Genomic DNA, 115343 nt, shown 5'->3' on the forward strand with positions numbered 1-115343 from the left:
CCCGCCCCCCCCCCCGGGCGGCCCCCCGGGGGGGTTCGGCCGCCCCCGCGCTGGGGGGGGTCCACCCCCCCCGCGCCCGGGGCGGGGGGGGGGGGGGGGGGCCCCCCCCCCCCCCCCCCCCGCTCAGGGCCTGTCGTCAAACTGCCGCCTGCCGGGCGGCGCCTGGCACGCACGCTCGCGGCGTTGCCGAAATGGACTAGTAGCTCCGCTACGAGACCATTCCGGCGCCTTGCGATCGCACGCACCAGGCGCCGCCCGGCCGCCCTTCGGGCGACGACGGCAGTTTGACGACAGGCCCTGGTACCGGAGAAGCCGCTCCGTACGGGGGTACCGGAGGGGCAGTTCCGTACGGGTGTACACCACGTCCACCCTCGTGCGGGTGATCCTTCCACCGGGGCGCAGTACGAGGCGCGTCGCATGACTACACTTCTCCACAGATACACGCGTCAGGGCCCACAGTGTCGTGCGTCTTCCACGCGGCTAGCCCCTCCACCGCCTGCGGCCGTCGGGACGGCCGTCCGCACTGGACTTGTGAGGACTCACGTGAGCTCGAAACCTGTCGTACTCATCGCTGAAGAGCTGTCGCCCGCCACGGTCGACGCCCTGGGTCCGGATTTCGAGATCCGGCACTGCAACGGCGCGGACCGCGCCGAGCTTCTCCCCGCGATCGTCGACGTCGACGCCATCCTGGTGCGCTCCGCCACCAAGGTCGACGCCGAGGCCATCGCCGCCGCCAAGAAGCTCCGGGTCGTGGCCCGCGCGGGCGTCGGTCTGGACAACGTCGACGTCTCCTCGGCCACCAAGGCCGGCGTGATGGTCGTCAACGCCCCGACCTCCAACATCGTCACCGCGGCCGAGCTGGCCTGCGGTCTCCTCGTGGCCACCGCGCGCAACATCCCGCAGGCCAACACCGCGCTCAAGAACGGTGAGTGGAAGCGCTCCAAGTACACCGGGGTCGAGCTCAGCGAGAAGGTCCTCGGCGTCGTCGGCCTCGGCCGCATCGGCGTCCTGGTGGCGCAGCGCATGTCGGCCTTCGGCATGAAGATCGTCGCCTACGACCCCTACGTCCAGCCGGCCCGCGCCGCACAGATGGGCGTCAAGCTCCTCAGCCTGGACGAGCTGCTGGAGGTCGCCGACTTCATCACGGTGCACCTGCCCAAGACCCCCGAGACCCTCGGACTCATCGGTGACGAGGCACTGCACAAGGTGAAGCCCTCGGTGCGCATCGTCAACGCCGCGCGCGGCGGGATCGTCGACGAGGAGGCCCTGGCCTCCGCGCTGAAGGAGGGCCGCGTCGCGGGCGCCGGCCTCGATGTGTACGCGAAGGAGCCCTGCACGGACTCCCCGCTGTTCCAGTTCGACCAGGTCGTCTGCACCCCGCACCTCGGCGCCTCCACCGACGAGGCGCAGGAGAAGGCGGGCATCGCGGTCGCCAAGTCCGTCCGCCTCGCCCTGGCCGGCGAGCTGGTCCCGGACGCGGTCAACGTCCAGGGCGGCGTCATCGCCGAGGACGTACGTCCCGGCCTGCCGCTCGCCGAGAAGCTCGGCCGGATCTTCACCGCGCTCGCGGGCGAGGTCGCGGCCCGGCTCGACGTCGAGGTGTACGGCGAGATCACCCAGCACGACGTCAAGGTGCTGGAGCTCTCCGCGCTCAAGGGCGTCTTCGAGGACGTCGTCGACGAGACGGTCTCCTATGTGAACGCCCCGCTGTTCGCGCAGGAGCGCGGTGTGGAGGTCCGCCTCACCACCAGCTCCGAGTCGCCCGACCACCGCAACGTGGTCACCGTGCGCGGCACGCTCTCCGACGGCCAGGAGGTCGCGGTCTCCGGCACGCTGGCCGGGCCGAAGAACCTCCAGAAGATCGTCGCCATCGGTGAGCACGACGTCGATCTGGCCCTCGCCGACCACATGGTCGTCCTGCGCTACCAGGACCGTCCCGGCGTGGTGGGCGCGGTCGGCAAGATCCTCGGCGAGGCCGGGCTGAACATCGCGGGCATGCAGGTGTCCCGGGCCGCCGTGGGCGGCGAGGCGCTCGTCGTCCTCACCGTCGACGACACCGTCCCGCAGCCGGTGCTGACCGAGATCGCCGAGGAGATCGGCGCCTCCTCGGCCCGCTCGGTGAACCTCACCGACTGACGCGGACATGTTGGTGAGCCCCACTCCGGTGGCGCGGCAGCGTCGATGAGGCTCACTGGCTGACGCAGGCGCTCAGCCGCACGACCCCGCTCCGTACCCGGTAGCAGGCCCGCTCGTCCCGTACGAGCGGCCCCGCTGCCGGGTACGTTGCTTTCCGCGTCCCGGTCAACCCCGCGAGGTGGGCCCGGGGTTGGGTCCTGGGGCCCACGACGTGCGAGGTCCCCGACCCTAGGGTGACCGGTTGTCATGTCACTCATGGGCGCCGGGGGTCGGATCACGTATGTCTGCTGTCGGTGGCATACCCGTAGCGGGAGGCCCGGCTCCGGCCGCCGCCCCGCGGCGTGAACTCCCGCGCCCGCTCGTCCTGGTCCGCGTGGCTCTCCTCGTGCTGTTCGGGGCGACGGTGCTGGGGGCGATCGGCCTGACCGGCTCGGCCCTCGCCGCGGACGCGATGGGCGCCGAGGTGCTCGGCATCCTGCTGTACGCCTCCGCCCCCGGGGTGCTCGGGGCGCTGCTGGCCCGGCAGGTCAGGACCGGCGGCGCGCGGGTGCGGTGGGGCATCGTCGCCGTCCAGGTGTGGCTCGTCCTCGGGGGCCTCGCCAACCTCGGGGAGGGGTCGCCGGACGGGCTGACCCAGCTGGTCCTGCCGATCCTGATCACCGTTCTGATCAGCCGCGCGGGGAGCCGGGCGTGGTTCCGGCTGCCGCCCGGCGAACGAGGGCAGCCGCCGAAGTTCTCGCTCCCGCACATGATCACCTGGAAGCGGGACCGGGGACAGTCCGCCCTGGAGTACCTGGGCCTGGTCCTGATCGTCGTCGCGCTGATCGGGGCCCTGACCGTGGGCGGCCTCGGCGGCCGGATCACCGAGGGCCTCCAGTCCGCTATCTGCTCGCTGACCGGCAGCTCCTGCCCGGTCTCCCCGGGCAGCGGCTCCGTCGAGGCGGGCGACCGTCCGGGCGGCGGTACGGATGGGGGAGCCGACGGAGGTACGGACGCGGGAGCCGACGGCGGTACGTCGGGGAGCGCGGACGAAGGCGCGGACGGCGGTACGAACGGGGGAGCCGACGGCGGTTCGACGACCACGGGCGGCGTCACCGGAGGGTCCACGGAGGGGACCACCGGCGGTGACGCCACCGGCGGTACGGGCGGCACCGGCGGTACGGGCGGCACCGGCGGTACGGGAGGCCCGGGCGGGTCCGAGGGCTCGGCCACGACCGGGGGCGGCACGGGAGGCCCCGACGACACAGGCCGCCCCGGCACCGGCGAGGACACCTTCCCCGACGACAACGAGGAGCCCGAGGCCGCCCACGACGTACAGGCGTCCGACGACGGTGAGGACGAGGGGGGCCGCGAGCAGGCCGAGGAGCAGGAGGACTGCGGCGGCTGGGGCTTCTTCGGCTGCGCCTGGGACCGTACGACGCAGGTCGTCAAGGGCCTCGTGGTCGACGGCATCTGGGGCGACATCACCGGGATCATCGACCTGTTCAAGCCGGAGACCTGGTCGGGCCTCGCCGACTACGGCAGGCAACTCGGCGAGCAGTGGACGAAGGACTCCTCGGGCGCGGGCGACAAGTGGGCGGACGGCGACTACCTGGGCGCGATCCTGGACTGGGGCAAGGCGTCCGCCGGCACGGTGGTCACGGTCGGCGACGACGTGTTCGTCGGGGACGAGGTCCGCGAGCGCTGGAACAACGGCGAGAAGACCCGGGCCGTCACGGACGTGATCTGGAACATCGGCTCGATCTTCATCCCCGGCTACAACGTCGGGAAGGTCGTCGGCAAGGTCGGCAAGCTCGGTGCGCTGGGCAAGGTCGCCGGAGCCGTGGCGAAGGCCGCGGACGATGCGGGGGCGGCGGCCCGCAGGGCCCGCAAGGCGGCCGAGGCCGGCGACCTCGACGGCGTACGGAAAGCGGCGAAGGAGGCCGACGACGCGGCGGACACCGCCGAGGACGCGGCGCGCAGGACCGGTTGCGCGATCGCGGGCGGGTCCCCGCGGGTGCCGTACGGCGGAGGCGGGAGCGGCGGCGGCGTGCCGGGCGCGGGCACCGGTGTGCTGGCGGGCGGCCCCCACGGCCGGGTCGTCTTCGCCGAGGGTGGCTGCGACGAGGCGGCCAAGGCGGCCGCCGCCCGGGCGCGGGCCGCCGAGCGGGCCGCCCACCTGGAGCGGAAGAGGCTGGAGGAGCCCGAGCGGGCGCGCAAGGCGGAGGCGGACAAGAAGAAGTACCCGCAGGCGCAGCGCAACGACACCTCCGACCCGCGCAACTACAACCCGCCGTCCTGGGCCGACGACCTCAAGGACCGTACGCTCGGGGACGCCGACGCGGGCGACGGCTACTGGGCGAGCCGGGACCGCAACCCCGCGCCGAACTGGAAGAACGAGTCCTGGCTGCGCTACCAGGAGCAGGTGACCGGCACCAACAGGGGCCAGGAGTACGTCGTGCCGCACCCCCGGGAGGGCAAGCCGGCGGTGGAGTACGACGGCTGGGACTCCTCCCGGCAGACGTTCCTGGAGGCCAAGAACGGTTACGGCAGCTATCTGTCCAAGTCCGGCAGCGGCGCCCTCACCCCCTCGGGCAAGGACAAGTTCGTCACCGAGGCCCGCGCCCAGGTGGAGGCGTCCGGTGGCCGGAGCGTGGAGTGGCACTTCTCCGACCCGGAGGTGGCCAAGGCCGCCCGCAGGGCCTTCCGGGACGAAGGGCTGCCGGTCAAGGTGGTCCACAGCCCGACGAAGCCCAACGACAGCACCAGGAAGCCGGGGGCCTTCGACGAGTAGGCCGCGCCGGGACGCAAGCCGTCCTCGTCCTGGGGGCGCCTTGTAGCCTGCACGCGTGGTGACCCCGGCCGCCGTCCGGCCGGGGGGACCGCGCGCAGCGGGCCGGCCGACGGAGGAGAGACGAGCATGCGACGTGTAGTGCGGGGCTTCTGGGGTCCCCGGCCGGAGTCGGCCGAGGCGCTGGCCGACCGGTGGCTGCGGACCCTCGACGGGTTCGCCGAGCTGGTCCCGCAGGCGGCCGACGCCTGGAGCCAGGTCCACGGGAACGGCCCCGCCACCGCGTTCACCCCCGACGGGGACGCCCTGCTCGGCGCGGTCCGCACGGCCCGGAGCGCGGCCGACTGGTCGGACCTCACGGGCACCGGGCTGCGGCTCGTCGGCACCGGGGCGCGCGGCTGGGAGGCGGAGGTCAGCGGACTGGCCGGCGGGGCGCCGGAGTTCCTGCTCCAGTCGCTCGCGATCATCCTCCATGCCCCGGACGAGGCCGTGGTCCCCGAGGAGGCGCTCCTGTCGCTCCTCGCCCGAGTGTGGGAACCGGACTTCGGCGACGTGAGCGACGACGACGTGCTGGACGCTCTGGAGGACGACGCCGGCTACTCCGTGGGCGACCCGGTCGTCGGCCGGACCGGCTACCTCTCCCCGGCCCGCGCCGCCCTGGTCCCCGAAGGCCTGGAGGTGGTCCGTGAACCCGTCCCGGGCGGCGGGGAGCTGCTGAGCATCGCGGCCCCGGGCGACAGCGTGGGCGTGGTGCGGGTGTACCAGCGGCTGCGTGAGGCGGGGGCGTTGGCTCCGCTGCCGCGCCCGATGGACCGGGCGGTCCTGTGACCTCCCGCGCGGGGGAGGAGTTCGACGCGGAGCGCGCGGCGGCCGAGGTCACCGGGCTCCTCGCCGCCCCCGTACCGGTGGCCGGCCCCACCGCGGCCGAGGGCGACCCGGCCACCGGCGAGTGGACGGTCACCGTCGGGGAGGGTTTCCGGATCGTGCCGCTCTGGGAGGGCCACTCCCTCACCGGTGTGTACGCCCCCGAGTGGAACGAAGCCGTGGAGGCCGCCGAGGGGCATCTGGCGGCGCTGGCAGGGGCGTTGGGCGTCCACTGGGGCCCGCACCGGCCGGTGCGGCTGCATGTGGCGCTGCTGCGATGGGAGGCCGGGGCGGCCGTGGAGCCGTTGTTCGAGGCGCTGTTCGCCGAGGATCTGTACGGAGACCTGGTGGTCTGGGGGCCCCTCGCCCCCGACGGCCGGTGGATCGCCCTGACCGTGGGGCACAGCGACGGCGACGCGCCGCTGGTGCTGGCCGCCCTGGTCAGCGACCGCCCGATCACCGAACCGGACGACGGGGACAGCCCGTTGTGAGGACCGGCCGGAACACGCCGGAGGCGTCCGGGACCGTCGGCGGGGTCCTCCGGCACGGGCGGTCCTGTGATGGAGTGGACCCATGAAGCTGCTTCCCCTGTTCCTCCGACGGCCGATCGAAGCGGTGTACGAGCGCCGGCTCGCCGCCACCCTGGTGGGCCTGCCGCGCCCCCAGCACGTCGGGATCATGGTCGACGGCAACCGGCGCTGGGCCCGGAAGGCCGGGCACACGGACGTCCGGGAGGGTTACCGGGCGGGCGGCGCCAAGGTCACCACGTTCCTGGGCTGGTGCACGGCCGCCGGGATCGAGCACGTGACCCTCTTCATGCTCTCCGACGACAACCTGGGCCGCCCCGCCGAAGAACTGGGCCCGCTCATCGAGGTCATCGAGGAGACCGTCCGGGACATCACCGCCGAGGGCCGCGACTGGGAGGTCCGGGCGATCGGCTCGCTCGACATGCTGCCCGGCGCCAGCGCCCGGGTGTTCAAGGAGGCCACCGCCGCCACGACCGGGCGCGGCGGCCTCAAGGTGGACGTGGCGGTCGGCTACGGCGGCCGGCGCGAGATCGTCGACGCCGTGAAGAGCGCCTTCGAGGAGCACATCGCGGCCGGCGGCGACCCGGCCGAACTGGTCGCCCGCTTCGGGATCGACGACATCTCCCGGCACCTCTACTCGCCCGTCGCCGACCACACCGACTTCATCATCCGCACCTCCGGGGAGCAGCGGCTGTCCGGCTTCCTCCTCTGGCAGTCCGCCTACGCCGAGATGCACTGGGTGGACTGCTACTGGCCGGCCTTCCGGCACGTGGACTTCCTGCGCGCACTGCGCTCGTACGCGAACCGGGACCGCCGCTTCGGCAAGTGAAGGACCGGCCTTCCGGACGCTCCTCCAGCCGGGTCCGCCCGACGCTCCTCCAGCCGGGTCCGCCCCATGCCCCTCCGACCGGGTCCGCCCGATGCTCCTCCGACCGGGCCCGGGCCCGCCCGCTGTTCCTACAGCCGGGCCCGCTTCACCGCCATGTGCAGCAGCAGCCGGTCCTCGCCGTCGTTCAGGTCGAGGCCGGTGATCTGCTGGATCCGGGAGAGCCGGTAGTACAGCGTCTGGCGGTGGATGCCCAGCGCGGCGGCCGTCCGGCCCGCCTGGCCCGCGCAGTCCAGGAACACCTCGGCGGTGTGCGCCAGCTCCCGGTGCGGCGAGGTCAGCAGCGGGGCGACCACGGGGTCCCCGGGGGCGTCGCCGGTGCCCGGGAGGGCGGTCAGCAGACGGTACGGGCCGATCGCCGACCACCGGGCGACCGGGCCGAGGCGGGTCTCGGCCCGTGCCGCGCGGGCCGCCGCCGTGGCCTCGCGCCAGGAGACCGGCAGCTCGTCCAGGCCCCTGCGCGGCGTGGCGATCCCCCCGGTCGCGGCCGGGCCTGCATCGGTGCGCAACCGGTCCGCGGCGCTCAGGGCCGGGTCGAGGCGGTCCGGCGCGCGCAGCCGGACGAGCGCCGCCAGCGACAGCGGCCCGGCTCCCCCCGGCGCGGCGACCGCCGCCAGGGCGGCCGCCGAGCCCACCCCCCGTACCGAGGGCGTGTCGTCCGCCCACGGGGTCACGCAGACCACCGTGTGCAGCCCCTCCGCGTCCGGCCCCAGCGCCTCGCCCAGCGCGGCGACGGCGGTGTCGCGCTGCCGGCCGGGGCCCGCCGTGAGCACCGCGCCGAACTCCCGCGACAGGTCGGCGCCCGCCCGCGCCTCGTCGGAGAGCAGCGCCCCGATCCGGGCGGCGACCTCCATCGCGGCGGTCAGCTGCTCGTCGGCCGGACCGGGGTCGGCGTCGAGGAGCCAGACGTAACCGAGGACGACACCCCGATGGCGTACGGGAAGGCAGATGCGGTCCCGGAACACCCCGGCCTCGGGGGCGGCGGGGATCCGGACGGGGCCGGTCGCCCGGGTGATGCCGAACCCCTCGAACCAGGCGCGCACGGCGGGCGTGGAGCGCCGGGTCAGGATCGACCGGGTGCGGACCGGGTCCATCGCGGAGTCGTCGTCGCTGTCGTGGGCTCCGAAGGCGACCAGGCCGAAATCCCGGTTCTCCAGGGTGGCCGGGGCGCCGAGGAGGGCCGAGATCTCGTCGACCAGTTCCTGGTAGTCGCCTGTCACTCCGCCATTCTGCACCCCTTCGCGCCCTTCTTCAGACAGATGTCTGAGATGGCGGCCACGGATGCGTGACAGGTGTCGATGGCACAGCCCGCACGGGGTACCTAGATTTCACAGTGGTTATCCGTGCCGTACCGGTCCGCTCACGTTCGTACCGTTACGGCCCTTCGTCCGTACATTCGTGGAGGTGCCCCGTGCTGGGTCCCGTGATTCTCGCCGCATCGCGCAGCGACAAGATGCGCCGGTTCGTCTCGGCCGCGCCCGGCACCAAGCAGGTCGTCGACCGCTTCATCGCCGGGGAGACCGTCGACCAGGTCGTGCCGATCGTGGAGGACGCCGCGGACAAGGGCCTGGAGGTCACGCTCGACGTCGTCGGCGAGGACATCACCACGCCCGCGCAGGCCGAGGCCGCCCGTGACGCGTACCTGGAGCTCGTCGGGCGTCTGAAGGACCTCGGCCTGGGCACCCGCGCCGAGATGTCCGTCAAGCTGTCGATGTTCGGCCAAGCGCTGGAGAACGGCCACGAGCTGGCCCTCGCCAACGTGCGCCCGGTCGTCGAGGCGGCGGCCGCCATCGGCACCACGGTCACCCTGGACGCCGAGGACCACACCACCCTCGACTCGATGTTCGCCATCCACGAGGAGCTGCGGAAGGACTTCCCGGAGACCGGCTGCGTCATCCAGTCCTACCTGTTCCGCACCGAGGACGACGCGCGCAGGCTCGCCGCCGCGGGCAGCCGCGTACGCATCGTGAAGGGCGCCTACAAGGAGCCCGCCTCCGTCGCGTACCAGGACAAGGCCGAGATCGACAAGGCGTACGTCCGCGTCACCCGGATCCTGATGGAGGGCGAGGGCTACCCGATGATCGGGTCCCACGATCCCCGTCTCATCGCCATCGCCCAGGAGCTGGGCCGCCAGGCCGGGCGCAAACTGGATGAGTACGAGTTCCAGATGCTGTACGGCATCCGCAGCGACGAGCACGTCCGGCTCGCGGCCGAGGGCCACCGGATGCGGGTCTACACGGCGTACGGCACCGACTGGTACGGATACTTCATGCGCCGCCTCGCGGAGAAGCCGGCCAACCTGCTGTTCTTCGGCCGCTCGATCCTCACCAAGGGCTGAGCGCCTGTCGGGTGACCTTCGACAGGCACTGAGCGCCCGGCCCCGACCCGGGGCTGAACCGGCCACGGCCGACACACCCATCCCCGCCGACACCAAGGAGACAAGGCAACCATGGACGCCGTCACCCAGGTCCCCGCGCCGGTCAACGAGCCGGTTCACTCCTACGCCCCGGGCTCCCCGGAGCGCGCCCGCCTGGAGGTGAAGCTCAAGGAGCTCGCCGACAACCCGATCGACCTGCCGATGACCATCGGCGGCGAGAAGCGGATGGGCGGCGGCGAGCGTGTGAACGTCGTACAGCCGCACAACCACCAGGCCGTCATCGGCACCTTCGCCGGCGCCACCGAGCAGGACGCCCAGGACGCCATCGACGCGGCCCTGGCCGCCGCTCCGGCCTGGCGCGCGATGGCCTTCGACGACCGCGCGGCGATCATCCTGCGCGCCGCGGAGCTGCTGGCCGGCCCCTGGCGCGAGACGCTGGCCGCCTCCACCATGCTCGGGCAGTCCAAGACCGCCCAGCAGGCCGAGATCGACACCCCCTGCGAGCTCATCGACTTCTGGCGCTTCAACGTGCACTACGCGCGCCAGATCCTCGCCGAGCAGCCCCCGGCGAACTCCCCGGGCGTGTGGAACCGCATGGACCACCGTCCGCTGGAGGGCTTCGTCTACGCGATCACGCCGTTCAACTTCACGGCCATCGCGGGCAACCTGCCCACCGCCCCCGCCCTCATGGGCAACGTCGTGGTGTGGAAGCCGTCCCCGACGCAGACCCACGCCGCCGTGCTGCTGATGCAGCTCCTGGAGGAGGCCGGGCTGCCCAAGGGCGTCATCAACCTGGTCACCGGCGACGGCATCGCCGTCTCCGAGGTGGCGCTGAACCACCGCGACCTGGCCGGCATCCACTTCACCGGCTCGACCCCCACCTTCCAGCACCTGTGGAAGACGGTCGGCAACAACATCGCCAAGTACCGCACCTACCCGCGGCTCGTCGGCGAGACCGGCGGCAAGGACTTCGTCGTCGCGCACCCCAGCGCCGACCGCGCCGTTCTGAAGACCGCGCTGACCCGCGGCTCCTTCGAGTTCCAGGGCCAGAAGTGCTCCGCGTCCTCGCGGGCGTACGTCCCGGCCTCCATCTGGAACTCCGGTTTCAAGGAGGAGTTCGCGGCCGAGGTCGACTCGATCACGATGGGTGACGTCACCGACCTGACGAACTTCATCGGAGCCGTCATCGACGAGCGCTCGTTCGCCAAGAACAAGGCCGCGATCGACCGCGCGAAGTCCGACCCGGCGTGCACCGTCGTCGCGGGCGGCACCTACGACGACTCGGTGGGCTACTTCGTCCGTCCGACCGTCATCGAGTGCTCCGACGCCGAGAGCGAGGTCTTCACGACCGAGTACTTCGGCCCGATCCTCGCGGTCCACGTCTACGAGGACGACCAGTACGACGCCATGCTGGAGCAGATGGAGTCGGTCTCCGACTACGCGCTGACCGGCTCGGTCATCTCGGGCGACCGCGCGGCCGCCGCGTACACGATGGACAAGCTCCGCTACGCCGCGGGCAACTTCTACATCAACGACAAGTCCACCGGCGCCGTCGTCGGCCAGCAGCCCTTCGGCGGCGGCCGTGCCTCGGGCACCTGCGACAAGGCGGGCGCCCCGCAGAACCTCCAGCGCTGGACCCTGACCCGGGCCATCAAGGAGACGCTGGTCCCGCCGACCGACTACACCTACCCCCACCAGGGCTGACGCCCTCCCGGGGCGCCGCAGCACGACGCCCCGGACTCGGAGGCTCCCGGCGACGGAAGCCCCCTCCAGAGCACCGCCCCCCGACCGGCCCCCCTGCCGGCCGGGGGGCGGTTTCCATGGGTACGGGGGCGGCCCCTCTGTGAGGCGTCCTCTCAGATCTCCACCAGCACCTGGTCCAGCGACTTGCGCACCAGGTCGGGTACCTCGCAGTCGTCGGCGGGATAGCCGACGGGGATCACGGCGAACGCCTTCTCGTTCTCGGGCCGGTTCAGGACCTCGCCCAGGAAGCGCATCGGGCTCGGGGTGTGGATCAGCGCGGCGAGACCGGACAGGTGCAGGGCGGTGAGCAGCATGCCCACCGCGATCCCGACCGACTCGTCCCCGTAGTAGTGCTTGCGCTTCGTGCCGTCCTCGCCCAGCCAGTAGCGCTGCTGGAACACCACGATCAGGGCCGGCGCGTCCGTCATATGGGCCTTCACCGCGTCCGTGCCCAGCGGGCGCAGCGCCGCGAGCCACTCCTCGCCGAGCCGCCCGTCGTAGCTCACCTTCTCCTCGTGCTCGGCGGCCTCCCGGATCCGGCGGCGGACCTCGGGGTCCTTGACCAGGGCGAAGGTCCACGGCTGCTGGTGCGCGCCGGAAGGGGCGGTGGCCGCGCACGCGATGGCGTCGCGCACCACCTGCTCGGGGACAGGGTCGGGGGAGAAGGCGCGGACGGTCCTGCGCTCGTCCATGCGCTCCCGCAGCCGGGCGGCACGGGCGAGCGACTCCTCCGGAGCGATCCGCTCGGGGCGGTAGGGCGCGGGACGGTACGGGTCGCCATGGATGGGCGACCACTGCCGGGGCGTGGGCGTCGTGTCGGACATGGCCGCAGTGTGCGCGGTGGGGGAGACGCGGGGGAAGCGGGGCTTCGGACAGGCGCGGGACCGGTCCCGGTCAGTGTCCGCTGAGCGGGACCAGCTGTCCGACCTCCGGCGCCCCGGGCACGCGGTCTTGTGGACTAGGTAATGAGCATGTCAAATTCCTTCTCGGTACGTCCCCCACACGTCACCCAGAAGGAGCTCCCCCCATGAGACGCAACTCCCGCGCGCGCCTCGGTGTTTCCCTGCTGCTCGTCGCCGGCGCCCTCGGACTCGGAGCCGCCCCCTCCACTGCCGCCGACACCCCGGCGGCGCCCGTTCCCTCGGCGGTCCCCGCCCCCTCCGCGTACGCACTCGACGCCGCCGTCGAGCGGCAGCTCGGGGCCGCCACCGCCGGCACCTACCTCGACGCGAAGACCGGGAAGCTGGTCGTCACCGTCACCACCGACCGGGCCGAGAAGCAGGCCCGCGCCGCCGGGGCCACCGTCCGCCGGGTGGCCCGCAGCGCCGCCCAGCTGGACGCCGCGATGGAGACCCTGGAGGCCGAGGCCAAGATCACCGGCACCTCCTGGGGCGTCGACCCGCGCACCAACCGGGTCGCCGTCGAGGCCGACTCCTCCGTCTCCGCACGGGACATGGCCCGCCTCGAAGCCGTCGCGGAACGGCTCGACGGCGCGGTCGACATCAAGCGCGTACCGGGCGTCTTCCACCGCGAGGTGCTGGGCGGCGGAGCGATCTACGGCGGCGGCAGCCGCTGCTCGGCGGCCTTCAACGTCACCAAGGGCGGGGCCCGCTACTTCGTGACCGCCGGACACTGCACCAACATCTCCGCCAACTGGTCGGCCAGCTCGGGCGGTTCGGTCGTCGGTGTCCGGGAGGGCACCAGCTTCCCGACCAACGACTACGGCATCGTCCGCTACACGAACGGCTCCTCGCCCGCCGGGACCGTCGACCTGTACAACGGCTCCACCCAGGACATCTCCTCCGCCGCCAACGCCGTCGTCGGCCAGGCGATCAGGAAGAGCGGATCCACGACGAAGGTGACCTCCGGCACGGTCACCGCCGTCAACGTCACCGTCAACTACGGCGACGGGCCCGTCTACAACATGGTCCGCACCACCGCCTGCTCGGCCGGCGGCGACAGCGGCGGCGCGCACTTCGCCGGATCCGTCGCCCTCGGCATCCACTCCGGCAGCTCCGGCTGCTCGGGCACCGCGGGCTCGGCCATCCACCAGCCGGTCACCGAGGCGCTCTCCGCGTACGGCGTGACGGTGTACTGAGCCGCCACGGCAACGGCAACGGCAACGGTCACCGCCACCGCTGCCGCCACGGCAACGGTCACCGCCACGGCAACGGTCACCGCTACGGCAACGGTCACCGCCGCGGCCACGGCCCCCGCCCGTCCGGACCCCCGCGCACCCCGGTCCGGGCGGGCCTGTGCGTGGCGTGGCGGCGCAATTCGGTGTCGGGCGGGCCGGGGCGGCTGGCAGGCTGACGGGCATGGACCGCTCTCCCGTACCGCGCATCGCCCACACCCATGAGCTCACCGCAGTCGAACGGGACCGCATCCGCGAGCTGCTCGACACCGCCTTCGACGGCAACTTCAGCGACGAGGACTGGGAGCACTCCCTCGGCGGCCTCCACGCCCTGCTGTGCGACGCGGACGACCGCCCGATCGCCCACGGCAGCGTCGTCCAGCGCCGGGTCCTGCACGCGGACCGCTCCTACCGCGCCGGATACGTCGAGGCCGTCGCCGTCCGCGCCGACCACCGCCGCGCGGGCCTCGGCCACCGGGTGATGGCCGAGCTGGAACACGTCATCGACACGGCCTACGACTTCGGGGCCCTGTCCGCCTCCGCCGCCGGCGCCGCGCTCTACGCGTCGCGCGGCTGGCAGGTCTGGCCCGGCAGGCTCGCCGCCCTCGGCCCGGCCGGCCCCGTCCCGCTGCCCGAGGAGGAGGGGGCCACCTACGTCCGCCCCGCGGCCGGAGGCGCTCTGCCCGCGACCGGCCACCCGCTCCAGTTCGACTGGAGGGAGGGCGACCTGCTGTGACGGACGGGGCGGGTCTCAGTCGGCGATCCGGATCAGCATCTTGCCGGTGTTCTCGCCCCGCAGCATCCCGAGGAACCCGTCCACCGTCCGCTCGAAACCGTCCACGACGGTGACGTCGGGCACGACCAGCCCACTGCGCAGACGCGGCACCACCAGCGCGTCCAACTCCGCCTGCGCGTCCGGGTGGTTGCGCACCAACACCCCTTCCAGGCGCAGGCTCTTGTCCACGATGTCGAAGAGGTTGCGCGGAGCGGCGGGCGGCTCGTGCGCGGAGTGGTACTGCGAGATGGCGCCGACCCAGGCGATCCGCCCATGTTCGCGGAGGGCCGAGATCGCGCCCTCCAGATGGTCCCCGCCGACGTTGTCGACATAGGCGTCGATGCCGTCCGGGGCCGCTTGCGCCAGCAGTGCGCCGACCGGGCCGTCGTGGTAGTCGAAGGCGGCGTCGAATCCGAGTTCCGCGGTCAGCCGGGCGACCTTCGCGGGTGTTCCCGCACTCCCGATCAGGCGTCCGGCGCCGAGCAGTCGAGCGATCCGCCCCACCGCGGTGCCGACGCCGCCCGCCGCCGCCGAGACGAAGAGGTCCTGACCGGCCCGGAACTCCAGCGTCCGGGTGAGTGCCACATAGGCCGTGAGCCCGGTGCCGCCGAGTATCGAGAGGTGGGCGGTGAGCGGGACCCCCTCGTACGCGGGCACCGGACGCGTTCCGCGTCCACCGGGTGTTACCAGGGCATGGGTCCGCCAGCCCGCGCGGTGCAGGACGAGGTCGCCCTCCGCGAGGCCGGGGGCCCGGGAGGCCGTCACCCGGCCGAGGGCACGGCCCTCCAACGGGACCCCCAGCTCCCAGCCGCCGTCCATCTCCTCGCGGTGGTACGGGTCGACCGAGAGGTAGAGGTTCTCCACCACCGCCGTACCGGGAGCCGGTTCCGGCACGGGCGACTCGTCGACGGCGAAGAGGTCCGCTGTCGGGAAGCCGTGCGGGCGGGCGGCGAGGTGGAAGGCGCGGGCGGTGCGCTGTGTCGTCATGCCGCTGAGGCTAGGAGGGAGCACGGTGGTCGGGCAGGGGGTGGCGTCGATGGAAGAATCGTTTCCATGAGCAGCTTTCATGTATCGGGTCCGGCCGAGGGACCCCGTGGGGTCCAGGGCCGGCGCCGGGTGGCGCGATGAACGACCTCCTCCCGCAGGAACTCCGCGTCATCGCCGCCGTCGCGGAAGCGCGCGGATTCTCGGCCGCCGCCCGGACCCTTGGCATGACGCAGTCCGCCGTGTCCCACTCCGTTCGTGCCAGCGAGCGCAAGATCGGCGCGGTGCTCTTCGAGCGCGGGCGGCTCGGGGCGGCGCCCACGCCGGCCGGTGACGTGGCCGCCGGGCACGCCCGGCGCGTCCTGCGGCTGCTCGACGTGCTGGGCGCCGAGGCCCGCGGGGCCGCCGCCGCGTCCGGTGGTGCGTCCGGCGGTGCGGACGTGGTGAGCGGCCCGCTGCGGATCGCCGCTTTCCGCAGCGCCGCCCTGCATCTGCTGCCACCGGTGCTGGCGCGGCTCACCGCCCGCCATCCCGGGATCGAGCCGGTGGTCCGGATGGTCCGCGAGGTGGGCCGGGGCACGGTCGGCGAGGTGCTGGACGGCCGGGCGGACCTGGCCCTCGCGACGCTCGGGGCCGCCTCGCCGGTACCGCCGGGGCTGGTCGGCGGCGTACTGCTGGAGGAGGAGTACGCCTTGGTGCACCCGGCCGGCCACGCGACGCCCCGCACCCTGCCCCTGGTCGACTGGGCCGAGAACTGCACCTCGTACACCCGCGACTGGTGGGCGGCCCAGGACTGGATCCCCCGGGCGACGGTCGAGGCCGAGGACGACGGGGCGGTGCTCTTGATGGTGTCCCGTGGCCTCGGCATGGCGATCATGCCCGGTCTGTCCCTGTACGGAGCACCCGACGGAACGGAGATCACTGCTCTGGGACCTGACCGTCCCACCCGTCGGGTGGGCTATGTCACCACCCCTGAGCAGGCACGATCGCGCGTGGTGCAGGCGCTGATCCGGGAGCTGCGGGCGGAGCGCGCGAAGGCGGCCGTCTCAGATAGTAGGAAGTCCGAGTAACTGTGGAGACAGGACGGCTCCCCTGTCCTAACTTGGTAGGAGCCGAACGAATCGCTCGATCGAGCGACTGTGGCGGTTGCGGGTGCACGCCCCGAAGCAGGTAACCCCCTGCGGCGTACGCCCCCCGCTCCTTCCGGCACCTCGAAATCCGATCCCGGCCCGGCCTCGGCGCCGCACCGCGATGTGCGGCCTGCCCCCGGCATCCATGCGATCTCAAGGAGTCGATCCATCATGGCCACCACCACCGCCCGTCGCGTCCGTCACGCCCCCCGTCCGTCCGAGTCGGACCGCAAGAACGCCGCCGCCGCTCTCCAGCGCGCCCTGGACCGCCGCGACAACGGCGGTTCGACCGGCCACTGAGCCGTCCGCGCTGAGCCGTCCGCGTACCACTCGACCCCACCCCGAACGCCCCGAACACCCTTGCGGTCGTCCGTATGGTGGACGCCTGATGTCATGGGGTGGGACGCACCGTTAGGCTTCCGGCATGTCTCGCAGCATCGATCTCGCAGTGATCCCCGGTGACGGAATCGGCCAGGAAGTCGTGGCCCAGGGCCTCAAGGTCCTCAACGCTGTCCTCCCGCAGGATGTGAAGCTGGAGACCAAGGAGTACGACCTCGGCGCCCAGCGCTGGCACCGCACCGGCGACACCCTCCCGGACGCGGAGCTGGAAGCCCTAAAGAACCACGACGCCATCCTCCTCGGCGCGATCGGTGACCCCTCCGTGCCGTCCGGCGTCCTGGAGCGCGGGCTGCTGCTGAAGCTGCGTTTCGCGTTCGACCACTTCATCAACCTGCGGCCCTCCAAGCTCTTCCCGAACACCGCGACCCCGCTCGCCGGCCGCCCCGACATCGACTTCGTCGTCGTCCGCGAGGGCACCGAGGGCCCGTACACCGGCAACGGCGGTTCGCTGCGCACCGGCACCCCCGCCGAGGTCGCCACCGAGGTCAGCCTCAACACGGCGTACGGCGTCGAGCGCGTGGTCCGGGACGCCTTCGAGCGTGCGGCGGCCCGCCCGCGCAAGAAGCTGACGCTGGTCCACAAGAACAACGTCCTCGTCTACGCCGGCCACCTGTGGAAGAACACCTTCGACCGGGTCGCCGCCGAGTATCCGCAGGTCAGCACCGACTATCTGCACGTCGACGCCGCGACGATCTTCTTCGTCACCCAGCCGGAGCGCTTCGACGTCATCGTCACCGACAACCTCTTCGGCGACATCCTGACCGACCTCGCCGCCGCCGTCTCCGGCGGTATCGGCCTGGCCGCCTCCGGCAACATCAACCCGACGGGCGCGTTCCCGTCGATGTTCGAGCCGGTCCACGGCTCCGCCCCCGACATCGCGGGGCAGGGCAAGGCCGACCCGACCGCCACGGTCCTCTCCGTCGCCCTCCTGCTGCGCCACCTCGGCTACGAGACCGAGGCCGCGCGCATCGAGGACGCCGTCTCCGCCGACCTCGCGGAGCGCGAAGAGGCCGCCACGCGTACGACCGACGAGATCGGCGACGCCCTCGCGGTACGCGTAGCGGGCTGACCCGACGACTCCACTTCGAAGCCGCCGGGTCGCACTCAGCGCCCGGCGGCTTCACGTGTGCGGCCCCCGGGTGCCACCATCGATCCCTGGACCGCATTCACACCATTTCGTGCACGGCCCCCCGCAAGTGATAATCGAACGCGGGGCCGTGGCTCGCGGTAAAGCTCGGACGTCCTAGGACCTGACCGAAAAGCGTCGGGCACGAACAGGCGTGAGCGCGGTCCATCACACACAAGACCGGTGAAGGACACGCACTCATGACGACGCCCACGATCGAGCTCAAGCCCTCCTCGAACCCGCTGTCCGACGCGGAGCGCGAGGCGATCCTGGCCAACCCCGGATTCGGCCGGCACTTCACCGATCACATGGTGACCATCCGCTGGACCGAGGGCCGGGGCTGGCACGACGCCCAGCTGGTCCCCTACGGCCCGCTGTCGATGGACCCGGCCAACATGACCCTGCACTACGCGCAGGAGATCTTCGAGGGTCTCAAGGCCTACCGCCAGCCCGACGGCACGGTCGCCTCCTTCCGCCCCGACGCCAACGCCCGCCGCTTCCAGCGCTCGGCCGCGCGCCTGGCCATGCCCGAGCTGCCCGTCGAGACGTTCATCGCGGCGTGCGACGCGCTGGTGCAGCAGGACAAGGCGTGGGTCCCGGCCCACGGCGGCGAGGAGTCGCTCTACCTGCGCCCCTTCATGATCGCCACCGAGGTCGGCCTCGGCGTGAAGCCGGCCAACGAGTACCTCTTCCTGGTCATCGCCTCGCCCGCCGGCGCCTACTTCCCCGGCGGTGTGAAGCCGGTCTCCATCTGGCTCTCGGAGAACCGCGTCCGCGCCGTCCCCGGCGGCGTGGGCGACGCCAAGACCGGCGGCAACTACGCCGCCTCCCTCCTCGCCCAGGCCGAGGCCGCCGCACACGGCTGCGCCCAGGTCGCCTACCTCGACGCGGTCGAGCACAAGTGGGTCGAGGAGCTCGGCGGCATGAACCTCTACTTCGTGTACGCCCAGGAGGACGGCTCGAAGAAGATCGTCACCCCGTCCCTCACGGGCTCACTGCTCGCCGGCATCACCCGCGACTCCCTCCTCAAGGTCGCCCGCGACCTCGGTCACGGCTCCGAGGAGGGCCGGATCTCCATCGACCAGTGGCGCGACGACACGGCGAAGGGCACCCTCGTCGAGGTCTTCGCCTGCGGCACGGCCGCCGTCATCACCCCCGTCGGCCTGGTGAAGTCCGAGGGCGGCGAGTGGACCCAGGGCGACGGCGAGCCCGGCGAGGTCACCATGAGGCTCCGGGAGCGTCTTCTCGACATCCAGCGCGGCGTCGTCGAGGACACCCACGGCTGGATGCACCCGCTCGGCTAAGGGCTGTCTTCGCGCGCCCGCCGGGAATCGCGGGACAGCGCTCAGGGCGCCCGCCGGGGGACCGGGCCGCACCCGCCTTCGCGCCGGTGCGGCCTTTTTCCTGCCCGGGGGATAGAGCACCGCTCTAAAAGGGTTGGATGAAACTTCCCTGTCGCTCCGGATCAGCGTTAGAGTGACACTCTAAACCCTCGACCAGGAGCCCCCATGCCCGTCACCCCCGCCCCCTTCCGCATGCCCCCCGAGTGGGCCCCCCACGAGCGCACCTGGATGGCCTGGCCGGGGCCCAATCCCACCTTCGCCTCCGACGCCGAGCTGGCCGAGGCCCGCCGCGCCTGGGCCGCCGTCGCCCGGGCCGTACGCCGCTTCGAGCCGGTCACGGTGGTCGTCGGCCCCGGCCAGGAGAAGGGGGCGGCGGCGCTGCTGGGGCCGGACGTGGAGCTGGTCGTGCGGCCACTCGACGACGCCTGGATGCGGGACATCGGCCCCACCTTCGTCACCGACGGCCGGACGCTCGCCGCCGTCGACTGGACGTTCAACGGCTGGGGCGCCCAGGGCTGGGCCCGCTGGGAGCACGACCAGCACATCGCCCGGGCCGTCGCCGAGCTGGCCGGAGCCCCCGCCCACAGCTCCCCGCTCGTCAACGAGGGCGGCGCGATCCACGTGGACGGCGAGGGCACCGTCCTCCTCACCGAGACCGTCCAGCTCGGCGAGGAGCGCAACCCCGGCTGGAGCAGGGAGCAGGTCGAGGCGGAGGTCCACGCCCGCCTCGGCACCGAGAAGGCCATCTGGCTGCCCCGAGGGCTGACCGGCGACTACGGGACGTACGGCACGCTCGGCCATGTCGACATCGTCGCCGCCTTCGCCCGCCCGGGCACCGTGCTCGCCCACGTCCAGCCGGACCCGGCCCACCCCGACCACGAGGTCACCCGGGAGACCCTGGCGATCCTCCGGGCCGCCACCGACGCCAGGGGGCGCCCTCTGGAGGTCGTCGAGGTGCCCGCGCCCACCGTCCTCCGCGACGAGGACGGGGAATGGGTCGACTACTCCTACATCAACCACTACCTCTGCAACGACGCCGTGATCCTCTGCGCCTTCGACGACCCGCGCGACGAAGAGGCCGCCGCGATCTTCCGGGGCCTCTTCCCGGACCGTACGGTGGCCCTCGTCGACGCCCGTACGATCTTCGCCGGCGGTGGAGGCATCCACTGCATCACCCAGCAGCAGCCGAAGGTCCGAGCGAACCCATGACCCGTGCCCCCCGTCGCACCCATCACGCCGCCCCGCCCCGCGAGGACGTCCTCGCCGCCGCCATGGCCACCGTCGCCGAGCGCGGGCTCGACGGGCTGACCATGGCCGGGCTGGGGCGGGAGGTGGGGATGAGCAGCGGGCACCTCCTCTACTACTTCCGCACCAAGGACGAACTGCTCCTCCAGACCCTGGAGTGGAGCGAGCGGCGCCTCGGGGCCGAGCGCGGTGCCCTGCTCGCCCGGCCGGGGACCGCCCGCGAGCGGCTGGACGCGTACATCGACCTCTACCTGCCGGCCGGGCACCGCGACCCCCACTGGACGCTCTGGCTGGAGGTCTGGGGCCGCTCGCAGAACGCCGACGACGACGCCCGCTCCCGGCAGGCCGCGATCGAGGGGGTCTGGCACCGTGACCTGGTGGCGCTGCTCGCCGAGGGGGTCTCGCGCGGCGAGTTCCGGCCGGTGGACGCCGACCGGTTCGCCACCCGGCTGCGGGCGCTGCTCGACGGGTTCAGCATCCATGTGACGGTCGGCATCCCGGGGACGGGGCGCGAACAGGTGGTGGCGCAGGCGGCGGAGTTCCTCGACGAGACGCTGACGCCGGACGCCGGGGGCTCACTGAGCGGCGCGATCAGCATCACGCCCGCATCCTGAGACGCCGCAGTCACGGGGCCGTCGCTGTGCGAGACTGCTGCCGTGTCCTCGTTCGTCATGATTATTGGCAGCAGGCGCGCCGGTCCGCAGTGACCGCCCCGTACCACCCCGTACGGCGCGGCCATCGTGCCCCAGACCCGCGCGCAGACCTCTCGCACCCGCGAGGGGTTTTTTCGTTTTCCGGCCCGCACCCGGGCCGGGGCGAGGCGCGCGGGATGATGGGGGCAAGTGGAGCTGGGGCCTGTTCCGGGTTCCCCGAAACAGGCCCAGACCGTCCGGATCCACTCATCCGACAGGAGTCAGATCAGCATGACCACCAAGGCCAACGCCACCGACGACAGTTTCCATGTCTTCGACACCACACTGCGCGACGGTGCTCAGCGTGAGGGCATCAACCTGACGGTCGCCGACAAGCTGACCATCGCCCGTCATCTGGACACCTTCGGTGTGGGGTACATCGAGGGCGGCTGGCCGGGGGCCAACCCGCGTGACACGGAGTTCTTCGCCCGCGCCCAGCAGGAGATCACGTTCGAGAACGCCCAGCTCGTGGCGTTCGGCGCGACCCGCAGGGCCGGCGGCAGCGCGGCCGAGGACCCCCAGGTCAAGGCGCTCCTGACCTCCGGCGCCCCGGTGATCACCCTGGTGGCCAAGGCACACGACCGGCACGTCGAGCTGGCCCTGCGCACCACCCTGGAGGAGAACCTGGAGATGGTCCGCGACACCGTCTCCCACCTCCGCGAGCAGGGCCGCCGGGTCTTCGTGGACTGCGAGCACTTCTTCGACGGCTACCGCGCCAACGCCGAGTACGCCAAGTCCGTGGTCCGCACCGCGTACGAGGCGGGCGCCGAGGTCGTCATCCTCTGCGACACCAACGGCGGCATGCTCCCCGCCCAGGTCCAGGCCGTCGTCTCCACGGTCGTCGCCGACACCGGCGCCCGCCTCGGCATCCACGCCCAGGACGACACCGGCTGCGCCGTCGCCAACACCCTGGCCGCCGTGGACGCCGGCGCCACCCACGTCCAGTGCACGGCCAACGGCTACGGCGAGAGGGTCGGCAACGCCAACCTCTTCCCCGTCGTCGCCGCCCTGGAACTCAAGTACGGCATGAAGGTGCTGCCCGAGGGCGCGCTCGCCGAGATGACCCGCATCTCGCACGCCATCGCCGAGGTCGTCAACCTCACCCCCTCCACCCACCAGCCGTACGTGGGCGTCTCGGCCTTCGCCCACAAGGCCGGGCTGCACGCCTCCGCGATCAAGGTCGACCCCGACCTCTACCAGCACATCGACCCCGAGCTGGTCGGCAACACCATGCGGATGCTGGTCTCCGACATGGCGGGCCGCGCCTCCATCGAGCTGAAGGGCAAGGAGCTCGGCATCGACCTCGGTGACGACCGCGCCCTGGTCGGCCGCGTCGTGGAGCGGGTCAAGGAGCGCGAACTCCAGGGCTACACCTACGAGGCCGCCGACGCCTCCTTCGAGCTGCTGCTGCGCGGCGAGGTCGAGGGCCGGGCCCGGCGCTACTTCCGTACGGAGTCCTGGCGGGCGATCGTCGAGGACCGCCCCGACGGCACCCACGCCAACGAGGCCACCGTGAAGCTCTGGGCCAAGGGCGAGCGGATCGTCGCCACCGCCGAGGGCAACGGCCCGGTCAACGCCCTGGACCGGGCCCTGCGCGTCGCCCTGGAGCGGATCTACCCGCAGCTCGCCAAGCTGGAGCTGGTCGACTACAAGGTGCGCATCCTGGAGGGCCGCACGGGCACCGAGTCCACCACCCGCGTGCTCATCACCACGGGCGACGGCACCGGCGACTGGGCGACCGTGGGGGTCGCCGAGAACGTCATCGCCGCCTCCTGGCAGGCGCTGGAGGACGCGTACACCTACGGACTGCTGCGCGCGGGCGTCGAGCCGACGGAGTAGCCCGACCGGCCCTGCCCCCGACCCAACCCGCTCCGACCTGGCCCGATTCGACCGGACCCCGATTCGACCGGACCCCGGACCAGTCCGGTCCGCATCGCTCGTGGGAGCCGCCGCCCGTCACCGGGCGGCGGCTCCCACGCGTTCGAGACGGAGCATTCAACCCTCCCTGCCCGGTGGGCTGACGGAGCCGGACCGGTCTCGACGCGAAGTGTCGCGAAGTGCCGCGAAGTGTCGCGAAGTACCGACGGCCCCGCGCTCGATGCCGTCATGCGGCGGCAGATCCCGCGACGGCTCGTCCGGTCGAGGGAACAGCCGAACTCCTCGGTCGTGTTCATCACCCACGCCGTCCCGCTCCTGATCGAATTCCCGGGCCGGATCGCGATCGTGCACGGGGGCCGGCCTCGACCGCAGGAAGAGAGAGCGCCCCCATGCCCCGCACGCCGCACCCCCGCACACCGCACCCCCGCTCCCGGCCCCAGCCCCGGCCCCGGCTCCGAAAGGACGGAGCGGGACCCGTGACGGCCGCTCTCGCCGCCGGGGCCGTGCTGGCCACCCTGCTCGCCGGCCCGCCCACCGGCCTCGCGGCGGCGGCGGACCCGGCCCCCACCCCGGGCGTCGTCACCGACACGGCGGTCCACCCGGTGAAGAACGGCGACAGCGCGGAAGTCGGCCTCTCCGTGACCACCACCGGCTCCGTGCCCACCGAGGAGCCCGTCACCGTCACGTACACCACGAAGGGCGGCACCGCCGGGGCCGGGAAGGACTACACCCCGGTCACCGGCAGCCACACCTTCCCCGCGGGCACCGCCTCCGGAACCACCCACAAGGTGACCGTCCGCACGGCGAAGGCGTCGAAGCCCGCCGTGGCGAAGACGATTCCGCTGGAGCTGACCGTCACCGGCGCCACGGCCCCCGAGGAGAACCCGCAGGTCGTCATCGACGCCCACGGACTTCCGTACCAGAACGCGAACCTGCCCGTGAAGCAGCGGGTGGCGGATCTGCTGGGGCGCATGTCGCTCGCCGAGAAGGCCGGCCAGATGACCCAGGCCGAGCGCAACGCGCTCCGCGCCCCCGGCGACATCGCCGCCCACGGCCTCGGCTCGCTGCTCTCCGGCGGCGGCTCGGCCCCCACCCCCAACACGGCGGCCGCCTGGGCGAAGATGACCGACGCCTACCAGCTGCGCACCCGGACCACCCGCTTCCAGATCCCGCTGATCTACGGCGTGGACGCGGTGCACGGGCACAACAACGTGGTCGGCGCGACGATCATGCCGCACAACATCGGCATCGGCGCGGGCCGCGACCCGAAGAGCGCGGAGCGGACCGGCGCGATCACGGCGAAGGAAGCCCGCGCCACCGGCGTCCCGTGGGCCTTCGCCCCCTGCGTCTGCGTCACCCGCGACGAACGCTGGGGCCGCTCCTACGAGGCGTTCGGCGAGGACCCCGCCCTGGTCGAGGCCATGGAGACGGTCATCCAGGGCATGCAGGGCAGTCCGTCCGGCAAGGACCTGCACCGCGCCGACAAGGTGCTGGGCAGCGCCAAGCACTTCGTCGGCGACGGCGGCACCGCGTACGGCTCCTCCACCACCGGCTCGTACACGGTCGACCAGGGCGTCACCCACGTCACGCGCGAGGAGCTGGAGGCCGTACACCTGTCACCGTTCGAGGAGTCGGTGAAGCGGGGCGTCGGCACGGTCATGCCCTCGTACTCCTCGCTGGACGTCCTGGGCGACGGCAAGGGCCCGGTGAAGATGCACGCCAACGCCGAGATGATCAACGGCGTCCTCAAGGACCGGATGGGATTCGAGGGCTTCGTCATCAGCGACTGGCAGGCCATCGACCAGATTCCCGGTGACTACGCCAGTGACGTCGTCACGTCGGTCAACGCCGGACTCGACATGATCATGGTCCCGACCGCGTACCAGGACTTCACGGAGACCCTGAAGGGCGAGGTGGTCGCGGGCCGCGTCACCGAGGCGCGGATCGACGACGCCGTCGCCCGCATCCTCACCCAGAAGTTCCGCCTCGGCCTCTTCGAGAAGCCGTACGCGGACACCACCCATCTGGACATGGTCGGCTCGGCCGAGCACCGCGCGGTGGCCCGCGAGGCGGTGGCCAAGTCCCAGGTGCTGCTGAAGAACGACGGAGCGGTTCTCCCCCTCGAACCCAGCCAGAAGGTGTACGTCGCCGGGTCCAACGCCGATGACATCGGCAGCCAGACCGGCGGCTGGACCACCAGCTGGCAGGGGGCCTCCGGGGAGACCACCACCGGCACGACGATCCTGGACGGCATGCGAAAGGCGGCGCGGACCCCCGAGTCCGTGACGTTCTCCCAGGACGCCTCCGCCGCCACGGACGGTCACGACGTGGGCGTGGTCGTCGTCGGCGAAACCCCGTACGCCGAAGGCATCGGCGACGTCGGCAACGGGCACGACCTGGAACTGACGGCCGCCGACCGGGCTGCGGTCGACAAGGTCTGCGCCGCCATGAAGTGCGCCGTGCTCATCGTCTCCGGACGCCCCCAGCTCATCGGCGACCGGCTCGCGAAGATCGACGCACTGGTGGCCTCCTGGCTGCCGGGCTCCGAGGGCGACGGCGTCGCCGACGTCCTCTACGGCAGGCGGGCCTTCACCGGACAGTCCCCGGTGACCTGGCCGAAGTCGGAGGCCCAGCTCCCAATCAACGTGGGGGACGCCGCCTATGACCCGCAGTTCCCGTACGGCTGGGGCCTGACCACCCTGAAGGAGCCCCCGGCCGGCGGTGAGCCGGCCCTCGCGGCCCTCGCCGCCGCTGCCCACGACGCCGAGAAGGCGCATCTCGGGAAGACCCCGGCGGGCAGGGCGATCGTGGACCGGGCCAGGCTGCTGGTCCAGCGGAAGATCGACGGGACGTTCACCCAGGAGGTCTCGAAGCCGTTCGCGGAGGCGGACCATTTGCTGCTCACCGGTGATCTGACCGGTGCGGTGGCCAGGCTGCGGACGGCCTACCGAGCAGCGTAGAAAAACCGCTCCCAGGCGGGCGACGGCGTTCGTCGCCCGTCTGGAGTAGCGTTAAGTATGAGGAAAAGGCTCTTTCCCGCGCTGCTGGCGGGCCTGCTGCTCATCTTCGCAGCGGCGGCCCTCGCCCTGACCTCCCCCGCCTCGGCCGCACCCGCCGGGACCATCCAGGACGCCGCCCAGGCCCTGCGCGACGACCCGGTCCACGTGGACCCGGGCGCGCGCGACCAGCTCTCCGTCGCTGACGAGAAGGCCCTGGAGAACAAGATCACGGACGCCGACAAGCCGGTGTTCGTGGCCGTCCTCCCCGATACGCCGGCCTTCCCCGAGGAAGGCCTCCTCCAGACCCTGCGCAGCGACACCGGCATCACCGGCGTCTACGCGGTCCGCCTCGGCGACGGCTTCGACGCGGGCGCCGACCCGCAGGTCATGCCCACCCGGGCGGTCGACAACCTCACCGCCGCCGTGGAGAACCCCACCACCGCCGGCGACGCCGACACCCAGCTCAACGCCTTCGTCGACCGCGCCGTCGAACAGGCCCGGGGCAGCGCCCCCGCCTCCTGGTCCGGCGGCTCGGGCGGTGCGGACGGGACCGGAGCCCCGGTCGGCGGCCTGATCACGCTCGGCGCGCTGGTCGCGGCGGGCGGCGCGGGCGCGTACGCGATCTCCCGCCGCACCAAGCGCCGCACGGAGGAAGAGGAGCGCGCCGCGCTCGACAAGCTCCGGGTCGTCGTCGACGAGGACATCACCGCGTACGGCGAAACCCTGGAACGCCTGGACTTCCACCCCGCCGAACCGGGCGCGGACGACACCATGCGCGCCGACTACGAACGGGCCCTGGACTCCTACGAGAGCGCCAAGTCGAAGATGGACAAGGCCGGGCACCCCTCGGACGTACGCGAAGTCACCCGGTCCCTGGAGGACGGCCGCTACTCCCTCGCGGTCCTGGAGGCCCGCCGCACCGGCGCGGAGATACCGGCCCGCCGCCCGCCGTGCTTCTTCGACCCGCGCCACGGCACGGCGGTCACGGAGGTTCTGTGGACCCCGTCCGGCGGCGCGTCCCGGGAAGTCCCGGTCTGCGGCGCGGACGAGGCCCGGCTCAGCCGGGGCGAGGACCCCATGAGCCGTACGGTCGACGTCGGCGACGGCAACCGCCGCCCGTACTGGGAAGCGGGCCCGGCGTACGGGCCCTGGGCCGGCGGCTACTTCGGCGGCGGCCTGCTCCCCGGCCTCCTGGTCGGCACCATGCTCGGCTCGATGCTCGCCACTCCGGCGTACGCCTCCGAGTACGGCGGCGGTGACTTCGGCGGCGGCGCGGGCGGCGACTGGGGCGGCGGCGACTTCTCCGGCTCCGACTTCGACGCCTCGGGCTTCGGCGGGGGCGGCGGTTTCGGCGACGGCGGAGGCTTCGGGGGCGGCGGCTTCGACGGTGGCGGGTTCTGAGCGTCCGGATCTTCCCGCGACGCCCCGGGTTCCGGCGGATCCCGGAGGTCCCGCGAGGCCCCGGGTTCCGGCGAGTCCTTGAGCGTCCGGATCCTCCCGCGACGCCCCGGGTTCCGGCGGATCCCCTCGGCCGGGGCCCGGGGCCCGGGGCCCGGGGTCCGGCTCCCGGTCCGGGGCGGCGGAGGGCCGCCCCGGACCGCGCGGGTCTCGCGCTCAGCCGGTGGTGACCCGCAACGTGCCCGAGGCCGTGGCGTCCGCGCCCGAGCCGTCCGCCGGCGCGGCGGTCAGCCGCCAGGTGTAGCCGCCGGCCGGCACGGGGCCGCCGGAGGCGGACGTACCGTCCCAGCTGACCTTCACCGGTCCGTGCGTGTCGTCGCCCGTCCAGGTGCGGACGGTCTCGCCGGTCGAGCGACGGATGAGGGTGAGCTGCCAGGACGCCGCCGGCTTGGAGAGCCACCACGCGGCGCTCCACGCGCCCGCCGAGGTGGCGGGCACGGTGCTGTGGGTGATGCCCAGGGGCGAGACCGCCTGCTGCGGGGCGGTGACGTGGACGGTGTCGTCGGTCCCGATCCAGGCGAGCTTGCCCGCGTCCGCGTCCAGGGTCCAGGTGGTGCCGCGGCCGTCGCCGGCCGCAGGCTGCTTCACGCCCGTGACGGTGCCGAGGTCCTCGGTGGTGCCGTCGGAGCCCAGGCCGGTGAGGCGCAGATCCCCGGACGCGTCGCGCGCGGCCAGGAAACGGTCGCCCAGCAGGACCCCGGCCACCGGCGCGGGGTAGTCCCGGTGGGTCGCCGTGTCGTACACGCCCGCGGCGTCCTCGGAGGCGCAGCTCCAGTACAACAGGGTGCCGCTGCGCTGGAGTTCACGGGGGACGCAGTCGGAGCCGATGTCGTGGGTCCCGGTCACCGTGCCGGTACGCGGGTCGACCACGTTCACCGTGCCCGGCTTGTGCGGGGCCGACTTGACCAGCCGGTCCCCGTCGAGCACCGCGCCCTGCACCGGCTGGTCGCGGACGACGAGGTCGCGGGACGTGTCGACGACGTACTGCCGACCGCCCGCCTCGTACAGCACGAACTCCGGTGAGGCGTCGAGGATGCGGCCGCCGGTGCCGGACAGGGCCAGGCCCGGGGACTGCTGTCCGGGGTCGTCGCCGGTCACCAGGGTGTCCTTGCCGGTGGCCGGGTCGGTGACCAGCCGGGCGAGACCCTCGTCCGTGCCGTCGGCGAAGCGGCCCGCCGCGAGTCCGGGGAAGTCCGCGAGCCGCGCGCCCTCCGCCGGATCGAGGCCGGTCCCGACGGCCTTGCCGTGCAACGTGTCCTTGCCGACGAGCGAGTTGACGTACCGCAGCCGCCCCCGGTCGAGGCTCAGCGCCCCGATCTCGCCGTCCGCCGTCTTCACCCCGGGCACCTCCCGCATCACCAGGTCGGAGATGATCCCGATGCCGTTCTGGTGGAACACGTGGATGGCTCGCTTGCCGTCGGCGTCCTTGCCCAGCGCCAGCACGTCCCCATAACCCTCGGCCCGGAGCTGGGTGAACTCCACCGTGGGCAGGAGCGTGCGCTCGGTGTCCGCGCCGGTGTGGGGCGTGAGCCGCAGCGGCCCGCCGGTGCCCTCGTGCCACACGATGCTGTCCTCCACGACGAACGAGGTGACCTCGCTCTCCGTGGACTCCGTGGCCAGCGGGACGACCTTCGGCGTGCCCGTGCCGCTGCGCGGCAGGATCCGGACCCCCTGGCCTCCGGTGCCGTTCCGCGAGAACCAGCTGATGGTCATCTGGGTGAGGCGGAAGCTGCTCGCGTCCCCGGTCACGGGCAGCGGCTTCACCCGGCCGTCGTACGCGGTCAGGATGCCGTAGCCCGGGGAGCCGTCCGCGAGGCGGTAGCCGATGAGGACCTCACTGCCCTGCCCGCCGAGCACCACGGGCCGGGCGTCCGTGGTGGCTCCGGCGGGCAGCCGCACGACGGGGTCCGCCGACGCCGCCCCGCCCCGGGCCACCCGCATCTCGTACGTCCCGTCGCCCTTGCGGACGGTCGCCAGCACCCAGTTGCCCGCGTAGCTCAGGTTGAGGTATTCGGCGGGCACCTGGAGGATGCTGTTGAAGGCGGGGTCCTCGATGCCGACCCGTACGACGTTCGTCCCACCGTCCACGCGCCGCTGGGTGTAGGTGGCCCGGTTGTGCTCGTCGTGTCCGCCGATGAGCCGATGCTCCGGTACCACAGCGATCTCGGTGACGACTCTGGTCCGGCTGTTGTACGAGTTGGTCCAGAGGTAGTCGTCGCCCTCGCGGTGCAGTACGCCGTACCTGCCGGTCATCAGGATCTTCTCGGGCCCGTCGCCGAAGGCGTCGGGCGCGGGTATCAGGACTTCGGCGGCCGCTGTCGCCCCGGCGGCGTGCGCGGTGGCCGGCAGCGCCGTGGCGAGCCCTGCGGCCAGCACCACCGCGACGGCCGCCGCTCCCGCGGCCCGTCCGGTACGGCGGCTGTGGGCGCGGCTGTTCGTGTACAGGTGTCGGGACACCTGACCCCCCTTGTCAGTTGACCGATGGTGCGCATCCGCGATGCGAACACGATCAACCTTATTCATATGTGGGGGAGTTGTGACCAAAACCTGCGTGAGCAGTGGTACGGAGCCTGCTCGCTACCGCCAGTTCACCCACCAGGCGGCCACGCCGCCGAGGACGATCAGCCCGCACATCACCGCGTTGCTCCGCCGGTAGTCCACGAGGAGCGCGGTGAACTCGCGGAGCGTCGCGTTGGGCCAGAAGTACGCGGCCGTCGGCGAGCCCACCACCTGCCCCCGGATCCGGACCCGCCGGGCGGTGAGAGCGGCGCGGAAGGCGTGGTAGTTGTTCGTGACGACGACGCACCGGTAGCCGGGCTTGGCCTTTTCCATGATCGCCTTGCTGAACCGCAGGTTCTCCTCGGTGTTCGTCGACCGGTCCTCCCGCTCGATGAGGTGTGCCGGAAAGCCCTCGGCCACCAGGTGGTCGGCCATCGCGTGGGATTCCGGCAGGTCCTCGTCGGGCCCACGTCCGCCCGAGGTGATGAGCACGGGAGACCCGCCGCGCCGGGAGAGCCGCGCGTGCACCTCCCGCCCGCGCTTCAGCCGGCTCGCCAGCAGCGGCGGCACGGTGGAGCCGCCGACGAGCCCCGAGCCCAGCACCACCACGAAGTCGGCCTTGCGGCGCACCCGCAGCCGCCCGTAGAGGAACGCGTAACAGACGAAGCACAGGAACAGGAACGAGAAGTAGAGCGCCAGCCCGCCGGCCGCCGTCGCCGCGCCGATCAGCACCGGCGTCCGCAGGGCGGCGGCGGTGGCGAGCAGGGCGAGGACGGCGAGGATGGCCAGGGCGGCCGACAGGGAGAGCAGATTCGACGGGCTTCTGCCTTCCTTGCGCAGCATGCGTACACCGTTGAGCAACAGAAAGCCGGTCAGTAGGAGCACCGCCACCGCCCCCAGGCCCAGCAGCGACCACACCACGACGGGCGCGGAGACGGAGCCGGAGTCGACCAGCCGGTAGAGCAGGCCGGCCACCGCACAGAGCGCGGCGAGCCCCAGGATGACGGCGTTGCTGAACTTGCGGCGCTCGCGCAGCACGCTCACACAGAAGACGAGGAAGAGGAGCGCCGCCGGGGCGAAGACCACCATGCGCACAGCCTAGGCAGCGCTCAGGGAGCCGTTGACGGCGAGGTGGGGGCAGGGCTGGAGGAGGGGGCCGGGGCGATCGGTGGCCGGACGCCGTGCCAGGCTCCGGCCCATGAGATGGAGTTTCAAGCTGCACGGCTGCGCGGCGGCCGCGCTGAGCGTGGCCGCCCTGGTACTGGCCGCGCTCACCTGGCTGCCCGGCGCGCTGCCGTTGTTCGAGCCGGTCTGGCCGATGGTGGCGGTCTTCTGCCTGGCCCTCCTGCTGCTCCTCGCGGCTGTGGTGCGCCACTTCGCGGCCGGCGCGGACCGGAGCGCGATGTGGCTCGCCTTTCGCTGCCTGCCCGGCAGGGTGCAGGCGGGGCTCGGGTTTCTGGCCCTGGCGGGTGCGGTCGTCGTCGGACTCGATGCGGCGGGGGACCGGCGGTTGCAGGACGCGGAGGTGCGCGAGGGCCGGTACGTCGCCTACGACACGTCGGTGACCACGGACCGGGCGGTCGAGCTGACGCGGGACGAGTACCTCGCCCTGCTGCCGAGCAGTCGGCGCTGGGTGTTCGCGATCGCGGGACTCATGGCCGCCGGTGCCGCCGCCGGCGTGCTGACGGTGGGAGAGCTGCGCCGCGCGGACTCCGCCTCCCTCACGCGGGTGCCGTGATGGAGACGGTGATCCTCGATCGGGGCGTGCCCTTTGCGGGGGTCGAGCCGTTGAACCCGGCATGAAGAAGCGAAGCGTACTCGCCGCCGTCACCCTCGCCACCGGAGCGGTCATCGCCGCCATCTCCCCGCCCCCGGGAGGCGGGGACACCGCGCACGCCGCCGAGCCGCCCGTCAGCCTGGGCACGCTGGACAACGTCGGCGAGCTCGGCACGCTGCTCGACGGCGCGGCGGGGGCCACCGCCTCCACCGCCGGCACGGTCACCAGCACCGTGGAAGGCGCCCAGCTCAGCTGAGCCGGCTGGGGACGGGGATGGGGGCGACCGAAGGGTCGCCCCCATCCCTTTTCCGTTCCCGGCACCCCGGCCCACGGGCCTGGCCGACGGGCCTGGCCGACCGTGCGGCCCCCGGTCAGACTCAGTGGCCCGGCGTGCCCACCCCGTACGACCTGACGAGGCGGGCCAACTGCCGGCCCGCCGCCAGAAGGGGGTCCTCGCTCCGGTTGACCTGGGCGGTGACCTCGGCGCCCTCCATGGCGCTGATGACGGTGATCGCCAGTTCGCGGGCGTCCTCCGCCGGGAACCCGCAGCCCAGCAACTTGTCGCGGACGAGCCGCTCCCAGCCGTTCAGCGCGTCGGCGCAGACCTGCTGGAGTTCCGAGTCGGTCCCGAGCGTCTCCAGGGCCGCAGCCGTCACGGGGCAGCCGTCGATCCAACCCGACTCCTTGAGCCCGGCGGCCAACTGGCGGGTGCAGGAGAGCACTGCCTCCGCCGGGTCGGGCTCGCTGTCCAGGGCTTCCTTCAGGAGTGTCGCGAACTCCTGCGCGCTGTACCGGATCGCGGCGACCGCGACGGCCTCCTTGCCGCCCGGGAAGAAGTGGTAGATCGAGCCGAGCGTGGCCTGTGACTCCGCGGCGATCTGCTTGATGCCGGTGCCGACGTAGCCCTGCCGCTGGATGAGGCGTGCGGCCGCCACGACGATCCGGTCCTGGGTGCTGGTCTGCATGCCGCCACTGTAGCGGGAATTGGGTAGAGCGTTCGTTCTAGGGCTGTGCTAGCTTTTCGGTGCACTCTGGATAGAGCGATCGTTCTAGTCGGGGCGGGAGGTCTGATTCTTCTCTGCCCTGACCGACTTGTTGGAGGCAGGCAATGAACAGCGCACAGAACTCGGTCACGGTCATCGGACTGGGCCCCATGGGCCGGGCCATGGCCGCGGCCCTGCTCGACCGCGGCTACGGGGTCACCGTCTGGAACCGCACCGCCTCCCGCGCGGACGACCTGGTGGCCCGGGGGGCGACCCTCGCGCAGAGCCCCGCCGACGCCGTCGCGGCGAACGAGGCGGTCATCATCAGCCTCACGGATTACGTGGCGGTCAACGCCGTGCTGGAGCCCGCGACGCAGGCCCTGGACGGCCGGGTCCTGCTCAACCTCACCTCCGCCACGCCCGAGGAGGCCCGCGCCGGGGCCCGCTGGGCGGCCGGGCACGGTGCCGTACAGCTCACCGGCGGCGTCAGCTCCTCGCCCACGGGCATCGGACAGCCCGATGCGTACGCCTACTACAGCGGGCCGCGCGAGGCGTTCGACCGGCACCGGCCGGTGCTCGAAGCACTGACGGGCCGGGTCGACCACCAGGGCGAGGACCCCGGGCTCGCCGCGCTCCACTACCAGATCGGCATGGTCATGTTCTGGACCTCACTGTTGAGCTACTGGCAGGCGATCGCTCTCGCCCGCGCGAACGGTCTGACGGCGGCCGACATCCTGCCGAGCGCCGTCGAAACGGCGACCTCGCTCCCGGAGACCTTGGCCTTCTACACCGAGCGCATCGACGCCGGAGTGCACCTCGGTGACGTCGACCGCCTGGCCATGGGACTGGCAAGCGCCGAGCACGTACTGCGCACCAACGCAGACGCGGGCGTCGATACAGCCCTCCCGGCCGCCGTCGTCGACCTGTTCCGGCGGGGTGTGGAGACGGGGCGCGGCGCGGACAGCTGCTCGGCCCTGGTGGAACTGATGGCGAAGCCAGGGAAGCAGCCCTTCGTCGGCCCGACCGATCCGGGCACGGACGGTCGGGTCCGGCAGAGTGGCTCCTTCCTACGGTGAACGGGCAAGGGAAGGAGTCAGCGGTTGCTGGAACGGCTGAACGACGCGATGGAACACATCGAGGCGCATCTCGGTGAGCGCATCGATGTGGCGGAGCTGGCGCGTATCGCGATGACGTCGGAGTACCACTTCCGCCGGATGTTCTCCGCGCTCGCCGGTCTCCCTCTGTCGGAGTACCTCCGTCGCCGCCGCATGACGGTCGCGGGTGCCGAGGTGCTCGGCGACCCCGACCGGACGCTGCTGGACGTGGCGGTGCGGTACGGCTACGACACGGGGGAGGGCTTCGCCCGCGCCTTCCGGGCCGTGCACGGCATCGGCCCCGGCGAGGCCCGGCGAAGCGGCGCGGTTCTGCGGTCCCAGCAACGGCTGACCTTCCGGCTCGTCGTCGAAGGGAGCACGGCCATGCAGTACAAGCTGGTGGAGAAGGACGCGTTCCGGGTGGTGGGCAGGAAGGCCCGCGTCCCGCTCATCCACGAGGGGCCGAATCCGGCCATCGCGGAGTTCATCCGAGGGATCGGCCGGGAGGAGCTGGACCGCATCGCCGCCCTCTCGGACCAGGAGCCGGCGGGGATCGTCGGGGTGAGCGACCAGCTCGACCCGAGCCGCGCGGAAGGCACCGAACTCGACTACTACCACGGGGTGGTGGCGAGCGCGGAGGCTCCGGAGGACCTGGACGCCCTGGACGTACCGGCAGGGACTTGGGCGGTCTTCGAGAGCGAAGGCGAGTTCCCACAGGCCCTCCAGTACCTCTGGCGGGACGTGTTCACTCAGTGGTTTCCGTCGAACCCGTACACCTCCCGGCCCGGCCCGGAGATCCTGCGGGTGCGGCTGACGGAGGAGGGGAAGCGGGCGGAGGCGGAGCTGTGGATCCCCGTGGAGCGCTCGGCCGGTTCGTGAGCCGCTGGAGCGAAATATGCGGCACGACAGAGGTTTACGGCCATGGGCATGGGGCGTAGGCGGCGTCGACTGGCAACGGAGTCACCGACATGCGTAGACGTATCACCACCATCGCGGTCACCGCTGTGGCGGCGGCCGCGATGGCTCTCGGCGCGGCCTCCACCGCCTCCGCCGTGGGCTCGGGCTACACGCTCCGAGGCCACGACGAGTCGCAGGCGGCCTGCCAGGCCACCGGGGCGGCCGACGCCGCCAACCACATCTGGAGCCCCCTGTTCACCTGCAAGCCGTTCGCGGCCAAGCCGAGCGTCTACGAGCTGTGGGTGCGCCACTGATCCCACCGCGCACAGACGGGAACCGCCCCGCTTCCGGCCGCGTTGGTGGCCGGGGGCGGGGCGGGGCCTTTTCGTGTACGGGGGTGGCTCAGACGGCCGCGCTGCCGTGGACGAAGGCGCTCCAGGCGGCGGGCTCGACGGTGAGGACGGGGCCGTCGGTCACCTTGGAGTCGCGGATGTGGACGGCGGCGGGGTGGGCGGCGACTTCGACGCAGTCTCCGCCGTCACCGTTGCTGTAGCTGGACTTGCGCCAGTGGTAGGCGACTTCGATGCAGGCGCCGCCGTCGCCGTTGCTGTAGCTGGACTTGAACCAGTGGAGGGCCGTGGAGTCGGGGGCGGGGTGTGCTGCGCGGGGCATGTCTCTCCAAGCAGTGCGTCAAGCAGTGCGTCAAGTAGCCGGGTGCTCTCCGCGACGGTGAGCGCCTGGGAACGCAGCATCCCATACCTCTGCATAAGTGCGCTGACGTCGGCGGGTTCGTCGTAGAGCTCGCCACGCAGTTGGCCGTCGACGTAGACGAGACCGTCGTGATCGGGCGTCTCCAGCAGAACGAGCGGCCCGGCGAGCCCGGCGTGCCGAGGGGTGTTCCGAGGCATGATCTGGATGGTGACGAACGGCAGGTCCATGCAGCGTCGCAGGTGGCGGAGCTGCTCAAGCATGACGTCGGGGTCGCCCATCTGGGCGTGCAGGATGCTCTCCTCCAGGATGAAGTGGAGGATCGGCCGGGGTTTGCGCTCCAGGATTCTCTGGCGACCGAGGCGCTCCGCGACCCGCTTCTCGATCTCCTCCTCTTCGAGCGGTGGGTAGTTGCAGCCGAAGATAAAGCGCGCGTACGCCTCGGTCTGGAGCAGCCCCGGTACGAGCTGGGACTGGTACGAGAACAGGCTCTTCGCGTTCTGCTCGTACTGCACGAAGTCCTTCACCAGCGCCTGATAGCGCTCCTTCCGCGGGATCTTCTCCACCGCGACCCGCAAGGCGCCCTTGGTAGCCAGTAGTTCATCGAGCTGGATGGCCAGATCCGTCTGAAGTGCCCGCCTCCCCTGCTCGATCGAGGCGATGGTGTCCTCGCCCACCCCCACCTGCTCGGCGAGGGCGGCCTGTGTCAGCCCGGCGAGTTTGCGGAAGTGGCGCAACTGCGCCCCGACCAGCTGCCACGAGGTAACTCGCCTGATGCCGCTCTGCTTTCCCGGTTGCATGACGTGGCTCTCCCCGTTCTCGTCCCGCTGTCAACCCGTCAGAACCCGTACAAAAGCTTTTGTACGTCTCTGGGCTCTGCTGAAGCGTAGTTACTCCGTGTGAGCGTGGAAGCATGAACGAGACAACTCAACTCCCTTACTACCGCGCCGCCTTCTACTGCCGTGAGCGCAGGTCGATCCCGGTCGTACGCAAGTTCGCCCGCAAGGCGCTGGCCGAGTGGGAGTGCGAGAAGCGCACGGACGATGTGCTGCTCTGCGTAACCGAGCTGGCGACCAACGCCCTGCGTCACGGCGTCCCGCCAGGGCGCGGCTTCAAGGTCCACATCTACCTGGAGCGGATCGAGAACGCGCTCCGCGTCGAGCTGCACGACAGCGGCGACGGCGAGGTGTGCCCGGCGGACGACCTGCCGGGGGCCGACGAGGAGGGTGGGCGCGGGCTGCTGCTGGTCGCGGCGCTGGCGGACAAATGGGGGGTGGGGGAGCGGAACCCCGGCAAGATCGTATGGTGCGAGTTCGACCTCTCCTGACTTGCTGTTCCGGCAAGGCTATTTGTCGTTTCGGCCTCATGGGCGCACTCTTCTCACCAAGTAGAGGTGGAGCCGTATGAGGAGGAGCGACATGAAGCAGCAGCGGTACGACGTGGTGATCGTGGGCGGCGGGGCCGCCGGCCTGAGCGGGGCGCTGGCCCTGGCGCGGGCCCGGCGCTCGGTCCTGGTGATCGACGCGGGCGAGCCCCGTAACGCGCCTGCGTCCCATGTCCACAACTACCTGGGCCGCGAGTCGACCCCGCCCGGGGAGCTGCTGGCGATCGGCCGGGGCGAGGCCGCCGGGTACGGGGCGGAGATCGTCGAGGGCCGGGTGGCCTCGGCCGAGCGGCTGCCGGGGGAGCGGGGCTTCCGGGTGGTGACGGAGGACGGCCGGAGCGTCGAGGCGCGCAGGCTGCTGGTGACGACGGGGCTCGTCGACGAGCTGCCGCAGGTGCCAGGCCTGGCGGAGCGGTGGGGTCGCGAGGTGCTGCACTGCCCGTACTGCCACGGCCACGGGGTGGCGGACCGCCCGATCGGCGTGCTCGCCACCGGGGCCCTCGCCGTGCACCAGGCGCTGATGTGGCGGCAGTGGAGCGAGGACGTCACCCTCTTCCGCCACACGGGCCCGGAGCCCTCGGACGAGGAGTACGAGCAGCTTGCGGCCCGGGGCGTGGCCGTGGTGGACGGCGAGGTGACGGGCCTGGAGGTCGCGGACGACCGGTTCACCGGGGTACGGCTGGCCGGCGGCCGGGTGATTCCGCGCGAGGCGCTGGTGGTGCAGGCGCGCTTCGTCGCGCGTTCGGCCGTACTGGAATCGCTGGGGATGGTCCCGGTCGCACAGGAGATGGGCGGAGAGGTGATCGGCACGTACATCCCGACCGACCCGACCGGCGCGACCGAGGTCCCCGGAGTCTGGGCGGCGGGCAATGTCACCCGCCTGAACGAACAGGTCATCGGCGCCGCCGCGGCCGGCCTCATGGCAGGCGCGGCGATCAACGGTGACCTGATCACCGAGGACACCCGGAACGCGGTGGAGGCGCGGCGGCGCGGCTGACGGGACGCGGTTCAAGCCTCGCACGGTTCGGCCGGGCCGACGGAGGCGTCCCGTGCTCGGAGAGGGGAGGGTACGGAGGGAACGAAGGGAACGAAGGGAACGGACTCAGTCGGCTCCGCCTCAGTCGGCTCCGTCTCCGTCGGTGCGGGCGCCCATGTCGGTCCACGCCCCTGCCCGTCCGGCGTAACGCAGGCAGGTCAATGACGGAGCTCCCGGGTGAAGGCGGGCCCGGTGGATGTGTGAGTTCTGGTTGAGGGGATACGCGGAGGGTCCGGCACCCATGACGGTGGCCGGGTTTCGGCAACGTAAAGGGAGATTTCCGTGGGCATCATCGCCTGGATCCTCATCGGCCTGTTCGCGGGGCTCATCGCCAAGGCGTTGATGCCCGGCAAGGACCCCGGCGGCTGCCTCATCACGATGGTCATCGGCATCGTGGGCGGGCTACTCGGCGGCTGGCTCGGCAAGGTGATCTTCGGCGTCGACTCGATCGACGGATTCTTCAGCCTGTCGACGTGGATCGCCGCTGTCGTCGGCTCGGTGATCGTCCTGCTTGTCTACCGGCTGGTCGCGGGACAGCGATCGCACTGACGCGGCACAGAGGACCGTCGGGAGCGATTCCTCGACGAGTCAATTCGTCCGGGTTTGCCTACATTGGCAGAGGGTCAGCAGGGCAGCCGTAGTGGGAGCCATCGCCGACACGTCTGCGGAAGACAAACAAGAGGAAATGACGACATGACCGACACCTCTCGCAAGCCGACCACCTCCGACTCCGGCGCCCCGGTGGAGAGCGACGAGCATTCGCTCACCGTTGGCGCGGGCGGGCCGATCCTGCTCCAGGACTCGTACCTGATCGAGCAGATGGCCCAGTTCAACCGCGAACGCATCCCCGAACGCCAGCCGCACGCCAAGGGAAGCGGCGCCTTCGGGAAGTTCGAGGTGACCGCGGACGTCTCCCGGTACACGAAGGCCGCGCTCTTCCAGCCCGGCGCCACGACCGACCTGGTCATCAGGTTCTCCACCGTCGCGGGGGAGCGGGGCAGCCCGGACACCTGGCGGGACCCGCGCGGCTTCGCGGTGAAGTTCTACACCAGCGAAGGCAACTACGACATGGTGGGCAACAACACCCCCGTGTTCTTCGTGAAGGACCCGATGAAGTTCCAGCACTTCATCCGGTCGCAGAAGCGCCGCGCGGACAACAACCTCCGTGACCACGACATGCAGTGGGACTTCTGGACCCTCTCGCCGGAGTCGGCCCACCAGGTCACCTGGCTGATGGGCGACCGGGGCATTCCGCGGACCTGGCGCCACATGAACGGCTACACCTCGCACACGTACATGTGGATCAACGCCGAGGGCAAGCGGTTCTGGGTGAAGTACCACTTCAAGACCGACCAGGGCATCGAGACGTTCACGCAGCACGAGGCCGACCAGATGGCCGCCGCGGACACCGACTACCACACGCGTGATCTCTTCGAGCACATCCGCGACGGGGAGTTCCCGAGCTGGACGCTGAAGGTCCAGATCATGCCGTACGAGGACGCGAAGGACTACCGCTTCAACCCGTTCGACCTGACCAAGGTGTGGCCGCACGGCGACTACCCGCTGATCGAGGTCGGCCGGATGACGCTGGACCGCAACCCCACGGACAACCACGCCGAGATCGAGCAGGCGGCCTTCCAGCCGAACAATCTGGTGCCGGGCATCGGCCCGAGCCCGGACCGGATGCTGCTGGCCCGGCTGTTCAGCTACGCGGACTCGCACCGCTACCGCATCGGCGGCAACTACCAGCAGCTTCCCGTCAACGCCCCCGTCGTCCCGGTGCACACGTACTCCAAGGACGGGGCGATGGCGTACCGGAAGACCACCGACCCCGTCTACGCCCCGAACTCCAAGGGCGGCCCGGCGGCCGACACGGAGCGCTACGGCACCCCGCCGAGCTGGTACGCCGACGGCGACATCACCCGGGCCGCCTACGTGGACCACGCCGAGGACGACGACTGGGGGCAGGCGGGCACGATGGTCCGCGAGGTCCTGGACGACGCGGCGCGGGACCGGCTGGTGGACAACATCGTCGGCCACCTGCTGAACGGAGTGACCGAACCGGTGCTGAAGCGGGCGTTCCAGTACTGGACGAACGTGGACGCCACCCTCGGCAAGCGCGTCGAGCAGGGCGTGCGCGCGAAGGCGGGCGAGAAGGACCCCAAGGCGGCGGAGCAGAGCAACCCCGCGCGCTCGTCGATGCAGCACAAGGCCTGAGGCGGGCCCGGCAAGCCGTACGGCAAGGCCCTCGCCCCGTCACACCGACGGGGCGAGGGCCTTGCCCGTCTCCTCCCCGGACCGTGGGCGGGGCGCTCAAGGCGACGGTGCGGCGGCCCGCCACCCACCGTGCTCCGGCCCCCTCCACAAGGGATCCGCTCAGTGCTGGATCAGGCCGCCGGCCGGGACGTGATCGACGTGACCGGAGGGCGGAAGGGTCCGCGCCAGGGCGAGCCCGACGTCCACCAGCGACGACCGGCGCAGGCGGGCGACCTCGGACAGCGGGGTCCACACCGACTCGGCGGTGTCGCCGTTCGGCTCGGGCCGGAGCACGCCGCCGGTGACGCGTACGCGATAGAACACACCGACGTTCTGGAGCTCGGGCGCACCGGGCCGGCGGCGCTCGCCCGCCGGAATCACCCGCGAGTCCACGCCGAGCAGACGCTCGACGACGGCCTCCAGACCGGTCTCCTCGGCGACCTCCCGGATCACCGCGTCGTACGGATCCTCCGCGTGCTCGACCCGGCCGCCCGGAAGCGTCCACGTCCGCTCGCCGCCCGGACCCACGGCAAGCGCGAGCAGCACCCGCCCGTCCTCGATGCACACCGCGTACGCGGCCAGTCGTCGATCCATGCGGGGAGGCTAAGCCCGGGCAGGCACGGTCGGCCATGGCCGGTCCGGCTTCGGGCGTCCGTCGTTCTAGTGGGTCGACCTGGCGGGGGCCTTCTGAGGCGGTCGGGGACCGTGCCGCCGGGCACGGGACGCGCGCTGCTCCACGCTGTAGCAGAGTGCGAGAAGGAGCAGTGCGGGCAGCGCCGTCAGGAGAAGCGGGGTGAGGCCGACGAACAACGCCGCGGCTGTGGCGGCCACCTGGATCCCGCCCAGTGCCAACAGAAGGCGGGCCACGTTCCGGCCCGCGCGGGCGGCGCGGAACACCCTGAAGGCGGTGGCAGTGTTGGCCCCGGCCACCACCGCACCGAAGAGGAAGCTTCCACCGGCGATCAGCTCGGAGGTGCCACTACCACCCGACGCCCGCCCGATTCCGTCGGCGAACACCGGTAGGAACCAGAGGAACATGAGGGAGGCCAGGGCGGTGTGGCAACCGAGCACACCCAGGCAGGCCAGCAGCAGGACAGAGCGCTTGCCCATCATGTTCCGTCCTTCGTCCGCCGGGGAGCTGGGTGCCGTTCAGGGAGTCCAGGGCTTCCAGCCTGTGTGGCTCACCGTCGATCACCGAGAGGGGGCCCCAGCGGCGTACGCATGATCGCACAGGCCTGGCCGAACGCCCGTTGTTCTCGGCACCCCCTCACCGCTCAAGATCATCGCGGTGCAGAATGACCTGTATGTCGATAAAGAACACGCCTCAGGCGGCCACGCTCGACGATGCCCCGTCGATCGGCCGCACCCTGGCCCGCGCCTTCGCCGACGACCCGATGATGGGGTGGTTCTTCCCCGGCGGGGCCTCGCGCGAGCCCGACCTGGTCCGCTACTTCACCACGATCTTCACCCGGCAGTACGGCCGCCACGGGGTGTGCGAGCGCACCGGGTCGGCGGCCGCGTTCTGGGTGTCACCGGAGGGGCAGGAGAAGGCCGTTCCCGACGCGGAGACCGTCGCGGAGCTGGAGAAGATCCTGGGCGACCGGGCGCCCCTGTTCCGGGAGGCCGTTCAGGCCGCCGCCGAGCAGGGTCCCAAGGAGCCGCACTGGTACCTCGCGGTCGTCGGCGCGGACCCGGCCGCCCGGGGCCAGGGGCACGGGGCGGCGCTGCTGCGTTCCGGGCTCGCCAAGGCGGACGCGGCCGGCCTGCCGGTCTATCTGGAGTCCTCCAAGCCGGACAACCTGCCCTTCTACGAGCACTTCGGCTTCACGGTGCTCGGCGAGGCGGCACTGCCCGGCGGCGGACCGGCGCTGTGGGTGATGCGGCGGGAGCCGCGCCCGGCCGGGCGGTAGGAGAACGACAGCGGGTGTGGGGGCCGGGGCCCACCCGCCGCGTCGGGCGTACGGCCACGATCGGCGCGCCGGCCTGTTCGGAGGCGGGCCGCGTGGAGCCCCTCCCTCCCGTGCACGGCCAATGACTGTGTGCCGCACGGCAAGCCCGGCCAGGCGGGATCGTTCACTCTGGGCCCCGCGTCGGGCGATGTGAACACCGCGTACCGCTACCGACTGACCAGCGGTTCGTTCGACTCGGGCTGGTCCGCGTACAAGCCGGGGGCCACCGCGACCATCGCGCCCGTTCCACCAACTTCGGGCACGATGGTGCTCTTCGCGGAGGCGAAGGACAACTACGCTGCCGGGGCGGCCAATTCCGTCGAGTTCGTGGTGAAGGAAGGCGATGGCCCTGTAGCGCGCTGGAACTTCGCCGAGACGTCCGGCGCCGCTTTGGACACGTCCACTACCGATCAGTCTCTGCGCGACAACGCAGCCCTGGCCGGCGGAGCGGTCCGTACAGACCGGGGCCGTCGGGGGGAGGTCACGGTCACTCGGGCCACGGAAACGACGCCGGCAGTCAAGAGCACCGACAGCGGTCTGAAACTGAACGGCACGACCGACTACGCGGTCACCAGCGGCCCGGTCATCGACACACGTGCCTCGTACACCGTTGCCGCCTGGGTGCGAATGGACGTTCCTACGCGCAATGCCACGGTGTTCGGCCAGAAGGGTGTCAACCGAAGCCCCTTCTATCTGGGATACGAGCACACCAGCAAGAAGTGGTCCTTCCGTGAGGTGAACACCGATGCTGCGGTCGGCACACCGTTCTCCTATCAGAGGGTCGAGTCCAAGAGACCGGCGGTGCCGATGGTATGGACTCACCTGGCCGGAGTGTTCGACGCAGTCAACAACACGATCAGCCTCTACGTGAACGGGGAACTGCAGGGCACCACGCCCTTCACGACAGCCTGGGCCGCCACAGGGCCCTTGCAGATCGGCCGGGTTCACTGGTCGAGCGTGTACAGCGACTACTTCCCCGGCGTGATCGACGAGGCGGCCGTCTGGCAGGAAGCGCTGACCGACACTCAAGTCGCCGAGGAGAGCGAGCTCATCGACGCCCATGCAGTGCCGTCCGTTGAGCTGGTCACCGCCTGGACTCCCGCAGGAGCACAGGGAACAACGCTCAGAGACACCGTGTCGGGGTACGGCTCCGATCTGGCGCTGTCATCGGGTGCCTCACTGGCCGATGACGAACTCGTGCTGAACGGAACCACCGGGGCCGGTACGACAGCTGGGCCCGTCGTAGACGACTCGGGCTCCTTCACCGTTACTACGCAGGCGGTCGTTGACGCAGCGAAGATCCTTTCCAAGCCGGACGGTTACAAGGCCCAGATTCTCGGTCAGCGCACAGCCACGGGATCATCGTGGAGCCTTTGGTTCGAAAAGACCGGTACGCGACAGGAACCCGAACTCGACGAGAACGGCGACCGGATCGTCGACGAGAACGGAAATCCCAGAACGACACCCGTTCCGGTCGGCCGCTGGCACTTCGGACGCCTGACCGCAGATGGCACCGGGGCTTCCGTCGAGAGCATGGAAGAAGCACTGATGGACACGGAGACCCGTCTCACCGGTGTCTACAACGCCCGGCATCGGACGATCCAGCTATATCTCACGTCCGACCAGCAGGCCAGCGACGGCATCGCCTACACCGCACAGGTCGGAACCGGCGAACTCGCGGTCGGTAAGGGGTATCTCGGGTCCTGGGCCAATTTCCTCCCCGGCCGACTCAGTGACATCCGCCTCTGGGCCGGCGCGCTGAGCGACAGCAAGCAGGTCTCCGACGTCGTCGGAACCTGACCCGCTTCCGTACCTGCTTCCTCAGGGGCGGCCGACTCCGTACACGCTGGCCGCCCCCTGTCCCCCCGCACTCCAAACCGCTGTCCCGCCTTCGAGCGGTTCGGCCGCTCCCGGAGAGATGACGTGTCCGTGTCCCGATCCCTTCCCGCCCTTCTGAGACGTATCTCAGTACGCAGCTCCGCCTCCGGTGGCGCTGGGAAGCTCCGCATACCCCTCGTCGGGGCGTTGGCGCTCGCCCTCTCCGTACCGGCCGGACTCACCCCGATGGCCATGGCAGCGGACCCGTTGGGGCGCCCCGATGTCCCGGAGCCCCGGGTCAGCAAGGTCCAGACGGTTCCGGCCGTCGGGACGAGCAAGGCGCGCGAGCGCGCGGCGAAGAACAAGGCCCTCAACGCTCGGCAGGCGGCACAGGCCCGTAGCGAGCACGCGGCACGCTGGCCCGAGCCCTCGCGGAGTGACCAGGAGATATCCGGCAAGTCCGGCACATCGGGGGCCGGGCCTGTCTCTCTGACCGCGCCTCGCCCCGCGAAGGCCTCCTCCCGCGCGGCGAAGCCGGCGCCGATTGCCGACGGCACGGCCAGGATGAGCGTTCTCGACCAGAAGGCCGCTCGAAGCGCGGGTGTCACCGGCGTGATGTTCACCGTCGCGGCGGACTCCCCGGGCGATGCGAGGCTGATGGTCGACTACTCCTCCTTCGCCGACGCGGTGGGCGGAAACTGGGGGCCCCGCCTCGGCCTGGTGTCCCTCCCCGCATGCGCGCTGACCAGCCCGCGGAAGCGGGAGTGCCGAGCGCAGACCGTCGTGCCGTCCCGGAACGACGCCGTCGCGCAGACGGTTTCCGCACAGGTGGCCGTACCTCGTACTGCCGCGACCAGGAGCGGCGTGTCCTCGGCGGCCGTCTTCGCCGTGACGGCATCCGCCACTCCGGCGTCCGGCGCGGGCGACTACAAGGCGACGCCGCTGGCAGCGCCCTCCAGCTGGGTGGCCGGCGGCTCGTCGGGATCGTTCACCTGGTCCTACCCTCTCAGTGTGCCGCCCGCAGCCGCGGGCCCGTCGCCATCCCTCGGCGTCTCCTACGACTCGGGCAGCATCGACGGCCGGACCTCGAGCACCAACAACCAGGGTTCCATGCTGGGCGAGGGATTCGACCTCACCTCCTCCTACATCGAGCGCAAGTACGGCTCGTGCGAGGACGACGGGCAGAACGACAAGCTCGACCAGTGCTGGAAGTACGAGAACGCCTCCCTCGTCCTGAACGGCAAGTCCACCGAGCTCGTCAAGGACGACGGCACGGGCGTCTGGCGGCTCAAGAACGACGACGCCTCCCAGGTCACCCACGAGACCGGCGCCGCCAACGGTGACGACGGCGACGACATCGTGGGCGGCAAGGGCGACGGCAAGGGCGAGTACTGGAAGGTCATCACCGGTGACGGCACGGTCTACACCTTCGGCCTGAACAAGCTGCCCGGTGCGGGGACCGAGCGGACCAACTCCGTCTGGACCGTGCCCGTCTTCGGCGACGACGCCGGAGAACCCGGATATTCCTCCGGCACCGGCTTCTCCGGCCGCGCCAAGACCCAGGCGTGGCGCTGGAACCTCGACCTCGTCACCGACGTCCACGGCAACGCCGCCACCTACCGGTACAAGGCGGACACGAACCACTACGCCAAGAACGGCGACAAGACCAAGCTCGCCGAGTACACCCGAGGCGGCTACACCCAGGAGATCAAGTACGGCCTGCGCTCGGACGCCCTGTTCACCGGCGACGCGTCCGGGAAGGTGGACTTCGCCTACAGCGAGCGCTGCACCGCCGACGACTGCTCCTCGCTGACCGAGGACACCGCGAAGAGATGGCCGGACGTCCCCTTCGACGCCATCTGCACGGCCGGCGAGACCGACTGCCTGGCCACCGGCCCGTCCTTCTTCACGCGCAAGATGCTCACCGGCATCAACACGAGCGTCTGGTCCAGGGCCGCCGAGCCCGACGCGTACAAGCCGGTCGACAGCTACACCCTCGCCTACCAGTTCCTGGACGGCGCGGACATCGGCAACCCCTCGGACAAGACCCTGGTCCTCAAGTCGCTCCAGCGGACCGGCAAAAATGGCGGAACCGTCACCGTTCCGCCGGTGGAATTCGGCTACCACATGCGGCCCAACCGGGTCGACGCCACGGACAACATCCTCCCCCTGACCCGCCCGCGCATCAACACCGTCACCAGCGAGACCGGCGCCATCACCACGGTCACGCTCTCGGACCCGCAGTGTGTCCGGGGCAGCAAGATGCCCAAGGCGGAGGACGACAACAGCCTCTCCTGCTACCCGGTGTACTGGCCGATCAACGGCGGAGACCCGGAACTGGACTGGTTCCACAAGTACAACGTCACCGCCGTCACCACCTCCGACCCCGCGGGCCAGAACCCCGCGGTGGAGAACTCGTACACCTACGAGAACCCCGGCTGGCACTACAACAACGACCCCTTCACCCCCGAGGACGAGCGGACCTGGTCCAGCTGGCGCGGCTACCAGAAGGTCACCACGTACACGGGCGACACCGACCATCCGCAGTCCAGGATGGTCCGCCTGTACATGCAGGGAATGCACGGTGACAAGCGCCTCGACGGCACCAGCCGCAGCGTCCAAGTACTGGGGATCGACATCGCGGGCCTGAACGCCTCCGACGCCACCGACCTCGACGTCTACGCGGGCTTCCTGCGCCAGGAGATCACGTACAACGCGGCGCAACCGGTCTCCGTCTCCTTCAACAACATCTGGTACAAGGAGACCGCCAGCCAGCAACGCTCGTACGCCAGCACCAAGGCGAACTACGTGCGCACCGCCCGGGCGTACCAGAACACCTACCTGCCCGTCAGCAACACCTGGCGACGCAGCCAGACGACACACACGTACGACCCCACCTACGGCATGGTTACCCGGAGCGAGTCGAGCGGTGACCTGGCGAAGTCCGGTGACGAGACCTGTAGCCGCACCTGGTACGCGCGCAACCCGGCCGAGGGGCTGACGAGCATCGTCTCCCGTACCCGGGTCGTCGGGGCCGCCTGCTGGGGCTCCGCCGGGGCGACCGTCACCGATGACAAGCTGAATCTGCCGACGAACTCCACGACCCGGGGGGACGTGCTCTCCGACACAGCGGCCGTCTACGACAACGCCGCCAGCTGGACCGCTACCCAGAAGCCGACCCGCGGGCTCGCCACCTGGGCCGGCCGGGCCAAGGCCTACCCGGCAGCCGTCGGAACCAGCGACCGTCACCCGGCGATGAACGGCGGCTGGCAGACCGTTGCCAAGACCACGTACGACACTCTCGGCCGCCCTCTCACCGTCACCAACGCCAAGGAACACGTCACCTCCACCGCGTACTACCCCGCGGCTGCCGGCCCGCTGACCGCCACCATCGTCTCGGCCCCCAAACTGACCTCTTCCAACGGCCAGGTCCACAAGTCGTACACCTACCTGGACCCGGCTCGCGGTTCGGTCACCAGCACGGTCGATGCGAACAACAAGGAGACCGAGAGCACCTATGACGCCCTGGGCCGCGTCACCGCCACCTGGGCGCCCAACCGGACCAAGGGCATCGACACACCGACGGCGAAGTACGGCTACAACTTCGCGCGCGGCAGTCAGCCCTGGAGCTCCGTCAGCACCCTCAAGGGCGACGGCCAGACCTACCGGACCAGCTACGCCATCGCCGATGCCCTACTGCGTCCGCTCCAGAGCCAGACCGACTCACCCCTCGGCGGCCGGATCCTCACCGACATCCGCTACGACTCGCGCGGACTCGCCTACGAGACGTACGCGGACATCTACGACAATCTGCAGCCTCCGAACGGCACCTACGCCCGTGCCTCCTACGCCCACACCCCGGCGCTGACCCGGACGGCGTTCGACGCGGCGGCGCGGCCCACGACGACCACGTTCACCGTGTTCGGGGAGGACCGCTGGTCGACCACCACCAGCTACACCGGAGATTCGACCGCCACCACCGCGACCAAGGGCGGCAACGCCACTCGTACCATCACCGACGCGCTGGGCCGGACCGCGGAGACTCGCACCTACGGAGGCACCACTCCGACGGACACGGCGTACGGAGCCGCTGCCGGCACCCCGTACACCCGGGTGAAGTACGACTACACCCGTGACGGCAAGCCGTCGGTGATCACCGGCGTCGACGACGCCAAGTGGACCTACTCCTACGATCTGTTCGGCCGCGAGACCGACACGACCGACCCGGACAAGGGTCGCACCCGCACCGAGTACACCGACTTGGACCAGGTCGGCGTCACCACGGACTCGCGCAACGCGAAGCTGCTCTACGCGTACGACGAGCAGGGCCGCAAGACCGGTCTGTGGCAGACCGCTCAGTCGGACGCCAACAAGCTCGCCGACTGGACCTACGACACGCTCCTCAAGGGGCTGCCCGACGCGTCCACCCGCTACGTGGGCGGAGCCACCGGCAAGAAGTACAAGAAGCAGGTCACGGCATACGACACCCTCGGCCGTCCCACCAGTAGCAACGTCGTGCTGCCGGCCGACGAGCCGATGGTCACCTCTGGGGCCGTCACGTCCACCCTGACCTTCGGTACGGCCTACTTCCCGGACGGGAGCGTTGCCAACACCAAGGAGCCCGGCGCCGGAGGTCTCGCCGCCGAGATCGTCTCGGCCACGTACAACCCCACCGGTCTGGTCACGAAGCTCTCGGGCGCGAGCCCCTATCTCCGCGGTGTGACCTACTCCGCCATCGGCCAGGTGGAACAGCTCTCGCTGGGAGCGGGTGCGAAGAACACCTACATCACCAACAAGTACGAGCCGGGCACCGGCCGCCTCACACGCAGCCATGTGACGGACCAGACCCACCCGTACATGCTGCAGGACCTCAACTTCGCCCGGGACGACGCCGGGAACGTCCTGTCGATCCTCGACCCCACCACACTGGGCGGCACCACCGAGGCCGACAACCAGTGCTTCACCTACGACGCACACCGGCGTCTGACCGAGGCCTGGACCCCGAAGTCCGCCGACTGCGCCGCCTCCGGCCGCACGACGGCCAACCTCGACGGCGCGGCCCCGTACTGGACGAGCTACACCTACAACAGTTCGGGCCAGCGCAGCAGTGAGACCACGCACTCCGCGGCCGGCGACGCGACCACCGGCTATGAGTACAAGACGCCGACCGGTCAGCCCCACCCCCTGGTGAAGACCACCGGGGCGAAGGCGGCAATGTACGGCTACGACCTGGCGGGCAACACGACCAGCCGCCCCGGCACTCAGGCCACCCAGACCCTGGCCTGGAACTCCGAGGGTGTACTGGCCTCCACCACCGAACCGGCGGCGGGGACCAAGCCGGCCCTGGGCACCGGCTACCTGTACGACGCGGACGGGGAACTGCTGATCCGCCGCGCTACCGGTGACGGGGACACGGTCCTCTACCTCGGCTCGACGGAGGTGCGCCTCACTGTCAAGGGCGCCGCGAAGACGGTCACGGGGACGCGTTACTACAGCGCCGGCGGTCAGACACTCGCCGTCCGTACGGCCACGTCGGGCACGGCCGGTACCAAGCTCAGTTTCCTGGCCGCCGACCACCACGGCACCAGCAGCATCGCGACCGACGCCACCAGCCAGGCCGTCACCAAGCGCTACAGCACACCGTTCGGTGCTCCGCGCGGGACCAAGCCAACCGCCTGGCCGGACGACAAGGCGTTCCTCGGCAAGCCGGCCGACTCCGCGACGGGCCTGACCCATATCGGTGCCCGCGAGTACGACCCGGGGATCGGCCAGTTCATCAGCGTCGACCCGTTGCTCGAAATCGACAAGCACCAGACACTCAACGGCTACAGCTACGCAGGCCAGGCCCCGGCCACGAACTCCGACCCGACCGGCACCTGCCTCGACCCGGGGAACGGCAGGTGCCAGCCCGGGGACAACAGCGGCAAGCCGGACCCGTCGTTCCCGATCAACTCCAGTTCGCCGTCCGGCGGCGGCGACAGTGGGCCGGGTTGGAACGGGACGGCGCCGACCGGCGGCACCGGGGGCACCAACGGTGACGGCGGTGACGGTGGAGGCGGCGGTGGCGGCGCTCCTCTTGTCGTCGGGCCCGACGGGATGGTTTGCGGGAACTACGGTTGTGTCTCTCTGCACAAACCTGACCCTGTCGGAGAATCTCTCCTTGGCTTGCTGAGGAATGCGGCGTACGCGGCGGAGCTTCTGTACACGCCGTTCAATCTGGACTGCTGGGGTGATAACCAGGAGGCCGGAGGGTGTGACCTCGGGGCCCAATACGATGCTTGGGCTGCTGAACAAGGGATGGATACGTCGTCCGATAGTTACCTGGTTCCAGGCGCTTTGGCTGCCGTGTTCGGTTTGGGCGGTGCAGCACGTCGACCTGGTGCGAAGGGTGGTGCCAAGTATGATGCCAAGAACCCCCCGCCTGGGGGATGGAAGCTCTCGCACCCGAACCCACTAATGAAATACAAGCAACTCCGCGAGACGTATGAGGAGGTATTCGTGGGTGCTGCGCGGCAACGTAGAAATCCCGACGGCAGTCTAGATTTTTATCGCGCAGACAATCTGAGCCCGAGACAGCAAGCGCAGTGGAGGAATTCAAAAATCTTCACAGTGCCCGGAAAGGCGAACCATCGAATCTTGGTCAGAACTGATGGTAAGATCGGGTACGCGTTCGGTCACGACTACGACACGCCTCGGCTCTTCCCTGCACCTTGGTATAAAGATGGCGGAGATTATCCTGGAGGGCTGAAATAGAATCTCCAGAATCTTGGCGGCGATCCGCTTGAACGGCTCGCCGCCAAGGCTGCCCTGTCGAAACTTAAAATGTAGGTGCATGGATCTAATGCAAGATTTGGTAGAAAGTTTCAGACTGGCGGGAATTTCTCTCTTGAGGGTTGTCGCACCTCGTGAGATGATTTCTCCGAGTTTTGCATGGGAGGTCACCACCCTGTCGTCCAGTTCGGGGCGTGTGGATGTAGAAATCCTTCGGGTAGAAAATGATTGCATTTCGAGGGCGAACTCGGCTTGGTTCGCCATGGCGAAAAATCTTCGTGTAGTAAATGATCGGCGCGAGTTCTTGCTGGCCATGGAAAACGTTTTTGGGGATCTGTACTGGAGCCATGTTTCTCTCGCCAGAGAATGGGACTTCATTGGGGTGGGGGCGGCTCTGGGGGTAACCGGATCCAGGGAAGGGTTTCCGGGTTTTGCGCTGATGTCGCTCGATGGAAATTCTGCTCTAGTTGGTCACTCCGACCAGGATTGCGTCTCCTTTACCGGGGTCGCTGACTTGAAAAACATCCCGGAACTGAGAGAGTCTGCCGCCCGTCTGGCGTTTCATTCTCCCCATCGCGGAAACGATGCGGCATTCTCCGCCAAGGTGTGGCTGGGTCTCCATCCATCGGATTAGCATCTAGCGATGCCGTCAAAAAATAACCCAGGTCACCCGCACCTACCGATCTCTATTTCTTTGAACGCTTTGTAGGGGCGGGTAGAGCCGAGGGCCAGCGGCTTTCGATCGTCTGGGTCCTCGAACCTTCGCTTCACACGTCGGTGACCGCGGACCCCTCGCCCGCCCACGTCTGAGGCGCCCACACCCCCGACCGCTTCAGCGACGCCGGGCAGTGGCGGAAGATCTCGTCGATCTCGACGACCAGGGCGAGCTTCGGGCGCTGGCCCTTCACCGTCATCGCGTCGAAGAACGGGGCGTCCGTGACGATGTGGGCGCGGCCGTTGACGCGCAGGACGTCCATCGCGCCGGGTATCAGGTAGAGCAGGCCCACGCGCGGGTTGGCCAGGATGTTGTGGAGGCTGTCCGCGCGGCGGTTGCCCGGGCGGTCGGGGAGGGCGATGGTGCCCGGGTCCAGGACGTGGGTGAAGCCGGGGGTGCCGCCGCGCGGGGTCGCGTCGCAGTTGCCGTCCGCATCGGACGTGGCCAGGGTGCAGAACGGCGAGCGGGCCAGCAGGTCCAGGTCGTCGTCGGTGAGCCGGTCGTGGACCTTGTCGATGACGATCGGGTGCGGGGTCCCCAGGAGTTCGCGCAGTTCGTCCGCCGAGCCCAGGGGTACGGCCCCGGCCAGCGGACCGGTGGCGGGGGCGGCGGGATCGGCGGCGTACGACAAGGAAGTGCTCCGGAGCTCGTGGGGTGCGGCAGCGCGCGGTCGAACAGGCGCTGTTAGGGTGACCTTACTTTGGGGCCCCTTGTGTTCCCCGTCCGGGGTGGACCGGCCGACGGGGGCGTCACCCGTGCCCTGGGGGAAGCCCCCGGCGCCGACGAGCAAGGGTTGAGGAACGAACAGTGCACCACCGCATTTCCGCAGCCCCGGTGGCCGGGTCGTGAGCGGCCCGGCCCTCCTGGCGAAGGCGAAGGCGAAGCCGGGGGACGGCGGCAAGGAGACGCGGCGCAAGCGCAGCCGGCCCGTACTCGCGCTCGGGCTGCTCGCCGCCCTCGCCGTGCTCTTCCTCACCGTCGTCGCCAGCCTCGCCGTCGGGTCCGGTGACGTGCCCTTCCGGGACGTCGTCGACGGGGTCCTCGACCCGGACACCTCGATCAAGGGGCAGCTCATCGTCCAGGAGGTCCGCATCCCGCGCACCGCCGCCGGGCTGCTGGCGGGCGCCGCGCTCGGCCTCGCGGGCACGGTGATGCAGGGCGTCGCCCGTAACCCCCTCGCCGACCCCCAGCTCCTCGGCATCAACGCGGGCGCCTCCGTGGCCGTGGTGTGCTCGATCACCCTGCTCGGGTTCACGGTCGCCACCCAGTTCATCTGGTTCGGCTTCCTCGGCGCGCTGCTCGCCGCCCTCCTCGTCTACGGGGTCGGCTCGCTCGGGCGGGAAGGCGCCACGCCGGTGAAACTGGCGCTCGCCGGGGCCGCGACCAGCGCGGTGCTCACCTCGGTGACCAGCGCGATCCTCCTCCAGGACCGGGGCAGCTACGACCAGTTCCGGTTCTGGCAGCTGGGCGCGCTGACCGCCCGGTCCTCCGAGGTGCTGTGGCAGGTGTCGCCGTTCATCCTGGTCGGCACCGTCCTCGCGCTGGCCCTCGGGCCGCAGCTCAACGCCCTCTCCCTCGGCGACGACCTGGCGCGCGGTCTCGGCCAGCGGGTCGGGACCATCCGGATGGTCTCCGCCCTCGCCGTGGTGATCCTCTGCGGCGCGGCCACCGTCGTCGCCGGGCCCATCGGCTTCGTCGGGCTCGCCGTACCGCACGCCGCCCGGCTCATCACCGGCCCCGACTACCGCTGGGTGCTCCCGTACAGCATGGTGCTCGCCCCGGTCATGCTCCTCGTCGCCGACATCGTCGGCCGGGTCATCGCCCGCCCCGGAGAGGTCCAGGTCGGCGTGATCACGGCCGCGATCGGCTGCGTCCCGTTCATCTGGCTGGTCCGGCGCAGGAAGCTGGTGGAGCTGTGAGCCGACCGACCCCCGTCGCCGAGGGCGCCGCCCGCGCGGACATGGAGCGGCTCGCCGACGCCGTACGCCAGGTGTCCGACGTACGCGGCCGGAGCCTGAGGCGCTCCGTCCTCGTCGGCGCCGCCCTGCTGGCCGCCGTGATCGTCATGTTCGGCGTCTCGCTCGGCTTCGGCGACATGGTGATGCCGATCGGGAAGGTCGTCGCCACCCTGTTCGGCGGCGGCGACGGCGGATCGCGGTTCGTCGTCCTGGAACTGCGGCTGCCCCGCGCCCTCCTCGCGATCCTCGTCGGGGCGGGATTCGGCCTCTCCGGAGCGGTCTTCCAGACCGTCCTGCGCAACCCGCTCGCCAGCCCCGACCTCATCGGCATCAGCGCCGGGGCCAGCGCGGTCGCCGTCACCGCAGCCCTGCTCTTCCAGGTCAGCGGGCTCACCCTCTCCGCGAGCGCCCTCACCGGTTCCCTGGTCGCCGGGGCGGCCATCTACCTGCTCGCCTGGCGGCAGGGCATCGCCGGCCAACGCCTGGTCCTCGTCGGGATCGGCGTCGGCATGGGCCTTTCCAGCATCGTCTGGTACGTGATGGCCCGCTCCGAGGTCACCGACGCGCAGGAGGCGTTCCGCTGGCTCGCGGGCAGCCTCAACGGCCGCTCCTGGGGCCAGGTGTGGCCCCTGCTCATCGCCCTCGGCGTCCTCGTCCCGCTCACCGTCCTCGCCGCCCACGCGCTGCGCCCCCTCCAGCTCGGGGACGACGCCGCCGCCGGGCTCGGCGCGAAGGTCGAGGGCGGGCGGCTCGCGCTGCTGGGCTGTGCGACCGCGCTCGCCGGGGTCGCGACCGCCGCCGCCGGGCCCGTCGGGTTCGTGGCGTTCGTCGCCGCCCCGATCGCCCGCCGCCTGGTCCCGGGCCGGGGCGCGGCCCTGCCACAGGCGGCCCTGACCGGGGCGCTGCTGGTCCTGGTCGCCGACTTCGCGGCGCAGCACGCGCTGCCCTCCGTGCAGCTGCCGGTCGGCGTGGTCACGAGCATCATCGGCGCCCCGTATCTGCTCCTGCTCCTGGCCCGCGCCAACCGTGTGGGCGGCGGGGGCTGAGATGGCGACGTATCAGATGGACGTGGCGGCGTATGGACGTGCGACGTATCAGAAAGACGACGACGAAAGGCGTGGCCCCCTCGTGGCCGATCACACTCTGGAAGCCCGGGACGTCCGGCTCGGCTACGGCGAACGCGAGATCGTCCCGGGCCTGAGCGTGGCGGTGCCGCCCGGGCAGATCACCGTCATCGTCGGCCCCAACGCCTGCGGGAAGTCGACACTGCTGCGGGCGATGGCCCGGCTGCTGGCACCCTCCGCCGGGGCGGTGCTCCTGGACGGCCGGTCCATCCAGGAGATGCCGACCAAGGAGGTCGCCGCCGTGCTCGGGATCCTCCCGCAGAGCCCCACGGCCCCGGAGGGCATCACCGTCTCCGACCTGGTCGGACGCGGCCGCTACCCGCACCAGGGCTGGTTCCGCCGCTGGAGCGCCGAGGACGACGAGGCGGTCGCGCGGGCCCTGCTGTCGACCGACGTCCTCGAACTCGCCGACCGTTCCGTGGACGAGCTGTCGGGCGGTCAGCGGCAGCGGGTGTGGATCGCGATGGCGCTCGCCCAGCGCACGGACATCCTGCTGCTCGACGAGCCGACGACCTTCCTGGACGCCAGCCACCAACTGGACGTCCTGGACCTGCTCACCGACCTCAACCACGAGCGGGGCGTCACCATGGTGGCCGTGCTGCACGACCTGAACCTGGCCTGCCGGTACGCGGACCACATGATCGCCATGAAGGCGGGGCGGATCGTCGCGGAGGGCCGGCCGGTCGACATCGTCACGGAGGAGCTGGTCGGCGAGGTCTTCGGGATGCGCTGCTCGGTGATCGAGGACCCGGCGTCGGCCACCCCGATGGTCGTGCCGCTGGGCCGCCACCACGTGAAGGACCCGGCCGCCTGAGACGGCGTACCCACGTGGACTTCCCGAGAGGGCCGACCCACTGGCACCGTTGTCATTAGGTGAGGCTAACCTAAAGGGCATGAACGCTTCCGCTCCCCGCGCCCGACGCACCCGCCGCACCCCCGTCCTCGCGGCCGGCGCTGTCGCCGCCCTGCTCGTCGGCCTCTCGGCCTGTGGCTCGTCGGACGGTTCCGACAGCTCCGCCTCCGCTGCCTCCGAAGGAGCTTCCGCGGGCGCCTTCCCCGCGAAGGTGGCCACGAAGTTCGGCGAGGTCACAGTCGACAAGCAGCCCCAGCGCATCGTCGCGCTCGGCTGGGGCGACGCCGAGACCGTGCTCGCGCTCGGCGGCCAGCCGGTCGGGGCCAGTGACTGGCTGCCGTTCGGCGGCGAGGGCGTCGGCCCGTGGGCCAAGGGCATGTACGACAAGAAGCCGGAGCTGATCGGCACGATGGAGCCGGAGTTCGAGAAGATCGCCTCGCTCCAGCCGGACCTGATCCTGGACACCAAGTCCAGTGGCGACCAGACCCGCCACGACACCCTGAAGAAGATCGCCCCGACCGTGGGCGTACCCAAGGGCGGCGACCAGTACAAGATCTCGTGGGAGCAGCAGACCACGATGATCGCCGCCGCCATGGGCGTACCGGAGAAGGGCGAGAAGCTGATCGCCGAGACCGAGAAGAAGTTCGAGGCCGCCGCGAAGGCCCACCCCGAGTTCCAGGGCAAGACCATCACGGTCGGCTCGCGTACATCCGAGGGCTTCGGTGTCTACGTCGGTGGCACCGGGCGCGTCGACTTCGTCGAGCGGCTCGGCTTCAAGAACAACCCGAAGGCCGAGGCGCAGGCCGACGAGGGCTTCTCCGTCTCCGTCTCCAAGGAGAACCTGGACCTGCTCGACGCCGATCTGACGGTCATGACCCCGATCGGCATCCCGGTCGCCGACATCAGCGGCGACCCGCTGTACAAGGCCGTCCCGTCGGTGAAGGCGGGCAACGCCCTCGTCTTCGACGACAAGGACATCTCCCAGGCCTTCGCCACGGACTCGGTCCTGTCCGTCTCGTACGCGCTGGAGAAGGTCGTCCCGCTCTTCGCGGAGAAGGTGGCGAAGTAGCACCGAACGCACCGCGCGCCCCGTGCCCAGGAGAACCGGGTGCGGGGCGCTGCTGTGTGCCGGGCGGGCGCGCTCGGCGGTCGGGGGCGTCAGGCCGCCGGGGCCGCGGCCTTGATCGCGGAGATGTCGAAGGTCAGCTTCACCTTGTCGCTCACCATCACGCCGCCGGTCTCCAGCGCCGCGTTCCAGGTCAGGCCCCAGTCGGAGCGCAGGATGTCCGCGCTGCCCTCGAAGCCGACGCGCTCGTTGCCGTAGACGTCGGTGGCGGAGCCGTTGAACTCGAGGTCGATGGAGAGGGGGCGCGTGACGTCCTTGATGGTCAGGTCGCCGGTGATCCGGTACGCCTCGCCGCCCAGCTGCTCGGCCTTCGTCGAGCGGAACGTCATCAGGGGGAACTTCTCGGCGTCGAAGAAGTCACCGCTGACCAGGTGGCCGTCGCGGTCGGCGATGCCGGTGTCGACACTGGCGATCTTCACGTCGATGGAGGCGGAGGAGTTCGCCGGGTCCGTGCCGTCCACCACCAGGGTGCCCTCGTGCTCGCCGAAGGAGCCGCGCACGTTCGTGACCATCGCGTGGCGCACGGTGAAGCCGATGCTGCTGTGCGAGGGGTCGATGGTGTACGTGCCGGTCAGGGCGGCCAGCGCCGGGTCCACCGCGGAAGCGTCGGTGACGGTGGGGGCGGCGGTCGACTTGCGGGTGAACAGAGCCATGGCTCCTCCTCGGGGATGCGCTACGGGGGACGGATCGAGCGGCGCCGAAGGTGTTGTTCAACCTTCAACGAGTTCGACTGTAACGCCATCTAGTTCAAAGTTCAACATCTGCCCTCCGGGCGGGAGAGGATACGGTCGACGATCTGCGCGGCGCGCTGCGGCTGCTCCTCGAACCATCTGCCGAGGTGTTCACGGACCGCCTCCCCGACACAGCCGCGTACCTCGGTGTTGCCCAGCAGCTCGCGGGTGGCGCCGAGATATTCGGGGTGATCGAGTTTCACCGACACGACTGCCGTGAGGCCGTCGCCGATCCGGTCGGTCCGGGGAGCGTCGCCCCCTGCCAGTAGCCCTCGTTCACGCGCGTACGCGGTGACCGCCGCCGCCACTCCGTCCCGGAAACCGTCCACGTGCGTGCCGCCCTGGCGGGTGGCCCGGCTGTTGGTGAAGCCGTGTACGCGCTCGGGGCGGGAGCCGCTCCACAGCAGGGCCACCTCCATCGTCCCCGCCATCCGCGGATCCTCGTGCTCGAAGCCGATGACGTCCGGAGAGAGGAAGGTCCCGGTCTCGGCGTCGAGGGCGGCCACGAAGTCCCGCACACCGTCCGGAAACCGGAAGCTCACCGCTCGGGCCCCGCCCGCCGGGCGCTCGTCGGTCAGCGAGATCCCCAGGCCCCGGTTGAGGAAGGCCATCTGCCGGAAACGCTCCGCCAGCACGGCGAACGAGCACCGCGTCGTCTCGAAGAGCTCCGCGTCGGGCCAGAGGGCGATGACCGTCCCGCGTTCGGCCGTCGGCCCCGCGGCGGCGGGCCGGGCGACCGCGACACCGCACGCGTACTCCTGGACCCGACGCGTCCCTCCGTGCCGCACCTCGGCCGTCAGTCTGCTCGAAAGAACGTTGGGCACGAAGAGTCCCGCAAGGGGTACAGGGCTCACGTGCGCGATGTGCCGACCGCCGCGTTCGGCGGCGGGCATACGGGTCAGCAGCGCTTCGAGCCCGCTGCCGCCGGCGCCCCCGTCGGCCGTGAAGGTGCCCCCGTCGGCCGTGAAGGTGCCCCCGTCGGCCGTGAAGGGGACCTCGGGTCCGTCGTCGGCGACCCGCACTCCGCCGTCGTGGGTCAGCGTGACACCGACGGAGCCGCGTTCGCGGCCGGCCAGGACACGGTTCACGGACCAGCCCACGACCTGGAACACCACATCGTGCAGCCCGCGTTCGCCCGTCGAACCCACCCACATACCGGGCCGCTTCCGAACGGCCTCCCGCCCCTCCAGCGCCTCGATCCCGACAGCGCTGTACCCCATGCTCTTCCCCCGCACGAAGACCCCTCCCATAGCGTTCGGTAGATGTCCGCAGCCTATGCATAATCCATGAAAACGCCAGGTCAGAGCTGTTTCGGTGAAGCTGTGAGCGGGTGGGTGAGGGCGCGCCGGGGAGCAGTCGGCCAGGCGGGTCACGGACCGCGCCCGGAACACGGCCGCGGCCCCGCCGAAGCCGCGCACGCCCCTTCTCCGGGCGCCCCCGAGGCCTCTGGTTCCATCGACGGCGGGTGGGGTGGCCGCCTCCGTCGACGAGTGGCCGCAGTCCGCATACGGCTGGTGTTCGCGAAACGCCTGGCTCGGGTGGCGCGGTGACTATCTGCCGACGGAACCGTCAACGTGCTCACGAAGGATGTCGGCGTGACCCGCGTGGCGAGCCGTCTCTTCGATCATGTGTATCAGCACCCATCGCATCGACCGCACGACGGCCGCTCCGCCGGCCGGCCGAGCACACGGCCGACTCAAGTCGTCACAGCGTTCGATGATCTTGTTGGACCGTTCGACGGCGCGGCGATAGGCGGCGAGGAGACCGGCCGCGCTGTCCTCCTCGGCAAGATCCATACGGAAGTCCGGATGCTCCACATCGGCACCCTCGAACGCCCAGGCGAACCAGTACAGCTCCGCTGCGGTCAGGTGCTTGACCAGGCCGAGAACACTGGTCCCCGACGGCACACCGGGTGTACGTCCCTGCCTGTCGTCGAGGCCCTCCGCCTTCGAGGCCACCGCGTCGCGGACGTAGTCCAAGAAGGCGAGCAGCGTCGCCTTCTCGTCGGAGCCGCCGTCGGGCGGGCCCACGTCGCGGCGTTGTTGTGTCTCTGTCATCGGGGCACCTTAACGTGATCCACTGGCTCGGTACCCGAGTATCGGTCGGCCGGAGGGGGTGGCCGTGACACTCGGACGCGGTGACGCAGGGCCCGCCTCCCCGCCTCCCCCATCTACGCGGACGAGGGCCACCACTGGGACGTGACGTACTACGACTGCGGCGGCTGCTGACGGCCGAAGCCCAGGGGTCGCCCCACACCACAGCATCCACACCGGGGCGACCCCCACCACCTCATGGAACCGGATCTTCCGGTTCTACGGGGCCCGGCCTTCCGGTCCTACGGGATCCGGCGCAGCCGCAGTATCCGGGCGGCGGCCCTCCGGTCCTACGGGATCCGGCCTTCCGCCCTACGGGATCGGGGCCGCGTCCGGGCCCTCCTGCTCCAGCAGGTCCCGGGCGAAGTCCTCCCACTGCGCGTACCGGTCCGGGTGCGCGGACCGCTGAACCGCCTGGCACACGTCGCCGGGCTCCATCGACTCCCAGCCGTCGATCTGGAGCAGCCCCGGATTGGCGCTGGGCGAGGGCAGCCCGTAGAAGGACTTCGACGCGGTCGGCACATGGGTGATCTGCTCCGGCGTGCCCCAGCCCATGCTGGGGCGCTGCTGGAAGACGCCGAGCGAGTCATGGTCGACCGGAGACGTGTAGTTGACGAACTTCGACTCCTGCATGGCCGTCATCAGCGCGATGACCTGGGCCTCCTCGGAAAGCTCCGCCCCCTTCCCGACGCCGATGACCGTCCTGGCGTGGGCGAGCTGCTCCGGGCCGAGGTCGGCCGCGGCGGCGAAGAACACCCGCAGCTCGCTGTCCGGGGCCGACCTGAGCAGCTGCGCGGTGGCGGTGTCCACCCGGCCGGTCGCGGGCAGGCCGTAGCTCTGCTGGAAGGCGCGCAGGCCGTGCGCGCCGGGAGCCTGCGGAGCGGGGGACGGCGGTGGGGCGGGGGCGGCGTGCGCCGGAGCCGCCGCGGTGAGCAGGAATCCGGCGGCGGTCGCCGCGAGCACGCGGCGGGGGAGTCGGTTCATTCGCATACGGAACCGTCCCGGGGCCCCGGAGCGAAGTCAAGAACGCCACACAGCATGTCAATTGATGGGGGTATCGGATGGGCTCACGCCCGGGCCGGCCGGTCATGCGTGCGCCCCCACCCCCGCCCGAAGCGACAAAGGGCGGGGGCGGGGGCGCACATGCCTGCCCGGCGAGCGTCAGGAGCCCACGCTCACAGTGAAGCGGCGCGGGTTCCCGTCGTGCGCCGCGCCCGAGACGTCCGGCTCGCCGTCCGGGCGGACGTCGTCGTACGGGAACGCGTAACCGATCGGACTGTTCGCGTGGACCACCCGGGACCAGTGGTTGGTGACGGTCCCCTTGTAGTAGTCCGCCGTCGACGTGCCGTTCGGCTGGCTCGGGTGGCTCAGCATGATCGAACGGTTGAAGCCCGCCGCCAGCCGCGCCAGGATCGCCTTCTTGTCGTCGGAGTCGCCGGGGTTGTTGGTGAACGGGCCGTGGTTGCAGGTGAAGATGTCCTTCGTCTGCGGCTTGACGAAGGTGTGGCCGCCCTCGAAGGTCAGCGTGTCCCCGCTGACCCGGCCGGCCAGCGTGCCCCGGCCGCCCTGGAGGTCGATGCGCAGGTCCTCGGAGCGGTACTTCTCCCAGACCTCGTCGATCTGCGCGGTGAAAAGGTCCCGGAACGGCATCTCGGCGGGCCGGTCGAAGTACGGGGCCATGATGTTCTGCGGCGAGACGACGCGCAGGACGCCGCCGTCGTCGCTCCGGGTGATCAGCTTGTCCCACGGCTGCCCGTCGGCGGCGGCCTGGGCGGTGAGGTCGTCCGCGATCCGCTGCACCGCTCCCTCCGGGTGCGGCGCGACGACGTGCGTCCCGTCGCCCTCCAGCGTGATGCCGATCGGGAGGGCGGTGATCAGGTCCACGTAGCTGATGTTGGAGTACAGCTGCTGTGTGTTGAAGGTGAACTCGCAGAACGACCAGGTGCGCCCGTAGTTGGGGTCCGTGGGCGTCGCGAAGGCGGGCTCCACCAGCGAGGGGCCCGGGTTGAGGTAGAAGTCCAGCTTGTCGTCGCGGACGAAGTAGACCCGCGCCCCGTACATCTGCGGCAGGGTCAGCACGACCGGGCCCGCCCCCGCGCCCTTGAGCGGGATCGCGCAGTCGACGGGCAGCGGGGTCCCCGGGGCGCCGGGGGAATCGGGGCGGTAGACGCCGCCGTCCGGCTTGAGCAGCACCCAGCGGTCGGTGCCCAGCTCGTGGCCGGTCACATACGCGTGCACCGTGCCCGGCAACGACTTGTTCTCCAGGACCAGTTCGCAGGTCGCGGGGGCCGCGGAGGCGCGAGGGCTCAGAGCGGTGCCCCAGGCGGGGTACGTGAGCGCCGCGGCCGAGGCGGCGGCGCCGGTCAGGAACATTCGGCGTGAAATCACGAGGGAACTCCCGAGGTGGTGGGGGGCCGCAGGCGGGCGGTGGGGGGTGGCGCGGGGAGGTGCGGGACCGTGGGGGTGCCTGCGGTGCGCACCACTCTCGCGAGGGCCGGAACGAGCGTCAAGAGTTATGACTGAGAGCGCTCTCAAAAGTGCCGGGTCTTCACAACTCGACGCCCCGAAGCGGTACTTGCCGGAACCGAGCGGGTGCGAACCGTAACCGCCCGGGGCGGTCCGCGGCCAAGAGGTGAACGAAGTGCCGGCCTGCCACGCACCGTCCTGACTTGGACTAACGCACCGGGGTTGTTGGACGGAGTCGGCCGCCGGAGCCGAAGTTCGTTGACGATGTCCGGACACGGCGACTACTCAGGGGCCATGTCGCCAAGATTCCCTCGCCCCGGCCTGGTCGCCGCGGCCTCAGCAGCCGTCCTGGCGCTCAACGGGGCCGCCCTCCCCGCCGCAGCCGCCGACCCGTCCCCCGCCCCGGCCGGGGCGGCGGAGTCCGCCGGCTCTGCCGTCATCGGATCCGGCCGGCTCGCCGTCGCCGTCGCCGACGACTTCCCGCGCGTCCTGTCGTACACCGACCGGGCGAGCGGCGAGCAACTGCTCGGCAGCGTCCGGCCGGTCACCGCCGTCACCCTCAACGGGACCGCCCGTCCGGTGAAGCTCAAGGGCAAGCCGAAGATCACCCGCTCCGCCGCCCGCTACACGCTCGCCTTCGCGGACCTCCCGGGCGTCGAGATCGACGCCTCGCTCACCGTCTCCGGACGGGCCACCACGTTCAGGGTGACCGCGGTCCGCGACACCGCGGCGTTCCGGGTCGGGACCATCGACATTCCCGGCCACGACCTGATCTCGGTCGGCTCCGCTGAGGCCGGGGCCGCCACCGCGTTCACGAAGCTCGACCCGGACTCCACCCGCACCGCCGACGTCTTCGCGAGGATCACCGGGGACACCAAACCCGACTCCGCGCCCGTCGGGGCCAGTTACGCGATCCTCAACAACGGCTCGCTCGCCGCGGGGATCGAGTCCAACTCCTCGTACGACAAGCCCTCCGGGGCCACCGGCGGCGACGACGCCCGCTTCTGGCACCAGGCGCGCACCGAGGAGGGCGGCGGCGTCCGGGTCGGCGTCTGGTCCGGCCAGTGGACCTACCGGGGCGAGGGCGCGCCGAAGCCCGAGAGCGGCGAGAACCTGCCGTGGGCCAAGGTCGTCGTCACCCCCGACGCCAACGGCGACAAGGCCGTCGACTGGCAGGACGGGGCCGTCGCCTTCCGCACCATCGGCGTCACCGCGCCGGGCAGCGAGGACACCGCGAAACGGGTCGTCACCCACATTCCGTTCAACTTCGCCAGCCAGGCCACCCACCCGTTCCTGCGCACCCTCGACGACGTCAAGCGGATCTCGAAGACCACCGACGGCCTCGGTCAGCTCGCCGTCCTCAAGGGGTACGGCTCCGAGGGCCACGACTCCGCCCACCCGGACTACGGCGGCAACTACAACAAGCGGGCCGGCGGGCTGAAGGACCTCAACACCCTGCTCAAGGACGGCGAGAAGTGGGGCGCCGACTTCGGCGTCCACGTGAACGCCACCGAGTCCTACCCGGAGGCCAACGCCTTCTCCGAACAGCTCGTCGACAAGACGAAGCCCGGCTGGAACTGGCTCAACCAGAGCTACTACATCGACCAGCGCCGCGACATCAACAGCGGCGACCTGGCCAAGCGCTTCCAGCAACTGCGCGACGAGACCGACGAGAACCTCGACTTCCTCTACATCGACGTCTACTACAGCCACGGCTGGATCGCCGACAAGACGATCCAGGCCGTACAGAAGCAGGGCTGGACCGTTGGCACCGAGTGGGCCGACAAGTTCGAGCGCGCCTCACTCTGGTCGCACTGGGCCAACGACCTCAACTACGGCGGGGCCACCAACAAGGGCCTGAACTCGCAGATCATCCGGTTCATCCGCAACGGTGAGAAGGACATCTGGAACAACCACCCGGTCCTCGGCCAGAGTGCCCTGGAGGACTTCGAGGGCTGGACCGGCGAGACCGACTGGAACGCCTTCACCGCCAACATCTGGCAGAAGAACCTGCCCGCGAAGTACCTCCAGCAGCAGCGGATCACCCGCTGGGACGGCAACGACATCACCTTCACCGGCGGGGTGCGCGGCACGGTCGAGGACGGGAAGCGGACCTTCTACGACCAGGGCCGCAAGGTGCTCAGCGGCACCGGCTACCTGCTGCCGTGGGACGGCGGCAAGAAGCTCTACCACTACAGCGAGACGGGCGGCACCAGCAGCTGGGAGGTGCCGGGCAAGGGCCCGTACACCGTCTACGAGCTGTCCGACAACGGCCGCAAGAAGGTCACCACCGTCCGCCCGGCGAACGGGAGGATCACCCTCACCGCCACCGCCGGACAGGCCTACGTCCTCTACCCCGGCCGTGCGCCGAAAGAGGCGGAGCCCGCCTGGGGGAAGGGGAGCGGGCTGAAGGACCCCGGCTTCAACGACCGTGACCTGAAGGGCTGGACGAAGACCGGCACCGCAGCCCGCGACACCGACGAGCAGGGCCGCAACAGCGCCGAGCTCTCCGGCTCGGGCCGGGCCGCGCTCTCCCAGACCGTCACCGGACTCAAGCCCGGCAAGCGCTACACCGCCTCGGCCCTGATCGAGGTCGAGCCCGGCGCGAGCCGGCGCACGGTGTTGAGCGCGGGCGGGAAGGAGGTGACCGTCGAGCGCTCCACGGCCGAGGACTTCGTCGCCGCCTCCGACTGGCACGGCACCTACTTCCAGCGCGCCAAGGTCAACTTCACCGCCCCCGCGAACGGTCGTACCACCCTGCGCGTCGAGGCGGCCGCGGGCTCCTCGGCGAAGGTCCGCGCCGATGACGTACGGATCGTCGAGAACGCCCCCGCGACCCGCACCGGCACGGTGGCGTACGAGGACTTCGAGGCTGTCGACCAGGGCTGGGGCCCCTTCCTCAAGGGCGACGCGGGCGGCTCCACCGACCCCCGCACCAGCGTCTCGCAGCTCCACGCCCCGTACACCCAGTCCGGCTGGAACGGGAAGCGAGTCGACGACGTGCTCGCCGGGAAGGAGTCCCTCAAGGCCCACGAGGAGAACACCGGGCTCGTCTACCGCACCGCCCCCTGGACCGTCCCGATGAAGGACGGACGCCAGTACGAGATCACGTTCGACTACCAGTCCAGCCACGCCGGGGCCTACAGCTGGGTGGAGGGCTACGACCGGGCCGCCGGCGGCAAGACCTCCTCGACCGAGACCCGGGCCACCCCGATCGGCCGGCAGCACACCACCGGGAAGTTCAGCCGGACGCTCACCGCGGGCTGCGGCGACACCTGGACCGGGTTGCGCAAGCTGCCCGGAGCACCCGAGGGCGCGGACTTCGTGCTCGACGGCTTCACCGTGACCGACCTCGGACCGGCGCCCGCCGGACAGGAGGCGGTCTGCGGCACCCTCGACGTGGCCGCCGCCGGGACCCTGGAGCCGGGAGCCCCGAACACGGTGAAGGCGACCTTCGGCAACGACGAGGCGACCGCCGCCACCGGCGTGCAGCTCGCGCTCACCGTTCCCGAGGGCTGGAAGGCCGAGCCGGTGGGCCCGGTCGCCTTCGACTCGGTCGCCCCGGGCGCGAAGGCCACCGGCAGCTGGCGGGTCACCCCGCCGGTCGACGCCCCCTACGACACGTACGCGCTGGACGCGGAGGCCACGTACACCGTCGGGGGAGCGGCCAGGGCGCTCGGCGCGGGAACCTCCGTCCGGACGCTCCCGCCGCCGCCCACCGCGGACAGCTGGGCCGGCGACCTCGACTGGACCGCCTCGCAGAACGGCTGGGGCCCGGTCGAGCGCGACCGCTCCAACGGGGAGTCCGGGGCCGGTGACGGCGGCCCCCTGAAGATCGGCGGGGTCGCCTACGCCAAGGGCCTGGGCACGCACGCCCCGGCGAAGATCCGCTACTACCTGGGCGGGAGGTGCACCTCCTTCACCGCCGAGGTGGGCGTGGACGACGCCCAGACCACCCGGGGCAGTGTGCGGTTCTCGGTCACCGCCGACTCCACGGAGAAGGTGGCGTCACCGGTGCTCGGGGCGGCCGACCCCGCCTGGCAGCTCACCGCCGACGTCACCGGCGCGAAGTACGTCGAGCTGATCGTCCAGGACGGCGGCGACGGCAACGGCAACGACCACGCGGATTGGGGCGATGCCCGCTTCCACTGCGGAGGCTGACCGCCGTCCGCCCGGCTCCCCGGGCACGGCGGGCCGGCAGGGGGCGTCTGCCGCGTCATACTGAGGGGGCCCGTACGGGCCCCCTCAGGAGCATGTGGCGCACGGCACCCCCTCCTCTTGTGGAGTCTTCACAACCGGCAGCGGCGTTTCGCTGGTGGATCGCGTGCACGGCAGCGTGGTTCTGTTCACTCCCACCACGAAACCGGTCAGGAGACTGTACGGAGTCGACGGCACGGATTCTGGGTCGGTGTTCGTAGGGTCAGTACATGACCGTTGTGGACGAAACCCAGGGCGAGCCGAACGACGCCCGAGGCCGGGTGGCCGAACTGCTGGCCCTGCGCGAGCAGGCGCGGCGCGGACCGAGCGAGCGGGCGACCGAGGCGCAGCACGCCAAGGGGAAGCTGACCGCCCGGGAGCGGATCGAACTGCTGCTGGACCCGGGTTCGTTCAAGGAGGTCGAGCAGTTGCGCCGGCACCGGGCGACCGGTTTCGGCCTGGAGGCGAAGAAGCCGTACACCGACGGTGTCATCACCGGCTGGGGCACGGTCGAGGGCCGCACGGTCTTCGTCTACGCGCACGACTTCCGGATCTTCGGCGGGGCGCTGGGCGAGGCGCACGCCACGAAGATCCACAAGATCATGGACATGGCCATCTCCGCCGGTGCTCCGCTGGTGTCGCTGAACGACGGCGCCGGGGCCCGTATCCAGGAGGGCGTCTCGGCGCTCGCGGGCTACGGCGGCATCTTCCAGCGCAACACCCGGGCGTCCGGTGTGATCCCGCAGATCAGCGTGATGCTCGGCCCGTGCGCGGGCGGCGCGGCCTACAGTCCGGCGCTGACCGACTTCGTGTTCATGGTCCGTGAGACCTCGCAGATGTTCATCACCGGACCGGACGTCGTGAAGGCGGTCACCGGCGAGGAGATCACCCAGAACGGACTCGGCGGCGCGGACGTGCACGCCGAGACCTCGGGCGTCGCGCACTTCGCGTACGACGACGAGGAGACCTGCATCGCCGAGGTCCGCTACCTCATCGGGATGCTGCCCTCCAACAACCGCGAGAACCCGCCGACCGTCGCGAGTGACGACCCCGCCGACCGGCGCGGCGACGTCCTGCTGGACCTCGTCCCGGCCGACGGCAACCGCCCGTACGACATGCACAAGGTGATCGAGGAGCTCGTCGACGACGGCGACTACCTGGAGATCCACGAGCGCTGGGCCCGCAACATCATCTGCGCGATGGCCCGCCTGGACGGCCAGGTCGTCGGCATCGTCGCCAACCAGCCGCAGGCGCTGGCGGGCGTGCTGGACATCGAGGCCTCCGAGAAGGCCGCACGGTTCGTCCAGATGTGCGACGCCTTCAACATCCCGATCATCACTCTTCTGGACGTCCCCGGCTTCCTGCCGGGCGTGGACCAGGAGCACGGTGGGATCATCCGCCACGGAGCGAAGCTGCTCTACGCCTACTGCAACGCCACCGTGCCGCGGATCTCGCTGATCCTGCGGAAGGCCTACGGAGGCGCGTACATCGTCATGGACTCCCAGTCCATCGGAGCCGACCTGACCTACGCCTGGCCCACCAACGAGATCGCGGTGATGGGCGCCGAGGGCGCGGCCAACGTCATCTTCCGCCGGCAGATCGCCGACGCCGAGGACCCCGAAGCCATGCGCACCCGCATGGTCAAGGAGTACAAGGCCGAGCTGATGCACCCCTACTACGCGGCCGAGCGCGGTCTCGTCGACGACGTCATCGACCCCGCCGAGACCCGCGAGGTGCTCATCGCCTCGCTCGCCATGCTCCGCAACAAGCACGCCGACCTGCCGTCCCGCAAGCACGGCAACCCCCCGCAGTAGTCCTCCTCCGCAGCGGCACGATCCGCCGCACGGTCCACGACATCCTGCCGAGAAGACGGAGACACCCCACATGAGCCTGACGTCCGCCGAGTCCGTCCTGCGCGTCGAGAAGGGTCACGCCGACCCCGAGGAGCTGGCGGCCATCACCGCCGTCCTGATGGCCCGCGCCGCCGCCCAGCCCGCCGCCCCCGTCCACCGCGGCCGTGACACCGCCGGCTGGCGGCGCCTGGAGCGCACGCCCGGCTTCCGCGCCCCGCACAGCTGGCAGGGCTGACCCCCTCGGGGACCGTACGAAGAAGGGCCCCGCACTCCTCGGAGTGCGGGGCCCTTCCACGTACGGTTCGGCGGCCTAGCGCAGCCGCGCCATCAGGGCGTGCTCGACCAGCGTGATGAGCGCGCTCTTGGCGTCCGCGCGGTGCCGGGCGTCCGTCGTCAGGATCGGGGTGTCCGGTCCGATCTGGAGTGCTTCGCGTACTTCGTCGGGAGTGTAGGGCTGGTGTCCGTCGAAGCCGTTGAGGGCGATGACGAAGGGGAGTCCGCTGTTCTCGAAGTAGTCGACGGCGGGGAAGCAGTCGGCGAGGCGGCGGGTGTCGACGAGGACGACGGCGCCGATGGCGCCGCGGACCAGGTCGTCCCACATGAACCAGAAGCGGTCCTGGCCGGGCGTGCCGAAGAGGTACAGGATCAGGTCCTGGTCCAGGGTGATGCGTCCGAAGTCCATGGCCACCGTCGTGGTGGTCTTGTCCCCGGTGTGGGTCAGGTCGTCGATGCCCGCCGATGCGGACGTCATCACGGCTTCGGTGCGCAGCGGGTTGATCTCCGAAACGGCACCGACAAACGTGGTCTTACCCACGCCGAAGCCCCCTGCCACCACGATCTTCGCCGAGGTAGTTGAGCGGGCCGCTCCGCCGCTAGAGCTTGCGAAGTCCACTGAGCACCCTTTCGAGCAGTGTCACATCTGGCTGGCCGCCGGCGGCCTCGTCGCCGCCGGGCTGATGGATAGCGACGAGTCCGGCCTCGGCCAGGTCGGCGACGAGGATCCGGGCAACGCCGAGGGGGATCGAGCAGAGGGCCGAGATCTCGGCCACCGACTTGATCTCGATGCAGAGCCGGCAGATCCGCTGGTGCTCGGGCAACTGCCCTTGCAGCCGGGACAGATCGGCCGTGGTGCTGACCAGCGCCTCGATGGCGAGCTGGTAACGCGGTCGGGTCCGGCCGCCGGTCATGGCGTACGGACGGACCAGCGGGTTGTGCGCGGCGGGCCGGGCGGGCTCGGGATCCCGCCGCTGCTGCACCGGCTGACTACGCGGCTGCTGGGGTGCGTCGTACCGCTGCGGCTGCTGCGGCCACCCCGCCCCCGGCTGCTGCTGCGGGGGCCACTCGGACCCCTGCGCGCCGTGAGCACCCTGCTGCTGGTGGTGCTGCGGCTCCTGGTATGGCTGGTACTGGCCTGGGCCCTGTCCACCAGGTGCGGCAGGGAAGCCGAAACGGTTGTCACCGTGCTCACCCGGAACCCTCTGGTCACCGTTGTATGGGTGCCCGCCTGTGGGTGCTGCCACGTTTCCTCCTCCGACTGCCGGTCACCGATCCCAGTGGGGCCGCGCCACCGCACTTTATGGCGCGGTGGCGAGAAATGCACTGTCTGTCTGCTAGTTAAGAAGACTTCCCTGGAGTTCGGCGCGGAGGTCCGGAGTCAGGACACTGCCCGCGCGGTCCACGAGAAGGGCCATCTCATACCCAACCAGACCGATATCGGCGTCCGGGTGGGCCAGAACAGCGAGTGAGGACCCGTCGGAAATGGACATGATGAAGAGGAATCCACGCTCCATCTCCACAACCGTCTGATTCACGGCGCCGCCCTCGAAGATCCGCGAGGCGCCCGCGGTCAGCGACGTCAGACCGGAGGCGACGGCCGCCAGCTGGTCGGCACGGTCGCGCGGGAAACCCTCGGACATCGCCAGCAGGAGTCCGTCGGCGGAGACCACCACCGTGTGCGACACCCCGGGGGTGTTGTCCACGAAATTGGTGATCAACCAGTTGAGATTCTGCGCCGCCTGGCTCATCGGGCTCACACTAACGCTCCTGGTTGTAGGTGGTACTGGTGTCCGAACCCTCGCTGCGTCCCCGCTGGATCCCCCGCCGCAGGTTGCTCAACCTGCCGCGGACGTCCTCGGGCGCGCGGGAGACCTGGGGGCCGCCCTGCTGGGTCTGCTCCGCCGTGCCCTCGACCAAGTTGGCCTTGGGTACGCGCCGGGGGAGGCCGGAGGGGGTGATTCCGCCGGCCTTCGGCTCACGGAGCTTCTCGGCCCGCTCCCAGCGCTCGTCGTTCGTCGAGCGCCAGTCTTCGGTGCCGTCCCCGTCCGTCTGCGGGTCCTGCCGCTGTTCCTGCTGCGGCGGGGGCCCCGGAGTCGGATCGGGCTGCTCGTCGCCGCGGCCGCCGGGGCCGGGCTGCCAGTGCTGCTGAGCGCCGCGGCGCGGCAGACCGGCTTCGGTCAGCTCGTGGCCGACGTTCGGGGTGGGCCCCGGACGGTCGAAGCCTACGCGCTCCGACGTCTCCGCGGGGATGCTCGGAACAGATTCCGATTCGGCGGGAGCGATCGGCTCATAAGTGTTCTGGAAACCACTCTGAACAGGCCAGTCATCCTGGTGGGACTGGTCCGGCGAAGCCGCGTACGGGTCGGCGTACTGAGCCTGCTGAGCCTGCGGATCGGCATATGCCGATTCCGGATAACCGTCGCCCGGGTGCTGCTGAGCCTGTTGATCCAGCTGATCCTGCTGCTGTGCGTAGCCGTCTCCGGCACCGTACTGCTGCTGGTACGTCTCCTGGTACGGCTGCTGCGCCTGCTGCTGCCCGAACTGGTCCTGGCCGTAGCGATCGTCGGCGTAACCCTGGTGCTGCTGACCGCCGTGCGGTTCGCCCGCGTACGGCTCCTGCGCGTAGCCCTGCTGTTCCCGGGAGTTGTCACCGAACGGGCCGCCCGGGCCCGCCTGGGCCTCCAGGGCCGCCCTGCGCTCCTCGCGCATCAGCGAGCGGTTGACCGGGTCCAGCTGACCCGGGTCCGCCGGGGCCTCGTAGCGCGAGTCGTCGAAGCCGAGCTCCGCCGCCGTGCGCATCGGGGCCTGCTGCGGCGCCGGCTCGAAGGCCTGCTGCTGCTCGGGGATGATCGAGGAGACGGTGAAGTCGTCCTGGCCGGAGCCCGGTTCGCCACCGCCGCCGTGGGTGATGGCGTCCGGCAGCATGACCAGCGAGGTGGTCCCGGCCTGCTCGCCCGAGGGGCGCAGCTGGACCCGGATCCCGTGCCGGTCGGCCAGCCGGCCGACCACGAACAGGCCCATGCGCTGCGACACCGCGGCGTCCACGGTCGGCGGGTTGGCCAGCTTGTGGTTGATGTCGGCGAAGTCCTCGGCAGTGAGGCCGATGCCCTTGTCGTGGATCTCGACCATGACACGGCCGTCGGGCAGCCGGGTCGCGGTGACCTTGACCTTCGTCTGCGGCGAGGAGAACGTGGTGGCGTTCTCCAGCAGCTCGGCCAGCAGGTGCACGAGGTCGGTGACGGCCTGGCCGTGGATCTCGCTCTCCGGTACGCCCGTCAGCTGGATGCGCTCGTAGGACTCCACCTCGGAGGAGGCGGCCCGCAGGACGTCCACCAGCGGAACCGGCTGGTTCCAGCGGCGGCCGGGCTCCTCGCCCGCGAGGACGAGGAGGTTCTCGCCGTTGCGGCGCATACGGGTGGCCAGGTGGTCCAGCTTGAAGAGGCTCTCCAGCTGGTCCGGATCGGCCTCGTGGTTCTCCAGGTCGGTGATGAGGGTCAGCTGGCCCTCGATGAGCGACTGGTTGCGGCGCGAGAGGTTCGTGAAGATCGCGTTGACGTTGCCCCGCAGCATGGCCTGCTCGGCGGCGAGCCGGACGGCCTCGCGGTGCACCTGGTCGAAGGCGCGGGCGACCTCGCCGATCTCGTCCTGGGTGGTGATCGGGATCGGCTGCACCCGGGTGTCGACCCGGCCCGGGTCGGTGCGGGAGAGCTGGTCGACGAGGGAGGGCAGCCGCTGCTCGGCGATGGAGAAGGCGGCGGTACGCAGCCGGCGCATGGAGCGGCTCATCTGGCGGGCCATGAGCCCGGCCAGGATGAAGGCGGCCAGCAGCGCGATGACGACGATGAGGCCGTTGACGATGGCGTCGGTCTTGGCGTCGGAGGAGATGCTCGCGGCCTCGTCCACCGCCTTGGTGACCAGCTCGTCCTCGACGGTTGCGTACCCCTCGAACTTCGCGGTCGCCGCGGCCATCCAGGTCGCGGGCGTGATGCCCTTGGCCGCCAGCTCCTCGGGGTCCTGCCCCTGTCCGATCTCCCGGGCCATGCCGTCGAAGACCGAGCCGTCGATGCTCGGCGGGGCCACGAAGGGCTCGCCCGCGGCTTCGGCCTGCTCCTTGGCAGCCTTCAGCTGCTTGGCGCCGTCGGCGGCCTTGCCGGCCATGACCTGCTTGAGCCGGTCGACGTCGTCCTGGGTGCCCCCGGAATTGAACTCGCCCAGCGCGATCTGCTCCAGGTAGTTGTACGAGCCGAAGGCCTTGACCTGGTCGTTGTACACACCCGGCTTCTTGCTCGGGCGCACCAGAAGGTGCATGCCGATCGAGCGCTGAAGCGATTCTGCAGCCTTGGACAGCTCGATCGCGTAGACCGTACGGCCGTAACTGGTGATGTTGCCGGTGCCGAGGCCGAGCTCGTTGGCGAACTGCATGAGCGAGTGCTGGACCTGGGTGTAACCCTCTTCGGTCTTCACCGGGTCCAGGGCGCCCGCGTAGGCGGCCTTGCGCAGCTCGGGAAGCTTGGGCTCCTCGGCCTTGAAGAGCTTCAGACGGCGCTCCAGGCCCGGCTTCGCGGGCATCCCCTGCACCGCGGCGTCGAACTTCCGCGCGGCCTCGTCCGTGGTGGCCCGGGTCTGTTCGACCACATCGGCGTCACGTTCGCCCGAGAGCAGCGGCTCGGCGGTGAGGTCCCGCTCGTTCAGGAGCGCCTGTCCGTAGTCGGAGGCGGCACGCACGACGACCGCGATCTTCTCGGCGTCCTGGGCCTCGCTCCAGGTGTCGATGGAGCCCTTTACCTGAAAGCCGCCCATGACGAGGCCGACCAGCACCGGGATCAGCAGGATCGCGTTCAGCCGGGTGGCCACGCGCCAGTTGCGCGGGGACATCCGGCTGGTGCCGCCATCACCGGTGGGCTCCGTTCCGGGCCCATCCGCGGGGGACGACACAGCGCGCGAAGGCGGGGTGAAGTTGCCCCGCTCGGGCTGCGCCGCGGAGCCCTCGTTGCTTCGCCTCACTCGACCAACAACCTCTCGGCGTCGGCACCTACGCTGTGCCGGATTATTCGTTCAGGGCGGTCCTACTGGGGAGTTCGTCGAATTGCAGCACGGGGACCGGTCCCGTTCCAAACAGTCGGAACCAGCGATTCCGAGTGGCCCAGACCTCGGATAAAACGGGCATAAAGAACGAGCCCCGTCAAAAGGCGGGGCTCATGTGAGCGCAGTGGCACCGAATGGATGCGTCGGGTGGCGGCGTGGAGTGAATTCTCTCTCGAAACGTTATGAACACGGGGGCGGATCGTGTCAAACGACACAGGCCGCCCCCGCGTGACTACTGCAACTTCCGTATGCCGATATCGACTTACGCCTGGTGGAAGAACTACTTCAGGCGTGCCATCAGCGCATGCTCGACGAGGGTGATCAGGCCGCTCTTGGCGTCGGCCCGGTGCCGGGCGTCCGTCGTGATGATGGGCGCGTCGGGCCCGATCTGGAGTGCTTCGCGTACTTCGTCGGGGGTGTAGGGCTGGTGTCCGTCGAAGCCGTTGAGGGCGATGACGAAGGGGAGTCCGCTGTTCTCGAAGTAGTCGACGGCGGGGAAGCAGTCGGCGAGGCGGCGGGTGTCGACGAGGACGACGGCGCCGATGGCGCCGCGGACCAGGTCGTCCCACATGAACCAGAAACGGTCCTGACCCGGTGTACCGAAGAGGTACAGGATCAGGTCCTGGTCCAGGGTGATGCGTCCGAAGTCCATGGCCACCGTCGTGGTGGTCTTGTCCCCGGTGTGGGTCAGGTCGTCGATGCCCGCCGAGGCGGACGTCATCACGGCTTCGGTGCGCAGCGGGTTGATCTCCGAAACGGCACCGACAAACGTGGTCTTACCCACGCCGAAGCCGCCCGCCACCACGATCTTCGCCGAGGTGGTGGAGCGGCCCGTACCGCCGCTAGAGCTTGCGAAGTCCACTGAGCACCCTTTCGAGCAGTGTCACATCCGGCGCGCCGCCGGCCTCTCCGTTGCCCGGCTGGTGGATGGCCACCATGCCGGCTTCCGCCAGGTCCGCCACCAGGATCCGGGCGACGCCGAGCGGCATCGACAGCAGGGCCGACACCTCCGCCACCGACTTGACCTCACGGCAGAGGTGGCAGATCCGCTGGTGCTCGGGGAGCAGGGTCCCCAGATGCGCGGGGTCTGCCGTCGTGCTGACCAGTGCCTCTATCGCGAGCTGGTAGCGCGGCCGGGTCCGGCCGCCGGTCATGGCATAAGGACGAACCAGCGGCTGGTCGCCTTCCCCGTCGTACGACGCGTGGTGCAGTGCGCCGTACGGATCGGGTGAGGCGGGTGGCGGGGTCATGAATCCTCCGGGCGTGACAGCAGGTTCTCGGCTTGCCGTCTGCAAGGGGCCGGTGAGGGGACTAAAGCGGCCTGACGGGTGAGGGTTGTGGGCATTACCTGGGGGGATCGTGTCGTGAATCCGCTGGATGGCCGCCTAGTGGAGCAGACTTCCTTGGAGTTCGGCGCGGAGGTCGGGCGTGAGGACGGTGCCCGCACGGTCGACCAGGAGGGCCATTTCGTACCCGACCAGACCGATGTCGGCGTCCGGGTGGGCCAGAACGGCCAGTGACGAACCGTCGGAGATGGACATGAGGAAGAGGAATCCCCTCTCCATCTCCACAACCGTCTGACTGACGGCGCCGCCCTCGAAGATCCGGGACGCACCCGCGGTCAGCGAGGTGAGACCGGACGCGACCGCCGCGAGCTGGTCGGCGCGGTCACGCGGGAAACCTTCGGACATCGCCAGCAGCAGGCCATCCGCGGAGACCACCACCGTGTGGGAAACCCCTGGGGTGTTGTCCACGAAGTTGGTGATCAGCCAGTTCAGATTCTGCGCGGCCTGACTCATGGGGCTCAACTAACGCTCCTGCTGGTGAGTGGGGCCGAGATGGATACTGCCGGTCTGCGGGCCGTTGTTGGCCTGCCGACCCTGCTGGATGCCCCGGCGGAGATTGGTCAGACGACCGCGCACGTCATCGGGCGCGCGCGAAACCTGTGGTCCGGACTGGTGATTCTGCTGCTGTGCGGTGCCCGGAACCAAATTGGCGCGGGGAACACGGCGGGGCAGCCCGGAAGTGGTGACCCCGCCGGCGGCGGGCTTCTTGACCCGTTCGGCCTGGCGTACGAGCTCGTCGTTGGGCGAGGCCCGCCACGAGCTGGTGACCGCGGGGTCGGCCGCACCACGCCGAGGCATGGGCGGGACCGGCACGTCGGAGGAGTCCGGAGCGGCCGGCGCCTGCGGTTCGGCGGGCGGCTGCTGGCCGCCCTGGCCCGGACCGTGGAACCAGTTCGTCTCCAGGGTGTCGTACAGCGGCGTACGGCCGTCCCCGGGACCGGCAGGCGGCAGGGCCTCCGGCTGCTGGGGCAGCGCCGGACGGTACGGCGGAGCCTCGCCCGCCGGGGAGGCGGACGGCAGCGGCGCACCGAAGTCATCGCCCTCCGAACCGCGCTGACGCGGCGCGGGCAGCTGCTGACCCTGGTCGTACTGCCCCTGGCCGAGCTGGTTCTGGCCCAGCTGGTTCTGGTCCGGCTGCTGCGGGACACCGAAGTCGGGCCGCGCGAACTGCGCGGTGCTCGCCGGGTCCTGGCCCTGCGGAGCGCCCTGCGGGTACGACCGGTCCTGGGGAGCCCCCGGCGCCGAGAAGTCGGGCCGGGCGAACTCGGAGGTGGCACCGGGGCCCTGGAGGTCGTCCGACGGCCGCTGGTCCAGCGGTGCGTTGAACGACCGGTCCTGGCCGAGGTCCGCCGGACGGGCGAACTGCCCGGTCGCGTCGTGCTCCTCGTGTCCGCGCGGCGTGTCCGCGCCCCAGCTGGTGGTCGCCGGCCGCTGCGGCTGCGGGTTGCCCCCGGGCAGCTCGGCACGCGGTCCACCGGGCGGCGGCAGCTGACGGCCGGGGCCACCGGACTGCTGGAAGCCGCCCTGGGCGGGGCCGCTCTGATCCTGACGGCCCTGAGGCTGCTGCGCTCCGGGGCCCTGCTGGTTCTGCTGCGCTCCAGGGCCCTGCTGGTTCTGCTGGTTCGACTGGTTCTGCCAGCCGGACGGGTTCTGCTGGTTCGGCGGTGCGAACTGACCCGGGCGTCCGTTCTGCCCGGGGGAGGGCGGAGCGCCGTGCCCGAACAGGTTGGTCGCGTCACCGCGGCTCGGGGCCTCGCCCTGCGGGCCGCCCTGGCCGCCGCGGGCGCCGAGCCGGGCGCTGTTGCCGAAGGCGCCGGAGAGGCCGCCGCCCTGGCGCTGGGGCGCCGGACCCTGACCGGGGAAGTCCTGGCCCGCTCCGCCGTTGTTCGGCTGGCCACCGCCCTGAGGGCCCTGCGGACGGCCGGCACCGGTGTCCCGGGCCGGCAGTGCCGCCCGGGGACCCGCGCCCGCGCCGACCTGGCCGCGTTGGGCGCCCGGTCCACTGCCGAGGCTCTTGGCGCCCGGACCGGCCGGTCCGCCGCCCAGGCCCGCGCGCTGACCGTTGCCGGCGCCGTTCCCGTTGCCCGCGAGCAGACCGCCCGGGGCGCCGGGCTGCTGTCCGGGGCCCTGCTTGGACGGGGGCTGCTTGCCGCCGTGCGCGACGTCGACGGGCAGCATGACCAGTGCGGTCGTACCGCCGGAGTCGGAGGGGCGCAGCTGGATCCGGATGCCGTGACGCAGCGACAGCCGGCCGACCACGAACAGACCCATGCGGCGGGAGACGGAGACGTCCACGGTGGGCGGCTGCGCGAGCCGCTCGTTGATCGCGGCGAGGTCCTCGGGGGAGAGGCCGATGCCGGTGTCGTGGATCTCGACGAGCACCCGCCCGTCGGGCAGCGCGTGACCGGTGACCTTGACCTTCGTCTGCGGCGAGGAGAACGACGTCGCGTTCTCCAGCAGCTCGGCGAGCAGGTGCACGAGGTCGTTGACGACCCGGCCGGCGACCTCGGTGGCGGGCACCGCGGACAGCTCGATGCGCTCGTACTGCTCCACCTCGGAGGCGGCGGCGCGGAGCACGTCGACCAGCGGGACGGGCCGGGTCCACCGGCGTCCCGGCTCCTCGCCCGCGAGGACGAGGAGGTTCTCGCCGTTACGGCGCATACGGGTCGCGAGGTGGTCGAGCTTGAAGAGCGAGGACAGCTGGTCCGGGTCGGCCTCGCGGGACTCCAGCTCGGAGATGAGCGAGAGCTGGCGCTGGATGAGGCCCTGCGAGCGGCGCGAGAGGTTGGTGAACATCGCGTTGACGTTGCCCCGCAGGAGGGCCTGCTCGGCGGCGAGGCGGACGGCCTCGCGGTGCACGTCGTCGAAGGCCGCGGCCACCTGGCCGATCTCGTCCCGGGAGTGCACGCCGACCGACTCGACGGAGGTGTCGACGTCCTGCGGGTCGGTCTCGGAGAGCTGCTTGACGAGTTCGGGCAGCCGGTCCTGGGCGACCCGGGTGGCGGTGTCCTGCAGACGGCGCAGCGAACGGATCATGGAGCGGGCCACCACGAAGGCGCCGACGAGCGAGACGCCGAGCACGATGAGGATGACCGCACCGTTGATGATCGCCTCGCGCTGGGAGGCCTGGCGCAGCTCGCGGGCCTTGGCCTCCATGTCGCTGAGGAGGGTGGCCTCGATCGTCTCCATGGCCTTGATCTTGATGGTGCTCTGGTCGTACCAGTCCAGGTACGACCGGACCTGCTTGCCCTCGATCCCGTTCGTGGTGTCCAGGATCCGCTTGGCGTACATGTTCCCGGCGTTGATCTCCGGGTTGCCGTTGTCCAGGGGCGCCATGAGCTCCTCGGCGCTCTCCCCGGTCGTCCCGTAGATCGTCTTGAACGAGGTGAGGGCCCGGGACTCCTTGGCGAGGGCGTTGGAGCCGAACTGCCGGTCGTTCGGGTTGAGGTGCGGCTCCTTGACCGCACCGCCAGGCAGAGCCGCGGCGATGACCGCGCGCTGGACCGAGGCGTACTCCTTGGCGGAGGAGAACGCCGCCAGGGCCCGGGTCCGCTTGATCATGTCCGGGTTGCTGGTCGCCTGCGCCATGTCCTGCGAGAGGCTCAGCAGCGAGGTGATCAGCTGGTTGTACTGGTCGATGGTGTTGAGGCTCGGCGCGCCCTCTTCGTACGCCGTCTTGCGGATCGTACGGATGGTGCCGAGCTGGGAGGCGATCTGCGAGATGCTCGCGTGGATGCTGTCGAGCGCCTCGTCGCCCTCGGAGTCACCGATCGAGTCGGTCTCGTCGAGGAAGGCGTCCTTGGCCCGGTCGGTCTTGTCCCGGGGCCCGGTGACCTTGTAGTCGGTGGGCTTGGACTTGTTGGACAGCGGACCGGCCGACTGGTCGCGCTCCACCTGCAGCGCCTGGGCGAGCGAGGTCGCCTGCTTGGTCATCTTGGTCAGCAGTTGCATGTGCTGCAACTGCTGGCTGTCGTTCATGGACTCGTTGATCCTCAGGCCGCCCAGGCTGGTCGCGGCGACCACGGGGAGGGCGAGGAGCGAGACCAGTCGCGTGCTGATGCGCCAGTTACGGAGAGCTATGCGCGAACCCGTGTCGACCGGGCCGCGGGGTTGTGCGGGCGTGTTCGGCTCCGCGCCGCTGCTCGTCGTGGAGCCCGAGCCCTGCGCGCGGTCGCTGTTGTCGCCGGCAGCGGCCGGCCCGGGGTTCTGGGCGTGCTGGGGCGAGGAACCGCGGTCGGTCCCGCCGCGCGGCTCCTGTTCCGCCGGAGCGCTGCCATCCCTCTTGAAACGTCCCTGCACTAGCGTCGCAACCTCTGGACCAGGCGTCCCGCCCGCGTGTGCGGACAAGAACGGTGTCGGCGTCGTGGGGCGCTGGACGCGCCCCATGGGTGGTCGTATGAGTGACCGGCGTACTTCCCCCTCCCGCCGCCACTCGGCGCTGCGTTGCGCCCCTGCGCGCCGGCCTGAAACCCGCGGCGGTGCGTGGAATTCCAGCACAGTGCAGGATCTCCAACAAGGGCCATGTACCGGGCCGTGACCTGCGTGACACATTGTGATGGGCGAGTAACAAGCGGTGGAGAGTGATCGTGGGCAAAACGGACGATTACGGAGGGTTCACCTAGGGGTGAGGGGTGTCCCAGACGCGATGATCAGCAGCGGAATGGTGGATTCAGTGATGCATTGTCCGTTTTCTGGACCACGGCCGACTGTCCGTAATGGGGCAATTGTCGATTAGTTCGTGAGCAAACTCACATGATGATCGTCGCCTCATCCCGGCTCCGGCGGGGAATCGGATGTTTAGCCTGACGCTTTACAGGGATGGCGAATCCGACAAGCCGGCGCCGCGACGAGCGACGCCCTCACCGACAGGGTCCTGACGGCAGATGAAGACGACGACGATGTTCCGCAACATTGCCAACCCCCGGCGCACCACGCTGGCGCACCTCAAGGACGCCGAAGCGCTGCGGACGCCCCCCCAGCCGGAGCACGCCGCCGACCTGCCGACCGTGACGGCCAACCCGCGCCGCACCATCCTGATGGAAGCCCCGGCCACGGCCGCCCAGTAGGGCCCCGCCATGCGCGCGGCTGTCCCCCTCGTCGGCGTTAGCCTGGAGCGTCAGTCTTCAGTCAGCCAGCAAGTGAGGGGCGACAGCATCCCGTGCGCATCGCCAGGTTCTCCATCGACGGCAATGTCGCCTTCGGCGCCGTCGAGGGACAGGGCACCGTGGAATCCGGTGACCTCGTCCTCGACATCATCAAGGGCATTCCGTACGCCGACTTCGAGCTCTCGGGCACCAAGGTCCCGCTGAACAAGGTCCGGCTGCTGCCCCCCGTGCTCCCCAACAAGGTCGTGGCCATCGGCCGCAACTACGCGGAGCACGCCGCCGAACTCGGCCACGAGGTCCCCGACGCGCCGATCACCTTCTTCAAGCCCACCACCTCGGTGATCGGCTCCGGCGACGCGATCGAGTACCCCTCCTTCTCCAACGAGCTGCACCACGAGGCCGAGCTGGCCGTGGTCATCGGCCGCATGTGCCGCGAGGTCCCCCGCGAGCGGGTCAAGGACGTCATCCTCGGCTACACCTGCGCCAACGACGTCACCGCCCGCGATGTGCAGCAGCGCGAGAAGCAGTGGGCCCGCGCCAAGGGCTTCGACACCTCCTGCCCGCTGGGCCCCTGGGTGGAGACCGAGGTGGACCCCCACGACCTCACCATCCAGGCGACGGTCAACGGCGAGCAGCGACAGCTCGGCCGCACCAGCGACATGGTCCGCTCCATCGAGGACCTGATCGTCCACATCACGGAGGCCATGACGCTGCTCCCGGGCGACGTGATCCTCACGGGCACCCCCGCAGGGGTCGGCCCCCTGCACGTCGGCGACGAGGTCGCCGTCACCATCGAAGGCATCGGCACTCTCACCAACAAGGTGATCAAGCGTGGCTAACGCACCAGTACGCGTACGTTTCTGTCCCTCCCCGACCGGCAACCCGCACGTGGGCCTGGTCCGGACGGCTCTCTTCAACTGGGCCTTCGCCCGGCACCACCAGGGCACCCTGGTCTTCCGGATCGAGGACACCGACGCGGCGCGCGACTCCGAGGAGTCCTACCAGCAGCTGCTCGACTCGATGCGCTGGCTGGGCCTGGACTGGGACGAGGGCCCCGAGACCGGCGGCCCGCACGCCCCCTACCGCCAGTCGCAGCGGATGGACCTGTACAAGGACGTCGCCGAGAAGCTGCTCGCCGCCGGGTACGCCTACCCCTGCTACTGCACCACCGAGGAGCTGGACACCCGCCGCGACGCCGCCCGCGCCGCCGGGAAGCCGTCCGGCTACGACGGCCACTGCCGCGACCTCACCGCCGAGCAGAAGACCGCGTACGAGGCCGAGGGCCGCAGCTCGATCGTCCGCTTCCGGATGCCCGACGAGGCCATCACCTTCACCGACCTGGTCCGCGGCGACATCACCGTCCAGCCGGAGAACGTCCCCGACTACGGCATCGTCCGCGCCAACGGGGCCCCGCTCTACACGCTGGTCAACCCGGTCGACGACGCGCTGATGGAGATCACCCACGTCCTGCGCGGCGAGGACCTGCTCTCCTCCACCCCGCGCCAGATCGCCCTGTACCGGGCGCTCATCGAGCTGGGCATCGCCAAGGACACCCCCGCCTTCGGCCACCTGCCGTACGTCATGGGCGAGGGCAACAAGAAGCTCTCCAAGCGCGACCCCCAGGCCTCGCTCAACCTCTACCGCGAGCGCGGCTTCCTCCCCGAGGGGCTGCTGAACTACCTCTCGCTGCTGGGCTGGTCGATCGCGGAGGACCGCGACATCTTCTCGATGGACGAGCTGGTCGCCGCGTTCGACATCAAGGACGTCAACGCCAACCCGGCCCGCTTCGACCTCAAGAAGTGCGAGCACATCAACGCCGAGCACATCCGCATGCTGGATGTGAAGGCCTTCACCGAGGCCTGCGGCCCCTGGCTGCGGGCCCCCTTCGCCCCCTGGGCCCCGGAGGCGTTCGACGCGGAGAAGTGGACGCGGATCGCCCCGTATGCCCAGACCCGGGTCACGGTGCTCTCCGACATCACCGACAACGTCGACTTCCTCTTCCTCGACGAGCCGGTGGAGGACGAGGCGTCCTGGACCAAGGCGATGAAGGGCGACCCGGCGGCCCTGCTCACCACGGCCCGCGCCAACCTGGAAGCGGCCGACTGGAGCGACCCGGAGTCCCTGAAGAACGCCGTCCTCACCGCCGGCGAGGCCCACGGTCTCAAGCTCGGCAAGGCGCAGGCCCCGGTCCGCGTCGCCGTCACCGGCCGCACCGTCGGCCTGCCGCTCTTCGAGTCCCTGGAGATCCTCGGCCGCGACAAGAGCCTGGCCCGCGTGGACGCCGCGCTGGCGAAGCTGACCGCGTAAGCGACAGGACAACCCCCGAGGAGGGCCGCAGCCGACCGGCTGCGGCCCTCCTCGGCTTTCGCTCCCCTCGGGTCCCTCCGGACGGCTACCGTGAGATCCATGCCGATCCGCGCCGTGCTCTGGGACATCGACGACACGATCTTCGACTACGCGGGCGCCGACCACACCGGGATGCGACAGCACCTGGGGAGCGTGGGGCTGCCCGAGGCCTACGCGACGGTCGACGAGGCCCTCGCCGCCTGGAAGGCGATCACCGCCGTGCACTGGGCGCGCGTCGCCGCGGGGGAGACGGACTTCCTCGGGCAGCGGCGGGACCGGGTCCGCGAGTTCCTCTCGCGGACCATGGAGGACGCCGAGGCCGACGGCTGGTTCGCCGGCCACCTGACGCACTACGAGGCCGCCTGGCGGCTCTTCCCGGACGTGCTGCCGGTTCTGGACCTGCTGTCCCCCGGCTACCGGCACGCGATCCTCTCCAACTCCAGCACCCACAACCAGCACCACAAGCTCACCGCGCTCGGCGTCCGCGACCGGTTCGAGGCGATGGTCTGCGCCGTGGAGCTGGGCATCTCCAAGCCGGAGGCCGGCGCCTTCCACGCGGCCTGCGAAGCGCTCGCGCTGGAGCCGCACGAGGTGGCGTACGTGGGCGACGAGCCCGACATCGACGCCGGCGGGGCCGTCGCCGCCGGGCTGACCGGCATCTGGCTCGACCGGCGGGGCAGGGGCGGGAGGCCGGATCTCGTGACGATCACCGGGCTCGACCAGCTGCCCGGCCTGCTGGCGGGCCATACCCGTTTTGGAGCGCCGGACACCTTCGGGTAATGTTCTTTCTGCGCCGCCCGAGCGGGCCGAAAGATCCGGCCGGGAAGCGCAGACAGAGATGAAACCCCCACCAGGGGTTGCGTTTCAGTGGGCTATGGTGTAATTGGCAACACTACGGTTTCTGGTACCGTCATTCTAGGTTCGAGTCCTGGTAGCCCAGCGCAAGACCAAGCAGTACGAGCAAGATCAGCAGGACAAGCCCCCGTTGTGTAGCGGCCTAGCACGCTGCCCTCTCACGGCAGTAGCGCCGGTTCGAATCCGGTCGGGGGTACAGATCCTTCCCGCGAGAACATCATGGGTCGCACCCATCGCTCTCGATGCAGGATCGCTAGGGCCCCCGTTGTGTAGCGGCCTAGCACGCTGCCCTCTCACGGCAGTAGCGCCGGTTCGAATCCGGTCGGGGGTACTTGTCACACCATGGGCTATGGTGTAATTGGCAACACTACGGTTTCTGGTACCGTCATTCTAGGTTCGAGTCCTGGTAGCCCAGCGCAAGTCAGCAGTAAACACGCCCCCGTTGTGTAGCGGCCTAGCACGCTGCCCTCTCACGGCAGTAGCGCCGGTTCGAATCCGGTCGGGGGTACAACAGAGCAGTACAGGAAGGCCCTTCGCTTCGGTGGAGGGCCTTTCCGCTTGTCCGGAGTGAGGAAGCCCCACGCAAGTCGCCCGCCCGGCACCCTGGTTGCGCCCCTGGGGGAGCCCGGAAAGGAAAAAGGGCCGCCACGACGCTGGGGCGGCCTTCGGGGAGTCCGGTCGAAGAGGAAGTGGTGTGCGGCGTCAGCCCGTGCGGCGCAGGGCCTCGCTCAGCCGTGCCGCCGAGTCGATGACCGCCTGGGCGTGCATCCGGCCCGGGTGGCGGGTCAGCCGCTCGATCGGCCCGGAGACCGAGACCGCGGCGACCACCCGGTTCGACGGGCCGCGCACCGGCGCCGAGACCGAGGCGACGCCCGGCTCCCGCTCGCCGATCGACTGGGCCCAGCCCCGCCGCCGTACGCCGGAGAGCGCCGTCGCCGTGAACCTGGCGCCCTGGAGCCCCCGGTGGAGGCGCTCCGGCTCCTCCCAGGCCATCAGGATCTGGGCGGAGGAACCCGCCTTCATCGTGAGGGTCGAGCCGACCGGCACCGTGTCCCGGAGGCCGGACAGCCGTTCCGCCGCGGCCACGCAGATGCGCATGTCGCCCTGCCGGCGGTAGAGCTGCGCGCTCTCGCCGGTGATGTCGCGCAGATGGGTGAGCACCGGTCCGGCCGTGGCCAGCAGGCGGTCCTCGCCCGCCGCGGCTGCCAGTTCCGACAGCCGGGGGCCGAGAATGAACCGGCCCTGCATATCCCTCGCCACCATCCGGTGGTGTTCCAGTGCCACGGCCAGTCGATGGGCCGTGGGCCGTGCGAGCCCGGTCGCCGCGACCAGCCCGGCGAGGGTGGCCGGACCGGACTCCAGGGCGCTCAATACCAGAGCTGCCTTGTCGAGAACGCCGACGCCGCTAGAGTTGTCCATACGACGATACTCCCGTCTCACTCTGTGAAACGCAAGTTCAATTTCCGGCGGAAGTTGCGAACCTGTACCGGCGGCCGCACAACGGCTCGTAGCCACCGCCCCGCACGGGGGTCCGGACGGAGGCGCACCGAATCTCTAGTTGGGCCGGCGAAGACGCCGGCCGGAGGGAAAGCGATGGGTAGGACACTCGCGGAGAAGGTCTGGGACGACCATGTTGTCCGGCGCGCGGAGGGCGAGCCCGACCTTCTCTACATCGATCTGCACCTGCTCCACGAGGTGACCAGCCCCCAGGCCTTCGACGGGCTGCGCCAGGCCGGACGTCCGGTGCGGCGCCTCGACCTCACCATCGCCACCGAGGACCACAACACCCCGACCCTCGACATCGACAAGCCGATCGCCGACCCGGTCTCCCGCGCCCAGCTGGAGACCCTGCGCAAGAATTGCGCGGACTTCGGCGTCCGGCTGCACCCGCTGGGCGACGTCGAGCAGGGCGTGGTGCACGTGGTCGGCCCGCAGCTGGGGCTGACCCAGCCCGGTACCACCGTGGTCTGCGGCGACTCCCACACCTCCACGCACGGCGCGTTCGGCGCACTGGCGTTCGGCATCGGCACCAGCCAGGTCGAGCACGTCCTCGCCACCCAGACGCTGCCGCTGGACCGCCCGAAGACCATGGCCATCACGGTCGAGGGCGAACTGCCCGACGAGGTCACCGCGAAGGACCTGATCCTGGCGATCATCGCCCGGATCGGCACCGGCGGCGGCCAGGGCTACATCCTCGAATACCGCGGCTCCGCCATCGAGAAGCTCTCGATGGAGGCCCGGATGACCATCTGCAACATGTCGATCGAGGCCGGCGCCCGCGCGGGCATGATCGCCCCGGACGCCACCACCTTCGACTACCTCAAGGGCCGCGTCCACGCCCCCGAGGGCGAGGACTGGGACGCCGCCGTCGCGTACTGGAAGGCCCTGCGCTCCGACGACGACGCGGTGTTCGACGCCGAGGTCGTCATCGACGCCACCGAACTGGCTCCGTTCGTCACCTGGGGCACCAACCCCGGCCAGGGCGCGCCCCTGTCGGCCAACGTCCCCGACCCGGCTTCGTACGAGGACGCCTCGGAGCGTTTCGCCGCCGAAAAGGCCCTGGAGTACATGGGGTTGACCGCGGGCCAGCCGCTGCGCGACATCAGCGTCGACACCGTCTTCGTAGGTTCGTGCACCAACGGCCGCATCGAGGACCTGCGCAACGCGGCGTCGATCCTGGACGGCCGCAAAGTCGCCGACGGGGTGCGGATGCTGGTCGTTCCCGGCTCGGTCCGGGTCGCGCTCCAGGCCGTCTCCGAGGGCCTGGACAAGGTCTTCACCGAGGCCGGCGCCGAATGGCGGCACGCGGGTTGTTCGATGTGCCTCGGGATGAACCCCGACCAGCTGGCCCCCGGCGAGCGCTCCGCCTCCACCTCGAACCGCAACTTCGAGGGACGGCAGGGCAAGGGCGGCCGCACCCACCTGGTCTCGCCCCAGGTCGCCGCCGCCACCGCGGTGCTGGGCCATCTGGCCTCGCCCGCCGACCTGTCCGACGCCCGTACCCCCGCCGGAGTCCGATAGCCATGGAAGCATTCACCACGCACACCGGCCGGGCCGTTCCGCTGCGCCGCAGCAACGTCGACACCGACCAGATCATCCCCGCGCACTGGCTGAAGAAGGTCACCCGCGACGGGTTCGAGGACGGGCTCTTCGAAGCCTGGCGCAAGGACGAGAACTTCGTCCTCAACCGCCCCGAGCGCCAGGGCTCCTCGGTCCTGGTCGCCGGCCCCGACTTCGGTACGGGCTCCTCCCGCGAACACGCGGTCTGGGCCCTGCAGAACTACGGCTTCAAGGCCGTCGTCTCCTCCCGCTTCGCCGACATCTTCCGGGGCAACTCGCTGAAGAACGGGCTGCTCACCGTGGTCCTGGAGCAGAACGTCGTCGACGCGCTCTGGGAGCTGACGGAGGCCGACCCGACCGTCGAGGTGACCGTCGACCTGGAGGCGCGCCAGGTCCGCGCCGCGGGCATCACCGCCGACTTCGAGCTCGACGAGAACGCCCGCTGGCGACTGCTCAACGGCCTCGACGACATCAGCCTCACCCTTCAGAACGAAGCGGACATCGCCGCGTACGAGGCGGCCAGGCCCGCCTTCAAGCCGCGTACCATTGCCGCCTGAGCAGCGCTTTTCCAGGACTGCGCCCCCTGCCTCCCGGCAGGGGGCGCAGTCGCTTGTTGAGACCCCGTCGGGCGACAACTCGCCCCAGATGGCACAATCGGTGCATGGAACGCGACAGCCAACTCAAGCTCTACGGCCAAGTCGCCGACCGATTGAAGGAAGCGCACGCGAAGGTGCGTGCACTGCAAGTCCCGGAGAGCGTACGGATGGCGCTGACCCGGAAGCTGCTGGTCGTCACGGCCGCGGCGAAGCACGATCTCCCGGACGCGGCAAGGCGTCTGGACCGGATGATGAAGGACCTCGATGAGGGCCGATTCCCCGAAGGTGACTGACACGTGGAACTGCGCATCGGTCGACTTCGTTGCGGCACTAGGGTGATTAGCCCGTTTCGTGTTTGATTTGCGGTATATATCTGCCTAACGTGCGAAAAAGCTTGAACACTTTCGTTCTGGCAATGTCTCCGAAGGGGAAGACGTGAACAAGGCGCAGCTCGTAGAAGCGATTGCCGACAAGGTCGGCGGCCGTCAGCAGGCCGCAGACGCTGTTGACGCGGTACTCGACGCGATCGTCCGTGCCGTTGTCGCAGGGGACCGTGTCTCGGTCACCGGCTTCGGCTCGTTCGAGAAGGTCGACCGCCCCGCCCGGTACGCCCGCAACCCGCAGACGGGTGAGCGCGTCCGGGTCAAGAAGACCTCGGTGCCCCGCTTCCGCGCGGGCCAGGGTTTCAAGGACCTGGTGAGCGGCTCGAAGAAGCTCCCCAAGAACGACGTGGCCGTCAAGAAGGCCCCCAAGGGCAGCCTCTCGGGCGGCTCCTCCGCCGCCCGTACGACGGTGAAGGCCGCGGCCGCCAAGAAGTCGGCCGCCAAGAAGGCCACCGCGAAGAAGACCACCGCCAAGAAGGCGACTCCGGCGAAGACCACCGCCGCAGCCAAGAAGGTCACCGCGAAGAAGGCCACCCCGACGGCCAAGAAGGCCTCTGCGGCCGCCAAGAAGGCGACTCCGGCGAAGAAGGCCGCGACGACCGCCAAGAAGGCCTCGCCCAGCAAGACCGCGCCCGCCAAGAAGACCACGGCGAAGAAGGCGCCCGCGAAGAAGACCACGGCGCGCACCACCACGGCCAAGAAGGCCACCGCACGCAAGAAGTGAGACCGGGCACCCGCTCGCTCATCACAACGCGCCGGGCCGGGCTCCCCTCCGGGGGAGCCCGGCCCGCGGGCTTTCCGGGCCCCGTTCGGCCCAGCGGTCCCGCTCCGGTCGGAGCGGGGTCAGAACGTCTGCAGCGTCACCAGAGTGATCCGCAGGTCCGCTCCCTCGCCCTCTCCCTCGATCCGCACCCGCTGCCCCGGACGCAGCAGCAGCAGACCGCCCGCGTCGAAGGCCGGGGCGTCGAAGTCCACCGGGGTGCCGTCGTCCAGCAGCACGCTGCCGCTGCGGGTCTCGGGGTCGTACGTGTACGAGGTCGCCTGCATGGGCGGCAGCCTATCGGTCACGGGCGGGGGCGGCCGCGGCCGTGATCCGCGCCGTGTGCGGCCCCACCCCCAGGGCCAGGGCGACCCGCAGATCCTCGCCCGTATCCACGTCCCGGCGCACCGAGTCGACGCCGGACAGCGCTATTTCCGCCGCCCCCGACGCCAGGTGCCGGGCTCCGGACGGACCGCCGAAAGCCGGACGGAATTCCGCACCGCCGGCAGCGGCCAGAAATGTCGTTCCGATTCCCGCCGCGTCCCGGAGAAAAGCGCTGGGAAAAGCGGAAGCAAAATCGAGCACCCGCGCCAATTCGCTGGTACGCAGTGCCGGCAGATCCGCGTTGAGCGCGGCCACCGCGGCGGCGGGCCGCAGGGCTCGCACGGAGCGTGCGCCGTGCGCGAGCGCGGCGTTGAGCCCGGCCCCCGGAGCGTCCGGCACGATCCGCGCCCCGAGCGCGGAAAGAGCCGCCGCGGCCACGGCGTCGTCCGTGACGACCACCACATCCCGCACCAGGGAACACGCCAGCGCCGCGGCCACCGTGTCCTGGGCGAACGCCAGGGCCAGCCGGGGCCGCGCCTCATCGCCCGCCGCTTGACCCAGGCGGCTCTTGGCCCGTGCGAGCGGCTTCAGCGGAACGACCAGGGACCAGGGCCCGGCCGGATCGGTGTTCGTGGCGATCTCCCCCTCCGTACGCGTCAGCGCTCATTCTCGCCTGCCGGTACGACGACCTGGAGGTCCGCTCCCGAACGTGAGGCGTACGGTGTTCTCGACAGAGCAGGGGCCTGGGGCGAGACTTGACCGTCAGTAGCCAGGCAGCAGGTCGAAATCCCTAAGGAAGGTGTCCGAGTGTCCCGCCGCAGAATCGGCTTCTGGTACCGCCTGGCGGCGGTCATCGCCAAGCCGCCATTGGTGGTTCTGTTCAAGCGCGACTGGCGGGGGATGGAACACATTCCGGCCGACGGCGGATTCATCACCGCCGTCAATCACAACTCCTATCTGGACCCGCTCTCCTACGGCCACTTCCAGTACAACACCGGGCGGGTGCCGCGGCTCCTGGCGAAGGCCGGCCTCTTCCGCACCCCGTTCGTCGGGATGATGCTGCGCGGCACCGGCCAGATCCCCGTCTACCGCGAGACCACCAACGCCCTGGACGCCTTCCGGGCCGCCGTCGACGCCATCGAGCGCGGCGAGTGCGTCGCCTTCTACCCCGAAGGCACCCTCACCCGGGACCCCGACATGTGGCCGATGGCCGGCAAGACCGGGGCCGCCCGGGTCGCCCTGATGACCAGGGCGCCCGTCATCCCCGTCGCCCAGTGGGGCGCCAACCTCGCGATGCCGCCCTACGCCAAGGAGAAGAAGTTCCGGCTGTTCCCCCGCAAGACGCTCCAGGTGCAGGCCGGACCGCCCGTCGACCTCAGCCGCTTCCACGGTCTGGAGCCGACCCCCGAGGTGCTCCGCGAGGTGACCGAGGTCATCATGGCGGCGGTCACCCGCGAGCTGGAGGACCTGCGCGGCGAGAAAGCGCCCGCCGAGCTCTACGATCACCGCAAAGCCCGTGCTGAACAACGGCGCAGGGCCCAGGGAAAGGGACCCACGTGACGCACCCCGTAAAAGCAGCCGTCTTCGGAACCGGCTCATGGGGTACGGCCTTCGCCGTGATCCTCGCCGACGCGGGCTGCGAGGTCACCCTCTGGGGGCGCCGCGCCGAGGTCGCCGAGACCATCAACACCACCCGCACCAACCCGGACTACCTCCCGGGCATCGCACTCCCCGACACCGTCCGCGCCACCACCGACGCCGCCGAGGCCCTGCGCGGCGCGGAGTTCGCGTTCCTCGTCGTGCCCTCCCAGACGCTGCGGGCCAACCTCGCCGACTGGGCCCCGCACCTGGAGCGGGAAACCGTCCTGGTCTCCCTGATGAAGGGCGTCGAGCTGGGCACCGCCGAGCTGATGAGCGAGGTGATCGCGGACGTCACCAAGGTCTCCGCCGACCGCATCGCCGTCGTCTCGGGCCCCAACCTGGCCAAGGAGATCGCCGAGCGACGCCCCGCCGCGGCCGTCGTCGCCTGCGCCGACGAGTCCGTCGCCCAGCGCCTCCAGGCCGCCTGCCACACCTCGTACTTCCGGCCGTACACCAACACCGACGTGGTCGGCTGCGAGCTCGGCGGCGCCGTGAAGAACGTCATCGGCCTCGCCGTCGGCATCGCGGACGGCATGGGCCTCGGCGACAACACCAAGGGCTCCCTCATCACCCGGGGCCTCGCCGAGACCACCCGACTGGGCCTGGCCATGGGCGCCGACCCGTTGACGTTCTCCGGACTCGCGGGCCTGGGCGACCTGGTGGCCACCTGCTCCTCGCCGCTCTCGCGCAACCACACCTTCGGCACCAACCTCGGCCGCGGCATGACGCTCCAGGAGACGATCGCCGTCACCAAGCAGACCGCCGAGGGCGTCAAGTCCTGCGAATCGGTCCTCGACCTGGCCCGCAGGCACGGGGTCGACATGCCCATCACCGAGACCGTCGTCTCCATCGTCCACGAGGGCAAGTCCCCGGTCGTCGCCGTCAAGGAGCTGATGTCGCGGAGCGCCAAGGCCGAGCGACGCTGACGTCTCCCCTACCAGCAGGTACGCTCATCGCGATATGAGCAGCGAGAACCTCCCCCAGAGCCCTGAGCCCGCCGAGAGCCCTGAGCCGCAGCGCCGCAAGCCCCGCGTGGCTGTCGTGTTCGGCGGCCGCAGCTCCGAACACGGCATCTCGGTCGTCACGGCCGGCGCCGTCATGAGGGCCATCGACCGGACCAAGTACGACGTCCTGCCGATCGGCATCACGACGGACGGCCGCTGGGCGCTCACCGCCGACGATCCCGAACGCATGGCCATCACCGACCGCAAGGTCCCCGACGTGGACCGGCTCACCGAGTCCGCCGAGGGCAGCGTCGTGCTCTCCGTGGACCCCGGCAGCCGTGAGGTCCTCTACAGCGAACCCGGCTCCGTGCCCAAGGCGCTGGGCGAGGTCGACGTCGTCTTCCCCGTGCTGCACGGCCCGTACGGGGAGGACGGCACCCTCCAGGGGCTCCTCGAACTCTCCGGTGTGCCCTACGTCGGCGCGGGCGTCCTCGCCTCCGCCGTCGGCCAGGACAAGGAGTACATGAAGCGCGTCTTCCTCTCCTTCGGGCTGCCGGTCGGACCCTACGAGGTCGTCCGCCCCCGGGAGTGGGACAATGACCCCGCCGCCGCCCGCAAGCGGATCGTGGACTTCGCCGGCGAGCACGGCTGGCCGCTGTTCATCAAGCCCGCCCGCGGCGGCTCCTCGATGGGCATCACCAAGGTCGACTCCCTCGAAGGACTCGACGAGGCGATCGAGGAGGCCCGCCGCCACGACCCGAAGTTCCTCGTCGAGTCGCTGCTGCGCGGCCGTGAGATCGAGTGCGGGGTGCTGGAGTTCGAGGACGGCCCGCGCGCCAGCGTGCCCGCCGAGATCCCGCCGGTCACCGCACACGACTTCTACGACTTCGAGGCCAAGTACATCGACTCGGCCGCCGGGCTCGTGCCCGCACCGCTCACCGAGGAGCAGACCGCCGAGGTCCAGCGGCTCGCCGTCGCCGCCTTCGACGCCGTCTCCTGCGAGGGCCTGGTGCGCGCCGACTTCTTCCTCACCGAGGACGGCTCCTTCGTCATCAACGAGATCAACACCCTGCCGGGCTTCACCCCGATCTCCATGTACCCGCGCATGTGGCAGGAGAGCGGCGTCAGCTACCCGGAGCTGGTCGACCGGCTGATCCAGGCCGCGTTGAGCCGCTCCACCGGACTGCGCTGACGAAGCCGGCGGCCGGCCTTCAGAACTTGCTCGGTACCGTCTTCGAGACCGGGCCGGCGAACGCGGCCAGCGGCGTGATGTCGTGGGCGTACGTCGAGTCCAGCGTGACCTCGACGTACGCCTTGCGGTACGTGGTGGTGAACCGCGGACCGGAGTCCTCGGGCTCCTCCAGCATCCACCCCACACCGTCCGCCTCGACGCCCTGTGACTGGAGGTCGTCCATCTTCGCGGGCCGGGGGACCCCGCAGCGCAGTACGATCGCCCCGTCCCCCCAGCCGGCGGTCAGTTCCGAATCCGGGGAGGGGTCGCTGCGTTCCAGTTCGAGGACGGTCTTCGGCAGTTCCTCGTGCAGGGCCTCGCAGTACGCGGCGGCCTCCGAGGACGGTGTGGGAACCGTGATCGAGGGCTGCGCGTCGCTGAGGGAACAGCCCGCCGCGGCCAGCACGAGCACGGCAGCGGACGGACCGAGGAATATCGAGCGGGGGGAACGGCGGGCGGATGACGTCACCGGCCCAGCCTAGACGGGGGTCAGAGGTGGACGACCGGGCAGGTCAGGGTTCGTGTGATGCCGTCCACCTGCTGCACCTTGGCGACCACCATGCGGCCGAGTTCATCGACCGTGTCTGCTTGGGCCCGCACGATCACGTCGTACGGACCGGTGACGTCCTCTGCCTGGATCACTCCCGGAATCTTGGAAATGGTCTCGGCGACGATCGACGCCTTGCCCACTTCGGTCTGGATGAGGATGTACGCCTGTACCACGGAACCTCCAGGGCGGCCACGAGGATCATGTGGGGGAAAGGGACGCCACGTTATCGCGTTGCCGCGGGCCACGGGGAGACCTACGGGCCGGATGACGTCCACAGCGTGGCGTACAGAGCGCAGAAGTTGACGTATCTCTTGACGGTACCGACAGCACAGACGGCTCGCGACCGGGGGCCCGGACGGGTGTCCGGGGCGATAAAGGAGAGGTGAGACTCGGTGAAGGGAACCGTGGGCGAGTTGGGGGAGTTCGGGCTCATCAGAGAGCTCACGTCCCGGCTCACCACCACTCCGGCGGTACGGCTGGGGCCCGGCGACGACGCCGCGGTCGTGGCCGCGCCCGACCGCAGGGTCGTGGCCAGTACGGACATCCTGCTGGAAGGCCGGCACTTCCGGCGTGACTGGTCGACGGCGTACGACGTCGGCCGCAAGGCCGCCGCCCAGAACCTCGCCGACATCGCGGCCATGGGCGCCGTGCCCACCGCGCTGCTCCTCGGCCTCGTCGTCCCCGCCGACCTTCCCGTCACCTGGGCCGCCGAACTGATGGACGGGCTGCGTGACGAATGCCAGGTGGCGGGCGCCGCCGTGGTCGGCGGCGATGTGGTCGGCGGTGACACGATCACCGTCGCGATTACCGCCCTCGGCGACCTGCGCAACCACGAACCGGTCACCCGGGCCGGCGCCCGCCCCGGCGACGTCGTCGCGGTCACCGGCTGGCTCGGCTGGTCCGCCGCCGGGTACGCCGTGCTCTCCCGCGGCTTCCGCTCGCCCCGCGCCTTCGTCGAGGCCCACCGCCGCCCCGAACCGCCGTACCACGCGGGCCCCGCCGCCGCCGGGCTCGGCGCCACCGCGATGACCGACGTCAGCGACGGCCTCGTCGCGGACCTCGGGCACATCGCGGAGTCCAGCAAGGTCCGCATCGACCTGCGCTCCGGCCTCATCGACATCCCCTCGCAGATGTCCGACATCGGCCAGGCCGTCGGCGTCGACCCGCTCCAGTGGGTGCTGACCGGGGGAGAGGACCACGCGATCGTGGCGACCTTCCCGCCGGACGTGAAGCTGCCCGCCCGCTGGAAGGTAATCGGCGAGGTCCTCAACCCCTCCGCCCTGCCCCAGGTCACCGTCGACGGCGCGCCCTGGACCAGCAAGGGCGGCTGGGACCACTTCGGCTCCATCGAGGACACCCCGCCCCGCCCGTGAGCCGGGGACCCACGCGCGGGGATTAGATTGCTGCGTATGCCCATACGTACCGCTGTACCGCCCCGTGTGCTCACCGTCGCCGGATCAGACTCCGGCGGCGGTGCGGGGATCCAGGCCGATCTGAAGACGATGCTCGCGCTCGGCGTGCACGGCATGAGCGTGCTCACCGCCGTCACCGCACAGAACTCCCTCGGCGTCCAGGGCGCGTGGGAGCTTTCGGTGGACGCCGTACGCGCCCAGTACCGCAGCGTCGTCGACGACATCGGCGTCCAGGCGGTGAAGACCGGAATGCTAGCCTCCGCCGCCCTCGTGGAGACCGTCGCCGAACTCCTCGCCACGACCGGCGCCCCCGTCGTCGTCGACCCGGTCGGCGTCTCCAAGCACGGCGACGCGCTGCTCGCAGCCGAAGCCCTCGATTCCGTACGGACGAAGCTGCTGCCCGTAGCCACCGTCGCCACCCCGAACCTCGACGAAGTGGCCCAGCTCACCGGGGTCACGGTCACCGACGAGAGCGGGATGCGCCGGGCCGCCGAGGAAATCCTCGCCTTCGGACCGCGCTGGGTCGTGATCAAGGGGGGCCACCTGCCCGGTGCGGCGGTGGACCTGCTCACCGACGGGAGCGCGGAACACTGGCTGCGCGCCCCCCGGCACGACAACCGCCACACCCACGGCACCGGCTGCACCCTGGCCTCGGCCATCGCCTGCGGGCTCGCGCTCGGGAAGGACGTGCCCACGGCGGTACGGGACGCGAAGACGTACGTCACCGGCGCGATCGAGGCCGGCTTCCCGCTCGGCGGCGGCATCGGCCCCGTCGACCACGGCTGGCGGACCCGCCCGGCTGCCGATCCGGCTTCCTGATCAGCCCCTGAGCACAGCAAAAAGCCGGTCCACCGAGGTGGACCGGCTTTTTGGGCAACCGGCAGGCTGCGCTACGACGGGGACGTCAGCGCGCGACCTTGCCGGCCTTGATGCACGAGGTGCAGACGTTGAGCCGCTTCGGCGTCCGACCGACCACTGCACGCACGCGCTGGATGTTGGGATTCCAGCGACGGGACGTACGGCGGTGCGAGTGCGAAATGCTGTTGCCGAAGCTCGGCCCCTTGCCGCAAACGTCGCAGTTGGCAGCCACGGGTCACTCCAAAGACTTCAGATGCACTTACAGTGAAATCCGGCGCGCCGGAATCATTTGACTGAAGTGGCGGTACCGGAGGAATGGCCCGACTTTCATCGGGCAACCGGAGCAGCATACAACGCCTGCTTCGGAGATACGAAACTACCACGGGTCGCCCCCCGCCCCGCCCGCCCCCTGTCCGGGCCGGAACCCCGGCAGGCGGGCTAACCTGCGGTGCAGTCCGTCGCCACGGCCGATCGAGGAGGACCATCGGTGCCGCAGCTCCCCGACGATCTGAACGCCGTCGCGGTGCGCACGTGGTGCTCACTGGCCCTGGAGGCCCTGGGCCGGGAGCGCGCGGAGATCGACGCGATCAACGTCTATCCCATCGCCGACGGGGACACCGGCACCAATCTCTATCTGACCGTCGAGTCCGCCCACGCGGCCGTCGAAGCGGTGTTCGCCGCGCACGAGACCGCGGCCACCGCGCCCGCCACCGCCGACGCCGTACGCGCCATGGCGCACGGCGCTCTGATCGGCGCCCGGGGGAACTCCGGCACCATCCTGGCCCAGCTGCTGCGCGGCATGGCCGGGGTGCTGGCCGACGGCGGCGACGCGGCTCACCTGAGCCTCGCCCTCACCCGGGCCGCCGACGCCGCCCGCCGGGCCGTCGCCCACCCCGTCGAGGGCACCGTGCTCACCGTCGCCGCCGCTGCCGCCGAGGCCGCATCGGGCGAGTCCGCCGAGGGCGGGGACGCAGACCTGCGCGCCGTCGTGCAGGCCGCGTACGCCGGAGCACGCGCGGCCCTCGCGAAGACGCCCGAGCAGCTCGCCGTCCTCGGCCGGGCGGGCGTGGTCGACGCCGGGGGCCGGGGACTGGTCGCGGTCCTGGGCGCGCTGGTGGAGACGGTGACCGGGCAGGCTCCGGCGCGGGGGCCCCGCACCGGGACCGGGAGGACGCCCGCGCCCGTGGACGGCGGCTCCGTGGTGGGCCTGCCGGTGGGCGGCACGCCGGTGGAGAGCGGTCCGGCGGGGGAGGGGCCGCTGGACTGCCCCGAGGACCCGGGCGCCGGGCCCGCGTTCGAGGTGATCTACCTCCTGGAGGCCCGTGACGAGCAGGTGGCCCGGCTGCGCACCCGGCTCGACGCCCTCGGCGACTCCCTGGTGGTGGTGGGCGGCGACGGGCTCTGGCACGTCCACGTCCACGTCGACGACGCCGGGGCGGCCGTGGAGGCGGGCGTCGAGGCCGGGCGGCCGTACCGCATCCGGATCACCCACTTCGCCACCGAGAGCGGCCACGACCTCCGCGTCCAGGCCGAACCCGCCCAGCGCGCCGTCGTCGTCGTGGTCCCCGGCGACGGACTGGCCGGGCTCTGCACCGAGGCCGGCGCCACCACCGTGATCGCCCGCCCCGGCGAACCGCCCGCCAGCGGCGAACTGGTCGACGCCATCCGCCGCGCCCACGCCCGTGAGGTGGTGCTGCTGCCCAACGACGCGGCCCTGCGCCACACCGCCGCCGCGGCCGCCGAACAGGCCAGGACCGAGGGGGTGCGGGTCGCCCTCGTCCCCACCCGGGCCGCCGTCCAGGGCATCGCCGCCCTCGCCGTCCACGAGCCCGACCGGGGCTTCGACGAGGACGTGGTCGCCATGACCGCCGCCGCCGGTGCCACCCGCTACGCCGAGCTGGCCGTCGCGGAGCGCCAGTCGTGGACCATGGCCGGGATCTGCCAGGCCGGGGACATCCTCGGCCTGATCGACGGCGACGTGGCCGTGATCGGCGCCGACGTCCCGGCCACCGCCCGCACCGTCCTCGACCGGATGCTGGCGGCGGGCGGCGAGCTGGTCACCCTCGTCCTCGGCGAGGACGTCCCCGACTCGCTGGCCGACGCGCTGGAGGAGCACGTGCGCGACGGCTACCTCGCCGTGGACACCGTCGTCTACCGGGGCGGGCACCAGCGCGCCCCCCTGCTGATCGGCGTCGAGTAGCCGAGAAAGTCGAGTAGCCGGGAAACCGGCGCACGGCCGCGCCCGGCGGACAGCTGTCAGTGCCGTGGTGTGCAATGGATCGCGTGTCCTCGTTCGATGAACCCCTCAAGAAGCTGCTCGGCGGAGCCACCGCGAAGGTGATGGCCGAACACCTCGACCTGCACACGGTCGGTGATCTGCTGCACCACTACCCGCGGCGGTACGAGGAGCGCGGCAAGCTGACCGCGCTGGCCGACCTCCCGCTGGACGAGCACGTCACGGTGCTCGCCCAGGTCGCCGACGCCAGGATCCTGATGTTCAACAACGGCCGGGGCAAACGCCTGGAGGTCACCCTGACCGACGGCAGCGGCCGCCTCCAGCTGGTCTTCTTCGGCCACGGAGTCCACAAGCCGCACAAGGAGCTGCTCCCGGGCCGCCAGGCGATGTTCGCGGGCAAGGTCTCCGTCTTCAACCGCAAGATGCAGCTCGCCCACCCCACGTACCAACTGCTCGACGCCTCCGACGCCGACGAGGCGACCGAGGCCGTGGACGCCTTCGCCGGGCGGCTGCTGCCGATCTACCCCGCGTGCAAGCAGCTCGACTCCTGGCGGATCGCCAAGGCCGTCGACGCCGTACTGCCCAGCGCGCGGGACGCGGTGGACCCGCTGCCCGTCTCCCTGCGCGAGGGCCGGGGCTTCACCTCACTGCCCGAGGCCCTGCTGAAGGCGCACCGCCCGCAGACGAAGGCGGACGTCGAGGACGCCAGGGCCCGGCTCAAGTGGGACGAGGCGTTCGTCCTCCAGGTCGCCCTGGCCCGCCGCCGCTACGCCGACACCCAACTGCCCGCCGTCGCCCGCCGCCCCGTCGCGGACGGCCTGCTGGACGCCTTCGACGCCAAGCTGCCCTTCACCCTCACCGAGGGCCAGGAGAAGGTCAGCAAGGAGATCTTCGACGACCTGGCCACCGAGCACCCGATGCACCGCCTCCTCCAGGGCGAGGTCGGCTCCGGGAAGACGATGGTGGCGCTGCGCGCCATGCTCACCGCGGTCGACGCCGGCGGCCAGGCCGCGATGCTCGCCCCCACCGAGGTCCTCGCCCAGCAGCACCACCGCTCGATCACCGAGATGATGGGCGAGCTGGCCGAGGGCGGCATGCTGGGCGGCTCCGACCGCGGGACGAAAGTCGTCCTGCTCACCGGGTCCATGGGCATGGCGGCCCGCCGACAGGCCCTGCTCGACCTGGTCACCGGCGAGGCGGGCATCGTCATCGGCACCCACGCCCTCATCGAGGACAAGGTCCAGTTCCACGACCTCGGCCTCGTCGTGGTCGACGAGCAGCACCGCTTCGGCGTGGAGCAGCGCGACGCCCTCCGTTCGAAGGGCAAGCAGCCGCCCCACCTCCTCGTCATGACCGCCACCCCCATCCCCCGTACGGTCGCGATGACCGTCTTCGGCGACCTGGAGACCTCCGTCCTGGACCAGCTCCCGGCCGGCCGCTCCCCGATCGCCAGCCACGTCGTCCCCGCCAAGGACAAGCCGCACTTCCTCAGCCGCGCCTGGGAACGCGTCCGCGAGGAGGTCGAGAACGGCCACCAGGCATACGTGGTCTGCCCCCGCATCGGCGACGACGCGGAAGAGGCGGAGGGGAAGGGCGGGAAGAAGGCGAAGGCCAAGAAGCAGGCCGCCGACGAGGACCCCGAGAAGCGGCCGCCGCTCGCCGTGCTGGAGATCGCCGACGAGTTGCGCAAGGGCGCGCTGGCCGGACTGGGCGTCGAGGTGCTGCACGGGAGGATGCACCCCGACGAGAAGGACGACGTCATGCGCCGCTTCGCCGCGGGGGACGTCGACGTCCTGGTCGCCACCACCGTCATCGAGGTCGGGGTCAACGTCCCCAACGCCACCGCCATGGTGATCATGGACGCCGACCGTTTCGGCGTCTCCCAGCTCCACCAGCTCCGCGGCCGCGTCGGCCGCGGCTCCGCCCCCGGGCTCTGCCTGCTGGTCAGCGAGGCCCACGAGGCGAGCCCCGCCCGCGCCCGGCTCTCCGCCGTCGCCGCCACCCTCGACGGCTTCGAGCTCTCCCGCATCGACCTGGAGCAGCGCCGCGAGGGCGATGTGCTGGGCCAGGCCCAGTCCGGAGTGCGCTCATCGCTGCGGATGCTCACCGTCATCGACGACGAGGAGGTGATCGTCGCCGCCCGCGAGGAGGCCGTCGCGATCGTCGCCGCCGACCCCGAGCTGGAACACCTGCCGGAGCTGCGCACGGTGCTGGCCGCCCTCCTGGACAAGGAACGCGAGGAGTATCTCGACAAGGGGTGAGGGCGCGGGGCGTCCTGCCGGTCGGGCCGGTGCGGGCCGACCGGCCTATCGTGGAGGCACGGCACGCGCACAGCGTGCGATACCGACCGCCGACGGCCCGTGCGCCGTACGCCCCCGACCCCGAGGACCCGACACCCATGACCCGCGTGATCGCCGGCTCGGCCGGCGGACGCCGCCTGGCCGTCCCGCCCGGCACCGGCACCCGCCCCACCTCCGACCGTGCGCGCGAGGGCCTCTTCTCCACCTGGGAAGCGCTGCTCGGCACCCTGGAGGGGGCCAGGGTCGCCGATCTGTACGCCGGATCCGGCGCCGTCGGCCTCGAAGCGCTCTCCCGCGGCGCGGTCCACGCCCTGCTCGTCGAGGCCGAGCCGAAGGCCGTCCGCACCGTCCGCGACAACGTCCGCGCCCTCGGTCTCCCCGGCGCCGAGGTCCGCACCGGCAAAGCCGAGCAGATCGTGACAGGACCGGCGCCCGCCGACCCGTACGACATCGTCTTCCTGGACCCGCCGTACGCCGTCACCGACGACGATCTTCGCGAGATCCTGCTCACACTCCGTGCTCAGGGGTGGCTCAGCGGCGATGTGCTCGTCACCGTGGAACGCAGCACCCGGGGCGGAGAATTCGGCTGGCCCGCCGGATTCGAGCCACTGCGGTCCCGTCGCTACGGCGAGGGAACGCTTTGGTACGGTCGCGCCGCCGCTACGTGCGAAGACGCACGATGACCGGACCGGAGAGCGAGGGAATCACAGTGCGCCGCGCCGTCTGTCCGGGGTCGTTCGACCCCATCACCAACGGACATCTCGACATCATTGGCCGAGCCTCGAAGCTGTACGACGTGGTGCACGTGGCGGTGATGATCAACCAGTCCAAGAAGGGGCTGTTCACCGTGGACGAGCGGATCGAGCTGATCCGCGAGGTCACCGCCGACTTCGGCAACGTCGAGGTGGAGTCCTTCCACGGCCTGCTGGTCGACTTCTGCAAGCAGCGGGAGATCCCGGCGATCGTGAAGGGCCTGCGGGCCGTCAGCGACTTCGACTACGAGCTGCAGATGGCCCAGATGAACAACGGGCTCTCCGGCGTCGAGACGCTCTTCGTGCCCACCAATCCGACGTACAGCTTCCTGTCGTCCTCGCTGGTCAAGGAGGTGGCGACCTGGGGCGGCGATGTCTCCCACCTGCTGCCGCCGACCGTGCACGGGGCGCTCGTGCAGCGGCTGGGTGAGCGCTGATCCGCTGACGGCCCGTCACCAGGTGTCGGGCGGCGGCCGACTGGCCTTACAGTCGTCCCGTCCGTCTCCAACGGAGCAGCAGCTTCAACAGAGCAGCAGAGAGTGGCGAGCACACGGTGGACGTGCAGAAGAAGCTCGACGAGATCGTCGAAGCGGTCGGGAGCGCCCGATCCATGCCCATGTCGGCCTCGTGCGTGGTCAACCGCGCCGAGCTGCTCGCCATGCTCGAAGAGGTACGCCAGGCCCTGCCCGGCTCCCTCGCCCAGGCGCAGGAGCTGATCGGCGGCCATGAGCAGCTCGCCGTGCAGGCCCGGCAGGAGGCCGAGCGGATCATCGAGGCCGCCCACGCCCAGCGCGCCTCGCTGATCTCCGAGACCGAGATCGCCCGCCAGTCGCAGAGCGAGTCCGACCGGATCCTGTCCGAGGCCCGCCGCGAGGCCGAGGAGGTCCGGGCCGAGGCCGACGACTACGTGGACAGCAAGCTCGCCAACTTCGAGGTCGTCCTCACCAAGACCATCGGTTCCGTGGACCGGGGCCGCGAGAAGCTCCTCGGCCGCGGCCAGGGCCTGGACGAGCAGGGCTATCAGGACCCCGACTTCGCGGAGGCCCCCGAGCGCAGCGCCGACCCGGAGACCCTGCGGCAGCGGGCCGACGCCTATGTCGACGCCAAGTTCGGCGCCTTCGAGGCCGTTCTCACGGGGACCCTGGAGGCGGTCGGCCGGGGCCGCCAGAAGCTGCACGGCCGGGTCGCCAGCGACGACCTCGGCGCGCACATGGCCGCCCAGGACGCCGCGGGCGCCCAGGGGCACACCAGCGACGCCGACTACCTGGCCGGCCTCGCCGAGCTCGCCCCGGAACCGCAGCAGCCGCCCCAGCCGCCCCACCAGCCCCAGTACCCCGCGCCGCCGCAGGGCGAGCCGAGCTACGCGCAGGCGGCGTACGGCTATCAGGAACAGTCGCAGCAGCCGCTCCAGCAGGGTGTCCAGGACGCGTACGGCTACCAGCAGCAGCCCGATCCGTACGCGGCGTACCAGCAGCAGGGGGGCTACGACCCGAACGGGTACCCGCCCCAGCCGGGAACTCAGCCGGACTACGGCTGGCCGCAGCAGGTTCAGCAGCCCCAGGCGCCCGACCGGGAGGACGGGGGCGCGCTGGACGAGACCAGCCTCTTCGACACCAGCATGATCGACCTGGAACAGCTGCGCCGGTACGAACAGGGCCGCTGATCCCGGGCAGGCTGCCCCGATTGGGTGCTGAGCGGTCCGTCCAGTATCCTGAATCCTCGGTCGCACATAGGTCCGCGATCTCGGCTGCCCGTTTCGTCCACGGAACGGAGACGGTTCGTCCCCGGACCGCAGACGGCCTTTCCTTCGCAGGACGACACCCATGATTTCGAAAGCAGGAAAAGCCCTGAACGGCCACCTCGACCACCGCAATCCTCTCGTGTTCGATACGCGCGAGCTGGGTCGGCGTCCCGGTGCCCTGAAGCGGCTGACCCGCACGGTGGACGCACCCGGTTCACCGGTCCTGGGCATCGACGGCGTCATCGGCGTGCCGGAAGGCGCACCCGTGGAGCTGGACCTCCGCCTCGAATCGGTCATGGAAGGGGTGCTTGTCACAGGCACCGCCCGTGCAACCGCCGAGGGGGAGTGCGTAAGGTGTCTGGAGCCGCTGACCGTAGAGGTCGAAGCGGACTTCCAGGAGATGTTCTCGTACCCTGACGCCGATGACCGGGGCCGCAGCAGTGCGGCGGAACCGGCCGACGACGCCGAGGACGACGAGGACAGGTTCTTCCTCGAGGACGGCTTGTTCGACCTCGAGTCAATGCTGCGTGACGCGGTAGTGCTCGCACTGCCCATGCAGCCGGTGTGCAAGGAGACCTGCGCCGGTCTGTGTTCCGAATGCGGAATCAGGCTGGACGAGAATCCGGACCACCACCACGACGCCCTCGACATTCGTTGGGCGGCACTGCAAGGACTCGCCGAGACCGTTCAGGACGGCGAGAAGGACAACATGGGCGGCGCCGAACCGGGCGTCGACGAGAAGCAGGAGAAGTAGCCGTGGCTGTTCCGAAGCGGAAGATGTCGCGCAGCAACACGCGCCACCGCCGGTCGCAGTGGAAGGCTGCGGTCCCCACCCTGGTTTCGTGCGAGCGTTGCCAGGAGCCCAAGCTCCAGCACATTGCGTGCCCGAGCTGCGGCACCTACAACAAGCGCCAGGTCCTCGAGGTCTGAGCGGCTGGTGAGAGGCCCGATGTCTGAGTTGTCCAGCGCCAAGAAGCAGGCAGACAACGTCAACACAGCCTCGTCCCACACGCTTCTGGAAGGGCGGCTCGGGTATCACCTCGAGTCCGCCCTTCTGGTGCGTGCGCTGACCCACCGTTCGTACGCATACGAGAACGGCGGTCTGCCCACCAACGAGCGGCTCGAATTCCTCGGGGATTCGGTGCTCGGTCTGGTGGTCACGGACACGCTGTACCGCACCCACCCCGACCTGCCCGAAGGCCAGCTGGCCAAGTTGCGGGCCGCGGTGGTCAACTCGCGTGCACTTGCGGAAGTGGGCCGCGGCCTCGAACTCGGCTCCTTCATCCGGCTCGGCCGCGGTGAAGAGGGCACGGGGGGCCGGGACAAGGCTTCCATCCTCGCCGACACACTGGAAGCAGTGATCGGCGCGGTCTATCTCGACCAGGGCCTCAGCGCGGCCTCGGAGCTGGTCCACCGGCTCTTCGACCCGCTGATCGACAGGTCCTCGAACCTCGGTGCCGGCCTGGACTGGAAGACCAGCCTCCAGGAGCTCACCGCGAGCGAGAGCCTCGGAGTCCCCGAGTACCTCGTCACGGAGACCGGTCCGGATCACGAGAAGACCTTCACTGCTGCCGCTCGCGTCGGTGGTGTCTCGTACGGCACCGGCACCGGCCGTAGCAAGAAGGAAGCGGAGCAGCAGGCGGCCGAGTCCGCCTGGCGTGAGATCAGCGCCGCCGCGGAGGCACGGCTGGCCGCGGAGAAGTCCGCGGCCGACGGAGGGGCCGCCGACACCCCTGCCGATCCGTCGCCGCACGCGGACGCAGCTCCGGCCTGAAGCGAAACGGGAACCCCTCGGCGCCACGCGCGCCGGGGGGTTTTCCCTGTCCCGGGGGAGCGGGTCCACCGGAAGAACCGCCCCCGTACTACCGTCGTCGTGTCTGGAGTACCGCATCGTGCCTGAGCTGCCCGAGGTCGAAGTCGTCCGTCGGGGCCTCGAACGCTGGGTCAGCGGCCGCACCGTCAGCGACGTCGAGGTCCTGCACCCGCGCGCGGTCCGCCGGCACCTCGCGGGCGGCGTCGACTTCGCCGCCCGGCTGCGCGGAGTCCGCTTCGGCGCGGCGATGCGCCGCGGCAAGTACCTCTGGGTGCCGATCGACGAGGCATCCGCCTCGCTGCTGGGACACCTCGGCATGAGCGGACAGCTGCTGGTGCGGCCGGCGGACGCGCCCGACGAGAAGCACCTGCGGATCCGGCTGCGGTTCGACGACGCGCTCGGCACCGAGCTGCGCTTCGTCGACCAGCGCACCTTCGGCGGGCTCTCGCTGCACGACAACACCCCCGACGGCCTGCCGGACACCATCGCGCACATCGCCCGGGACCCCCTCGACCCCCTCTTCGACGATGCCGCGTTCCACGCCGCGCTCCGGCTGCGCCGTACGACGGTCAAGCGCGCCCTGCTCGACCAGTCGCTGATCAGCGGGGTCGGCAACATCTACGCGGACGAGGCGCTCTGGCGCGCCAAGCTGCACTACGACCGGCCGACCGCGACCCTGACCCGCCCCAGATCCGCCGAGCTGCTCGGTCACGCCCGCGACGTCATGAACGCGGCACTCGCCCAGGGCGGCACCAGCTTCGACAGCCTGTACGTCAACGTGAACGGCGAGTCCGGCTACTTCGACCGGTCGCTCGACGCGTACGGCCGGGAGGGCGAGCCCTGCCACCGGTGCTCCACCCCGATGCGCCGCCGCGCCTGGATGAACCGCTCCAGCTACTACTGCCCGCGCTGTCAGCGCCCGCCGCGCGCCTCGTCGTAGCGCGTACGGGCGGCCAGCACGTCGTCCATCCGCTCCTCGACGAACCGGATCAGCCCGAGGAGCTTCTCCGTGACCTCGCGGCCGAGCGGGGTGAGCTCGTAGTCCACCCGGGGCGGGTTGACCGGCTGGGCCTCCCGGCGGACGAGCCCGTCCCGTTCCAGCGCGTGGAGGGTCTGGGAGAGCATCTTCTCGCTGACCCCGTCGACCCGGCGGCGCAGCTCGTTGAACCGGAGGCTTCCCTCGTGCAGGGCGCCGAGCGTCAGGCTGCCCCAGCGCCCGGTGGCGTGCTCCAGCGTGGAGCGCGAGGGGCACTCCCGGGAGAAGACGTCGAACGCGAGGCGGTCCGTATCCCTGGCCATGGCAGAAGCTTACTCCCGCACAGTGCTCACCCCGAGGGAGCGCTGTGCGGGAGCAAGTGGAGAGTGGAGGTGGGCCGCGGAGGTGGGTCAGAAGCCGAAGTTCTGGACCCACCAGGGGCCGCCGGAGCCCTCGTGGACGCCGATGCCGATGGTCTTGTAGTCGCAGTTGAGAATGTTCGCCCGGTGGCCTTCGCTGTCCATCCAGCCCTCCATCACGGCCTGGGCGTCGGCCTGGCCGCGGGCGATGTTCTCCGCGCCGAGCCCCTGCACGCCGGCCTGCGCGGCCCGGTCCCACGGAGTGTCGCCGTCCGGGTCCGTGTGGTCGAAGAAGCCGCGGGCCGCCATGTCCTCGCTGAAGCTCTGGGCGAGCGAGGTCAGCGGGGCGCTGGTGCTCAGCGGGGAGCAGCCGGCCCTGGCGCGCTCCTCGTTCACCAGCGCCAGCACCTCGGTGCGTGCGGAGGCGTCGGTGGGGGAGGGACTCGGCTTCTTGCCGGGCGGCGGGGCGGAGGAGGTCTTCGGCGGGGCCGGGGCCTTGCTCGCCGGGGCGCTGCTCTTCTCCGGGGCCTTCGGCGCGGCGGGCGCCTTCGCCTTCTCGGACGGGGTGGCCGCCGGCTTCTTCGACGTGGCGGGGGCGGCCGACTTCGACGGCGTCTTCGAGGGCGAGGCCGACGGCGTCCTGGACGGTGCCTTCGTCGGAGCCTTGCCCGGTGCCTCCGGGCGCTCGGAGCCCCGGCTGGTCGGGGAGGCGGACCGGTCGGCCGGCGCGGTGGAGCTGCCGCCCTGTGTCAGCAGGTCCGGAGCGCCGCCGGTGCGCACCTGGTCGGCGGCGGTGGTGTTGCCGGAGGTGTGGGTGTCGCCGCCGGGAAGCAGGCCCGAGGCGACGGCGACCGCGCCGACGGCCACGGCCGCCGAGACGCCGAGGAGTCCGGTGCGGATCGGTACGGCCGACTTCTTGCGGCGCGTGCCCCGGCGCCGCGAAGCGCCCCCGGTCGCGGGTTCTTCAGCGGCGGGGCCTGCGGCGGATCGTCGATGGCGTCCCATGCGCTGTGCCTTCCTGGTACTCCGGACGCCCGTGCGACGTCGACTCGACTGCCCCGTTGATCGAATTCGGTGGCACGCGGGGGGAATGCCGCCGCTCGATCGACTTTTCGGCCGACACCCATCCGATGCTCACCCGAACGAGTGAGGCTGTTCCGACGGGACTGTAGCCCATGGCCGAAAGGGGGCGATGTGCTTCACGAGCAATTGGCCGGTTAGCGTTCGGGCATGAACGAAGAAGCGCGCCTCGTCGTCTGGGTACGCGGCCGAGTACAGCAAGTAGGCTTCCGCTGGTTCACCAGGGAAAATGCTTTGGAGATCGGCGGTCTCATCGGGTTCGCCCTCAATCTCGACGATGGCAGGGTGCAGATCGTGGCCGAAGGGCCGCGTGAGAATTGCCACCGTCTGCTGGACTGGCTGAGGTCCGACGACACACCCGGGCGCGTGGACGGAGTCACTGAGATCTGGGACACCCCGCGCGGTGGATACGACGGATTCGCCATCCGCTGATCGCGTCCCGCGCGGACCGTCCGATCCGCTTGGTGAACGCCGCGTACCGAACGGTCACCGGAACGCCCGCTCCGGCTCCGCACCCGAAATGACCTGCGGCGGGAGCTGACTGCGGCCGATGGTTGCCAGATACGGGATGTCGTGCGAGGCTGCGGCATTGACGAAGATCCGCGCCCCCTCGGGGTCCCGCAGGAGAGCCGCGCCGCATGATCGTCCGGCAGCGTGCCCCCGGGACGCCCGGGTACACAGGGTGTGATCGTGTTGACCGTCAAACTTTTTGGTGAGACGCTGAAAACCCCGCGCACCTTAGCTGTTCGGTAGAGCTGACAAGCAGCAGAACCGCAGTGGTGACAGAGCCCTGCCGAGCACCGCGGGTGCGATTCACCAGACGACCCACACCGCATCGGTCGGTCACTCATTGTGGAGGACCATCCATCATGGCAAAGGCGCTTCTCGGTTACGTCGGCGGTTCCGACCCGCGACTCCTCGCCGAGATGCGACGGCTCCAGCAGCGCGTCCAGGACCTGGAATCCGAGCTCAACCGGATCCAGGACGAGAACGACGCGCTCAACGCCGCCGCCCAGCACCAAGAGTCGCTGCTCGACAGCATCGACATCGACGTACCCCAGGGCGAGCCTGCGCTGACCTGACCACCCTGGCCCCTCGGGCCGGTCGGGCCGGGCACGCTCAGTAGCCTCGGAACCTCTCTGATTCGTCTCGCGTCACGGATCGCCGTCCCCGAACACCGGGGTCCCCGCAGCACCGGGGACGTCGTTGTCCGGTCGTTCTGCGATGCACGGCGCAGGACCGGCAGCTGGATCGACGCAGACACCAGCAAGATTCACAGGGACGCCTCGGCGTCCCTTTTTCTTTGCCCGGCCCCCACCCCGGACGTCCCCACCCTTCGCTTACCGTCTGATGTGCCCTGCACCTTCATCAGCGAAACCGAGAGTGAAAGGTAGAGTCCGGCGGCGTGCACCTCAAGGCCCTGACCCTGCGTGGTTTCAAATCGTTCGCGTCCGCCACCACCCTGCGGTTCGAACCGGGGATCACCTGCGTCGTCGGCCCCAATGGGTCCGGCAAATCCAATGTGGTGGACGCGCTCTCGTGGGTCATGGGGGAACAGGGCGCCAAATCGCTGCGCGGCGGCAAGATGGAAGACGTGATCTTCGCCGGGACGACCGGGCGGCCCCCGCTCGGCCGCGCCGAAGTGTCGTTGACCATCGACAATTCCGACGGGGCATTGCCCATCGAGTACGCCGAAGTGACGATCACTCGGATCATGTTCCGCAATGGCGGCAGCGAATACCAGATCAATGGCGACACCTGCCGACTGCTCGACATCCAGGAACTCCTCTCCGACTCCGGCATCGGCCGCGAGATGCACGTCATCGTCGGACAGGGCCAGTTGGACTCCGTGCTGCACGCCGACCCGATGGGCCGCCGGGCCTTCATCGAGGAGGCCGCGGGCGTCCTCAAGCACCGCAAGCGGAAAGAGAAGGCCCTGCGGAAGCTGGACGCGATGGGCGCCAACCTGGCCCGGGTCCAGGACCTCACCGACGAACTGCGCCGCCAGCTCAAGCCGCTCGGCCGGCAGGCCGCCGTCGCCCGTCGGGCCGCCGTCATCCAGGCCGACCTGCGCGACGCCCGGCTCAGGCTCCTCGCGGACGACCTGGTGACCCTGCGGGACGCGCTGCGCGACGAGATCGCCGACGAGGCGGAACTGAAGAAGCGGAAGGACGCGGCCGAGGCGGAGCTGAGGACGGCGCTCGCCCGCGAGGCCGAGCTGGAGGGCGAGGTGCGCCGGCTCGCGCCCCGGCTCCAGCGCGCCCAGCAGACCTGGTACGAGCTGTCGCAGCTGGCCGAGCGGGTCCGCGGCACGATCTCGCTGGCCGACGCCCGGGTCCGCAGCGCCTCCGAGGCGCCCGCGGAGGAGCGCCGGGGCCGGGACCCCGAGGACCTGGAGCGCGAGGCCGCCCGGATCCGTGAGCAGGAGGCGGAGCTGACGGCGGCCCTGGAGGCGGCCGAACACGCGCTGGAGGACACCGTCGCCCACCGCGCCGACCTGGAACGGGAGCTGGCCGCGGAGGAGCGTCGGCTCAAGGACGCGGCCCGTGCCATCGCGGACCGGCGCGAAGGGCTCGCCCGGCTGGGCGGCCAGGTCAACGCGGCCCGTGGCCGGGCCGGTTCGGCACAGGCCGAGATCGACAGGCTGGCCGCCTCGCGCGACGAGGCGCGGGAGCGCGCGGCGAGCGCCCAGGAGGAGTACGAGCAGCTCAAGGTCGAGGTCGAGGGGCTGGACGGTGCCGACGAGGAGCTGACCGCCCGCCACGAGGAGGCCCAGCAGGCCCTCGCCGAGGCCCGGGCCGCCCACAGCACGGCCCGCGACGAGGCGACCGCCGCCGAGCGCAGCCGGGCGGCGGTCGCCGCCCGGCACGAGGCTCTGGCCCTGGGGCTCCGGCGCAAGGACGGCACGGGCGCGCTGCTCGGGGCCCGGGACCAGCTGGCCGGACTTCTCGGCCCGGCCGCCGAACTGCTGGCCATCGAGCCCGGTTACGAGATCGCGGTCGCCGCCGCCCTCGGCACGGCGGCGGACGCCGTGGCCGTCACGGACCCGGCCACGGCCGCCGCCGCGATCCGGCTGCTGCGCGAACGGGACGCGGGGCGCGCGGCGATGCTGCTGGGGGCGGACAGCCCGGCGGCCGCGGACAGCGGGGCCCCTGCGGACAGCGTTGCCGCCGCGCCCCGTCACGTACCGGAGCAGGCGCTCGTACGGGAGGCGGCGCAGGAGCCCGCACCCGCCGTGCTGCCCGCGCAGGGGGGCACGGAACCCGGGTCGGCGGCGGCGACTGGCACGGACGCCGCGGCACACCCGGCGGGCCGAGCCGCGACGACCACGGTCCTCGCCGCGCCCGCCGTCGCCGGACTGGTGCGCGGGCCCGCCGCGCTGCTCGGAGCCGTACGCGGCCTCGTACGGGACATGGTGGTCGTCGGGACGCTGGAGGAGGCCGAGGAACTGGTGGCCGCGCGCCCCGGGATCACCGCGGTGACCGCTGAAGGCGACGTGCTCTCCGCCCACTTCGCCCACGGCGGGTCGGCAGGGGCGCCCAGCCTCCTGGAGGTGCAGGCCGCCGTCGACGAGGCCGCCGCCGAGCTGGCCGGCCTGGCCGTGCGGTGCGAGGAGCTCGCCGAGGCCCAGCGCCGGGCGGGGGAGCGGCGCACGGAGCGGACCGCGCTCGTCGAGGAGCTGGGGGAGCGCCGCCGGGCGGCCGAACGGGAGAAGTCCGGCTTCGCCCAGCAGCTCGGGCGGCTCGCCGGGCAGGCGCGGGGCGCGGCCGGCGAGGCCGAGCGCATGACCGCGTCCGCCGCCCGCGCCCAGGAGGCCCTGGAGCGGGCGACGGAGGAGGCCGAGGAGCTGGCCGAACGGCTGCTGGTCGCCGAGGAGGCCCCGGCCGAGGCGGAGCCCGACACGTCCCGGCGGGACCGGCTCGCCGCCGACGGGGCCAACGCCCGCCAGACCGAGATGGAGGCCCGGCTCCAGGCCCGTACCCACGAGGAGCGGGTCAGGGCGCTGGCCGGCCGCGCCGATGCGCTGGACCGGGCCGCCCGCGTCGAACGGGAGGCGCGCACCCGTGCCGAACAGCGCCGGGCCCGGCTGCGGTACGAGGCCGAGGTGGCCTCCGCCGTGGCCTCGGGGGCCCGTCAGCTGCTGGCGCACGTCGAGGTGTCCCTCGTACGGGCCGACCAGGAGCGGACGGCGGCCGAGGCGGCGAAGGGCGAGCGGGAGCGCGAGCTGGCCGTCGAGCGCGACCGGGGCCGGGGGCTGAAGGGCGAGCTGGACAAGCTCACCGACTCGGTCCACCGGGGCGAGGTGCTGGGCGCGGAGAAGCGGCTGCGGATCGAACAGCTGGAGTCGAAGGCCCTGGAGGAGCTGGGCGTGGAGCCGGCGGGGCTGGTCTCCGAGTACGGGCCGGACCAGCTCGTGCCCCCGTCGCCCGCCGCCGAGGGCGAGGAGCTGCCCGAGGACCCGGAGCATCCCCGTAACCGGCCGAAGGCGTATCTGCGGGCCGAGCAGGAGAAGCGGCTGCGGTCGGCCGAACGGGCGTACCAGCAACTCGGGAAGGTGAATCCGCTCGCCCTGGAGGAGTTCTCGGCGCTGGAGGAACGGCACAAGTTCCTCTCCGAGCAGCTTGAAGACCTGAAGAAGACCCGGGCCGATCTGCTCCAGGTGATCAAGGAGGTCGACGAGCGGGTCGAGCAGGTCTTCACGGAGGCCTACCGGGACACCGCCCGTGAGTTCGAGGGGGTCTTCTCGCGGCTCTTCCCCGGCGGCGAGGGGCGGCTCGTTCTGACCGACCCGGACGACATGCTCGCCACCGGGGTGGACGTCGAGGCGCGTCCGCCGGGCAAGAAGGTGAAGCGGCTCTCCCTGCTGTCGGGCGGCGAGCGGTCCCTGACGGCGGTGGCGCTGCTGGTCGCGATCTTCAAGGCCCGGCCCAGCCCGTTCTATGTGATGGACGAGGTCGAGGCCGCGCTCGACGACACCAACCTGCAGCGGCTGATCCGCATCATGGCGGAGCTCCAGGAGAGCTCCCAGCTGATCGTGATCACCCACCAGAAGCGGACGATGGAGGTCGCCGACGCGCTGTACGGCGTGTCCATGCAGGGCGACGGGGTCTCGAAGGTCATCAGCCAGCGGCTGCGCTGACTTTTTACCGAATCATCAGAAGTTCAACGCACCTTTTGTGCACTCCTGGGTACACGGGGGATCGAGATCGGATCGACCCGCTGTTTGACTTCGCTTCTTGAACGCATAATCTCTGCAAAGTTGATTTCGCCTTCAAGTGGTGGCGGGCCGAATGTTGTGCCCCACTGGGAAGGCTCACCCCCCACGTCTGACTTGCGGCCAGGCATCAGGAGTTCACGTGACCAGCACTGCGAACGGACCCGAGTCCGGGGCCCGGGCGGCCCATCCGGACCACCTCGGCCATGTCATCTTCATCACCGCGGCAGCGGCGATGGGCGGCTTCCTCTTCGGCTACGACAGCTCCGTCATCAACGGGGCCGTCGAGGCGATCCGCGACCGGTACGACATCGGCTCCGGCACCCTCGCCCAGGTCATCGCCATCGCGCTGATCGGCTGCGCGATCGGTGCCGCCACGGCCGGCCGGATCGCGGACCGGATCGGCCGCATCCGCTGCATGCAGATCGCCTCGGTGCTCTTCACGGTCAGCGCGATCGGCTCCGCCCTGCCGTTCGCCCTCTGGGACCTGGCGATGTGGCGCATCATCGGCGGCTTCGCCATCGGCATGGCCTCCGTGATCGGCCCGGCCTACATCGCCGAGGTCTCCCCGCCCGCCTACCGAGGCCGGCTCGGCTCCTTCCAGCAGGCCGCGATCGTCATCGGCATCGCCATCTCCCAGCTGGTGAACTACGCCGTGCTCCAGATCGCCGACGGCGACCAGCGCGGCGAGATCCTCGGCCTGGAGGCCTGGCAGTGGATGCTCGGCGTGATGGTCGTCCCGGCCATCCTGTACGGACTGCTCTCCTTCGCCATCCCCGAGTCCCCGCGCTTCCTCATCTCGGTCGGCAAGAAGGCCGAAGCCCGTAAGATCCTCGAAGAGGTCGAGGGCAAGAACATCGACCTCGACGCCCGGGTGGCCGAGATCGAGACCGCCATGCACCGCGAGCACAAGTCCTCCTTCAAGGACCTGCTCGGCAACCGCTTCTTCTTCCTGCCCATCGTCTGGGTCGGCATCGGCCTGTCGATGTTCCAGCAGCTCGTCGGCATCAACGTCGCGTTCTACTACTCGGCGACGCTGTGGCAGTCCGTCGGCATCGACCCGACCGACTCGTTCTTCTACTCGTTCACCACCTCGATCATCAACATCATCGGCACGGTGATCGCGATGGTGCTGGTCGACCGGGTGGGCCGCAGGCCGCTCGCCCTCGTCGGCTCGGTCGGCATGGCCGTCGCGCTCGCGGTGGAGGCATGGGCGTTCTCCGCGAACCTGGTCGACGGCAAACTCCCCGAGACCCAGGGCATCGTGGCTTTGATCGCCGCCCACGTCTTCGTGCTCTTCTTCGCCCTGTCGTGGGGTGTCGTCGTCTGGGTCTTCCTGGGCGAGATGTTCCCGAACCGCCTGCGCGCGGCCGCCCTCGGCGTCGCCGTGTTCGCGCAGTGGATGGCCAACTGGGCGATCACCGCCAGCTTCCCGAGCCTCTCGGAGTGGAACCTTTCGGGGACGTACATCATCTACACCTGCTTCGCCGTGCTCTCGATCCCCTTCGTGCTCAAGTTCGTGAAGGAGACCAAGGGCAAGGCGTTGGAGGAGATGGGCTGAATCCCCCGCTGCCCCTCTCCTCGAACCGCGCTGCCCCGGCTCACCGAGCCGGGGCAGCCGGCCTTTCCAGGGCCTCGCAGAACAGCCGCAGGCTGCGCCAACCCTCCTCCACCGGCATCCCGCCGCACAGCGGGTGCAACACCAGGCTCTCCGCCTCCAGGCCCCTCAGCCCGTCCGGCGTGACGATCCGGTACACCCCCTCCGCACGCAGCTCCGCCACCGTCGTCGCCGCCGAGCGGACGGCCGAGCGGATGTCCTCGGACTGCCAGGAGGCGTACGTCCGCGCCTCGTGCAGCAGGTGCTCGCCGTACTCCCCCCATGTACGGTCCGGGTCCTCGGACACATGCAGCAGCGGGGTGCGCTCCGCGGGCATCATGCAGAAGCCCTCCGTGCCGTGGACCGCGCGCCGCTCGTGGTAGTAAGCCTCCAGCTCCGGCAGATGCGCGCTCGGGAACAGCGGCAGCCCCAGCCGGGCGGCCCGCCGCGCCGCCGCCCGTGAGCTGCCACCGACCAGCAGCACCGGGTGCGGGCGGGTGGACGGGCGCGGGGTGACGCGTACCGTACGGCCCCGGTACGGGAACGGCTCCCCGGTCCACGCCGCCAGCAGCGTCTCCAGCAGCTCGTCCTGGAGCCTGCCGCGCCGCCCCCACGCGACCCCGGCCCGCTCGTACTCCTCGGGGCGGTAGCCGATCCCGGCGACCGTCACCAGCCGGCCCGCGCTCAACAGGTCCAGCACCGCGATGTCCTCCGCGAGACGCAGCGGGTCGTGCAGCGGGCCGATGATCGCCGAGACGGTCACCGCGATCCGGCGGGTGGCGCCGAAGACCGCCCCGGCGAAGGTGAACGGGGAGGGCAGCCAGGAGTTCGCCACCCCGTGGTGCTCCTCGGTCTGCACCGTGTCGACGCCGTGCTCGTCCGCGTACGCCGCCATCTCCAGGGCGGCGCGATAGCGGGCCGAGAGCGATACGGGTGCGGCTGCTGGATCGACGAGATTGAACCGGACCACTGTGAAGGCCATCGGAGGCGTCCCTTCGCCGAGGCGGGGCAGGCAGGGCAGGCGGGGCAGGCAAGGCAGGCGGGGCAGGCAGGGCAGGCGGGGCAGGCAAGGCTGGCGGGCAGTCTGACGGGCGGCGGGCACCGTAGCTGACGTAGCGTCAGAATGACAGAGGCCGGTGTTCGCATTACCGCCAAAAGGTGCATATGGCCCCGATGGATCGCCGGGGGGCAGGCAGGGCCGCGCCCGCGGCACGGCCGTGGCCGATACTGGACGGGTTATGGAACTCGTCGAAATCGTCATCCTCGCTGTAGTCATCGCCCTGGTCGCTGTCGGCCTGGTCGGCGGGCTCGTGGTCGGCAGCCGCAAGAAGAAGAAGCTGCCGCCCCCGCCGCCGAGCGCGCCGACCATCACTCCTCCCGCCGAACCGCAGGTCGGCGAGGAGGCCGAGACGCCGCGCGACGAAGCGCGGCGCACCATCGACGAAGTCGGCCTCCCGGACGCCACCGCGCCCGCGGAGGAGGCCCCGGTCGCCGAGGCCCCCGCGCCGCCCGCGCTGGAGGTCCCCGAGCCCACCGCCGGCCGGCTCGTCCGCCTGCGGGCCCGGCTCGCCCGCTCGCAGAACTCGCTGGGCAAGGGGCTCCTCACCCTGCTCTCCCGCGACAACCTCGACGAGGACACCTGGGAGGAGATCGAGGACACCCTCCTCACCGCCGACGTCGGCGTCGCCCCCACCCAGGAACTGGTCGAGCGGCTCCGTGAGCGCGTCCGGGTGCTCGGCACCCGCACCCCGGAGGACCTGCGCACCCTGCTCCGCGAAGAGCTGATCACGCTGCTCGGCCCGGACTTCGACCGCGAGGTCAGGACCGAGGGCGGTGCCGAGACCCCCGGCGTCGTCATGGTCGTCGGCGTCAACGGCACCGGCAAGACCACCACCACCGGCAAGCTGGCCCGGGTGCTCGTCGCTGACGGCCGCAGCGTGGTGCTCGGCGCGGCCGACACCTTCCGCGCCGCCGCCGCCGACCAGCTCCAGACCTGGGGCGAGCGGGTCGGAGCGCGCACGGTCCGCGGGCCCGAGGGCGGTGACCCGGCGTCGATCGCCTACGACGCGGTCAAGGAAGGCATCGCCGAGGGCGCGGACGTCGTCCTCATCGACACCGCCGGCCGGCTGCACACCAAGACCGGCCTCATGGACGAGCTGGGCAAGGTCAAGCGCGTCGTGGAGAAGCACGGCCCGCTGGATGAGATCCTGCTCGTCCTGGACGCCACCACCGGACAGAACGGCCTCGTCCAGGCGCGGGTGTTCGCGGAGGTCGTGGACATCACCGGCATCGTCCTCACCAAGCTCGACGGCACCGCCAAGGGCGGCATCGTCATCGCGGTCCAGCGCGAGCTGGGCGTACCGGTGAAGCTGATCGGCCTCGGTGAAGGGGCGGACGACCTCGCCCCGTTCGAGCCGGGCGCCTTCGTCGACGCCCTGATCGGCGACTGACCCACCGCACATCCGGTACGGCGGACGGGCGGCGGCTCCTGTGTGGAGCCTGCCGCCCGTCCGCCGCTCGTCGTGCCCGCCGCGAGCGCTACGAGCGGTGACAGACGTACGCCAGTGTCCCCAGCAGCAGCCGCGCCTGCGGGGGAGCGGCCGCCGTGTCCAGCAGCGGGGGCCGCAGCCAGCGGACCGGGCCGAGGCCGCCGAGGTCGGAGGGCGGGGCGGTGATGTGGCTCCCCGGGCCGAGGGCGCGCAGATCGAGGCCCGCGTCGTCCCAGCCCATCCGGTAGAGCAGCTCGGG

At 70.9% G+C, this 115343-nt stretch carries 98 protein-coding genes, 5 tRNA genes and 1 pseudogene (1 of these 104 running past the window's edge); 70 read left to right on the top strand and 34 right to left on the bottom strand.

All coding sequences use genetic code 11. The features are described from left to right. Positions 1 to 543 precede the first annotated feature (543 nt). The 5 genes from serA (at position 544) to ACH4KB_RS03025 (ending at position 7126) form a co-directional block, all read left to right on the top strand. Positions 544 to 2136 carry a phosphoglycerate dehydrogenase gene (gene serA / locus ACH4KB_RS03005; RefSeq protein WP_018960078.1) on the top strand — a complete coding sequence of 531 codons (1593 nt, stop codon included), beginning with the start codon at positions 544 to 546 and terminating at the stop codon, positions 2134 to 2136. A 280-nt stretch (positions 2137 to 2416) separates the two neighbouring features. Further along, complete coding sequence (locus ACH4KB_RS03010) at positions 2417 to 4909, top strand: Tox-REase-5 domain-containing protein (protein ID WP_398062970.1); 2493 nt, start codon at positions 2417 to 2419, stop codon at positions 4907 to 4909. Between the two features lie 126 nt (positions 4910 to 5035). Continuing rightward, positions 5036 to 5734 carry a hypothetical protein gene (locus ACH4KB_RS03015; RefSeq protein WP_398062972.1) on the top strand — a complete coding sequence of 233 codons (699 nt, stop codon included), beginning with the start codon at positions 5036 to 5038 and terminating at the stop codon, positions 5732 to 5734. Further along, the gene (locus tag ACH4KB_RS03020; RefSeq protein WP_398062974.1) at positions 5731 to 6261 is read left to right on the top strand and encodes a hypothetical protein; all 531 of its coding nucleotides are present in this window, start codon (positions 5731 to 5733) and stop codon (positions 6259 to 6261) included. The genes ACH4KB_RS03015 and ACH4KB_RS03020 overlap by 4 nt, the downstream gene beginning before the upstream one ends. An 82-nt stretch (positions 6262 to 6343) precedes the next feature. Further along, on the top strand, positions 6344 to 7126 hold the full coding sequence (locus ACH4KB_RS03025; RefSeq protein WP_398062976.1) for an isoprenyl transferase: 783 nt from the start codon (positions 6344 to 6346) through the stop codon (positions 7124 to 7126). Between the two features lie 128 nt (positions 7127 to 7254). Here the strand turns inward: ACH4KB_RS03025 and ACH4KB_RS03030 are convergent, their stop codons facing one another. Continuing rightward, positions 7255 to 8403 (bottom strand): PucR family transcriptional regulator, encoded by a 1149-nt coding sequence (locus ACH4KB_RS03030; RefSeq protein ID WP_398062978.1) that lies wholly within the window; start codon positions 8401 to 8403, stop codon positions 7255 to 7257. Positions 8404 to 8594: 191 nt separating this feature from the next. Here ACH4KB_RS03030 and ACH4KB_RS03035 point away from each other — a divergent pair, with 191 nt between their 5' ends. Continuing rightward, on the top strand, positions 8595 to 9521 hold the full coding sequence (locus tag ACH4KB_RS03035; RefSeq protein ID WP_398062980.1) for a proline dehydrogenase family protein: 927 nt from the start codon (positions 8595 to 8597) through the stop codon (positions 9519 to 9521). Positions 9522 to 9632: 111 nt separating this feature from the next. After that, positions 9633 to 11264, top strand: a complete 1632-nt coding sequence (pruA, locus tag ACH4KB_RS03040; protein WP_398062982.1) for an L-glutamate gamma-semialdehyde dehydrogenase — start codon at positions 9633 to 9635, stop codon at positions 11262 to 11264. 152 nt (positions 11265 to 11416) lie between these two features. Here pruA and ACH4KB_RS03045 read toward each other — a convergent pair whose 3' ends face one another. Further along, complete coding sequence (locus ACH4KB_RS03045) at positions 11417 to 12127, bottom strand: nitroreductase family protein (RefSeq protein ID WP_018960088.1); 711 nt, start codon at positions 12125 to 12127, stop codon at positions 11417 to 11419. 203 nt (positions 12128 to 12330) lie between these two features. On the opposite strand from ACH4KB_RS03045, the gene ACH4KB_RS03050 reads away from it, so the two are divergent. Together ACH4KB_RS03050 and ACH4KB_RS03055 are read left to right on the top strand one after the other, a co-directional pair. Further along, positions 12331 to 13401, top strand: a complete 1071-nt coding sequence (locus ACH4KB_RS03050) for a S1 family peptidase (protein ID WP_398062984.1) — start codon at positions 12331 to 12333, stop codon at positions 13399 to 13401. A 220-nt stretch (positions 13402 to 13621) separates the two neighbouring features. Beyond that, positions 13622 to 14173 carry a GNAT family N-acetyltransferase gene (locus ACH4KB_RS03055; protein WP_398062986.1) on the top strand — a complete coding sequence of 184 codons (552 nt, stop codon included), beginning with the start codon at positions 13622 to 13624 and terminating at the stop codon, positions 14171 to 14173. 15 nt (positions 14174 to 14188) lie between these two features. Here ACH4KB_RS03055 and ACH4KB_RS03060 read toward each other — a convergent pair whose 3' ends face one another. After that, positions 14189 to 15199 (bottom strand): NADP-dependent oxidoreductase, encoded by a 1011-nt coding sequence (locus tag ACH4KB_RS03060; protein WP_398062988.1) that lies wholly within the window; start codon positions 15197 to 15199, stop codon positions 14189 to 14191. Between the two features lie 137 nt (positions 15200 to 15336). Between ACH4KB_RS03060 and ACH4KB_RS03065 the strand changes: the two genes are divergently transcribed. The 9 genes from ACH4KB_RS03065 (at position 15337) to ACH4KB_RS03105 (ending at position 27409) form a co-directional block, all read left to right on the top strand. Further along, positions 15337 to 16266, top strand: a complete 930-nt coding sequence (locus ACH4KB_RS03065) for a LysR family transcriptional regulator (protein ID WP_398062990.1) — start codon at positions 15337 to 15339, stop codon at positions 16264 to 16266. 231 nt (positions 16267 to 16497) lie between these two features. Then, positions 16498 to 16626, top strand: coding sequence for a hypothetical protein (locus ACH4KB_RS03070; protein ID WP_018960091.1), 129 nt, complete (start codon positions 16498 to 16500; stop codon positions 16624 to 16626). 124 nt (positions 16627 to 16750) lie between these two features. After that, positions 16751 to 17794 (top strand): 3-isopropylmalate dehydrogenase, encoded by a 1044-nt coding sequence (locus ACH4KB_RS03075; RefSeq protein WP_398062992.1) that lies wholly within the window; start codon positions 16751 to 16753, stop codon positions 17792 to 17794. Between the two features lie 257 nt (positions 17795 to 18051). Further along, positions 18052 to 19155, top strand: a complete 1104-nt coding sequence (locus ACH4KB_RS03080) for a branched-chain amino acid aminotransferase (protein ID WP_398062994.1) — start codon at positions 18052 to 18054, stop codon at positions 19153 to 19155. 204 nt (positions 19156 to 19359) lie between these two features. Continuing rightward, positions 19360 to 20403: an agmatine/peptidylarginine deiminase gene (locus tag ACH4KB_RS03085; protein WP_398062996.1), complete on the top strand. Its 1044-nt coding sequence runs from the start codon at positions 19360 to 19362 to the stop codon at positions 20401 to 20403. Beyond that, positions 20400 to 21053, top strand: coding sequence for a TetR/AcrR family transcriptional regulator (locus ACH4KB_RS03090; RefSeq protein ID WP_398062998.1), 654 nt, complete (start codon positions 20400 to 20402; stop codon positions 21051 to 21053). The genes ACH4KB_RS03085 and ACH4KB_RS03090 overlap by 4 nt, the downstream gene beginning before the upstream one ends. A gap of 309 nt (positions 21054 to 21362) precedes the next feature. After that, positions 21363 to 22970, top strand: coding sequence for a citramalate synthase (gene cimA, locus ACH4KB_RS03095; RefSeq protein WP_398063000.1), 1608 nt, complete (start codon positions 21363 to 21365; stop codon positions 22968 to 22970). Positions 22971 to 23485: 515 nt separating this feature from the next. Then, complete coding sequence (locus ACH4KB_RS03100) at positions 23486 to 25969, top strand: glycoside hydrolase family 3 N-terminal domain-containing protein (protein WP_398063002.1); 2484 nt, start codon at positions 23486 to 23488, stop codon at positions 25967 to 25969. 57 nt (positions 25970 to 26026) lie between these two features. Then, a complete protein-coding gene (locus tag ACH4KB_RS03105) occupies positions 26027 to 27409 on the top strand; it encodes a hypothetical protein (RefSeq protein ID WP_398063004.1) in 1383 nt (460 codons plus the stop codon). A 213-nt stretch (positions 27410 to 27622) separates the two neighbouring features. On the opposite strand, the gene ACH4KB_RS03110 is transcribed toward ACH4KB_RS03105, so the two are convergent. Further along, the gene (locus ACH4KB_RS03110; RefSeq protein ID WP_398063006.1) at positions 27623 to 29923 is read right to left on the bottom strand and encodes a FlgD immunoglobulin-like domain containing protein; all 2301 of its coding nucleotides are present in this window, start codon (positions 29921 to 29923) and stop codon (positions 27623 to 27625) included. A 120-nt stretch (positions 29924 to 30043) separates the two neighbouring features. Then, the gene (locus tag ACH4KB_RS03115) at positions 30044 to 31054 is read right to left on the bottom strand and encodes a YdcF family protein (RefSeq protein ID WP_398063008.1); all 1011 of its coding nucleotides are present in this window, start codon (positions 31052 to 31054) and stop codon (positions 30044 to 30046) included. Positions 31055 to 31163: 109 nt separating this feature from the next. Here ACH4KB_RS03115 and ACH4KB_RS03120 point away from each other — a divergent pair, with 109 nt between their 5' ends. Together ACH4KB_RS03120 and ACH4KB_RS03125 are read left to right on the top strand one after the other, a co-directional pair. Beyond that, a complete protein-coding gene (locus tag ACH4KB_RS03120) occupies positions 31164 to 31703 on the top strand; it encodes a hypothetical protein (protein ID WP_398063010.1) in 540 nt (179 codons plus the stop codon). Positions 31704 to 31764: 61 nt separating this feature from the next. After that, on the top strand, positions 31765 to 31998 hold the full coding sequence (locus tag ACH4KB_RS03125) for a hypothetical protein (RefSeq protein WP_398063012.1): 234 nt from the start codon (positions 31765 to 31767) through the stop codon (positions 31996 to 31998). 121 nt (positions 31999 to 32119) lie between these two features. On the opposite strand, the gene ACH4KB_RS03130 is transcribed toward ACH4KB_RS03125, so the two are convergent. Then, a complete protein-coding gene (locus ACH4KB_RS03130) occupies positions 32120 to 32707 on the bottom strand; it encodes a TetR/AcrR family transcriptional regulator (RefSeq protein ID WP_398063014.1) in 588 nt (195 codons plus the stop codon). A 143-nt stretch (positions 32708 to 32850) separates the two neighbouring features. Between ACH4KB_RS03130 and ACH4KB_RS03135 the strand changes: the two genes are divergently transcribed. The 3 genes from ACH4KB_RS03135 to ACH4KB_RS03145 all read left to right on the top strand — a co-directional run bounded on the left by ACH4KB_RS03135 (position 32851) and on the right by ACH4KB_RS03145 (position 35030). Next, on the top strand, positions 32851 to 33801 hold the full coding sequence (locus ACH4KB_RS03135) for an NAD(P)-dependent oxidoreductase (RefSeq protein ID WP_398063016.1): 951 nt from the start codon (positions 32851 to 32853) through the stop codon (positions 33799 to 33801). A 24-nt stretch (positions 33802 to 33825) separates the two neighbouring features. Further along, positions 33826 to 34698: a GyrI-like domain-containing protein gene (locus ACH4KB_RS03140; protein ID WP_398063018.1), complete on the top strand. Its 873-nt coding sequence runs from the start codon at positions 33826 to 33828 to the stop codon at positions 34696 to 34698. Positions 34699 to 34787: 89 nt separating this feature from the next. Then, positions 34788 to 35030: a hypothetical protein gene (locus ACH4KB_RS03145; protein WP_398063020.1), complete on the top strand. Its 243-nt coding sequence runs from the start codon at positions 34788 to 34790 to the stop codon at positions 35028 to 35030. An 88-nt stretch (positions 35031 to 35118) separates the two neighbouring features. On the opposite strand, the gene ACH4KB_RS03150 is transcribed toward ACH4KB_RS03145, so the two are convergent. Further along, positions 35119 to 35388, bottom strand: a complete 270-nt coding sequence (locus ACH4KB_RS03150; RefSeq protein WP_398063022.1) for a DUF397 domain-containing protein — start codon at positions 35386 to 35388, stop codon at positions 35119 to 35121. Between the two features lie 41 nt (positions 35389 to 35429). Then, positions 35430 to 36224: pseudogene (locus ACH4KB_RS03155) on the bottom strand (Scr1 family TA system antitoxin-like transcriptional regulator); the annotation flags it as partial. Positions 36225 to 36337: 113 nt separating this feature from the next. Between ACH4KB_RS03155 and ACH4KB_RS03160 the strand changes: the two are divergent. The 4 genes from ACH4KB_RS03160 to ACH4KB_RS03175 all read left to right on the top strand — a co-directional run bounded on the left by ACH4KB_RS03160 (position 36338) and on the right by ACH4KB_RS03175 (position 40061). Next, positions 36338 to 36751: an ATP-binding protein gene (locus ACH4KB_RS03160; protein WP_398063024.1), complete on the top strand. Its 414-nt coding sequence runs from the start codon at positions 36338 to 36340 to the stop codon at positions 36749 to 36751. 91 nt (positions 36752 to 36842) lie between these two features. After that, positions 36843 to 37805 (top strand): NAD(P)/FAD-dependent oxidoreductase, encoded by a 963-nt coding sequence (locus ACH4KB_RS03165; protein ID WP_398063026.1) that lies wholly within the window; start codon positions 36843 to 36845, stop codon positions 37803 to 37805. A gap of 321 nt (positions 37806 to 38126) precedes the next feature. Further along, positions 38127 to 38393, top strand: coding sequence for a GlsB/YeaQ/YmgE family stress response membrane protein (locus ACH4KB_RS03170; protein WP_398063028.1), 267 nt, complete (start codon positions 38127 to 38129; stop codon positions 38391 to 38393). A gap of 144 nt (positions 38394 to 38537) precedes the next feature. Beyond that, on the top strand, positions 38538 to 40061 hold the full coding sequence (locus ACH4KB_RS03175) for a catalase (RefSeq protein ID WP_398063030.1): 1524 nt from the start codon (positions 38538 to 38540) through the stop codon (positions 40059 to 40061). A 159-nt stretch (positions 40062 to 40220) separates the two neighbouring features. Here the strand turns inward: ACH4KB_RS03175 and ACH4KB_RS03180 are convergent, their stop codons facing one another. Together ACH4KB_RS03180 and ACH4KB_RS03185 are read right to left on the bottom strand one after the other, a co-directional pair. Next, positions 40221 to 40694: an NUDIX hydrolase gene (locus ACH4KB_RS03180; RefSeq protein WP_398063032.1), complete on the bottom strand. Its 474-nt coding sequence runs from the start codon at positions 40692 to 40694 to the stop codon at positions 40221 to 40223. A gap of 66 nt (positions 40695 to 40760) precedes the next feature. Next, entirely contained in the window at positions 40761 to 41210 is a 450-nt protein-coding gene (locus ACH4KB_RS03185; protein ID WP_398063034.1) for a hypothetical protein, read from the bottom strand. 185 nt (positions 41211 to 41395) lie between these two features. Here ACH4KB_RS03185 and ACH4KB_RS03190 point away from each other — a divergent pair, with 185 nt between their 5' ends. The 4 genes from ACH4KB_RS03190 (at position 41396) to ACH4KB_RS03205 (ending at position 51272) form a co-directional block, all read left to right on the top strand. Continuing rightward, complete coding sequence (locus ACH4KB_RS03190; protein WP_398063036.1) at positions 41396 to 42010, top strand: GNAT family N-acetyltransferase; 615 nt, start codon at positions 41396 to 41398, stop codon at positions 42008 to 42010. Positions 42011 to 42139: 129 nt separating this feature from the next. After that, entirely contained in the window at positions 42140 to 43849 is a 1710-nt protein-coding gene (locus ACH4KB_RS03195) for a LamG domain-containing protein (RefSeq protein WP_398063038.1), read from the top strand. A 225-nt stretch (positions 43850 to 44074) separates the two neighbouring features. Beyond that, positions 44075 to 50620 (top strand): RHS repeat-associated core domain-containing protein, encoded by a 6546-nt coding sequence (locus tag ACH4KB_RS03200; protein WP_398063040.1) that lies wholly within the window; start codon positions 44075 to 44077, stop codon positions 50618 to 50620. Positions 50621 to 50699: 79 nt separating this feature from the next. After that, positions 50700 to 51272, top strand: coding sequence for a hypothetical protein (locus tag ACH4KB_RS03205; protein WP_398063042.1), 573 nt, complete (start codon positions 50700 to 50702; stop codon positions 51270 to 51272). A 133-nt stretch (positions 51273 to 51405) separates the two neighbouring features. On the opposite strand, the gene ACH4KB_RS03210 is transcribed toward ACH4KB_RS03205, so the two are convergent. Further along, positions 51406 to 51984, bottom strand: a complete 579-nt coding sequence (locus ACH4KB_RS03210) for an MSMEG_1061 family FMN-dependent PPOX-type flavoprotein (protein ID WP_398063044.1) — start codon at positions 51982 to 51984, stop codon at positions 51406 to 51408. 214 nt (positions 51985 to 52198) lie between these two features. Between ACH4KB_RS03210 and ACH4KB_RS03215 the strand changes: the two genes are divergently transcribed. From ACH4KB_RS03215 to ACH4KB_RS03230, 4 genes are all read left to right on the top strand, one after another. Continuing rightward, entirely contained in the window at positions 52199 to 53272 is a 1074-nt protein-coding gene (locus ACH4KB_RS03215) for a FecCD family ABC transporter permease (RefSeq protein ID WP_398063046.1), read from the top strand. Further along, complete coding sequence (locus tag ACH4KB_RS03220; protein ID WP_398063048.1) at positions 53269 to 54357, top strand: FecCD family ABC transporter permease; 1089 nt, start codon at positions 53269 to 53271, stop codon at positions 54355 to 54357. The genes ACH4KB_RS03215 and ACH4KB_RS03220 overlap by 4 nt, the downstream gene beginning before the upstream one ends. An 82-nt stretch (positions 54358 to 54439) precedes the next feature. After that, positions 54440 to 55249, top strand: coding sequence for an ABC transporter ATP-binding protein (locus tag ACH4KB_RS03225; protein ID WP_398063050.1), 810 nt, complete (start codon positions 54440 to 54442; stop codon positions 55247 to 55249). Positions 55250 to 55328: 79 nt separating this feature from the next. Further along, positions 55329 to 56357, top strand: coding sequence for an iron-siderophore ABC transporter substrate-binding protein (locus tag ACH4KB_RS03230; protein WP_398063052.1), 1029 nt, complete (start codon positions 55329 to 55331; stop codon positions 56355 to 56357). A gap of 89 nt (positions 56358 to 56446) precedes the next feature. On the opposite strand, the gene ACH4KB_RS03235 is transcribed toward ACH4KB_RS03230, so the two are convergent. From ACH4KB_RS03235 to ACH4KB_RS03255, 5 genes are all read right to left on the bottom strand, one after another. Beyond that, positions 56447 to 57067: a YceI family protein gene (locus ACH4KB_RS03235; protein ID WP_398063054.1), complete on the bottom strand. Its 621-nt coding sequence runs from the start codon at positions 57065 to 57067 to the stop codon at positions 56447 to 56449. Positions 57068 to 57168: 101 nt separating this feature from the next. Then, on the bottom strand, positions 57169 to 58365 hold the full coding sequence (locus ACH4KB_RS03240) for a DNA gyrase subunit B (RefSeq protein WP_398063056.1): 1197 nt from the start codon (positions 58363 to 58365) through the stop codon (positions 57169 to 57171). 330 nt (positions 58366 to 58695) lie between these two features. Beyond that, positions 58696 to 59202: a DinB family protein gene (locus tag ACH4KB_RS03245; protein ID WP_398063058.1), complete on the bottom strand. Its 507-nt coding sequence runs from the start codon at positions 59200 to 59202 to the stop codon at positions 58696 to 58698. Between the two features lie 348 nt (positions 59203 to 59550). After that, positions 59551 to 60222: a peptidoglycan-binding domain-containing protein gene (locus ACH4KB_RS03250; RefSeq protein ID WP_398063060.1), complete on the bottom strand. Its 672-nt coding sequence runs from the start codon at positions 60220 to 60222 to the stop codon at positions 59551 to 59553. 177 nt (positions 60223 to 60399) lie between these two features. Further along, the gene (locus ACH4KB_RS03255) at positions 60400 to 61611 is read right to left on the bottom strand and encodes a glycoside hydrolase family 64 protein (RefSeq protein ID WP_398063348.1); all 1212 of its coding nucleotides are present in this window, start codon (positions 61609 to 61611) and stop codon (positions 60400 to 60402) included. Positions 61612 to 61998: 387 nt separating this feature from the next. On the opposite strand from ACH4KB_RS03255, the gene ACH4KB_RS03260 reads away from it, so the two are divergent. From ACH4KB_RS03260 to ACH4KB_RS03270, 3 genes are all read left to right on the top strand, one after another. Beyond that, positions 61999 to 65865, top strand: a complete 3867-nt coding sequence (locus tag ACH4KB_RS03260; protein WP_398063062.1) for an endo-alpha-N-acetylgalactosaminidase family protein — start codon at positions 61999 to 62001, stop codon at positions 65863 to 65865. A gap of 266 nt (positions 65866 to 66131) precedes the next feature. Further along, positions 66132 to 67715 carry an acyl-CoA carboxylase subunit beta gene (locus ACH4KB_RS03265; protein WP_398063064.1) on the top strand — a complete coding sequence of 528 codons (1584 nt, stop codon included), beginning with the start codon at positions 66132 to 66134 and terminating at the stop codon, positions 67713 to 67715. A gap of 70 nt (positions 67716 to 67785) precedes the next feature. Next, entirely contained in the window at positions 67786 to 67989 is a 204-nt protein-coding gene (locus ACH4KB_RS03270) for an acyl-CoA carboxylase subunit epsilon (protein ID WP_103512553.1), read from the top strand. 75 nt (positions 67990 to 68064) lie between these two features. Here ACH4KB_RS03270 and ACH4KB_RS03275 read toward each other — a convergent pair whose 3' ends face one another. The 8 genes from ACH4KB_RS03275 to ACH4KB_RS03310 all read right to left on the bottom strand — a co-directional run bounded on the left by ACH4KB_RS03275 (position 68065) and on the right by ACH4KB_RS03310 (position 78760). Then, positions 68065 to 68646 (bottom strand): ATP/GTP-binding protein, encoded by a 582-nt coding sequence (locus ACH4KB_RS03275; protein WP_014048542.1) that lies wholly within the window; start codon positions 68644 to 68646, stop codon positions 68065 to 68067. After that, complete coding sequence (locus ACH4KB_RS03280; protein WP_398063067.1) at positions 68627 to 69274, bottom strand: DUF742 domain-containing protein; 648 nt, start codon at positions 69272 to 69274, stop codon at positions 68627 to 68629. The genes ACH4KB_RS03275 and ACH4KB_RS03280 overlap by 20 nt, the downstream gene beginning before the upstream one ends. 90 nt (positions 69275 to 69364) lie before the next feature. Beyond that, the gene (locus ACH4KB_RS03285; protein WP_006127847.1) at positions 69365 to 69778 is read right to left on the bottom strand and encodes a roadblock/LC7 domain-containing protein; all 414 of its coding nucleotides are present in this window, start codon (positions 69776 to 69778) and stop codon (positions 69365 to 69367) included. Positions 69779 to 69788: 10 nt separating this feature from the next. Further along, positions 69789 to 73034: a nitrate- and nitrite sensing domain-containing protein gene (locus tag ACH4KB_RS03290; protein WP_398063069.1), complete on the bottom strand. Its 3246-nt coding sequence runs from the start codon at positions 73032 to 73034 to the stop codon at positions 69789 to 69791. Between the two features lie 361 nt (positions 73035 to 73395). Next, positions 73396 to 73977: a GTP-binding protein gene (locus tag ACH4KB_RS03295; protein ID WP_397924026.1), complete on the bottom strand. Its 582-nt coding sequence runs from the start codon at positions 73975 to 73977 to the stop codon at positions 73396 to 73398. Continuing rightward, complete coding sequence (locus ACH4KB_RS03300; RefSeq protein ID WP_003966010.1) at positions 73958 to 74365, bottom strand: DUF742 domain-containing protein; 408 nt, start codon at positions 74363 to 74365, stop codon at positions 73958 to 73960. Before ACH4KB_RS03300 ends, ACH4KB_RS03295 begins: the two co-directional genes overlap by 20 nt. 135 nt (positions 74366 to 74500) lie before the next feature. Next, positions 74501 to 74914 (bottom strand): roadblock/LC7 domain-containing protein, encoded by a 414-nt coding sequence (locus ACH4KB_RS03305; RefSeq protein WP_006127850.1) that lies wholly within the window; start codon positions 74912 to 74914, stop codon positions 74501 to 74503. 9 nt (positions 74915 to 74923) lie between these two features. After that, a complete protein-coding gene (locus tag ACH4KB_RS03310; protein ID WP_398063071.1) occupies positions 74924 to 78760 on the bottom strand; it encodes a nitrate- and nitrite sensing domain-containing protein in 3837 nt (1278 codons plus the stop codon). A gap of 584 nt (positions 78761 to 79344) precedes the next feature. Between ACH4KB_RS03310 and ACH4KB_RS03315 the strand changes: the two genes are divergently transcribed. From ACH4KB_RS03315 to ACH4KB_RS03355, 9 genes are all read left to right on the top strand, one after another. After that, complete coding sequence (locus ACH4KB_RS03315; protein ID WP_018960773.1) at positions 79345 to 79527, top strand: hypothetical protein; 183 nt, start codon at positions 79345 to 79347, stop codon at positions 79525 to 79527. A 92-nt stretch (positions 79528 to 79619) separates the two neighbouring features. Next, positions 79620 to 80405: a fumarylacetoacetate hydrolase family protein gene (locus tag ACH4KB_RS03320; RefSeq protein ID WP_215104283.1), complete on the top strand. Its 786-nt coding sequence runs from the start codon at positions 79620 to 79622 to the stop codon at positions 80403 to 80405. Beyond that, on the top strand, positions 80398 to 81873 hold the full coding sequence (gltX, locus tag ACH4KB_RS03325) for a glutamate--tRNA ligase (RefSeq protein WP_398063073.1): 1476 nt from the start codon (positions 80398 to 80400) through the stop codon (positions 81871 to 81873). Before ACH4KB_RS03320 ends, gltX begins: the two co-directional genes overlap by 8 nt. A 99-nt stretch (positions 81874 to 81972) precedes the next feature. Beyond that, positions 81973 to 82692 (top strand): HAD family hydrolase, encoded by a 720-nt coding sequence (locus ACH4KB_RS03330; RefSeq protein ID WP_398063075.1) that lies wholly within the window; start codon positions 81973 to 81975, stop codon positions 82690 to 82692. A gap of 88 nt (positions 82693 to 82780) precedes the next feature. Next, a tRNA-Gln gene (locus tag ACH4KB_RS03335) sits at positions 82781 to 82852 on the top strand. 38 nt (positions 82853 to 82890) lie between these two features. Beyond that, positions 82891 to 82963 (top strand) — tRNA-Glu (locus tag ACH4KB_RS03340). A 62-nt stretch (positions 82964 to 83025) separates the two neighbouring features. Then, positions 83026 to 83098: transfer RNA gene (locus ACH4KB_RS03345), tRNA-Glu, on the top strand. Between the two features lie 12 nt (positions 83099 to 83110). Then, a tRNA-Gln gene (locus tag ACH4KB_RS03350) sits at positions 83111 to 83182 on the top strand. A 20-nt stretch (positions 83183 to 83202) separates the two neighbouring features. Next, positions 83203 to 83275, top strand: a tRNA-Glu gene (locus ACH4KB_RS03355). A 194-nt stretch (positions 83276 to 83469) separates the two neighbouring features. Here ACH4KB_RS03355 and ndgR read toward each other — a convergent pair. After that, entirely contained in the window at positions 83470 to 84186 is a 717-nt protein-coding gene (gene ndgR / locus ACH4KB_RS03360) for an IclR family transcriptional regulator NdgR (RefSeq protein WP_003966003.1), read from the bottom strand. Between the two features lie 174 nt (positions 84187 to 84360). On the opposite strand from ndgR, the gene leuC reads away from it, so the two are divergent. The 4 genes from leuC to ACH4KB_RS03380 all read left to right on the top strand — a co-directional run bounded on the left by leuC (position 84361) and on the right by ACH4KB_RS03380 (position 87530). Further along, positions 84361 to 85788, top strand: a complete 1428-nt coding sequence (gene leuC, locus ACH4KB_RS03365; protein ID WP_398063077.1) for a 3-isopropylmalate dehydratase large subunit — start codon at positions 84361 to 84363, stop codon at positions 85786 to 85788. A gap of 2 nt (positions 85789 to 85790) precedes the next feature. Continuing rightward, on the top strand, positions 85791 to 86384 hold the full coding sequence (leuD, locus tag ACH4KB_RS03370; protein WP_398063079.1) for a 3-isopropylmalate dehydratase small subunit: 594 nt from the start codon (positions 85791 to 85793) through the stop codon (positions 86382 to 86384). A gap of 104 nt (positions 86385 to 86488) precedes the next feature. Continuing rightward, a complete protein-coding gene (locus ACH4KB_RS03375) occupies positions 86489 to 86716 on the top strand; it encodes a hypothetical protein (RefSeq protein WP_026291031.1) in 228 nt (75 codons plus the stop codon). A gap of 142 nt (positions 86717 to 86858) precedes the next feature. Continuing rightward, on the top strand, positions 86859 to 87530 hold the full coding sequence (locus ACH4KB_RS03380; RefSeq protein ID WP_398063081.1) for an HU family DNA-binding protein: 672 nt from the start codon (positions 86859 to 86861) through the stop codon (positions 87528 to 87530). A 119-nt stretch (positions 87531 to 87649) separates the two neighbouring features. Here the strand turns inward: ACH4KB_RS03380 and ACH4KB_RS03385 are convergent, their stop codons facing one another. Together ACH4KB_RS03385 and cofC are read right to left on the bottom strand one after the other, a co-directional pair. Then, positions 87650 to 87853 carry a hypothetical protein gene (locus tag ACH4KB_RS03385; RefSeq protein ID WP_398063083.1) on the bottom strand — a complete coding sequence of 68 codons (204 nt, stop codon included), beginning with the start codon at positions 87851 to 87853 and terminating at the stop codon, positions 87650 to 87652. Between the two features lie 10 nt (positions 87854 to 87863). Beyond that, a complete protein-coding gene (cofC, locus tag ACH4KB_RS03390) occupies positions 87864 to 88550 on the bottom strand; it encodes a 2-phospho-L-lactate guanylyltransferase (protein ID WP_398063350.1) in 687 nt (228 codons plus the stop codon). Between the two features lie 147 nt (positions 88551 to 88697). Between cofC and ACH4KB_RS03395 the strand changes: the two genes are divergently transcribed. From ACH4KB_RS03395 to ACH4KB_RS03405, 3 genes are read left to right on the top strand one after another with little or no spacing between them, the layout of a single operon-like run. Then, positions 88698 to 89450: a lysophospholipid acyltransferase family protein gene (locus ACH4KB_RS03395; protein WP_398063085.1), complete on the top strand. Its 753-nt coding sequence runs from the start codon at positions 88698 to 88700 to the stop codon at positions 89448 to 89450. Next, positions 89447 to 90457, top strand: a complete 1011-nt coding sequence (locus ACH4KB_RS03400) for an NAD(P)H-dependent glycerol-3-phosphate dehydrogenase (RefSeq protein ID WP_398063087.1) — start codon at positions 89447 to 89449, stop codon at positions 90455 to 90457. Before ACH4KB_RS03395 ends, ACH4KB_RS03400 begins: the two co-directional genes overlap by 4 nt. 34 nt (positions 90458 to 90491) lie before the next feature. Beyond that, positions 90492 to 91667: a D-alanine--D-alanine ligase family protein gene (locus ACH4KB_RS03405; RefSeq protein ID WP_398063089.1), complete on the top strand. Its 1176-nt coding sequence runs from the start codon at positions 90492 to 90494 to the stop codon at positions 91665 to 91667. 19 nt (positions 91668 to 91686) lie between these two features. On the opposite strand, the gene ACH4KB_RS03410 is transcribed toward ACH4KB_RS03405, so the two are convergent. Together ACH4KB_RS03410 and ACH4KB_RS03415 are read right to left on the bottom strand one after the other, a co-directional pair. Then, the gene (locus tag ACH4KB_RS03410) at positions 91687 to 92175 is read right to left on the bottom strand and encodes a DUF3515 domain-containing protein (protein WP_398063091.1); all 489 of its coding nucleotides are present in this window, start codon (positions 92173 to 92175) and stop codon (positions 91687 to 91689) included. 20 nt (positions 92176 to 92195) lie between these two features. Further along, a complete protein-coding gene (locus ACH4KB_RS03415; RefSeq protein ID WP_006127869.1) occupies positions 92196 to 92429 on the bottom strand; it encodes an Lrp/AsnC family transcriptional regulator in 234 nt (77 codons plus the stop codon). A 219-nt stretch (positions 92430 to 92648) separates the two neighbouring features. On the opposite strand from ACH4KB_RS03415, the gene ACH4KB_RS03420 reads away from it, so the two are divergent. Together ACH4KB_RS03420 and thiD are read left to right on the top strand one after the other, a co-directional pair. Further along, positions 92649 to 93629: a thiamine-phosphate kinase gene (locus ACH4KB_RS03420; RefSeq protein WP_398063094.1), complete on the top strand. Its 981-nt coding sequence runs from the start codon at positions 92649 to 92651 to the stop codon at positions 93627 to 93629. 36 nt (positions 93630 to 93665) lie between these two features. Beyond that, positions 93666 to 94487 carry a bifunctional hydroxymethylpyrimidine kinase/phosphomethylpyrimidine kinase gene (gene thiD, locus ACH4KB_RS03425; RefSeq protein ID WP_398063096.1) on the top strand — a complete coding sequence of 274 codons (822 nt, stop codon included), beginning with the start codon at positions 93666 to 93668 and terminating at the stop codon, positions 94485 to 94487. Between the two features lie 85 nt (positions 94488 to 94572). Here thiD and rpmB read toward each other — a convergent pair whose 3' ends face one another. Then, complete coding sequence (rpmB, locus tag ACH4KB_RS03430; RefSeq protein WP_003965989.1) at positions 94573 to 94758, bottom strand: 50S ribosomal protein L28; 186 nt, start codon at positions 94756 to 94758, stop codon at positions 94573 to 94575. A gap of 255 nt (positions 94759 to 95013) precedes the next feature. Here rpmB and ACH4KB_RS03435 point away from each other — a divergent pair, with 255 nt between their 5' ends. From ACH4KB_RS03435 to mutM, 9 genes are all read left to right on the top strand, one after another. Continuing rightward, positions 95014 to 96726 carry a DAK2 domain-containing protein gene (locus tag ACH4KB_RS03435; RefSeq protein WP_398063098.1) on the top strand — a complete coding sequence of 571 codons (1713 nt, stop codon included), beginning with the start codon at positions 95014 to 95016 and terminating at the stop codon, positions 96724 to 96726. A gap of 74 nt (positions 96727 to 96800) precedes the next feature. Then, positions 96801 to 99023 (top strand): ATP-dependent DNA helicase RecG, encoded by a 2223-nt coding sequence (recG, locus tag ACH4KB_RS03440; protein ID WP_398063100.1) that lies wholly within the window; start codon positions 96801 to 96803, stop codon positions 99021 to 99023. Positions 99024 to 99160: 137 nt separating this feature from the next. Then, complete coding sequence (gene rsmD, locus ACH4KB_RS03445) at positions 99161 to 99745, top strand: 16S rRNA (guanine(966)-N(2))-methyltransferase RsmD (RefSeq protein ID WP_398063102.1); 585 nt, start codon at positions 99161 to 99163, stop codon at positions 99743 to 99745. 26 nt (positions 99746 to 99771) lie between these two features. Next, positions 99772 to 100251, top strand: coding sequence for a pantetheine-phosphate adenylyltransferase (gene coaD / locus ACH4KB_RS03450; RefSeq protein WP_398063352.1), 480 nt, complete (start codon positions 99772 to 99774; stop codon positions 100249 to 100251). Between the two features lie 116 nt (positions 100252 to 100367). Further along, a complete protein-coding gene (locus ACH4KB_RS03455) occupies positions 100368 to 101477 on the top strand; it encodes an ATP synthase F0 subunit B (RefSeq protein WP_398063104.1) in 1110 nt (369 codons plus the stop codon). Between the two features lie 160 nt (positions 101478 to 101637). Next, positions 101638 to 102309 (top strand): YceD family protein, encoded by a 672-nt coding sequence (locus tag ACH4KB_RS03460; RefSeq protein WP_398063106.1) that lies wholly within the window; start codon positions 101638 to 101640, stop codon positions 102307 to 102309. A gap of 2 nt (positions 102310 to 102311) precedes the next feature. Then, a complete protein-coding gene (gene rpmF, locus ACH4KB_RS03465) occupies positions 102312 to 102485 on the top strand; it encodes a 50S ribosomal protein L32 (protein ID WP_003965982.1) in 174 nt (57 codons plus the stop codon). Positions 102486 to 102504: 19 nt separating this feature from the next. Continuing rightward, positions 102505 to 103329 carry a ribonuclease III gene (gene rnc, locus ACH4KB_RS03470; protein WP_398063108.1) on the top strand — a complete coding sequence of 275 codons (825 nt, stop codon included), beginning with the start codon at positions 102505 to 102507 and terminating at the stop codon, positions 103327 to 103329. Positions 103330 to 103447: 118 nt separating this feature from the next. Next, the gene (mutM, locus tag ACH4KB_RS03475; RefSeq protein ID WP_398063110.1) at positions 103448 to 104308 is read left to right on the top strand and encodes a bifunctional DNA-formamidopyrimidine glycosylase/DNA-(apurinic or apyrimidinic site) lyase; all 861 of its coding nucleotides are present in this window, start codon (positions 103448 to 103450) and stop codon (positions 104306 to 104308) included. On the opposite strand, the gene ACH4KB_RS03480 is transcribed toward mutM, so the two are convergent. Together ACH4KB_RS03480 and ACH4KB_RS03485 are read right to left on the bottom strand one after the other, a co-directional pair. After that, positions 104281 to 104667: a winged helix-turn-helix transcriptional regulator gene (locus ACH4KB_RS03480; protein ID WP_398063112.1), complete on the bottom strand. Its 387-nt coding sequence runs from the start codon at positions 104665 to 104667 to the stop codon at positions 104281 to 104283. The genes mutM and ACH4KB_RS03480 overlap by 28 nt on opposite strands. Positions 104668 to 104754: 87 nt before the next feature. Then, on the bottom strand, positions 104755 to 105708 hold the full coding sequence (locus ACH4KB_RS03485) for a CAP domain-containing protein (RefSeq protein ID WP_398063114.1): 954 nt from the start codon (positions 105706 to 105708) through the stop codon (positions 104755 to 104757). A 225-nt stretch (positions 105709 to 105933) separates the two neighbouring features. Between ACH4KB_RS03485 and ACH4KB_RS03490 the strand changes: the two genes are divergently transcribed. The 4 genes from ACH4KB_RS03490 (at position 105934) to ACH4KB_RS03505 (ending at position 112559) form a co-directional block, all read left to right on the top strand. Next, positions 105934 to 106215, top strand: coding sequence for an acylphosphatase (locus ACH4KB_RS03490; RefSeq protein ID WP_398063116.1), 282 nt, complete (start codon positions 105934 to 105936; stop codon positions 106213 to 106215). Between the two features lie 437 nt (positions 106216 to 106652). Then, the gene (locus tag ACH4KB_RS03495) at positions 106653 to 106865 is read left to right on the top strand and encodes a hypothetical protein (protein ID WP_003965973.1); all 213 of its coding nucleotides are present in this window, start codon (positions 106653 to 106655) and stop codon (positions 106863 to 106865) included. 323 nt (positions 106866 to 107188) lie between these two features. After that, positions 107189 to 110923, top strand: coding sequence for an AAA family ATPase (locus ACH4KB_RS03500; RefSeq protein ID WP_398063118.1), 3735 nt, complete (start codon positions 107189 to 107191; stop codon positions 110921 to 110923). A gap of 217 nt (positions 110924 to 111140) precedes the next feature. Then, positions 111141 to 112559, top strand: coding sequence for a sugar porter family MFS transporter (locus tag ACH4KB_RS03505; protein WP_398063120.1), 1419 nt, complete (start codon positions 111141 to 111143; stop codon positions 112557 to 112559). Positions 112560 to 112599: 40 nt separating this feature from the next. On the opposite strand, the gene ACH4KB_RS03510 is transcribed toward ACH4KB_RS03505, so the two are convergent. Further along, a complete protein-coding gene (locus tag ACH4KB_RS03510; protein WP_398063122.1) occupies positions 112600 to 113577 on the bottom strand; it encodes an LLM class flavin-dependent oxidoreductase in 978 nt (325 codons plus the stop codon). Between the two features lie 256 nt (positions 113578 to 113833). Here ACH4KB_RS03510 and ftsY point away from each other — a divergent pair, with 256 nt between their 5' ends. After that, positions 113834 to 115045, top strand: a complete 1212-nt coding sequence (gene ftsY, locus ACH4KB_RS03515) for a signal recognition particle-docking protein FtsY (protein WP_398063124.1) — start codon at positions 113834 to 113836, stop codon at positions 115043 to 115045. 88 nt (positions 115046 to 115133) lie between these two features. Here ftsY and ACH4KB_RS03520 read toward each other — a convergent pair whose 3' ends face one another. Next, positions 115134 to 115343 carry the final stretch of a bifunctional DNA primase/polymerase gene (locus tag ACH4KB_RS03520; protein ID WP_398063126.1) on the bottom strand. Its footprint extends 438 nt past the window's final position, so only the last 210 of its 648 coding nucleotides appear in the window; its start codon lies beyond the right edge, outside the window; its stop codon occupies positions 115134 to 115136.

Source organism: Streptomyces sp. NPDC017520 (genome assembly GCF_044329855.1).
GTDB lineage: Bacteria > Actinomycetota > Actinomycetes > Streptomycetales > Streptomycetaceae > Streptomyces.

Coding starts and splice junctions, on each gene's coding strand:
- ACH4KB_RS03010 (WP_398062970.1), top strand. CDS start 2,417: ATGTCTGCTGTCGGTGGCATACCCGTAGCGGGAGGCCCGGCTCCGGCC.
- ACH4KB_RS03015 (WP_398062972.1), top strand. CDS start 5,036: ATGCGACGTGTAGTGCGGGGCTTCTGGGGTCCCCGGCCGGAGTCGGCC.
- ACH4KB_RS03025 (WP_398062976.1), top strand. CDS start 6,344: ATGAAGCTGCTTCCCCTGTTCCTCCGACGGCCGATCGAAGCGGTGTAC.
- pruA (WP_398062982.1), top strand. CDS start 9,633: ATGGACGCCGTCACCCAGGTCCCCGCGCCGGTCAACGAGCCGGTTCAC.
- ACH4KB_RS03045 (WP_018960088.1), bottom strand. CDS start 12,127: ATGTCCGACACGACGCCCACGCCCCGGCAGTGGTCGCCCATCCATGGC.
- ACH4KB_RS03050 (WP_398062984.1), top strand. CDS start 12,331: ATGAGACGCAACTCCCGCGCGCGCCTCGGTGTTTCCCTGCTGCTCGTC.
- ACH4KB_RS03055 (WP_398062986.1), top strand. CDS start 13,622: ATGGACCGCTCTCCCGTACCGCGCATCGCCCACACCCATGAGCTCACC.
- ACH4KB_RS03060 (WP_398062988.1), bottom strand. CDS start 15,199: ATGACGACACAGCGCACCGCCCGCGCCTTCCACCTCGCCGCCCGCCCG.
- ACH4KB_RS03065 (WP_398062990.1), top strand. CDS start 15,337: ATGAACGACCTCCTCCCGCAGGAACTCCGCGTCATCGCCGCCGTCGCG.
- ACH4KB_RS03070 (WP_018960091.1), top strand. CDS start 16,498: ATGGCCACCACCACCGCCCGTCGCGTCCGTCACGCCCCCCGTCCGTCC.
- ACH4KB_RS03075 (WP_398062992.1), top strand. CDS start 16,751: ATGTCTCGCAGCATCGATCTCGCAGTGATCCCCGGTGACGGAATCGGC.
- ACH4KB_RS03080 (WP_398062994.1), top strand. CDS start 18,052: ATGACGACGCCCACGATCGAGCTCAAGCCCTCCTCGAACCCGCTGTCC.
- ACH4KB_RS03085 (WP_398062996.1), top strand. CDS start 19,360: ATGCCCGTCACCCCCGCCCCCTTCCGCATGCCCCCCGAGTGGGCCCCC.
- ACH4KB_RS03090 (WP_398062998.1), top strand. CDS start 20,400: ATGACCCGTGCCCCCCGTCGCACCCATCACGCCGCCCCGCCCCGCGAG.
- cimA (WP_398063000.1), top strand. CDS start 21,363: ATGACCACCAAGGCCAACGCCACCGACGACAGTTTCCATGTCTTCGAC.
- ACH4KB_RS03105 (WP_398063004.1), top strand. CDS start 26,027: ATGAGGAAAAGGCTCTTTCCCGCGCTGCTGGCGGGCCTGCTGCTCATC.
- ACH4KB_RS03115 (WP_398063008.1), bottom strand. CDS start 31,054: ATGGTGGTCTTCGCCCCGGCGGCGCTCCTCTTCCTCGTCTTCTGTGTG.
- ACH4KB_RS03120 (WP_398063010.1), top strand. CDS start 31,164: ATGAGATGGAGTTTCAAGCTGCACGGCTGCGCGGCGGCCGCGCTGAGC.
- ACH4KB_RS03125 (WP_398063012.1), top strand. CDS start 31,765: ATGAAGAAGCGAAGCGTACTCGCCGCCGTCACCCTCGCCACCGGAGCG.
- ACH4KB_RS03130 (WP_398063014.1), bottom strand. CDS start 32,707: ATGCAGACCAGCACCCAGGACCGGATCGTCGTGGCGGCCGCACGCCTC.
- ACH4KB_RS03135 (WP_398063016.1), top strand. CDS start 32,851: ATGAACAGCGCACAGAACTCGGTCACGGTCATCGGACTGGGCCCCATG.
- ACH4KB_RS03145 (WP_398063020.1), top strand. CDS start 34,788: ATGCGTAGACGTATCACCACCATCGCGGTCACCGCTGTGGCGGCGGCC.
- ACH4KB_RS03150 (WP_398063022.1), bottom strand. CDS start 35,388: ATGCCCCGCGCAGCACACCCCGCCCCCGACTCCACGGCCCTCCACTGG.
- ACH4KB_RS03160 (WP_398063024.1), top strand. CDS start 36,338: ATGAACGAGACAACTCAACTCCCTTACTACCGCGCCGCCTTCTACTGC.
- ACH4KB_RS03165 (WP_398063026.1), top strand. CDS start 36,843: ATGAAGCAGCAGCGGTACGACGTGGTGATCGTGGGCGGCGGGGCCGCC.
- ACH4KB_RS03175 (WP_398063030.1), top strand. CDS start 38,538: ATGACCGACACCTCTCGCAAGCCGACCACCTCCGACTCCGGCGCCCCG.
- ACH4KB_RS03180 (WP_398063032.1), bottom strand. CDS start 40,694: ATGGATCGACGACTGGCCGCGTACGCGGTGTGCATCGAGGACGGGCGG.
- ACH4KB_RS03185 (WP_398063034.1), bottom strand. CDS start 41,210: ATGGGCAAGCGCTCTGTCCTGCTGCTGGCCTGCCTGGGTGTGCTCGGT.
- ACH4KB_RS03190 (WP_398063036.1), top strand. CDS start 41,396: ATGACCTGTATGTCGATAAAGAACACGCCTCAGGCGGCCACGCTCGAC.
- ACH4KB_RS03205 (WP_398063042.1), top strand. CDS start 50,700: ATGGATCTAATGCAAGATTTGGTAGAAAGTTTCAGACTGGCGGGAATT.
- ACH4KB_RS03230 (WP_398063052.1), top strand. CDS start 55,329: ATGAACGCTTCCGCTCCCCGCGCCCGACGCACCCGCCGCACCCCCGTC.
- ACH4KB_RS03235 (WP_398063054.1), bottom strand. CDS start 57,067: ATGGCTCTGTTCACCCGCAAGTCGACCGCCGCCCCCACCGTCACCGAC.
- ACH4KB_RS03240 (WP_398063056.1), bottom strand. CDS start 58,365: ATGGGGTACAGCGCTGTCGGGATCGAGGCGCTGGAGGGGCGGGAGGCC.
- ACH4KB_RS03245 (WP_398063058.1), bottom strand. CDS start 59,202: ATGACAGAGACACAACAACGCCGCGACGTGGGCCCGCCCGACGGCGGC.
- ACH4KB_RS03250 (WP_398063060.1), bottom strand. CDS start 60,222: ATGAACCGACTCCCCCGCCGCGTGCTCGCGGCGACCGCCGCCGGATTC.
- ACH4KB_RS03255 (WP_398063348.1), bottom strand. CDS start 61,611: ATGTTCCTGACCGGCGCCGCCGCCTCGGCCGCGGCGCTCACGTACCCC.
- ACH4KB_RS03260 (WP_398063062.1), top strand. CDS start 61,999: ATGTCGCCAAGATTCCCTCGCCCCGGCCTGGTCGCCGCGGCCTCAGCA.
- ACH4KB_RS03265 (WP_398063064.1), top strand. CDS start 66,132: ATGACCGTTGTGGACGAAACCCAGGGCGAGCCGAACGACGCCCGAGGC.
- ACH4KB_RS03270 (WP_103512553.1), top strand. CDS start 67,786: ATGAGCCTGACGTCCGCCGAGTCCGTCCTGCGCGTCGAGAAGGGTCAC.
- ACH4KB_RS03285 (WP_006127847.1), bottom strand. CDS start 69,778: ATGAGCCAGGCGGCGCAGAATCTCAACTGGTTGATCACCAATTTCGTG.
- ACH4KB_RS03300 (WP_003966010.1), bottom strand. CDS start 74,365: ATGACCCCGCCACCCGCCTCACCCGATCCGTACGGCGCACTGCACCAC.
- ACH4KB_RS03305 (WP_006127850.1), bottom strand. CDS start 74,914: ATGAGTCAGGCCGCGCAGAATCTGAACTGGCTGATCACCAACTTCGTG.
- ACH4KB_RS03315 (WP_018960773.1), top strand. CDS start 79,345: ATGAAGACGACGACGATGTTCCGCAACATTGCCAACCCCCGGCGCACC.
- ACH4KB_RS03330 (WP_398063075.1), top strand. CDS start 81,973: ATGCCGATCCGCGCCGTGCTCTGGGACATCGACGACACGATCTTCGAC.
- ndgR (WP_003966003.1), bottom strand. CDS start 84,186: ATGGACAACTCTAGCGGCGTCGGCGTTCTCGACAAGGCAGCTCTGGTA.
- leuC (WP_398063077.1), top strand. CDS start 84,361: ATGGGTAGGACACTCGCGGAGAAGGTCTGGGACGACCATGTTGTCCGG.
- leuD (WP_398063079.1), top strand. CDS start 85,791: ATGGAAGCATTCACCACGCACACCGGCCGGGCCGTTCCGCTGCGCCGC.
- ACH4KB_RS03375 (WP_026291031.1), top strand. CDS start 86,489: ATGGAACGCGACAGCCAACTCAAGCTCTACGGCCAAGTCGCCGACCGA.
- ACH4KB_RS03385 (WP_398063083.1), bottom strand. CDS start 87,853: ATGCAGGCGACCTCGTACACGTACGACCCCGAGACCCGCAGCGGCAGC.
- ACH4KB_RS03405 (WP_398063089.1), top strand. CDS start 90,492: ATGAGCAGCGAGAACCTCCCCCAGAGCCCTGAGCCCGCCGAGAGCCCT.
- thiD (WP_398063096.1), top strand. CDS start 93,666: ATGCCCATACGTACCGCTGTACCGCCCCGTGTGCTCACCGTCGCCGGA.
- recG (WP_398063100.1), top strand. CDS start 96,801: ATGGATCGCGTGTCCTCGTTCGATGAACCCCTCAAGAAGCTGCTCGGC.
- rsmD (WP_398063102.1), top strand. CDS start 99,161: ATGACCCGCGTGATCGCCGGCTCGGCCGGCGGACGCCGCCTGGCCGTC.
- ACH4KB_RS03460 (WP_398063106.1), top strand. CDS start 101,638: ATGATTTCGAAAGCAGGAAAAGCCCTGAACGGCCACCTCGACCACCGC.
- rnc (WP_398063108.1), top strand. CDS start 102,505: ATGTCTGAGTTGTCCAGCGCCAAGAAGCAGGCAGACAACGTCAACACA.
- ACH4KB_RS03480 (WP_398063112.1), bottom strand. CDS start 104,667: ATGGCCAGGGATACGGACCGCCTCGCGTTCGACGTCTTCTCCCGGGAG.
- ACH4KB_RS03485 (WP_398063114.1), bottom strand. CDS start 105,708: ATGGGACGCCATCGACGATCCGCCGCAGGCCCCGCCGCTGAAGAACCC.
- ACH4KB_RS03490 (WP_398063116.1), top strand. CDS start 105,934: ATGAACGAAGAAGCGCGCCTCGTCGTCTGGGTACGCGGCCGAGTACAG.
- ACH4KB_RS03495 (WP_003965973.1), top strand. CDS start 106,653: ATGGCAAAGGCGCTTCTCGGTTACGTCGGCGGTTCCGACCCGCGACTC.
- ACH4KB_RS03510 (WP_398063122.1), bottom strand. CDS start 113,577: ATGGCCTTCACAGTGGTCCGGTTCAATCTCGTCGATCCAGCAGCCGCA.
- ftsY (WP_398063124.1), top strand. CDS start 113,834: ATGGAACTCGTCGAAATCGTCATCCTCGCTGTAGTCATCGCCCTGGTC.